The sequence below is a fragment of the Pseudoduganella sp. GCM10020061 genome, assembly GCF_042683405.1.
Taxonomy (GTDB): Bacteria; Pseudomonadota; Gammaproteobacteria; order Burkholderiales; family Burkholderiaceae_D; genus Telluria.
Genome location: NZ_JBHUJS010000011.1, coordinates 114423 through 229765 on the forward strand (window position 1 = coordinate 114423; position 115343 = coordinate 229765).

The following is a 115343-nucleotide window of genomic DNA, read 5'->3' on the forward strand; positions in this document are numbered from 1 at the left end:
CGGTGGATGGCATCGGCGATCAGCTCCTTGCCGGTGCCGCTTTCGCCCAGGATCAGCACCGGGGCGCGCGTGTGCGCGACCTGGCCGACGGTGGCGAGCACCTGCAGCAGCGAGGGGTGGTTGCCGACAATGCCGGAGAAGTCGTACTGGCCGTCGAGCGTTTGCCGCGACGGTACCCGCGCCGAGGGTTGCGCACCCAGGCCGAGCGTCGCCTCGATCAGCTGCAGCAGCTGCACGTTGTCCCACGGCTTGGTGAAGAAGTTGGCCGCGCCGCCCTGGACGCCTTTGACGGCGAGGGCGATCGAACCCCACGCCGTCATCAGCAGCACCGGCACGTCCGGATGCCGGGTGCGGATGTCGGCCAGCAGCGCCAGGCCCTCGGTGCCGCTGGTGGCGAGGGAGAAGTTCATGTCCTGCAGAATGAGGTCGACCGGCTCGCGTGCCAGCAGGTCGAGCGCCTGCTGCGGGCCGTCGCAGCAGCGCGTGTCGAAGCCCGATTGCTTGAGCAGCAGGGCGAGCGAGACCTGTACCGCGCTGTCATCGTCGATGACCAGGACGCGCTGTTTGCGGGATGCTTCCATGGGGGCGTGATGTCCTTGTTCTTATTCGTAATGCAGCGCCTCGGTGGGGCTGAGCCGGCTCGCGCGCCAGCCGGGGTAGAGGGCGCACAGCAAGGATATCAGATAGATCACCAGCATCGATACTGCCGCTGCGGCGATGAACACATTCCAGTCCAGTACCACGCTCAGGGCGCCGGTCAGCGGCAGCTGCACCAGCAGCACCAGCCCGACCAGCATCGCGATGGTACTGAGCAGCATCTGCTCCGCAACGACCTGGCGGTAGATGCCGGTGGCGGTGGCGCCAATCGCGCGGCGCAGGCCGATCTCCGGGATGCGCCGGGTGGTGTTCTGCCACAGGACGCCGAACAGCCCGAACGCCACCATGACCAGCATGAAGGCCGCGACCACGGCCAGCACCGCCAGCGGCGACAGCACGCCCTTGAGCATGGTGGAACGCAGGTCGGCCAGCGGCGAGATCTTGTAGCCCCAATCATTCCTCACCTGCATGAGCTTGCGTTGCAGCCTGGTCTCGAACGCGCGCGCCGTGCCCGGCTTCAGCCGGATCATCAGGGTGTTCAGCCCGAACTGGTCTTTCCCCGGCGTCGACCGCATGATCACGTAGCTGGCCGGCAGCGAGAGCTCGCCCCTGCCGCGATATTGTTCCACCACGCCGGCCACCTTGAACTTCGAATCGCCGCGCTCGAACTCCTTTCCGACGGCGGGGCCGTCCCTGAACAGTTCCCGCGCCAGCGTGCGGTTGATGATGACGGGGACCACGGCGGCGCCGTTGTCGATGTCGGAGAACCAGCGGCCCCCGGCGAGCGTCATGCCGGCGACCTCGAAGAAGTCGTCGGACACGGTGATCAGGTCGGTGAGCACCTGGGCGCCGCTGGCGGGCGACTTGACCTGGCTGGTCCAGCTGGACATCGTGAACGGCGTACTGGTCGAAAAGGCCGCCTTCTCGACTTCCGGCAGTTCCTCGGCGGCGCGCTTGAAGCGGTCGTACAGCTCGGGATGGTGGTTCAGGTCCCGGGAGCCGCTGTTGATGTCGACCGCCCACACATCCTGGTGGGCGAAGCCGATCGGCACCTGGTACAGCCGCAAAGCGACAAGCGAGGCGGCGGCGACCGCGAACACGACGGCGAACGCCAACAGGATTTCCAGGCTCAGCATGAGGTTCCTGGACTTGCGCTTCCAGGTCAGTGTCAACAGGTGGCGAAACATCAGGCGGTTCCCTTCAGGGCAAGGACTGGATCGAGGCGCGACATCTTCCAGGCCGGGATCAGGCCGGAGAGGATGCCGAAGACAAAGGTAATGAGCGTGCAGTAGCCGACCACCGCGAGGTTGAGGTTCACCTTCAGGTAGGGGATCAGCCCCGACCCTTCCAGCCATGCGAGGATGGCGGCCGTGAAGGCCAGGCCGATCACGCCGCCGATCAGGCAAAGGACGGTGTTCTCGATCAGGAACTGCCCGGCCAGCTGCGCACTGGTCGCGCCGAACGACCTGCGCACGCCGATCTCGGAGCTGCGCTCCAGTATGCGGCCGGTGTTCAGGTTGATCAGGTTCAGGGCCGGCAGCAGCATGAACAGGAACATGGCGGTGGCGATGATCATGACCAGCGTCCCGGCGCCGGAGTCCGGCTTGTTGTTATTGACCAGGATGCCGCGCGCGATGTCGTCCAGCCTGGAGTCGGCCCACAGGTGCGTGACCGTCAGGTCGCCGTTCGGCGGGATGCGTCCCGCGATCTGCATGACTTCGTTCTTGATGCGGCTGACGTCCGCCGTGCTGTCGGCCAGCAGAAGGGCGCTGAACGGGCCCTCCATGGCATCCCTGTAACTGGAGGTGGGGAAAGTGGTAACCGGCGCCCAGATCTCGGAATAGGCATGCAGCTGGGCCGGGATGTCGGCGACCACGCCGATTACGCGGAACGCCTGCCCGGCCACGTCGAGCGGCTGGGCGACCGCGGGGCCGGCGCCGAACAGGCGCCTGGCCACGCTTGCATTGATGACCGCGACCATGTGGCCCTGCTGCTCGTCCTCGAGGGTCGGCAGCCTGCCGGCCAGCAGCTTGAAGTCGAAGATCTTCCAGTAGTTGGTGTCCACCCGGCGCAGGTCGAGTTCCGTCACCCGGTCGCCCTGGTACACCGATACCAGGCTGGCGGAGGTGGCCGCCGCAACAAGGTGCGCCGACTGCATCGGCTTGAGGTACTTGTCGATCAGTTTGTAGCCGAGCCGGGAAGTGGCGCGCGAGCTTCCGTCCGCGCTGGATTGCGTCAGCTTGGACACTTCCAGGAAGCGTCCGCTCTTGCCCTCGATACCGCTGGGCTGCAGCAGGCTCTCGAGCAGGGCGGTGCTCACCATCAGCACCACCAGCGTGAGCACGATGCACAGCAGGTTAATCGCCGTGAACAGCTTGCGGCGCATGAACACATTCCACGCGGTCAGCAGATAATTTCTGAACATGCGTGCCTCCTCAGGCGACCAGCTGGCCGTCGAACACGCGCACAATGCGGCCCACGCGGCGCGCTTCGGCTTCGTCGTGGGTGACCATGACGACGGTAGTGCCCTCGTCGTTCAGCTTGAGCAGGATGTCCATCACCTCGGCGCCCATCTTGCTGTCCAGGTTACCGGTCGGTTCGTCGGCGAGCAGCACCTGTGGCTGTCCCACGATGGCGCGGGCGATCGCCACGCGCTGCTGCTGGCCGCCCGAGAGCTGGTTGGGGTAGTGGTCCATGCGCGCTCCCAGGCCGACCTTCTCGAGCGCCTCGCGCGCCAGCTTGCGGCGCTCCGAGCCGCTCACGTTGCGGTACAGGAGCGGCAGCTCGACATTGTCGATCACGCGCAGGTCGTTAATCAGGTGGAAGCTCTGGAAGATGAAGCCGAAGGTGCTGTTGCGCAGTCCGGCCACGTGCTTGTCGCGGTAGCGGGTGATCGGGATGCCGTCGACTTCGACGATGCCTTCGCCCGGGCGGTCGAGCAGGCCGATCAGGTTCAGCAGCGTGCTCTTGCCGCAGCCGCTGGGGCCCATCAGCGCGACGAATTCGCCTTTTTTTACGTGCAGGTCGATGCCATTCAGGGCCAGCGTTTCGACCTTGTCGGTGCGGTAGGTCTTGCTGACTTTGTTCAGTTTGATCATGTCGGTTCCTTCGGGTTTAGTCGGAAATGCGAATGCTGTCGAGTTCTTTGAAGCTGGCGGTGTCGGAGACGATGAAGCGGGCGCCCGGTCTGGCGCCGGCGACCACCTCCACCACCTTGCCGTCGCCGCTGCCCAGTTCCAGCCAGGTCTTGACGGCCGCGCCGTCCTGCACCAGCCAGGCCGGCTGGCGCCCGCGGCCGTTGAAGGCCGGGCCGCTGTCGATCACCAGGGTATTGGCGCGGCGCTCGGTGATGATGTTCACGTCCACGCGCATCTTGTTGCGCAGGAGCTTGTTGTTCGGTTCGGCCAGGTCGACCAGCAGCTTGATGGCGCCATTCTGGATCTCCGGCAGCACGGTGTGGACGGTCCCGGCCAGCACTTCGCCGTTCTGCTCCACGCACACCTGCTGGCCGGGCGCCAGCATCCGCGCGTGGAAGTCCGACAGCGTGGCCTCGATACGGTAGTTGTTCAGCTCCGACACGCGCGCGACCAGCTGGCCCGCCGCGACGCTGGCGCCTTCTTCGGACACCAGCGAGGTGACGATGCCGGAGAAGGGCGCGCTGACGCGGGCGCGCGCCAGCAGCTGCTCCTGCTGCGCGAGCTGCTTCTTCAGGATCGATTTCTGCAAATTGGCTGCCTCGATGCCGCTGCTGGTCACGCGGCGGGTATCCTCGCTCAGCTCGCGCTGCTGGCGCAGCTGGATCTGGGTGCGGGTGACGTTCAGCTCAGCCGACAGCATGTCCTCGCCCGAGACCGCGCCGCTCTCGCGCAGCTTGAGGTAGCGCTCGTGCTTGGCCCTGGCCGAGCGCAGGTCGACCTCCAGCAGCTCGATCGCGCTGGCGATCTGCTTGCGGTTCTTTTCCATCTCCTGGGTCAGCACCACGATGCGGTTGTCCTGCTGCGCGAGCTGTTCGGCCAGCGCGTCGATGGCCAGGCGGATGTCGCGGTCGTCCAGTTCCAGCAGCAGCTGGCCCTGTTCGACCTGCTGGCCGAGCTTCGCGTGGACCCGGGACACGCGGCTTGTCACGGGGCTGGCGACGACTTCCTCGTGCACGGGGATGACGAGGCCGGAGGCGTTGACGGTGTTGGCGACGTCGCCGCGGCGCACTTCGGCCACGATGATGTCGTCGGCGTCCACGCTCGGGCGCACCGCGCGGTTGATGCCCCAGGCGGCGGCGCACACGCTGGCCAGCGCCACGATCGCGATGGCGATGCGGGCGCGGTGGCGCTGCTGGAGGATGGTGCTGCTGATAGGCTTGTCCATGATGCTCACTAAGGCGTTGATCTGCTGCATGCCTTATTGCAAACATCGTGCCAGCCCGCGCTCAGAGGGAGAAGTGCGCGTTTCCGGTGGTGTGGTTGCCCGTCCACGGGCAGCACTGTCCGTTTTCGGGCAGTGAGGGAAGGGGACTGTCGCCCAACGGGACCGGCCGCGGTTCTTTGATCCGCGGATGAAAAAAGGCCATCCCGAAGGATGGCCTTTTGCACGGTGAAGATCGGGGACCGTCCCCTACATCATCACTGGTAGTCTTCGATCGGGGCGCAGCCGCAGAACAGGTTGCGGTCACCGTACACGTTGTCGGCGCGGCCGACCGGCGGCCAGTACTTCTGGCGGCGCAGCGAGGCCACCGGGAAGGCAGCGGTTTCGCGGGTGTAGGTGTGCTTCCAGTCGTCGGCGGTGACCACTTCCGCGGTGTGCGGAGCGCCCTTGAGCGGGTTGTCCATGCGGTCGTATTCGCCGCGCTCGACCTTGATGATCTCGGCGTGGATCGTGATCATCGCTTCGATGAAGCGGTCCAGTTCGACCTTCGACTCCGATTCGGTCGGCTCGATCATCAGCGTGCCCGGCACCGGGAAGCTCATGGTCGGGGCGTGGAAGCCGAAGTCCATCAGGCGCTTGGCCACGTCTTCGTTCGAGATGCCGGTCTTGTCCTGCAGCGGGCGCAGGTCCAGGATGCACTCGTGCGCCACCAGGCCATCGTGGCCGCTGTACAGCACCGGGTAGTGCGGCGCCAGGCGGCGGGCGATGTAGTTGGCGTTGAGGATCGCGGTTTCGGTCGCCTCGGTCAGGCCCTGGCCGCCCATCATCGCGATGTACATCCACGAGATCGGCAGGATCGATGCCGAGCCGTAGGCCGCCGCGCTGACCGCGCCGATGCCGTTGTCGTTGCGGACGTAACCGGTCGACAGCTGGTTCGGCAGGAACTGCGCGAGGTGCGCGCCCACGCCGATCGGGCCGACGCCAGGACCGCCGCCGCCGTGCGGGATGCAGAAGGTCTTGTGCAGGTTCAGGTGCGAGACGTCGCCGCCGAACGAACCTGGCGCTGCCACGCCGACCAGCGCGTTCATGTTGGCGCCGTCGATGTACACCTGGCCGCCGTGCGAGTGGATGATCTCGCACAGTTCCTGGATGCCTTCTTCAAACACGCCGTGGGTGGACGGGTAGGTGACCATCACGCAGGCCAGGTCCTTGGAATACTGCTCGGCCTTGGCCTTCAGGTCGGCCAGGTCCACGTTGCCGTTTTCGTCGCAGGCGGTGACCACGACCTTCATGCCAACCATGTTGGCCGATGCCGGGTTGGTGCCGTGCGCGGACGACGGGATCAGGCAGATGTTGCGGTGGCCTTCGCCACGCGACTCGTGGTACTTCTGGATCACCAGCAGGCCGGCGTATTCGCCCTGCGAGCCGGCGTTAGGCTGCAGCGAGATCGCGGCGTAGCCGGTCACGGCGCACAGCATCGCTTCGAGCTGGCCGATCATTTCGCGGTAGCCGACGGTCTGGTCCTGCGGCGCCAGCGGGTGGATGTTGCTGAATTCCGGCCAGGTCACCGGGATCATTTCGGCGGTGGCGTTCAGCTTCATGGTGCACGAGCCGAGCGGGATCATGGTGCGGTCCAGCGCCAGGTCCTTGTCGGCCAGCGAGCGCAGGTAGCGCAGCATCTCGTGCTCGGAGTGGTAGCGGTGGAAGGTCGGGTGCGTCATGAAGGCGCTGGTGCGGGACAGCGCCGACGGGAACGCGTCTTCGACGGCCGCTTCGATCGAATCGAAGTTCGGCGCATCCTTGTTCATGCCGTGCGCGAAGATCGAGTACAGCACTTCCAGGTCGGCGCGGCTGGTGGTTTCGTCCAGCGACAGGCCGACGTGGTTGTCGTCTATCGCGCGCAGGTTCACGCCTTTTTCAACCGCGGTCGACAGGATCTGGCGCGCGCGGTCGGTGCGGACGGTCAGCGTGTCGAAGTAGGTCTCGTTGACCAGTTCGTAGCCGAGCGACTGCAGTTCGGTGGCGAGCACGCTGGTGTAGCGGTGCACGCGGCCGGCGATCTTCTTCAGGCCGTCCGGGCCGTGGTAGACGGCGTACATCGACGCCATCACCGCCAGCAGCACCTGCGCGGTGCAGATGTTGGAGGTGGCTTTTTCGCGGCGGATGTGTTGTTCGCGGGTCTGCAGCGCCAGGCGGTAGGCCTTGTTGCCCTGCGCATCGACGGTGACGCCGACCAGGCGGCCGGACATGCTGCGCTTGTATTCGTCGCGGGTGGCCAGGTAGCCGGCGTGCGGGCCGCCGAAGCCGAGCGGCACGCCGAAGCGCTGCGAGTTGCCGACCACGACGTCGGCGCCCCATTCGCCCGGAGGCGTGAGCAGGGTCAGTGCCAGCAGGTCGGCGGCCACGATCACCAGCGCGCCGGCGGCGTGCAGCTTCTCGACGGCGGCGCGGTAGTCGCGCACGTTGCCGTCCACCCCAGGGTACTGCAGCAGCACGCCGAAGCAGGACTCGGACAGGTTTTCGACTTCCGACGCCTTCACCGTGCGCACTTCCACGCCGATCGGCGCGGCGCGCGTTTCGATCACTTCGCGGGTCTGCGGCAGGACGTCGTCGGCCACGTAGAACACGTTCGAGGAGGACTTGCCGACGCGCTGGATCAGCGTCATCGCTTCCGCGGCGGCGGTGCCTTCGTCCAGCATCGACGAGTTGGCGATGTTCATGCCGGTCAGGTCGGTCACGACCTGCTGGAAGTTCAGGATCGCTTCCAGGCGGCCCTGCGAGATCTCCGGCTGGTACGGCGTGTAGGCCGTGTACCAGGACGGGTTCTCGAAGATGTTACGCAGGATGACGTTCGGGGTGAAGGTGCCGTAGTAGCCCTGGCCGATGACCGACTTGAGCACCTTGTTCTTGGACGCGATCGACTTGAGCTTGGACAGCGCTACGTGTTCCGGCATCGGATCGTAGAACTCGCCCAGTTCCAGTTTGGACTTCTTGCGGATGCCGGCCGGGACGATGGCGTCGATCAGGGCTTCGCGGCTCGGGTAGCCGAGCGTGGCGAGCATGGCGGCCTGTTCGGATTGCGATGGGCCGATGTGGCGCGCAAGGAACTCGTCGCGCGATTCGAGTTGGGAGATGCTGGTGCGGGTCATGGTGGGGATGCGTTGGCTGCTGCGAAAGAAGGGAACAGCGCCGGCGCGGCCCATGCCGCACCGGCACGGTAAACGTGGATTACTCGGCGGTCTTGGCGCCGTAGGCTGCGGCGTCGAGCAGGCCGTCGAAGGCTGCGGCGTCGGACGGCTTCAGCTTGAACAGCCAGGCGCCGTAGGCGTCGGCGTTGATCGACTCCGGCGATGCTGCGGTGTCTTCGTTCACTGCGACCACCGAGCCGGACACCGGTGCGTAGATGTCCGATGCGGCCTTGACCGATTCGACCACCGCGGCGTCGTCGCCGGCGGTGAAGTTCGCGCCGACCTTCGGCAGTTCGACGAACACGATGTCGCCCAGCGCGTCCTGCGCGTACTCGGTGATGCCGACGGTCAGGGTACCGTCTTGCTCACGGCGCACCCACTCGTGGGACTCGGTGTATTTCAGGTCGGCAGGAATATTCATATTGGCTCCAGTGGGTATGGGTGAGACGATTATTATAAATTGAAGGAATCACTTGGCAGGCAAAATGGGGACAGACCCCATTTTTCCTGCGAGACAAATGGGGTCTGTCCCCATTTTGGCTTACGAAACCAGGATCTTGCCGTTGCGGACGAATGGCATCTTGACGACGGTGGCGGCCAGCTTCTTGTCGCGGATTTCGACGTGCACGGTGTCGCCGATCGACACATCCATCGGCACGCGCGCCAGCGCGATCGCCTGCTGCATGGTCGGGCTGAAGGTGCCGCTGGTGATTTCGCCGGTCGCGCCCGAGGCCGAGATGACCTTCTGGTGCGCGCGCAGGACGCCGCCTTTTTCGCGCAGGATCAGGCCCGCGAACTGGGCGTTCTGGCCCATCTGCTGCAGGGCCGCCTTGCCGACGAAGTCGCGCTCGGATACCAGGTCGATGGTCCAGCCCAGGCCCGCGTCGAGCGGGTTCACGGTTTCGTCCATGTCCTGGCCGTACAGGTTCATGCCCGCTTCCAGGCGCAGCGTGTCGCGCGCGCCCAGGCCGCACGGCTTGACGCCGTGGGCGAGCAGGGCGTTCCAGGCGGCTTCGGCCTGCGCGGCTGGGAAGCCCAGTTCGAAGCCGTCTTCGCCGGTGTAGCCGGTGCGGGCGACCATCACGTCGCCGAATTTGGTGTCCGGGACCATCACGACGTTGAACGGCTTCATGTCGGCGGTCAGTTCCTTCGCTTCCGGGATCACTTCCCAGACCTTGGCGCGCGCGTTCGGGCCCTGCACGGCGATCAGCGCGAACGGGTCGTTGCCGTCGCGGCGCGGGGTGATGGTGACGCCGGCGCCGGTCTCTTCATTGTGCTTGTTCATCCAGGCCACGTCCTTTTCCGCGGTGCCGGCGTTGACCACCAGGCGGAAGAAGTCTTCGCGGAAGAAGTAGACGATCAGGTCGTCGATGACGAAGCCCTGCGGATTGAGCATGGCGGAGTAGAGCGCCTTGCCCGGAATGGTGAGCTTGTCGACGTTGTTGGCGATCAGGCCGCGCAGGAAGCTGCGCGCGTTGTGGCCGTGGATGTCGACCACGCACATGTGGGAGACGTCGAACATGCCGACGTCGGTGCGCACGGCATTGTGCTCTTCGATCTGGGAGCCGTAGTTGACGGGCATGTCCCAGCCGCCGAAATCGACCATTTTGGCGCCGGATGCGCGGTGGGCGGAGTTGAGCGGGGTGGTTTTGAGCGTCATGGGGTCCTCGAAGGCACAGTGGTGTAAGTGGGTCGCAATGCGCTCCACGCTGCCCGTCTGTCCTCGGTACCTGAGAGATAGCGGCTGGGCCGCACGCCCCTTCGGTGGGCCGCCGGCGCTGCCGCGGCCACTCTCCAGATTTTGCCGAATATCGTCGGCCCCTGACCGGTCCTTTTGCCTGAGAGTTTTTGGGTGTTGCCCCTTCGGCGCCCGCGTGGCGGGTCTCTCCCGATCAAGACTGTGGAGGATATGCGGAGAATGCCTTGGTGTCAATAAGAGGCAGCGGCAGGGTACCTGTCCCCAGAGGGGCCGCCCGCCCGTTCGAGCGCCCCCATTTTTGTGTTTTTGCTAGGATGGCGTGAACCTATTTCGCGAGGGACACCATGACGGATAAACACGACGAAAAAGAAACCGAGGCCTGGTACACACTATCGGGAGACGTCAACAGCGATATGGTGCACCGCGTGTTCGAAGCCATTGCCGAGATGACGGAGGACGGCATCGAAACCGCGCACATCCTGCTTCAATCGAATGGCGGTTATGTCAGCGACGGCCTGTGCCTGTACAACTACATGGCCAATGCCCCGATCGAGTTCGTGATGTACAACGGCGGCGCGGTGGCCTCGATCGCCTGCACGGTCTACCTGTCGGGCACGCGGCGCTATTGCAGTTCCACGGCGCGCTTCATGGTGCACAAGTCGCACGCCACGGCATCGCCCGGTTCGCGTCCGGACGCTCTCAACATCATCGTCGAGGGCCTGCGCGCCGACGACGCGCGTACCGAGCAGATCCTGCGCTCGAAGATCGAGCTCACCCCGGAACAGTGGGCCATCCACCAGTACTCGGACCTGCACCTCAACTCGTCCGACGCCAAGGTCGCCGGCATGGTCCACGACATCCGCGACTTCGCGCCGCCCAAGGGCAAGCGCGTCCGCAACATCTAGTCTCCTCCCGTCGCGAGCCATCCCCGCGCCGGTGGGGAATGGCGGCAGATCGCAGCAGTTCCCTGCAGATGAGTTAAATTCGCCGTGGTTTGGCGCAGTTCGCTGCGATAGCGCAGCGATGGGCTCAGTTGGCGCAAGATCGCCGGAATTGGCGCGAAATCGGCTCAGTTAGCGCAAGTTCGCGACGGCCGGTGGCTATTGCACGGGTTTGGCCGCCAGCAGGGGATACGGATTGATCGCAGTTCCCTTCCACCACTGCTTTTCGGGCGTCAGTTCGAATACAGTGAAATGCAGGTGCGGCGTCGCCGGGTCCGCATTGCCGCTCGATCCCACATAGCCCACCAGGTCGCCCCGCTTGAGCTCCATGCCTTCCTTCAGCCCTTCGGCATAGCGGTCCAGGTGCGCGTAGTAGTACGCGTAAGTCTGCGACGGATCGAACTGGTATACCGTCAGGCCGCCTTCCTTGCTGTCGAAGAGCTTGACCACCTTGCCGTCGGCGACCGCCACCACTTTCGTGCCCTTGGGCGCAGCGATGTCGATCGCCTCGTGCGGCGCATTGCCGCGCGGCTGGCCGAAGGTATCGGCCAGCTTGGCTGGATCCACGCCTTCGACCGGCATCATCAGGTTGGCCAGGCCCGGCGGCTGAGTGGCGGCGGCAGGGGCGGGGGCGGGAGCAGGCGTTGCCGGGGCAGGCGCCGGCGCGGGCGCCGCTGCCGGTGGCTGCGCAATGACTGGCGGCACCGGCACCGCCGGGGCCTCTCCGCCCCGGTTCTCGGGATACTGGTACAGGAAGATGAACATGGCCGCAGCCCCCAGCAGCGCTGCGATCACAAACGTCCAGACGATTTTCATGGTTGTGCCCTTTCGATTTGCCAGCTTATTCCTGCAGGATCACGTCAATTCCCGCCGGTACCGATTTGACCAGTTTTGCCACGTCCCAGTTCGTGAGCCGGATGCAGCCGTGCGACTGCGTCCTGCCGACCCCGGACGGCTCCGGCGTGCCATGGATGCCGTAATGCTCCTTGGTCAGGTCCACCCACGCCACGCCCACGGGGTTGTTCGGCCCAGGCGCGATGCGGGTTTTCTTATCGGCCGGATCGGCATCCCAGAACAGCTTGGGGTTGTAGTAGAAGATGGGGTTTTCAGTCAGGTGCTCCACTTTCCAGGTGCCGATCGGCAGTGGGTCCTGCTTGCTGCCGGTGGACACCGGGAACTGCGCGATCAGCTGGTCCGCGGCGTCGAACAGCGACAGCGTGTGGTCCGACTTGTCCACCACGATCTTGCCCGTGCGCGCCAGCGGCTCGACGTCCAGCACATTGGCCACGACGATTTCCTCGCCGGCCTTGATCATCTCCTTGCCCGGGTTCAGGCGCTTGAGCAGCGCAGGGCTCATGTGGAACTTTTCCGCCAGTCCCTCGATCGCGCTGGCGTATCCCAGCGTCGTCAGTTTCGCCTTCTCCGCCATTTGCTTCGGCACCGGCTCGAACGGCCCGGCCACGTCGGCGTCCTGCAGCACGTAGGTGGTCAGTACCGGCACTGCGTCCGCAGTGAGCTTATCCCAGGTGTCCTTGTCGATGGTGCCGGTCGGCTTGAGGCCGGCCTTCGTCTGGTAGCCGCTGATCGCGCGCCGCATGTTGCTGCCGAACGAACCGTCGATCTCGCCTACCGAGAAGTGCGCGCGGTCGAGCAGCACCTGTGCGCGCAGCACGGCCGCACCTTTGCTCGACGGCCCGACCTTGCCGGGGTTGGTGGCCGCGTTGACCGCATCCGGCGTCAGCGCCTGCGCGCGCACGGGCGCATGGAAGGCGCACGCAGCGCATCCCAGCAACAATAATGAAATGGCATGTTTCACAGGGCGTCCTTCCTCTAAACCAATGCTTTCAGGTTAGTTTCACGACAAGTGGAGGTCTGTGCGGCACCGAACTCATCCGCGTTTCGTGACCGCTTTCTGATATCGGACAAGGAACGCGATTGCGCGCCTGCGGTGCGCTCACATCCCTGGATTAAGTTAGATGCAAGGCGAGGCCAGCGGGGCCGCCGCCTTCCGATCACGCATTCGATGGGAGCCATCATGATCCGCCATACTGCAGCCTACGTATCCCACTACATGTATCCGGACGAGCCCAACACCACATACGACCAGTCCACCAATACCACCATGGCCCGCGCGCTGTTCACCACCACAGCCAAGCACATTGTCGGCACCTTCGACCACACCGGAGGGAACTACTTCATGTTCAACGCCGGCACGCTCGGCCAGCTGCACCTGAATTACGTTCATCCGGCCGCGGCCAACGGTGCGCCCGTTTACCTGCAACTGTACGATGCCAACTACAACCTCGTGATGAGCAAGACCGTGTACGGGTCGGAAATGATGAGCTATGAACTGCCCACCACCGGCCTGTACTACCTCGACGTGCGCGCCTCCAGCGGCGCGATGAGCACATCGCCATACGCGATACTGCCCTCGATCACCAACGCCACGCTGGACCACCTGCTGAACGGCAGTGCCGGCAACGATGTGTTCACGCCGGGCGCGGGCAATGAAACCATCGTCGGCAACGGCGGCTTCGACATCGTGCGCTATCCCGGCCTGCGCGCCGACTCGCTGGTCACATTCTCCGACGCGGGGCTCGGCATCCACACGGTCGGCCAGGGCAAGGACACGCTGATCGGCATCGAGCGCCTGGAGTTCAGCGACCTGACGCTCGATATCGGTGTCGACTCCAATGCCGCCAAGGTGTACCGCGTGTACGACGCGGTGTTCAACCGCACGCCCGATGCCGTGGGCATCGGCTTCTGGATCCACGGGATGGACAAGGGGGTGAGCCTGCTGACCGTGGCCAGCCACTTTATGCTTTCCGATGAATTCACCGCGCTGTACGGCGCCAATCCGACCGTGCGCGAGCTGGTGACCGGCTACTACCGCAATATCCTGGACCGGGAGCCGGAGCAGGAGGGGATCGATTTCTGGATGGGAGTGCTGGAAAGCGGGCGCGCCACCTCGGCCGAGGTGCTGGTCGCGATCAGCGAAAGCGCCGAACACCAGGCGCTGCTGGTGGGGCAGGTGTCGCACGGGGTCGCCTACGTGCCGTACGACGCGGGGTAAACGAAAACCTGCCGCGATAAACGCGGCAGGCTGATCACTGGAGCGACTGAAGGGGCTTACTTCTTGTCGTTCTTGTGGCTTTGGCGGCCAGCTTCCGCATGCTGCTCGCGGGTGCCGCCGCGCATGCCGGAGCCGGAGGCGGAGCCCGAAGCCGAGCCCGAAGCCGAGCCTGCCGAGTTGCCGCTGCTGCTGCCGGAGCGGGAACCGCCTGCGCCGGACTGGCGGCTGGCGTCGTTCTTGTGGCTCTGGCGGCCTGCCTCTGCGTGCTGCTCAGGCGTACCGCCGCGGGTGCCGCCCGAGCTCGATTGTTTATTACCGGACGAACTGGAAGAGCGAGCACTGGATTTCTGTTTCGAAGCCATGATTCATTCCTTTCTTAAAACGATGAGGTCATGTCCCGACAATGAGTTGTGAAACGTTTCGATGCACTGAAATGTTTCACAGCTGCGTTATCGGAGACCCCATGATGGGAGCCGCGCGTCAGAGCGTGAATCGGAGTTGGCGCTGAACCCCTGTAGGAATGAGCGCAATGGTTTTGAAATTTTCGCGCCGCGCCGATCAGAATTCTTCCCAGTCTGCCGGTGCCTGCGCGGCGGTGCGCGCACGCGGCTTTGCCGCCGCGCGGGCGCGCTTCGGCGGCCCTTTCGTTGCCGGGTTTGCGCGCAGCGGGACCACGCGCTGAGGCGAGGGCGCGGCCTGGGCAGGCACAGTCTCCGCCATCGCATCCGGTGGCGCTGCAATCGCCTCGCGCCCGAATCCCGCCAGCGCGCCATTGAGCGTTTGCGCCTGCGTGCGCATCGCGCCGGCCGCTACCGAGGTGCGGTCCACCAGCGCGGCATTGCCGTGGGTGGCCTGGTCCATCTCGGCGATCACGCGGTTGACCTGCTCGATCCCGGACGTCTGCTCGCTGCTGGCCGAGGCGATCTCGCCAATGATCGAGGCCACCCGCTTGATGCTGGCGACCACGTCGAGCATCGTGTGGCCGGCGCGGTCGGCCAGTTCCGAGCCGGCGTTGACCTTCTGGACCGAGTCGTCGATCAGGAGCTTGATTTCCTTGGCCGCCGCGGCCGAGCGCTGCGCCAGGCTGCGCACCTCGCTCGCCACGACCGCGAAGCCGCGTCCCTGTTCGCCGGCACGCGCCGCTTCCACCGCGGCGTTCAGCGCCAGGATATTGGTCTGGAAGGCGATGCCGTCGATGACGCCGATGATCTCGCCGATGCGGCCGGACGACTCGTTGATCGATGCCATGGTGCCGACCACCTGCGCCACCACATCGCCACCCTTGACCGCCACGCCCGATGCGGTGGCGGCCAGCTTGCTGGCTTCCTGCGCATGTTCCGCGTTCTGGCGCACCGTCGCGGTCAGCTCCTCCATCGATGAGGCGGTCGATTCGAGCGAAGCCGCCTGCTGGCTGGTGCGCGCCGCCAGCTCGGAGCTGCAGTGCGCGATGTCTTCCACGCCCGTGGCAAGCGCGGCGCCGCTACTGCGCGCCGCATCGACCATGGCCGAGAGCCTGCTGCCGGCTTCGGCGATCGTGCGCAGCAGCGGATCGCCGGTTGCTCCGGCGTCTCCGGCCTTGGCCGGGGAGCCTGCGGCGATGCGATGGGCGGCGGCGATCGCCGCGTCCGTGCGCTGTCGCATGTCGCGACGCAGCCACCACAGGGCCCACGCCGCGACAGCGGCATTGACGGCGACCGCAGGCCACGCCCAGCCGGCCGCCGCTCCGGCTGCCGGGATGGCCCAGACGAGGAATAGGGCAAGGGCGGGTCGGCCCGGAATGGCAAGACGGCGCAGGATGGTCATCGGATCCCCTCAGGTTGGCAAGGTCGTTCCATGGTAGGGAAACTTGCTCAGCTGCATTTGTTCCATCGCAAGGCAGCGCGTCCACGCTGCATCGCCCCCTTCGCCAGTCCAACAGAACCGTTAGCCCTCTTGCATCGTTGCTACAATTCACCATCGCCACTCGAAAGTCTCAATGGAGTTCTGGAAGTTAGCCACCGCCCTTGGCGGCCTGTCATTCGCCGGCCCACTCGCCGTGCTGGTCGCTGTCCTGATGGCAGCCCGCGGCCGCATTTCCCTTGCGCTGTACTGGTGCCTGCTGTTCGGCTCAGGCATGCTGATCGTGGTCGCCACCAAGGTGGCCTTCCTCGGCTGGGGCATCGGGATCCGGGAGTGGGGCATGGCCGGTATCTCGGGACACGCGGCGCGTGCCGCGGCGATTTTCCCGGTCGTTTGCTTCCTGCTGTTCCAGGACTCGGGGAAAAAGCGCGTCCTCAACGCCGCGGTCGTCGCCGGCATGGCGATCGGCCTGCTCGCTTCCTGGTCGCGCTATGAGGTCCGCGCCCATACCGTGTCCGAATCCCTGTTCGGCTTTGCGCTCGGCACCGCGGTCGCGCTGCTGTTCATCCAGCGCGCCCTGCACGAGCCGCGCATCCAGTTGCGCGTCGTCTTGCTGGCACTGTGCGCAGCGCTGGTCCTGCTGAAGCCGGAGCGCGAACCGGTGGATACCGAGAAGTGGATCACGGTGCTGGCGATGAAACTCGCCGGCCACGACCGGCCCTACCAGCGCTGGAGCTGGCAGCCCAAGCGCCAGCCCTACACGGTGCGCTGCAAGCCGCCGGAAGTGCTCCGCGGCTATGGCTGTTATTGGCCGAAGGGCAACCATTAAATGGTATGATGGCCCACATTTGTCTGTCCCTCTAACCGATTTGGCCTGACTGGCTGTTAACTGTCGAGAACGTGCGTCTATCTTCCATTAAATTGTCGGGATTTAAGTCGTTTGTCGATCCCACCAATTTCCAGGTCCCGGGGCAGTTGGTGGGCGTGGTCGGACCGAACGGCTGCGGGAAGTCCAACATCATCGATGCGGTGCGCTGGGTGCTGGGCGAATCGAAAGCCTCCGAGCTGCGCGGCGAGTCGATGCAGGACGTGATCTTCAACGGCTCCACCTACCGCAAGCCGGCTGGCCGCGCATCGGTCGAACTGGTGTTCGACAACAGCATGGGCAAGGCTGCCGGCCAATGGAGCCAGTACGCCGAGATCGCGGTCAAGCGCACCCTCACGCGCGACGGCACCTCCACCTATTACATCAACGGCCAGCCGGTGCGCCGGCGCGACATCCAGGACATCTTCCTCGGCACCGGCCTCGGTCCGCGCGCGTACGCGATCATCGGCCAGGGCATGATCTCGCGCATCATCGAGTCGCGTCCCGAAGAGCTGCGCGTGTTCCTCGAGGAAGCCGCGGGCGTCTCCAAGTACAAGGAGCGCCGCCGCGAGACCGAGAACCGCCTGCACGACACCCGCGAGAACCTGCTGCGCGTCGAGGACATCCTGCGCGAACTGAACGCCAACCTGGAAAAGCTGGAGGCGCAGGCTGTCGTCGCCACCCGCTTCCATGCGCTGCAGGCCGACCAGGAAGAAAAGCAGAAGCTGCTCTGGCTGCTGCGCAAGACCGAAGCGCAGGCCGAGCAGAAGCGCTACTTCCTCGAGATGGAGCAGGCCCAGACCGCGCTGGAAGGCCAGACCGCCAAGCTGCGCCACGTGGAACTGGAGCTGGAGCAGATGCGCCAGGCCCACTTTGCCGTCGGCGACCGCCTGCACACCGCGCAGGGCCACCTGTACCAGACCAATTCCGAAATCGGCAGCCTGGAAGCGCAGATCAAGTACGTGATCGAGTCGCGCACCCGCCTGCAGAACCAGATCGGCACCCTGCAGGCCCAGCGCGCGCAATGGCAATCGCAGCGCGAGGCCTACCAGGCGCAGCTCGAGGAAGCCGAGTTCACGCTGGAGGAGCTGTCCGCCCGCGTCGAGCAGTCCCAGGTCGAGGCGGAGCAGCAGCATGAGCGCATTCCCGGCCTGGAAGCGGCCTGGCGCGAAGCGCAGCAGAAGTCGACCGCATCGCGCGAGCGCATCCTGCAGCTGCAGCAGCGCATCGAACTGGAATCGGCGCACCAGCGCAACGCCTCCAACATCCTGTCGCAGCTGGCCAGCCGGCGCGATCGCCTGCAGCAGGAAAAGAACGGCCTGAACCTGCCGGACAGCGCGCACCTGTCCAACCTGCGCATGCAGCTGGAGGAAAAGCAGCAGGCGCTGGAAGAGCAGCAGATGATCCTCGAGGAAGCCGTGCAGCAGCAGGCGCAGCTCGACGAGGAACGCAGCGCCGCCGCCGCACTGGTGCAGAAGGAAACCGCCGCCAACGCGCAGCTGGAAGCGCGCCTCGCCGCGCTCAGGCAGCTGCAGGAACGCATGCAGACCGAAGGCAAGGTGCAGCCGTGGCTGGACAAGCACGAGCTGGGCAAGCTGCCGCGCCTGTACCAGAAGCTGCACATCGAGCAGGGCTGGGAGACCGCGATCGAAGCGGTGCTGCGCGAGCGCACCGGCGCGCTCGAAATGTCCAACATCGAGTGGGCCAAGTCATTCTTCAGCGATGCGCCGCCATCGCGCCTGGCTATGTACGCGCCGTCGGTGACGCCGGCGACGCCGCATGAAGTCCCGGGCCTGAAACCGCTGGCGTCCCTGCTCAAGCTGAACGAGCCGGGCCTGCGCGGCCTGATGAACGACTGGCTGCACGACGTGTTCGTGGCGGACGATGCGCAGAGCGCCCTGTACGACCGGGCCAGGCTGCCGGCCGGCGCCTGCTTCGTGACGCCGCAAGGCCACATCGTCACCCAGTCGTCGGTGCGCTTCTACGCGGCCGACGCCGAGAGCGACGGCACGCTGTCGCGCCTGCAGGAAATCGAGAACATCGGCAAGCAGCTGCGCGCGCAGCACATGCTGGCCGAGGAAGCGCGTTCGCGCTCGGTGCGTGCCGAAGCGGCCGTGTCGGAACTGGCGCGCAGGCTGCAGGAAGCGCGCGCGAAAGCGTCGGCGCTGACCCAGTCGGTGCACGCGCTGCAGATCGACGTGGTCAAGCAATCCGAGATCGAGGCCCGCTTCAACCAGCGCAGCAGCCAGATCGAAGCCGACCTGGCCGAAATCGCGGCGCAGGAAGCCGAGCAGCAGCAGGTGCGCGCCGAGTCCGAACAGCAGTTCGAACAGCTCGACATGGAGCTGGCCGAGCTGCAGGGCGCGCACGAGGACGGCCAGACCGCGTTCATGGAAAAGGAACAGGCGCTCGCCGACGCGCGCCAGCGCCAGCGCGACCTCGAGCGCGCCGCGCAGGAAGCGCAGTTCGCCGAGAAGTCACAGCGCAGCAAGATCGAGGAGCTGCGCCGCAATATCGCCACTGCCGCGCAGCAGGCCGACCAGGTCGCCGAAAGCCTGGAGCTGGGCCACCAGGAGCTGGAGTCGCTCGATTCGGCCACCGCCAACGAGGGACTGCAGGAACTGCTGGACCGCCGCTCGGCGCAGGAGCGCGCGCTGGCCGATGCGCGCCATGAGCTTGACCAGGTAGCGCAGCAGCTGCGCCACGCCGAGGAAGCGCGCATGTCGTCCGAGCGCAGCCTCCAGCCGCTGCGCGACAAGATCACCGAGATGCAGCTCAAGGAGCAGGCCGCGCGCCTGAACCAGGAGCAGTTCGCCGAGGCGCTGGCGGCCACCGGCGCCGACGAAGCGGTGCTGGCCGAAAAACTCACCCCGGACATGAAGGCGCAGTACCTGCAGGCCGAAGTGACGCGCCTGACCAATGCGATCGCCGCGCTGGGCGCGGTCAACCTGGCCGCGCTCGACGAGCTGGCGCAGGCGTCCGAACGCAAGAACTTCCTGGACGCGCAGAACGCCGACCTGACCGAGGCAATCACCACGCTGGAAGATGCGATCTCCAAGATCGACAAGGAGACGCGCGACCTGCTGCAGGACACGTTCGACCGCGTGAACAGCCACTTCAGCGAGTTGTTCCCGATCCTCTTCGGCGGCGGCAATGCCAAGCTGGTCATGACCGGCGACGAGATCCTCGACGCCGGCGTGCAGGTGATGGCCCAGCCGCCCGGCAAGAAGAACGCGACCATCCACCTGCTGTCCGGCGGCGAAAAAGCGCTGACCGCGACCGCGCTGGTGTTCTCGATGTTCCGCCTGAACCCGGCGCCATTCTGCCTGCTCGACGAGGTGGACGCGCCGCTGGACGACGCCAATACCGAGCGCTTCTGCCGCATGGTCAAGCGCATGTCCGACCATACCCAATTCCTTTTCATCTCCCACAACAAGATTGCGATGGAGATGGCCAATCAACTGATCGGTGTGACGATGCAGGAGCAGGGCGTATCGCGCATCGTGGCGGTGGACATGGAGTCCGCCGCCCATTTCGCTACAGAGGCACAAGCAGCATGACAGACGACCTTCAAATGAGTTTGCTCGCCGCGGCGGGCGTTTTCGTCGCCGTCGTAATCGGCTACAACAAGTACCACGAGTACAAGGCGCGCAAGAGCGTCGAGCGCGCGTTCTCGTCGGACCACGACGACGTGCTGATGAAGGGGCCCGGCGACCGCGCCGAGCCTTCGCTCGACATCGGCGCCGGCGCGCAGGACAAAGCCGAGCCGGTACTGGACGAGCCGGTGGTGCAGGGCGCCGACGAGGGCGTGCCGGCATCGGAGCTGGCCACCAGCATGGTCGACCCGCTGATCGACGTGCTGATCCCGTTGGAGCTCGAAGTCGCGGTGCGCGGCGACAAGGTGCTGCCGGTGCTGCAGACGCTGCGCCATGTCGGCAACAAGCCGATCCACTATATCGGCATGGCCGTCTCCGGCGACTGGGAGCCGATCCGCCACGGCAGCGTATATACGAAGCTGCAGGCCGGCGTGCAGATGGCCAGCCGCACCACCGCGCTGAACGAACTGGAATACTCGGAACTGGTCACGCGCCTGCGCTCGATGGCCGACGAGATCGGTGCCGAGCCGCAGATTCCTGACATGATCGAAGTGATGGCCGAGGCGCGCAACCTGCACCGCTTCGTGGCCGGCCACGACGCCCAGCTGGGCGTGAACCTGCTGTCGAACGGCGCGCCGTGGGCGATCCCGACCCTGATCGGCGCGCTGGAAAAGCAGGGCTTCGACGTGCGTCCGGACGGCCGCTTCGTCATGCCGGACGGCGAGGGCGGCCACCTGTTCTCGCTCTCGACCAACGTGACGCTGGCCGAGGAGACCACCTCGCAGCTGACGCTGCTGCTTGACGTGCCCTGCGTGGCGCCATCGCGCGATGGTTTCAACGCGATGATCGCCTGCGCCAGGTCGCTGGTGGCGCGCCTTGACGCCACCATCGTCGACGACAGCAACCAGCCGCTGTCGGACGAGGCGATCGCCGCCATCAATGGCCAGGTGCTCGAATTCTACGAAGAGATGGCCCAGGCCGACATTCCGGCCGGTTCGACCCGCGCGCTGCGCCTGTTCTCCTGATGCACAAGCAGCCCGACCACCTCGCCCGCATGGCGTGGCTGACGCAGGAACTGAACCGGCACATCTTCGCTTACCACGTACTCGACGCCCCGACCATCCCGGACGCCGAGTACGACAAGCTGTTTGCAGAACTGCAGCAGCTGGAGGCCGAGCACCCCGAAGCGGTGTCGCAGGATTCGCCGACCTACCGTGTCGGCGCGGCGCCGATCGCGGCCTTCCAGCAGGTCACCCATACCGTCCCGATGCTGTCGCTGAACAACGCGTTCAGCGACGAGGACATTGAAAACTTCGACCGCCGCGTGCGCGAAGGCCTGGGCGTGCCCCAGGTGGAGTACGCGGCGGAGCTCAAGTTCGACGGCCTGGCGATCAGCCTGCGTTTCGAGGACGGCCTGTTCGTGCAGGCCGCGACGCGCGGCGACGGCAGCACCGGCGAGGACGTCACCGCCAATATCCGCACCGTGAAGGCCATCCCGCTGCGCCTGGCCGGCGGCGATGTCCCGGCCGTGCTGGAAGTGCGCGGCGAAGTGCTGATGTACAAGGCCGATTTCGCGCGCCTGAACCAGCGCCAGCGCGACGCCGGCCAGAAGGAATTCGCCAACCCGCGCAACGCGGCCGCCGGCAGCCTGCGCCAGCTCGATTCGCGCATCACGGCACAGCGCACGCTGCGCTTCTTCGCCTACGGCATCGGAGCGCTGGAAGGCGCGGAGATGCCCGGTTCGCACAGCGCGCTGCTCGACTGGTACGAGCGCATGAACCTGCCTGTGTGCCGCGAGCGCGCGGTCGTGAGCGGCGCCGAAGGCCTGACCGCCTTCTACCGCAACATTGGCGCCAAGCGTTCCGGCCTGCCGTACGACATCGACGGCGTGGTGTACAAGGTCAATGCGCTCGAGGACCAGCGCACGCTCGGCTTCGTGTCGCGGGCGCCGCGCTTTGCGGTGGCGCACAAGTTCCCGGCCGAGGAAGCGCTGACCACCGTGCAGGACATTGAAGTGCAAGTGGGACGCACCGGCGCCATCACGCCGGTGGCGCGCCTCGCGCCTGTGTCGGTCGGCGGCGTCACCGTCACCAACGCGACCCTGCACAACGAGGACGAGGTACGCCGCAAGGATATCCGCATCAACGACACGGTCATCGTGCGCCGTGCCGGCGACGTGATTCCGGAAGTGGTGTCGTTTGTCCCCGAGCGCCGGCCCGCCAACGTGCGCGAGTTCGTCATGCCGGCCAACTGCCCGGTGTGCGGCTCGCCCATCGTCAAGCCGGAAGACGAGGCGGTGGCGCGCTGCTCCGGCGGCTGGACCCACTGCAATGCGCAGCGCAAGGGCGGCCTGATGCACTTCGTCTCGCGCCGCGCGATCGATGTGGAAGGCATGGGCGAGCAGCTGATCGACCAGCTGGTGGACAAGGGCCTGGTCAAGACCGCGGCCGACCTGTACCGGCTGGATATGGACAGCCTGTGCTCGCTGGAGCGCATGGCGCAGAAATCGGCCCAGAATGTGCTGGACGGGCTGCAAAAATCGAAGCACACCACCTTCGCGCGCTTCATCTATGCGCTTGGCATCCGCCATGTGGGCGAATCGACCGCCAAGGCGCTGGCCGCGCACTTCGGCAACCTGGACGCGCTGATGCACGCGGCCACCTGGGAGGGCGGCATCCAGCTGCTGGAGGTCGAGGACGTCGGCCCCGTGGTCGCGAAGTCGATCGCCGAATTCCTGGGCGACGCGGAGAACGCTGCGCTGGTGATGCAGCTGCGTGAAGCCGGCCTTACCTGGAAGGACGGCGTGCATGTCAAGACCGCCGGCGGTTTGACGGGCAAGACCTTCGTCCTGACCGGCACGCTGCCCACCATGAGCCGGGACGAAGCCGCGGCCCTGATCGAGGCGGCAGGCGGCAAGGTATCCGGCTCGGTCTCGAAGAAGACTTCGTATGTTGTGGCGGGCAGCGACGCCGGCTCCAAGCTGGCGAAGGCGCAGGAACTGGGAGTGGCCCTGCTCGACGAGGAGGGCCTGTTGAAACTGCTGGATTCGGTCAGGAGCGAGGACGCATGAAGCCCATCAGGAAAGCCGTGTTCCCGGTCGCAGGATTAGGCAGCCGCTTCCTGCCTGCGACTAAAGCCCAGCCCAAGGAAATGCTGCCGATCGTCGACAAGCCGCTGATCCAGTACGCGGTCGAGGAGGCGGTGGCCGCGGGCATTACCGAGCTGGTGTTCATCACCGGCCGCAACAAGCGCGCCATCGAGGACCATTTCGACAAGGCCTACGAGCTGGAGGCGGAGTTGGAAGCGGCCGGCAAGAAGCAGCTGCTGGAACTGGTGCAGAACGTGATTCCCAAGCACGTCAGCTGCATCTACATCCGCCAGCCGGCCGCGCTGGGACTGGGCCACGCCGTGCTGTGCGCCCGTCCGGTGATCGGCGACGATTGTCCGTTCGCCGTGCTGCTGGCGGACGACTTCATGGACACGACGCCCGGCCAGAAGCCGGTGCTGCAGCAGATGACGGACCTGTTCGAATACGAGCAATGCAGCGTGCTCGCCGTGCAGGACGTGCCGCGCGAGCAGACCAGGCAGTACGGCATCGTCAGCGCGTCCGCCTACCGCGAGGGCGTGGAACTGGTGTCCGGCATCGTCGAGAAGCCGCAGCCGGATGTGGCGCCGTCGACGCTGGCCGTGGTGGGCCGTTACGTGCTGACCGGCGAGATTTTCAGCTACCTGGAGCACATCGGCGCCGGCACCGGCGGCGAGATCCAGCTCACCGACGGCATTGCGGCCATGATGCGCGACCAGCGCGTGCTGGCCTACCGCTACCAGGGCATCCGCTATGACTGCGGCTCCAAGCTCGGCTACCTGGAGGCGACCACCGCAATGGGGCTCAAGCATCCCGAGACCGCCGATGGCTACGCGCGCTTCCTGCAGCGGCTCGGGGGCGTCCAGTGACGGTACGCGAGATCCTGCGCATGGGCGATCCGCGCCTGCTGCGCGTGGCCGAACCGGTGCGCGACTTCGGCACCCCCGAGCTGCACCGGCTGATCGAAGACATGTTCGACACCATGCATGCCGCGAACGGCGCCGGCCTGGCCGCGCCGCAGATCGGCGTGAACCTGCAGCTCGTCATCTATGGCTTCAGGCAGAACCCGCGCTACCCGGACGCGCCCGAGGTGCCCGAGACGGTGCTGATCAATCCCGTGCTCACGCCGCTGTCGGAGGAAATGGAGGAGGGCTTCGAAGGCTGCCTTTCCGTGCCCGGCATGCGCGGCAGCGTCCCGCGCTACAAGCGGCTGCGTTATGCGGGATTCGACCAGGCCGGCGCGCCAATCGAGCGCGACGCGGAAGACTTCCACGCGCGCGTTGTCCAGCACGAGGTAGACCACCTGCTCGGCATCCTGTACCCCATGCGCATCCGCGATTTTTCGCGTTTTGGCTTTACCGAAGTAATGTTCCCCGGCCTCGACGCCGGCGACGACTAGCAAGACCGTTCCACCCATACCAATAACAGTACTGGAGACACTGCATGAACCTGGCATCATCCGCCGATCCGAAGGAAATCACCCTGCGGGGTGCGATCCTCGGCATCCTCATCACGCTTATCTTTACCGCGGCGCAGGTGTACCTGGGCCTGAAGGTCGGCCTGACCTTCGCCACTGCGATTCCCGCCGCCGTGATCTCGATGGCACTGCTGTCGGCGTTCCGTGACGCGACGATCCAGGAAAACACCTTCGTCCAGACCATCGCGTCGGCGGCCGGCACGCTGGCCTCGGTGATCTTTGTCCTGCCGGGCCTTCTGATGATCGGCTGGTGGGCCGAGGTGCCATTCTGGCCCACGTTCGGCGCGTGCGCGATCGGCGGCGTGCTGGGGGTGATGTACACGGTGACGCTGCGGCGTGCGCTGGTGTCGCAATCGAAACTGCCGTATCCAGAAGGCGTGGCGGCGGCGGAAGTGCTGAAGGTCGGCACCGCGACCCGCTCCGGCGCGCAAGAAGGCAAGGCCGGGCTGCGTGCGGTCATCTGGGGCGCGCTCGCCTCGGCCGCATTCGCCTCGCTGGCGGCGATGAAACTGATGGCGGCCGAAGTGGCCACGTATTTCAAGGTCGGCTCGGGCGCAACCGGCATCGGCGCGGCCAGCTCGCTGGCGCTGGTGGGCGCCGGCCACCTGATGGGCATTACCGTCGGCATGGCAATGCTGGTGGGACTGGCGATCGCGTGGGCGGTGCTGGTGCCGATGCTGAGCGCGATGGAGCCGGCAACGGCAGCATCGGCGGCCGACCAGGCGCTGGGCATCTGGAGCACCAAGGTGCGCATGATCGGTGCCGGCGCCATCGGCACCGCGGCAATCGTGACGCTGGCATCGCTGGCCAAGCCGATCATCGGCGGCCTGGCCTCCGCGATGGAGGCGTCGCGCCGCATCAAGGCCGGCGACGAATCGATTCCGCGCGTGGAAAAAGACCTGCCGATCTTCATGGTCGGCGTCGTGACCCTGCTGGCACTGGTGCCGGCAGGCTGGCTGATGGCAAGCTTCCTGGAAGGCGGCGTGCTGGCGTCGCTGTCCGTCCCGCTGATCGCCGTGGGCGTCGGCTACATCCTGGTCGCCGGCATCCTGGCCGCCGCGGTGTGCGGCTACATGGCCGGCCTGATCGGATCGTCCAACTCGCCGGTATCGGGCATCGCGATCCTGACCATCCTCGGCTCGGCGGCGACCGTCGGTTTCGTCGGCCGTGAACTGCTCGATGCGAACGTGGCGCAGGCCCTGATCGCGTACGCGCTGTTCGTCACCACTGTGGTGCTGGCCGTCGCCGTCATCGGTAACGACAACCTGCAGGACCTGAAGACCGGCCAGCTGGTCGGCGCAACCCCGTGGAAGCAGCAGCTGGCGCTGGTGATCGGCGTGTTCGCAGGCTCGATGGTGGTGCCGCCGGTGCTGGAGCTGCTGAACCAGTCGTACGGCTTCGCCGGCGCGCCGAACGTGAACGCGATCTCGGACGAGCCGCTGGCGGCGCCGCAGGCGCTGCTGATCTCCACGCTGGCAAAGGGCGTGATCGGCGGCGGCCTGCCCTGGGACCTGGTCGGCTACGGCGCGCTGCTCGGCCTGGCGCTGGTCGCGGTCGATTTCGCGCTGAAGTCCGGCAGCAAGGGCCGCTACGGCCTGCCGCCGCTCGGCGTGGGCCTGGCGATCTACCTGCCGTCGGCGGTGACGCTGCCGGTCATCATCGGCGCGTTCGCAGGCTATATGTTCGAAAAAGCGATGCGCAAGCGTCCAAACGGCGAAGCGGCGTCGCGCCTGGCGGTGCTGGTGATGTCCGGCTTCATCGTGGGCGAAAGCCTGTTCAACGTCGGGCTGGCCGGCCTGATCGTCATGTCCGGTACCGGCGAACCGCTGGCGCTGACCGACGCCATCGGCGAATCGGTCGGCATGCTGGTCGCGCTGGCGGTCGGCGGCGCGCTGCTGGTGACGATGTACCGGTGGGCCGCCACTTCGGCGAGCCGGATCAAGGCATGATGGGGCGCGGCAGCATGATCTTGCGCATTGCCGTGCTGGCGGTTGCAGTGGCCGCTTCGGCGGCCCATGCCGGCGTGATCGAATCGAAGCCGCTGTCGGAGACCTGGATCAATCCGGGTTTCGCGACTGCGCACTTCGACAGCGACAAGGACCTCTCGGGCAGCAACTGGGGACTGGGGGCGGAGTACCGCTTCTCGACGGTGGCGTCGGTCACCGCGGGGCGGTTCCGCAACAGCGACCGGGCCTATTCGAATTACGTGGGGCTGTACTACCAGCCGTGGGAGTTCAGGGGCGTGCGCCTCGGCGCGGTGGTGGGCGGCTTTGACGGCTATCCGAACATGCGCGACGGCGGGTGGTTTCCGGCGCTGATTCCGACCGCGAGCTACGAGTATGGCCGGGTAGGGCTGAACGTCGGCTTCATCCCCTCGTACAAGAACCGCCTCTACGGCGGCTTCTCGTTCCAGCTCAAGTTCAAGGTCCACTAACAGACGTTCGGGGCTGGCCCGAAGGCGGCCGTCCCCAACTTCAGCTTCAGAACTGCTCGTCGGGACGCAGGTAACGCCACTGGCCGACCGGCAGGTCGCCCAGCTTGACGCGGCCGATGCGCACGCGCTTCAGGCCCACCACCTTCAGCCCCACCATCTCGCACATGCGCCGGATCTGGCGCTTCTTGCCTTCCTTGAGCGTGAAGCTGAGCTGGTCCTCGTTCTGCCAGCGTACCTTGGCCGGCAGCAGCGGCTTCCCGTCCATCCACAGTCCGTGGTTCAGCTTGCGCAGGTCCGCGTCCGGCAGCTTGCCCGGGCCGCGCGTGTACTCGACCCGCACCAGGTACTCCTTTTCGATCGTGGTGTCCTGCCCGATCAGCTGCTTGGCGATGCGGCCATCCTGGGTCAGCACCAGCAGGCCGACCGAGTCGATGTCGAGGCGCCCCGCGGGCACCAGGCTGCGCAGCTGGGTCGGATGGAACTGCTCCGGCGAGGGATCGTCCGGCCAGCGGTTTTCCGCCTTGATCAGCGCCACCGCCGGCGTGTAGCCGTCTTCGGCCTGGCCGCTGACGTAGCCCATCGGCTTGTTGATCAGGACCGTGACGCGCTTGGACTGCTCGGCGGCGGCCTGGCGCTCGACGGTGATTTTCTGCGACGGCAGCACCTTGGAGCCCAGCTCGGATACCACCTTGCCGTCCACGCGCACCCAGCCGCGGGCGATCCATTCGTCTGCCTCGCGGCGCGAGCAAAGGCCAAGTTCGGACATGCGTTTCGATAGGCGGAGCGGTTCGGTCATTCTGTTCTTCTAGATCTTGAGCGCGTCCAGCATGTCGGTTTCGAACTGGAGCTGGACGCGCGGGTTGTTAAGGACTGCGCCGTCGACGAGGAACACGTCTTCCACGCGCTCGCCGAGGGTCATGATTTTTGCGGTATGCAGGTTGACGCGGTAGCGCGTGAGCACGGTCGCGATCGAATACAGCAGGCCGGTGCGGTCGTTGGCCGCCACGGACAGCAGGTAGTACTGGCCGCGCTCGTCCGGCCGCAGGTCGACCGTCGGCGTGAGCGGGAAGGTGCGCGACAGGCGCGACAAGCGGCCCTTGGTCGGCGGCGGCAGCGGCCCTTGCGAGCGCAGCGCCTCCGCCAGTTCGTGTTCGATCAGGCTGATGATGTCGCGGTAGTTGCGCGCGAAATTCTGCTCGGTGACCATGAAGGTGTCGAGCGCGTAGCCGTTTTTCGTCGTGTGGATCTTGGCGTCCAGGATCGAAAAGTTCTTGCGGTCGAAGTAGCAGCAGATGCGCGCGAACAGGTCCGGCTGGTCCTTGGCGTACACGGTCACCTGCAGGCCTTCGCCGGCCGGCGCCAGGCGGCAGCGCACCACCGGGTTGTCGCTGTCCAGCAGCCCCATGAGCGCGCGCGTCTGCCATGCGATGTCGGAGGCGTCGTGGCGCAGGAAGTACGCCACGTCCAGCTGCTGCCACAGCGCCTCGTGCGCGTCGCGCGGCAGGCCGTGCAGGCGCAGCGTGGCCAGCGCTTCCTCCTGGCGGTTTTTCAGTTCGCTGTCGGCCCAATGCGGCTCGCCGCCCAGCACGCGCAGCGTTACGTTGTACAGGTCTTCGAGCAGCTTGGCCTTCCACGCATTCCAGACCTTGGGGCTGGTGCCGCGGATGTCGGCCACCGTCAGCAGGTAGAGGGCGGTGAGGTGGCGTTCGTCCTTCACCAGCTTCGCGAACGCTTCCACCACGTCCGGGTCGGACAGGTCCTGCTTCTGCGCGACCGTGGACATCGACAGGTGCTGTTCGACCAGGAAGGTGACCAGCTCCGTGTCCTCGGCGGACATCCCGTGGTCGCGACAGAACTGCGCCGCATCCAGCGCGCCCAGGTGCGAATGGTCGCCGCCGCGGCCCTTGCCGATGTCGTGGAACAGCGCGGCCACGAACAGCAGCCAGCGGTTGGGGAAGTTCGCGATCAGCTGCGAGCAGAACGGGTACTCGTGCGCATGCTCGGTCATCGTGAAGCGACGCATATTGCGCACCACCATCATGATGTGCTGGTCCACCGTGTAGACGTGGAACAGGTCGTGCTGCATCTGCCCGACGATGCGGCGGAAGGTGGGCAGGTAGCGCCCCAGCACGCCCATGTCGTTCATGCGCCGCAGCGCATGCACCAGGCCGACCGGCGCCTGCAGGATGCGCAGGAAGTTCGCCTTGTTGACCGGGTTGTCGCGGAACGCGCCATCGATCAGCAGGCGCGCGTGCCACAGCGCGCGCTGGGTGCGCGCGGTCATGCCCTTGATTTCCGGGCGCCCGGTCATCAGCACGAAGATCTCGAGGATCGCCGTGGGCGTTTTCTCGAAGGTGTCGTCGTCCGTGATGTCGATGAAGTGGTTGACGTCGTTGAAGCGCTCGTTGATCGGCGTGGACACGGTCGGCTGCGGGAACAGCTGCGCCTCGATGTTCTGCAGCAGGATCTTGTTCAGCTGCGTCACCGTCTTGGCGGCCCAGTAGTAGCGCTGCATCAGCAGCTCGCTGGCGCGCCGCATGTTCGGCCCGGTGCCGGTCGCCTGCAGGCCGAAGGTCTCGGCGATCGGGGTCTGGACGTCGAACGCCAGCCGGTCCTCGCGGCGGTTGGTGTACAGGTGCAGGCGGATGCGGATGTCCTTGAACGCGCGCTCCTTCTCCATCAGCTGGCGCGCCTCGGTTTTGGTGATCAGCCCGCGCTGGGCCAGCTCGCTCCACGACCACGCGAGGCCGGCCGCCTTGGCCACCCACAGGATCACCTGCAGGTCGCGCAGGCCGCCCGGGCTTTCCTTGCAGTTGGGCTCCAGCGAGAACGCGGTGTCCTCGTACTTGGCGTGGCGCAGGCGCATCTCGGTGGTCTTGGCCACGAAATAGGCCTGCGGGTTCATCGCCGCCTGGTAGCGCGTGCGCAGTTCCTCGAACAGGGCGGCGTCGCCGTCGACCAGGCGCGCTTCCAGCAGGCTGGTTTGCACCGTGATGTCGGCGCGCGACTCGGACAGGCATTCGTCCACCGTGCGGATGCTGTGGCCGATTTCCAGGCCCAGGTCCCACAGCAGCTGCACCAGCGCTTCCAGCCGCGCTTCGGTCAGCGCGTCGGCAGGCTGTCCAAGCAGGACCAGCACATCGACATCGGAGTAGGGGAACAGTTCGCCGCGGCCGTAGCCCCCCACGCCGACCAGCGCCGTGTTGGGTGGCAGTTCGGCCGCGCGGAATGCTTCGGTGAGGACGGAGTCGACTGCCGCGCGCAGGCCGCGCAGCAGTTTTTCGGGCTTGCCGTCGGCGCGGAACGCCGCGATGTGCGCCGCGCGCTCATCCTTCAGGCGCTGCCTGAGCGCGCCGCGCAGCGACGGCAACAGCGCGGCGCCCATGGGTCAGGCCGTGGCGGTCTGCGCAGCCAGGATGAAGGCAGGTGGCGGCGGCGAACCTGCGGACAGGGTCAGCACCTCGTAGCCCGTTTCGGTGACCAGCACGGTGTGTTCCCACTGCGCGGACAGGCTGCGGTCCTTCGTCTTGATGGTCCAGCCGTCGTTCATTTCGCGGATCTCGCGGCGGCCCGCATTGATCATCGGCTCGATCGTGAAGATCATGCCCGGCTCCATGACGTCGCCGGTGCCCGGGCGGCCGTAGTGCAGGATTTGCGGCTCTTCGTGGAAGCCCTTGCCGATCCCGTGGCCGCAGAACTCGCGCACCACGGTGTAGCCGTGCTTTTCGGCGTGCTGCTGGATCGCGAAGCCGATGTCGCCCAGGCGCGCGCCCGGCTTGACCTTGGCGATGCCCAGCCACATGCACTCGTAGGTGACTTCGGACAGGCGCCTGGCCTGGATCGACGGTTCGCCGATCAGGAACATGCGCGAGTTGTCGCCGTGGTAGCCGTCCTTGATGACGGTGATGTCCAGGTTGACCGAGTCGCCGCTCTTGAGCACCTTGTCGCCCGGGATGCCGTGGCAGATCACGTCGTTGACGGAGGTGCAGATCGCCTTCGGATACGGGGTGTAGCCCGGCGGGCAGTAGTTGAGCGGGGCAGGGATCGTGCCCTGCACGTTGACCATGTACTCGTGGCACAGGCGATCGAGTTCGCCCGTCGTCACGCCCGCCTTCACGAACGGGGTGATGTAGTCGAGCACTTCGGAGCCGAGACGGCCCGCGAGGCGCATGCCTTCGATGTCGGCCTGCGATTTGATAGGAATGGAGGACATAAGTCGCTTTGCGAATGAACAGACGGGCGCGCTTGAACGGCAACCGCCGGCGCGCAAACAAGTCCAAATTATAAACGACCCGTCCTGGTCGCGTGTCGAAGCCCATCTGTAACTTATAAGCTACAATGTTTGCAATTCAGCGATATCGGCGACCCGATGGCTCAGTTCCATTCGATGACTGGTTCGGCTCGTTGCGTGACCTTCAGGGGCGCTCACGCATCATGACGAGAGTATATCGTATGAAGGGTGGCAACTTTGGCGATCACAGGCCGATCGGCGATGGTGTATTCGAGCTGCGTATCCACGCTGGACCTGGTTATCGGATCTATTATGGGCAGCATGGCGACGAGTTGGTTCTTCTCTTATGTGGTGGGTCCAAAAAATCCCAGGATTCTGACATTCGAATTGCGAAAGGGTATTGGCGCGAATGGAGAGTGAGACCGAAATGAAGGCGGCGGCGCCGCTTTACGCACCAGACTCCTTCGATGAGTGGGCGCAGGCGCAATTCCGGGCGGATCGTGAACTTGCCGTAGATGTCTTGAAGCTATCGCTCGAATCGCTTGACAATCCAGACGAGCGGGGCGGCGCCATGCTGGCTATCCGGTCATTGGTGGAAGCGTACGGCGGGATGGCAGTTGTGGCCAAAGAGGCAGGGATAAGCAGGGTGGCCTTGTACAGGTCGCTGTCGCCGAAAGGGAATCCCACCTTGAAGACCCTGCTGGCAGTACTCCGCGTCCTCAAGGTGCGCCTGTCGATCGTGCCGCTGGAGGACATCGGCGCCAACGGATCGGGTGTTGCCAATGACGGCGCTTCCAGTGTAGAATCTCGGGTTGCTTGAACTGGTTTTCGAGCAATCAAGTTGGAAAATCATATTTTTTTGTAAATCGCGAATCCGCCTTCAAAGGGTGCCCTCGAGGTGACTGGGCGGATTTGAGAACATAACCCTGGAGAATTGCAATGTCCGTAACCATGCGTGAAATGCTGGAAGCCGGTGTCCACTTCGGTCACCAAACCCGTTTCTGGAACCCAAAGATGGCACCGTTCATCTTCGGTCATCGTAACAAGATCCACATCATCAACCTCGAAAAGACGATGGCGATGTATCAGGAAGCGATGAAGACCGTCAAGCAGATCGCTGCCCAGCGCGGCACCATCCTGCTGGTCGGCACCAAGCGTCAGTCGCGCGACATCATCGCCGCTGAAGCGCAGCGCGCCGGCGTTCCTTACGTCGACCAGCGTTGGCTGGGCGGCATGCTGACCAACTTCAAGACGATCAAGACCTCGATCAAGCGCCTGAAGGACATGGAAGCACAGATCGAAGACGGTTCGGTCCAGAAGCTGTCGAAGAAGGAAGCGCTGATGTTCTCGCGCGAACTGGAAAAGCTGCAAAAGTCGATCGGCGGCATCAAGGAGCTGAACGGCGTTCCTGACGCAATCTTCGTCGTCGACGTCGGCTACCACAAGGGCGCGATCACCGAAGCTGCAAAGCTGGGCATCCCGGTCATCGGCGTGGTCGATACCAACCACTCCCCGGAAGGCGTGACCCACGTCATCCCAGGCAACGACGACTCGTCCAAAGCGATCACCCTGTACGCCCGCGGCGTGGCAGACGCGATCCTGGAAGGCCGTTCGAACGCCACCAAGGACGTCGCTGACATGGTCAAGGCATCCGGCGACGAATTCGTCGAAGTTTCCGAGCAAGCTTAATTGTCAGGCGGGGTTCCCCCGCCCAGGCAGCGAAAAAGGGGTGGCATCTGGCTCCCCTTTTTTTTAAACAGAATTTCAGTATCACACCAATTAGGAGAACTCACATGGCAGCGATTACCGCAGCAATGGTCGGCGAACTGCGCGCGAAGACCGACGCACCAATGATGGAATGCAAGAAGGCCCTGACCGAAGCCGCTGGCGACATGGACAAGGCGGAAGAGATCCTGCGCGTCAAGCTGGGCGGCAAGGCATCGAAGGCATCGGCACGCATCACCGCTGAAGGCGTGGTCTCCGCATACATCGCGGGCAACGTGGGCGCGCTGGTCGAAGTGAACAGCGAAACCGACTTCGTCGCCAAGAACGACGACTTCCTGAACCTGGCGGCAACCGCTGCGCGCCTGGTCGCCGAGCACAACCCGGCCGACCTGGCTGCCCTGGCAGCCCTGCCAGCTGGCGACGGCAAGACCCTGGACGAAGTGCGTGCGGCCCTGATCGGCAAGATCGGCGAGAATATGACTTTCCGCCGCTTCCAGCGTTTCGAAACCACCGGCAAGCTGGCTTCGTACCTGCACGGCACCCGCATCGGCGTGATGGTCGAGTTCGAAGGCGAAGACCAGGTTGGCAAGGACGTGGCAATGCACATCGCGGCAATGAAGCCGGTGGCACTGTCGTCCGAGCAGGTGCCTGCTGAACTGATCGAGAAAGAGCGTTCGGTCGCAGCGGCCAAGGCCAAGGAAGACGCGGAGAAGGCAGCTGCCGAAGGCAAGCCGGCCCAGTCCGAAGAGATCGTCGCCAAGCGCCTCGAAGGTTCGGTCCAGAAGTACCTGAAGGAAGTCTCCCTGCTGAACCAGGCATTCGTGAAGAACGACAAGCAGTCGATCGAGCAGATGCTGAAGGCAAACAACGCGACCGTGAAAGCATTCACGATGTACGTCGTTGGCGAAGGCATCGAGAAGAAGGTGGACGACTTCGCGGCGGAAGTGGCAGCTCAGATGGCTGCTTCGAAGCAAGCGTAATAAAGAAAGCGGGCCGAGAGGCCCGTTTTTTTAGGGTCGGCGAAAAATTACCTGTCGCCATCCCTGACGGCGCGCACGTCGTCATCCCGGGACCTGGGGCCGCACGCGGCGGGGATCATGCCCTGCCTGGGGTGACCGCCTGTAAAGTTTTAAGCCAGGGGTAATAGAAATTTGTCATACTGTCACGATCGTCAATAGGAGCCCATCAATGACCAAACCAGCCTACAAACGCGTACTCCTGAAACTGTCCGGTGAGGCCCTGATGGGGGACGATCCATACGGCATCAACCGCTCGACCATCGAGCGCATGGTGGCCGACGTGGCGGAAGTGGCGAAACTGGGCGTGGAACTGGCAGTCGTGATCGGCGGCGGCAACATCTTCCGTGGCGTGGCCCCGGGCGCGCAGGGCATGGACCGCGCGACGGCGGACTACATGGGCATGCTCGCCACCGTCATGAACGCCCTCGCGCTGGCCGACGCCATGCGCCAGCAGGGCATCACCGCGCGCGTGATGTCGGCGATCGGCATCGAGCAGGTGGTCGAGCCCTACGTGCGCCCGAAGGCGCTGCAGTACCTGGAAGAGGGCAAGGTCGTGGTGTTCGCCGCCGGCACCGGCAACCCGTTCTTCACCACCGATACCGCGGCCGCGCTGCGCGGCTCCGAAATTTCCGCCGAGATCGTCCTCAAGGCAACAAAGGTCGATGGCGTATATACTGCCGATCCAAAGAAAGATCCGAACGCAACCCGTTACGAATCCATCAGCTTCGACGATGCGATCTCCCAGCACCTGCAGGTGATGGACGCCACCGCCTTTGCGCTGTGCCGCGACCAGAAGCTGCCGATCAAGGTGTTTTCGATCGTCAAGCCGGGCGCGCTCAAGCGCGTCGTGATGGGCGAGGACGAGGGCACGCTCGTACACGTTTAAATATCATCCGAATAAAAAGCACTAGGAGAGCAGCATGTCCACAGCCGACGTGAAAAGCAACGCGCAGACGCGCATGAACAAGTCGATCGAAACCCTTCGCGCCGACCTGGCCAAGGTGCGTACCGGCCGCGCGCACACCGGCATCCTCGACCACGTGATGGTCGAGTACTACGGCAACCCGACCCCGATCAACCAGGTCGCCAACCTGACCCTGGTCGATGCCCGCACCATCGGCGTGACGCCGTTCGAAAAGAAGATGGCCTCCACCATCGAGAAGGCGATCCGCGACGCCGACCTGGGCCTGAACCCGGCCGCGCAGGGCGACACCATCCGCGTGCCGACCCCGCCGCTGACCGAAGAGCGCCGCAAGGAGATGGTCAAGCTGGTCAAGAGCGAAGCCGAAGACGCGAAAATCGCGATCCGTAACATCCGCCGCGACGCCAACGAACAGCTGAAGAAGCTGGTCAAGGACAAGGCCATCTCGGAAGACGACGAGCGCCGCGCATCGGACGACATCCAGAAGCTGACCGACAAGTTCGTCGCCGATGTCGACAAGATGGTCGTGGAAAAAGAGAAGGAAGTGCTGACGGTCTGACCGCCGGCCCCGTTATGATTTTCAAAAGCTCGACGGCCGTAGTGCCGGAAGTAGGCGAGGTACCGCGCCACGTTGCGATCATCATGGATGGCAACGGGCGCTGGGCTACCAAGCGCTTCATGCCGCGCGTGGCCGGCCACGTCAAGGGCGTGGAGGCAGTGCGCGGCGTGGTCGAGGCGTGCGTGGTGCGCGGGGTCGAATACCTGACCCTGTTCGCATTCTCGTCCGAGAACTGGCGCCGCCCCCAGGAGGAAGTCTCGCTGCTCATGAAGTTGTTCGTCACCGCGCTCGAGCGCGAGGTGGCGAAGATGCATGCGAACGACATCCGCCTGAAAGTGGTGGGCGACCTGTCCCGCTTCGATCCGAAGCTGCAGGAAATGATTGCGGCAGCCGAGCGCCGCACCGCCGGCAACCGCCGCCTGACCGTCACCGTGTGCGCCAACTACGGCGGGCGCTGGGACATCATGCAGGCTGCGGCCAAAATGGCGCGCGCCCATCCGGGCGCGACCGAGTTCACCGAGGACCAGCTGGCCGAACACCTGGCAATGGCGTACGCGCCGGAGCCGGACCTGTTCATCCGCACCGGCGGCGAACAGCGCATCTCCAACTTCCTGCTGTGGCAGCTCGCCTATTCCGAGCTGTACTTCACCGATACCTACTGGCCCGACTTCTCCGCCGAGTCCCTCGACCTGGCGATCGCGTCGTACCGGAACCGTGAGCGCCGCTTCGGCCGCACGGGCGAACAACTCGCAGAAAAAGAAAAGGCGCTCTGAATGCTGAAAACCCGGGTCCTCACCGCCGTCGTCCTGCTGGCCATCCTGCTGCCGGTGCTGTTCTACCGGAATATGCTGGCGTTCGGCGCGGTGGTGCTGGCCTTCATGGGCGCCGCGCTGTGGGAAGCCTACCGCCTGGTGCAGCCGAACGCGCGCTACCCCGTGCTGGTGCCGCTCCTGTGGACGCTGGCGTTCGCAATGCCGGTGATGGCCGGCGGCCTGTCGACCCAGTCGCCGCTGTGGTGGGGCCTGGCGGCTGCCGCCTGGCTGCTGGTGTTCGCGCCCAAGCTCAAGACCGGGCTGCCGGACATCGCATCGGGCTCGGCGCGCATCCACGGCATCCTGTACATGCTTTCGATCGTGGCCGCCTTCATGGCGATCACCGCGCTGTACCGCCATTCGCCGGTCTACCTGCTGTCCGTGATGGCGCTGGTGTGGATCGCCGATATCGGCGCCTATTTCTCCGGCAAGGCCTTCGGCAAGCGCAAGCTGGCCGTGTCGATCTCGCCGGGCAAATCCTGGGAAGGCGCCATCGGCGGCGGCATCGCCGTGCTGCTGATCGCGGCCGCCACCGTCTTCTTCGCCGGCGACGCTGCGCTGCTGGCCGATACCTTTGCCGTGCAGGTGCAGGCAAAGGCCGGCTGGCTGGTGCTCGCCGCCGTCCTGCTGCTGCTCGTGGCCGCCAGCGTGATCGGCGACCTGGCCGAGTCGCAGCTCAAGCGCCGCGCGGCCATCAAGGACAGCAGCAACCTGCTGCCCGGCCATGGCGGTGTGCTGGACCGCATCGACGCATTGGTGCCGGTCCTGCCGATTGCCGCCCTGATCGACGCCTGGCTCTGAATCAAAGGCTTTCCATGCAACGCATCACCATCCTCGGCGCCACGGGTTCCATCGGCGTCTCCACGCTGGACGTGCTGGCGCGTCATCCCGATAAGTACAGCGTCTACGCGCTCTCCGCGCACAGCCGCATCGACGAACTGGCCGCGCAGTGCGAGGTCTTCCGTCCGCAGCGCGCGGTGGTGGCCGACGCCGAAGGCGCCGCCAGGCTGGCCGCGCTGCTGCGCGCGCGCGGCGTGCATACCGAAGTCGAATACGGCGAGGTCGCGCTGCGCGCCATCGCTTCCTCACCCGACACCGACACCGTGATGGCCGCGATCGTCGGCGCCGCCGGCCTCGGCCCGGCAATGGCCGCCGCTGCCGCCGGCAAGAAGGTCCTGCTGGCGAACAAGGAGGCGCTGGTCATGTCCGGCCAGCTGTTCATGGACGCGGTGGCGAATAACAAGGCCACGCTGCTGCCGATCGACTCCGAGCACAACGCGATCTTCCAGTGCCTGCCGGCCCACTACGGACGCTCGCCGGAAGCGGCGGGAGTCGAGAAGATCCTGCTGACCGCGTCCGGCGGCCCGTTCCTGAACCGCGCCGTCGAGACCCTGGGCGACGTGACGCCGGAACAGGCCTGCAAGCACCCCAACTGGAGCATGGGCCGCAAGATTTCGGTCGACTCGGCCACCATGATGAACAAGGGCCTGGAGGTGATCGAGGCGCACTGGCTGTTCGGCGCCCCCGCCGAGCGCATCGAGGTGGTGATCCATCCGCAGTCGGTGATCCATTCGATGGTCTCCTACAACGACGGTTCGGTGCTGGCAGAACTGGGCAACCCCGACATGCGCACCCCGATCGCGCATGCGCTGGCGTACCCTGAGCGGATCGCCTCCGGCGTCGCTCAGCTCGACCTGACCCGGATCGGCACCCTGCAGTTCTACCAGCCCGACTTCGAGCGCTTCCCCTGCCTCGCGCTGGCCTTCGACGCGCTGCGCGCCGGCGGCACTGCCCCCGCCGTGCTGAACGCCGCCAACGAAATTGCGGTGCAGGCCTTCCTCGACCGCCAGATCGGCTTCCGCGACATCGACCGCGTGGTCGCGCGCGCGATGGACGACGTGTCCAATACCGGCGCCGTCAGCATCGATGACGTGCTGGCCCAGGACAGCCTGGCGCGCGAGAGCGCCGCACGCACGGTCGCACGCCTGGCGCGATGACCTTCCTTACCACCGTCCTGGCGTTCCTGCTGGCCCTTGGGCCGCTGATCGTTTTCCACGAGCTGGGACACTACGCCGTGGCGCGCCTGTGCGGCGTGAAGGTGCTGCGCTTTTCGATCGGCATGGGCAAGGTGGTGTGGTCGCGCCGTTTCGGCCGCGACCAGACCGAATGGGCCGTGTCGGCGCTGCCGCTGGGCGGCTACGTCAAAATGCTGGACGCGCGCGAGCTGCCGCCGGGATCGGTGAGCGAGGCCGAGCGCGGACGCGAATTCACCGGCAAGACGGTGTGGCAGCGCATTGCGATCGTGGCCGCCGGCCCGCTCGCCAATTTCCTGCTCGCGATCGTGGTGATCAGCGGGTTGTATATGTATGGCGTCGAGGAGCCTTCCACCCGTATCCGGACTGTCCCGGCGCAGAGCGCGGCCGCGGCTGCCGGCCTGCAGGGCGGGGATGTGGTCACCGCGGTGAACGGCGAACCGGTCCAGGCCTGGTCGGAATTGCGCATGGCGCTGCTCGATGCGGTGCTGGAGAAGGAGGCGGTGCGGCTTGAGCTGCGTCGCGGCGGCGCTGCTGCCACGGCCGAATTGCCCGCCGCGGCGGTCGCGCGCATCGACGTCGAGTCCGACATCGCGGCCGGGCTCGGACTGGCGGTCTGGCGTCCGAAGGCCGCCATCGGCGAGGTCCCGCAGGGCAGCGTGGCCGCCGGCGCGGGCCTGCGCAGCGGCGACGTGGTGCTGGCGGTAGATGGCAGGCCGGTGGTGGACGGCATCGAATTCATCGACATCGTGCGCGCCAGCGCCGGGCGTCCGCTCACGCTCGACATCGAACGGGCAGGGCAGCGCCTGTCCCTCGCGCTCACCCCGCAGGCCGATCCCAAGACCGGCAAGGGCCGGATCGGCGCCGAGCTGTCGCTGGCGCCGGAAATGGTGAGCGCGCCTTCGGGGCCGTTCGCAGCGCTCGCCAAGGCCTGCGCCAGCACCTGGGATACGATCACGCGCACCCTGTCGATGATCGGCAAGATGGTCACGGGCGAGGTCTCGTGGCGCAACGTGACCGGCCCGATTACCATCGCCGACTACGCCGGACAGACCGCACGCATGGGGCCGGAAGTCTTCCTGAACTTTATCGCCTTTATTAGTATCAGCTTAGGCGTGATGAATTTGTTACCGATCCCCGTTCTTGATGGGGGGCTTTTACTGTATTATTCGCTGGAAGTTTTGACTGGCCGCCCCTTATCCGAGCGAGTCGGTGCATTTGCCCAGCGCCTTGGGGTGGGGCTGCTGTTCACGCTGATGGCCCTGGCCTTCTTCAACGACATCATGCGCTACTTGTGAACCGCCACGTCATCCCCGGCCGCGCAGCAATCCGTATAGAACCATTGATTAGCCAATGAAATTACATTCCGAACGTTTTGCCTTGCCCTTCTTTCGCCGCAGTCTGATTGGTGCAGCTGCCGTGGCACTGTGTGCCGGTCCCGCTTTCGCAGTCGAGCCATTCGTCGTCAAGGACATCCGCGTCGAGGGGATCCAGCGTACCGAAGCAGGCACCGTGTTCTCCTACCTGCCGGTGCGCGTTGGCGAAACGTTCAATGACGAGAAGGGCATCGCCGCGCTGAAGGCGCTGTATGCGACCGGCATCTTCAAGGACATCCGCCTGGAGGAAGACAATGGCGTGCTGGTGGTACTGGTCGAAGAGCGCCCGGCGATCGCCAGCGTGGACTTCACCGGCACCAAGGAATTCGAGAAGGACCAGCTGATCAAGGCGCTCAAGGAAATCGGCGTGGGCGAAGCCAAGACCTTCGACAAGGCTGCGGTCGAACGCGCCGAGCAGGAACTCAAGCGCCAGTACCTGTCGCGCGGCATGTACGGCGTCAAGGTGACCACCACCATCACGCCGCTCGAACGCAACCGCGTGGACGTCATGCTCAACGTGGACGAAGGCGACATTGCGCGCATCCGCCAGATCAACTTCGTCGGCAACAAGACCTTCTCGGACAAGGAACTGCGCGAAGTGCTGGAGCTGTCCACCAGCGGCTGGTTCACCTGGTACTCCAAGGCCGACCAGTACTCCAAGCAGAAGCTGACCGGCGACATCGAGTCGATCAAGTCCTTCTACCTGGACCGCGGCTACCTGGAAGCGAACGTGGAGTCGACCCAGGTCGCGATCACGCCGGACAAGAAGGACATCTACCTGACCATCAACATCACCGAAGGCGAAAAGTACACCGTCTCGGACGTGAAGATCGAAGGCGAGATGTTCGGCCGCGAGGAAGAACTGAAGTCGCTGATCCTGCTCAAGCCCGGCAAGACCTACGCCGGCATCTTGCTGACCGAATCGAACAAGCGCATCTCGGACCGCATGGCCACCTTCGGCTACGCCTTCGCCAACGTGAACGCCAACCCGGAAGTGAACCGCGAGAAGCGCGAAGTCGCCTTCACCTTCTACGTGGACCCGGGCCGCCGCGCCTACGTGCGCCACATGAACATCGCGGGCAATACCACCACGCGCGACGAAGTCATCCGCCGCGAGTTCCGCCAGTTCGAAGGCGCCTGGTACGACGCCAACAAGGTCAAGCTCTCGCGCGACCGCGTGGATCGCCTCGGCTACTTCAAGGACGTGACGGTCGATACGCCGGAAGCGCCGGGCACCTCCGACCAGGTGGACGTGAACCTGACCGTGGTCGAGAAGCCGACCGGTAACTTCATGATCGGCGGCGCGTTCTCGCAGGCCGAGAAGTTCACCTTCTCCGCCGCGATCCAGCAGGCCAACTTCGCCGGTTCCGGCAATACGGTCGGCATCGAACTGAATACCAGCCGCTACGGCCGCACGATCGCGTTCTCGCACATGAACCCGTACTACACCGAGGAAGGCGTCTCGCGTGCGTTCGAGATCTATACCCGCACCTCGCGCCCGCCTGCGCTGAACATCGGCTCGTATACCGTGCGCCAGCAGGGCGGCCGCATCAGCTACGGCGTGCCGTTCTCCGAATCTGATACCGTGTTCTTCGGCCTGGGCTTCGAGCGCACCGAGATCGAAACCGACGACACCTCGCCGGAGCGTTTCAAGGACTACATCCGCCAGTTCGGCAATTCGCCGGTCGAAGGCGTGGGTTCTGCGACCACCAACGCCTTCCCGCTGACCGCCGCCTGGGCGCGCGATTCGCGCGACTCGGCCACCACGCCGTCGATCGGCGAGTACCAGCGCGCCAACATGGAGCTGGACCTGTTCGGCGATTCGAAGTACGTGCGCGCGGTCTATGCGCACGAAATGTACAAGCCGATCACGCGCTGGATGACGCTGGCGGTGAAGGGCGAGATCAACTACGGCAAGGGCCTGCGCGGCACCCGCTACCCGGTCTTCAAGAACGTGTACGCCGGCGGTATCGGTTCGGTGCGCGGCTACCTCGGCTCCTCGCTGGGTATCGTCGACCCGCAGTTCGGCGATGCGCTGGGCGGCGCCACGCGCCTGATCGGCAACGCGGAACTGCAGTTCCCGTTCCCTGGCAGCGGCAAGGATCGCAGCCTGCGCTGGTTCGCATTCAGCGACGTGGGCCAGGTCTACCAGGAAGGCGAAAAGCTGTACCTGTCCAAGCTGCGCGCTTCGGCCGGCCTGGGCGTGAGCTGGATTTCGCCGGTGGGACCGCTCAAGTTGAGCTATGCTAAGCCTTTGAACGCAAAACCGGGCGACCGCCTGGAACGTTTCCAGTTCCAGATGGGTACCGGCTTCTGATTGGATTGCGACATATATGAAAACCGCATTTGCATCGCTGAATTTGGCAATGGTCCTGGTGCTCGGCGTGGCCACGGCCGCGCAGGCCCAGGTGCCGTCGCCGGCCTACAGCGCACGCATCGGCTGGGTCAGCACCGAACGCCTGTTTACCGAGTCCAAGCTGGCCAAGAATGCGGATGCCCGCATCGAGGAAGAATTCTCGAAGCGCCAGAAGGCCATGCAGGACCAGATTGCGCAGTTCAAGGCAATGTCCGAGAAGTTCGACTCGGATAATCCCAGGCTGAACGAAGCGGAGCGCACGCGCCGCACGCGCGAACTGGTCGACATGGAAAAGGACCTGCAGCGCAAGCAGCGCGAGTTCCGCGAGGACCTGGCCCAGCGCAAGAACGAAGAACGCGCCAACATCTCCCAGAAGGCGTACCAGCTGATCCAGCAGATCGCGCGCGAGGAAAACCTCGACGTGGTGCTGCAGGATTCGGTGTGGTTCAATCCACGGATCGACATTACGGACAAGATCCTCAAGCAACTGGACAAGTAAGGTTTTACCATGGGCACTCGACTGGCTGAACTGGTCGAACGCTTCGGAGGGCAACTGGCGGGTGACCCGGACCTGGAGGTTTCAGGGATCGCGCCGCTGGCTGACGCGGGCGCTTCGCACCTCAGCTTCCTCTCCAACAGCAAACTGCGCGCACAGGCGCTGGCATCCCGGGCCGCAGCCCTGATCCATTCGCCCGCCGACGAGGAGGCGCTTGCCGCCGGCTTCGCGGGCGCGCGCATCGTCACCAAAAACCCGTATGCCTACTTCGCCCGCGTGGCGCAGTATTTCTTCTCGCTGACCGAGGTCAGGCCGGCGCCCGGCATCCACCCGAACGCGGTGGTGGCGGCAGGCGCCCAGGTTGATCCGAGCGCCCATGTGGGCCCGTTCGTGACGATCGAGGAGGGCGCCCGCATCGGCGCGGGCGTCGTGATCGGCGCCGGCTGCTTCATCGGGCGCGACGCCGTCATCGGCGAGGACACCCGGCTGTTCCCGAACGTGACCTTCCATGCGCAGTGCGTGATCGGCAAGCGCGGCGTGCTGCATTCGGGCGCCGTGATCGGCACCGACGGCTTCGGCTTTGCCAACGAAGGCGGCGTGTACATCAAGATTCCGCAGACCGGGCGCGTGGTGATGGGCGACGATGTCGATATCGGCGCCAACACCACGGTGGACCGCGGCGCGCTGGCCGATACCGTGATCGGCAACGGCGTCAAGCTCGACAACCTGATCCAGATCGCCCACAACGTCGAGATCGGCGACCACACCGCCATGGCCGGCTGCGTCGGCGTGGCCGGCAGCACCAAGATCGGCAAGCATTGCATGTTCGGCGGCGCCGCCATGATCAACGGCCATATCGAGATCGTTGATAATGTCTACGTTACCGCGGCAACGATGGTGCCGAACTCGATCCGGGAAGCGGGCCAGTACACCGGCTTTTTCCCGGTCGCGCCAAACAAGGAATGGGAACGCGCGGCCGTACTCGTGCGCAACCTCGAGAAGATGCGCGATAAGATGCGCGAACTCGAAAAACAAGTCAAAGCACTCACTGAAACCAAATGACCACTACTGAAAACAAGACCCTCGACATCACCCAGATCAAGGAGATGCTGCCACACCGTTACCCGATGCTGCTGGTGGACCGCGTGCTGCACTGGGAAGCGAACAAATCGATCACCGCCATCAAGAACGTGACCGTGAACGAAGAGTTCTTCAACGGCCACTTCCCGCACAAGCCGGTCATGCCGGGCGTGCTGATGATCGAGGCGATGGCGCAGACCGCCGCGCTGCTGTCCTTCCTGACCGCGGGCGTCAAGCCGGACGAGAACTCGGTGGTGTATTTCGTCGGCATCGACAATGCGCGCTTCAAGCGCCCGGTCGGTCCTGGCGACCAGCTCAAGATGGATGTCGAGATCCTGCGCAATTCGCGCGGCATCTGGAAATACAAGGCAGTGGGCACCGTCGACGGCCAGGTGGCCCTGGAAGCTGAACTGATGTGCACCATCCGTTCCACCACCGACGCGAGCCAGGCTGTGGGGCTTTGATGGCAACGATTCACCCGACCGCCATCGTTGACCCCAAAGCGGAGCTCGATGCCAGCGTCGAGATCGGCGCGTACACGATCATCGGTCCGCATGTGCGGATCGGCGCCGGCACCGTGGTCGGCCCTCATGTGGTCATCGAAGGCCACACCACGATCGGCCGCGACAACCGCTTCTTCCAGTTCTCGTCCATCGGCGCACAGCCGCAGGACAAGAAGTGGGCGGGCGAACCGACCCGCCTGGAGATCGGCGACCGCAATACCATCCGCGAATTCTGCACCTTCAATACCGGCACGGTGCAGGACAAGGGCGTCACGCGCCTGGGCAACGACAACTGGATCTCCGCCTACGTGCACCTGGCGCACGACTGCGTGGTGGGCAACCACACGATCTTCTCGAACAACGCGCAGCTCGCGGGCCACGTGGAGATCGGAGACTGGGTCATCATGTCCGGCTACGCCAACGTGCACCAGTTCTGCAAGATCGGCGCGCATGCCTTCGTCGGCATGAGCACCAGCCTGACCCAGGACGTGCCCCCGTTCGTGCTGTTGTCCGGGAACCCGGCGGCGGCGCACGGCGTAAATATCGAAGGCATGAAGCGGCGCGGCTTTACCCGCGCCCAGATCGACGGCGTGCGCGCGGCGTACAAGGCGATCTACCGCTCCGGCCTGACGCTGGAGGAGGCCAAGCAGGCGCTCGTGCAGCAGGAAACCGACATGCCCGAGGCAGCCGCGGAAATCCGCGCCATGCGCGAGTTCCTCGGCGTCGCGACCCGTGGCATCGTCCGCTGACATATCGGTAGCGCTGGTCGCCGGCGAGGTCTCCGGCGACATGCTGGCGGGCCGGCTGCTGGCCGGACTGCGCCCGATGCTGCCGCAGGCGCGTTTCCACGGCATCGGCGGGCCGAAGATGATGGAGCAGGGCTTCGTATCGGACCTGCCGATGGAAAAGCTGACCGTCCGTGGCCTGTTCGAAGTGATTCCACGTTACCGCGAGATCCGCGCCATCCAGAACACGCTGCGCGACCGCCTGCTGGCGGAGCGCCCGGACGTGTTCATTGGCGCGGACTACCCCGGTTTCAACCTGGGGCTGGAGCAGCAGCTGCGCGCAGCCGGCATCCCGACCGTGCACTTCATCAGCCCGCAGATCTGGGCCTGGCGCGGCGGGAGGATCAGGAAGATCCAGAAGGCCGTCTCGCACATGCTGGTGGTATTCCCGTTCGAGGAAGAGATCTACCGCAAGGCAGGCGTGCCGGTGACCTACATCGGCCATCCTCTTGCCGAAATGATTCCAATGGAGCCCGACCAGTCGGCTGCGCGCCACACCCTGGGCCTGCCCGACAGCGGAAAAGTGGTCGCGATCCTTCCCGGCAGCCGCATGGGCGAACTAAAATACCTGGTGGAGCCGTTCCTGAAGGCCGCGCGCCTGCTCTACCAGCGCGACCGGTCGCTGCGCTTCGTGGTGCCGATGGCCGGCGAGCGCCAGCGGGCGTTCTTCAACGAGCTGGTGGCGCGCCACCGGATGGAGGACGTGCCGGTGGAGCTGGTGGACGGCCAGTCGCACGCGGTGATCGCGGCCAGCGACGCGGTGCTGGCGGCATCGGGCACGGCGACGCTGGAGGTGGCGCTGTTCAAGAAGCCGATGGTGATCGCATACAAGGTGCTGGGCGCCTCGTACCAGATCATGAAGCACATGGGTTACCTGCCGTGGATCGGCCTGCCCAACATCCTGGCGCGCGACTGGGTGGTGCCGGAACTGATCCAGCACGAGGCCACGCCCGAGAAGCTGGCCGAGGCGATGTGGACGCAGCTCACGGACGAGGAAAACCGTGCCCGGCTGCGCCAGCGCTTTACGGACATGCATCACAGCCTGCTGCGCGACAGCAGCAAGGAAAGCGCGCAAGCGGTAATGAACATCATCGAATCGACAAGGCAGCAGGCATGAGCAAGGAACAGGCGGGGTTATTCGATTTCGACCCCGATAACGTGGGCGACGAGATCGTCTGCGGCGTGGACGAGGCGGGCCGTGGCCCGCTCGCGGGGCCGGTGTTCGCGGCCGCCGTGATCCTCGATCCGTCGCGCCCGATCGACGGGCTGCGCGACTCCAAGAAGCTCACGGCCGAGCGCCGCAACGAGCTGGGCATCCTGATCCGCGAGAACGCGCTGGCGTGGGCGGTTGCCAAGTGCTCGGAGGCGGAGATCGACCGCCTGAACATCCTGCATGCGTCGATGCTCGCCATGAAGCGCGCGGTCCACGCGCTGCAGACCATTCCCACCCTGGCGCTCATCGATGGCAACCGCTGCCCGCGCATGAAGGTGCGCTCGATCGCCATCATCGAAGGCGACGACAAGGTGCATGCCATCTCTGCCGCCTCGATCCTGGCCAAGACCGCGCGCGACGCGGCGCTGGTCAAGCTGCACCGTAAATACCCGCAGTACGGCTTCGACCAGCACAAGGGCTACGCGACCGAACTGCACCTGGAGATGCTGCGCCTGCACGGCCCGTCGCCGGTGCACCGCCGCAGCTACGCCCCGGTGCGCGAGCTGCTCGAAGCGCTGAATCCCGCCGAGCCGCTGCCGGAACTGCAGCCGCTCATCGCGATCCAGGCCGCGTTCCCCGAATGAAGACCATCACCTCGCGCGAGAATCCGGTCTACAAGGAGCTCAAGCAGCTCGCCACCAGCTCGCAGGCGCGCCGCAAGACGGGCCGGACCCTGCTCGACGGCGTGCACCTGTGCCAGGCTTACCTCGACCTGCGCGGGTCGCCCGTGCATTGCATCGTCGCCGAGCCGTCGCTGGCGAATGCGGAGGTCGCCGCCATCGTGGAGCGCTGCGAGCGCGCGCGCGTGCATGTCACCTCCCTGCCGGAGGCGCTGTACAACGCACTGTCCCAGGTCGAACACGGCGTCGGCGTGCTGTTCCTGATCGATACCCCGCTGGCGCAGGCGCCATCCGCGCTGAGCGTCAACAGCGTTTTGCTGGACAACCTGCAGGACCCGGGCAACGTCGGCTCGATCCTGCGCAGCGCTGCCGCGGCTGGCGTGAAGCAGGTGTTCTGCGCGCCCGGCACGGCGTTCTGCTGGTCGCCCAAGGTGCTGCGTGCGGCGATGGGCGCCCACTTTGTGCTCGACATCTTCGAAAACGCCGACCTGCCGGCGCTGGTGCGCGGCGCCCGCATCCCGGTGCTGGCCACGAGCGGCTATGCCGACCGCCGCCTCTACGACGTGGACTTGCGCGGCCCGGTGGCCTGGGTGCTGGGCCACGAAGGGCAGGGCGTGTCGCCCGCCCTGCTGGAGCTGGCGACGCAGCGCGTGGTGATCCCCCACCTGGGCAAGGTGGAGTCGCTCAACGTCGCCGCGTGCGCGGCAGTGTGCTTTTTCGAGCAATTGAGGCAAAATCAAGCTTGATCGCTTGAAACATTTCACCGGAGTCATGATGGACATCGCGCACTTGCACTTTTTGGTCGCCGAAGGGGATCAGTCCCAGCGCCGCGCGCTCGCGGAGATGCTGGGCAGCCTCGGCGCCAGCCGCATCACCGAAGTGCCGGACGGCCTGGCGGCGCTGCGCTGCTTCCAGGACTCCTTCACGCCGCACCTGGACGTCGCCATCATCGACCTGGACCTGACCGGCATGGACGGCCTGGAACTGCTGCGCACCCTCGGCAACGAGAAGGTGCGCGTGCCCGTGATCGTCACCGGCAGCCAGGGCCGCGACGTGATGTTCTCGATCGAGACGCTGGCCGCGGCCTTCGGCGTCGAGCTGCTCGGCACCATCGCGCGCCCGGTCACCGAGCAGAAGCTCGAAGCGCTGCTGGCCAACTACTCCGCGCCGCAAGCGCATCCGCGCAGGGCCGTCCCTTCGTTCACGTTCGCCGAAGTGGGCGTCGGACTGCAGCAGCGCCAGTTCGAACCGTTCTACCAGCCCAAGATCGAGCTTGAGACCGGGCAGGTCAAGGGACTGGAGACGTTCGCGCGCTGGCGCCACCCGGAGCACGGCATCCTCGGCCCGGCCTCGTTCATCGACGCGCTCGAGCAAAACAACCGGGTCGATTTCCTCGACTGGACCATGATCGAGCTGTCGGTGCAGGGCTGCCGCGTCCTGCAGGACAAGGGCATCCCGATGTCGATCTCGATCAACCTGGCGCCCGAGACGCTGGCGCACCCGTCGTTCATGCAGCAGATCAAAGCGTGCGTGGAGCGGCACCGCGTGCTGCCCGATTACATTACGTTCGAGATGCCGGAATCGTCGGTGCTGACCCAGGACCCGGGCTTCCTTGAGCGCCTGGTGCGCCTGCGCATGCTGGGCTACGGCCTGGCGATCGACGACTATGGCACCGGGCGCTCGAACCTGCAGCTGCTGGCGCGCATTCCGTTCTCGGAGCTGAAGATCGACCGCAGCTTCGTCGATGGCGCGTCCAGGAAGCGGCCGCTGTCCACGGTGCTGTCCACCTGCCTGGGCCTGGCGCGCAGCCTGGACCGGCAGTCGGTGGCGGTTGGCGTCGAGACCAAGGCGGACTGGGACTTCCTGCAGGGGATGGGATGTACCTATGCGCAGGGATACCACATTGCGGCGCCGATGGACATCAATGCGTTCCCGGGCTGGCTGGCCGACTGGCGGCAGTTCTTCTGAAGCGCAAGGGGACTGACCCTGCGGGCCTGTCCCCTGACTTTCCACCGCCAGCTTCAAAGTCCGGGGCCATACCCGTAGGGTCAGACCCCAACCCACACGCTCAATACTCGCGGCGGTCCGGCTTGATCTCCTGCAGGATCGTGGTCGCGATCTCCTCGATCGACTTGGTGGTGGACGACAGCCACCGGATCCCTTCGCGCCGCATCATGGCTTCGGCCTCGTTGATCTCGTAGCGGCAGTTCTCGATCGACGCGTACTTGCTGCCGGCACGGCGCTCGTTGCGGATCTCCGACAGCCGCTCCGGCGTGATGGTCAGCCCGAATATCTTTTGCTTGAACGGCGGCAGCGACGACGGCAGCTTGCCGCGCTCGAAGTCGTCCGGGATCAGCGGGTAGTTGGCCGCCTTGATCCCGTACTGCATCGCCAGATACAGGCTGGTCGGCGTCTTGCCCGACCGCGACACCCCCACCAGGATCACATCGGCGGCCGCCAGGTTCTTGTGCGACTGCCCGTCGTCATGCGCGAGCGAGAAGTTGATCGCCTCGATGCGGTTCTTGTATTCCTCGCTGTCGACGATATTGTGCGAACGCCCGATCGTGTGCGTCGACTTCACGCCCAGCTCCTGCTCCAGCGGCGCCACGAATGTCTGGATCAGGTCCATGTGCATGCCGTTGGCCTGGCGGATCACGTCCGCAAGGCGCGGCTGCACCAGCGTCGAGAACACGATCGGCCGCTGGCCGCACGAGTTGTACACGTCGTTGATGCGGCGGACCGCCTCGCGCGCCTTGTCCACGTCGTCGATGAACGGGAGGCGCACCTGCCTGAAGCGCATCTCGAACTGCGTCAATACAGCATGGCCGAAGGTTTCAGCGGTAATACCAGTGCCGTCCGAGACAAAGAAAACGGTGCGGGCAGAGGTCGGAAGGCTTTCCCGTGGATCTGTGGTCATAAATTCCTATGAGGCTGTAAAATACTTGCAAACGTTTCATTGTGCTGCACGACCCTAAGAATAACAAGAACCCGGTTGCCAGGCCCGCGTACCAGTTTCCATCATAGTAAGGGTGTTTAACCATGACCAGCAGTTTCAACGCAGTTCTCAAGGAGGAGGACAACGCGGTGTTTGTCGCGTCGTTCGAAGATTTGCGCATGACGGATGTCGAAACCGTCGGCGGCAAGAATGCATCGCTCGGTGAAATGATCAGCCAGCTGGCGCATGCCGGCGTGCGGGTGCCGGGTGGCTTCGCCACCACGGCGGCGGCGTTCCGCGATTTCCTGACCCACACGAAAAGCGGCGGCCTGCCGCTGGGCGAACGCATCGCGCAGCGCCTGGAAGGCCTGGACACCGACGACGTGCGCGCGCTTGCCGCGGCCGGCGCCGAGATCCGCCAGTGGATCCTCGAAACGCCGTTCCAGCCACGCCTGGAGCAGGAAATCCGCGAATTCTACGACCGCCTGGTGGCCGATTCGTCGACCGAAATGTCGTTCGCGGTGCGCTCGTCGGCAACCGCCGAGGACCTGCCGGACGCCTCGTTCGCAGGCCAGCAGGAGACTTTCCTGAACGTGGTCGGCATCGACAACGTGCTGGAAGCGATGAAGCACGTGTTCGCATCGCTGTACAACGACCGCGCGATCTCGTACCGCGTGCACAAGGGCTTCACCCACGCCGAAGTGGCGCTATCGGCCGGCGTGCAGCGCATGGTGCGCTCGGACCTGGGCGCATCGGGCGTCATGTTCACGATCGACACCGAGTCCGGCTTCAAGGACGTGGTGTTCATCACGTCCAGCTACGGCCTGGGCGAGACGGTGGTGCAGGGCGCGGTCAATCCGGACGAGTTCTACGTCCATAAGCCGATGCTCGAACTGGGCAAGCTGCCGGTCATCCGCCGCAACATCGGCTCCAAGCTGATCAAGATGGAATTCACCGACGAAGCCAAGGCTGGCCGTTCGGTGCGTACCATCGACGTGCCGGTCGAGATGCGCAACCGCTATTCGCTGAACGACGCCGAAGTCGTGGAACTGGCCAAGTACGCCGTCATCATCGAGAACCACTACGGCCGTCCGATGGACATCGAGTGGGGCAAGGATGGCCGCGACGGCAAGCTGTACATCCTGCAGGCGCGCCCGGAGACGGTCAAGTCGCAGGTCAAGGGCACCGATGCGCAGCAGCGCTTCAAGCTCAAGGGCACCGGCACCGTGCTGGCATCGGGCCGCGCGATCGGCCAGCGCATCGGCGCCGGTCCCGTGCGCGTAATCCACGATCCGTCCGAGATGGAACGCGTGCAGCCGGGCGACGTGCTGGTGGCCGACATGACCGACCCGAACTGGGAGCCGGTGATGAAGCGCGCTTCCGCCATCGTCACCAACCGCGGCGGACGCACCTGCCACGCGGCGATCATCGCGCGCGAACTGGGCGTGCCGGCAGTCGTGGGCTGCGGCGACGCGACCGAGACGCTCAAGGACGGCACGCTGGTGACCGTGTCCTGCGCCGAGGGCGACGAAGGCCACATCTACGACGGCCTGCTGGAAACGGAAGTGTCGGAAGTGGCGCGCGGCGAACTGCCGCCGATCCCGACCAAGATCATGCTGAACGTCGGGAACCCGCAGCTGGCCTTCGACTTCCAGTCGGTGCCGAACGCCGGCGTGGGCCTGGCCCGCCTCGAGTTCATCATCAATAACAACATCGGCGTGCACCCGAAGGCGATCCTCGAATACCCGAACATCGACGCGGACCTGAAGAAGGCGGTCGAATCGGTCGCGCGCGGCCATGCCTCGCCGAAGGCCTTCTACATCGACAAGCTGGCCGAAGGCGTGGCGACCATCGCCGCCGCGTTCTGGCCGAAGCCGGTCATCGTGCGCCTGTCCGACTTCAAGTCGAACGAGTACAAGAAGCTGATCGGCGGTTCGCGCTACGAGCCGGACGAAGAAAACCCGATGCTGGGCTTCCGCGGCGCGGCGCGCTACCTGGCCGAGGACTTCGCCGAATCGTTCGAGATGGAGTGCACCGCGATGAAGCGCGTGCGCGAGGACATGGGCCTGACCAACGTCGAGATCATGGTGCCGTTCGTGCGCACGCTGGGGCAGGCCGAGAAGGTGGTCGAGCTGCTGGGCCGCAATGGCCTCAAGCGCGGCGAGAACGGCCTGCGCCTGATCATGATGTGCGAGGTGCCGTCCAATGCGATCCTGGCCGACCAGTTCCTCGACCACTTCGACGGCTTCTCGATCGGCTCGAACGACCTGACCCAGCTGACGCTGGGCCTGGACCGCGACTCCGGCATGGCGTTGCTGGCAGCGGACTTCGACGAGCGCGACCCGGCCGTCAAGGCGCTGCTGTCGATGGCGATCAAGGCCTGCCGCGCGCGCGGCAAGTATATCGGCATCTGCGGCCAGGGCCCATCGGACCATCCGGACTTTGCCGCCTGGCTGATGTCCGAAGGGATCGAGTCGATGTCGCTCAATCCGGACTCCGTGATCGACACCTGGCAGAAGCTCGCCGCCCGTTAAAGCCACCTCACCCGTCGTCCCGGCGAAAGCCGGGATGACGGGTCGGTTGAGCTTGTCGACCAAACGGTAGACAACAGTCAACAAAATGGTTGACTAGAAGTGAAAACTCGCTAGACTGGTATCGTTCGATAAAGCAAAAAAGACATCGCCAAAAGCACGCACATATCGACGCCGTGCCCTCGTCGCTCTCCATGGGCCACGGGGGTTTTTTATTTGGGATTACGGAAAAGGAGTCACATGGCCGACTGGGGAAACTGGCTGGTAGCCGCGGGGGTGCTGATCGCACTGGAACTGTTCACTGGTACTTTCTACCTGCTGATGATCGCCATCGGCATGGTGGCCGCCGCGCTTGCCGCGCTGGCGGGACTGGACCAGCCCACGCAAATCACCGTCGCCGCAGTAGTCGGCGTGGCGGCAACCGTGCTGCTGCGCCGCAGCCGCTGGGGACGCCGCACGCGCAGCGATGCGACGCGCGACCCCAACGTCAACATCGACATCGGCCAGGACATCGTCGTGGACGCCTGGGAGCATGGCCGCTCGCGCGTGATGTACCGCGGCGCGATGTGGGACGTCGAACTCTGCCCGAACGCGCAGGCCGCAGCAGGGCGCTTCAAAATCGTCGAGGTTCAGGGCAGCCGCCTGATCGTCGCGAACTCATAACAATAAAGAAATAATCTTTCAAACAAAGGGATAACATGGAATTTAATTTCGGCAGCGTCGCGCTGGTACTGTTCATCATCGCGCTCGTATTCGTGTTCAAGACGATCAACGTGGTGCCGCAGCAGCACGCGTGGGTGGTGGAACGCCTCGGCAAGTACCATGCGACGCTGGCACCGGGCCTGAACATCGTGATTCCGTTCGTGGACCGCGTCGCCTACAAGCACTCGCTGAAAGAGATCCCGCTCGACGTGCCGCCGCAGGTCTGCATCACCAAGGACAACACGCAGCTGCAGGTGGACGGCATCCTGTACTTCCAGATCACCGATGCGATGCGCGCTTCGTACGGCTCGTCCAATTACATCCAGGCGATCACGCAGCTGGCGCAGACCACGCTGCGTTCGGTCATCGGCCGCATGGAGCTGGACAAAACCTTCGAGGAGCGCGACCACATCAACACCACGGTCGTGAACGCGATCGACGAATCGGCCGCCAACTGGGGCGTGAAGGTGCTGCGCTACGAGATCAAGGACCTGACCCCGCCGCAAGAGATCCTGCATGCGATGCAGGCGCAGATCACCGCGGAACGCCAGAAGCGCGCGCTGATCGCCGCGTCCGAAGGCCGCAAGCAGGAGCAGATCAACATCGCCACCGGCCAGCGCGAAGCGGAGATCGCCAAGTCCGAAGGCGAGAAGCAGGCGTCGATCAACCGCGCGGAAGGCGAGGCGAAGGCGATCCTGGCGCTGGCCGAAGCGAACGCGGAAGCGCTGCGCCAGATTGGCGCCGCGATTCGCGAACCGGGCGGCAGCGATGCGGTCAACCTGAAGGTGGCGGAAAAGTACGTCGAAGCCTTCGACGGCATCGCGCGCACCAACAACACGCTGATCATCCCGGCGACCATGAGCGACCTGGGCGGCCTGATCGCCAGCGCCATGACCATCGCCAAGACGCAGAAGCCGCAGGGCAGCGTCGTTTGATCACGCGCACCCTGCAACATGCGCCGCGGGTGCGGGCGGCATTGCTGCTGGCCGCACTGGCGCTCGCCGGATGTTCGGACGGCGACCCGAGCCCGTCGGTTGTGATGGGCGAGACGGCCGACACAAGCGGCCCGCGCACACTGGCAATCGAGCATACGGTCACGATCGACGTGCCGGAGCCGGAGGTGCGCAAGGTCCACGACCAGACGCTCGCCACCTGCAATGCGCAGCCGAAGGGCGTGTGCGCCGTCATCAGCGCCAATGTCAGCACGGGCGATGAGGTATCGGCCGAACTGCGCCTGCGTGCCTCTCCGCCGGTTGTGCGGGTGTTGATGGCGAACCTGGACCGGCAGGGTGAACTGGTCAGCGTGGGGACGGAAGCCACCGATCTCGCGCAGCCGATCGCCGACGCGGATCGCAATGCGGCCATGCTGGCGGCATATCGCGCGAAGCTGGAGGAGCTGGCGGGCCGCGCCGGTAACGATGCCGATGCGCTGATCAAGGTGCACCGCGAGCTGGCGGAAGTCCAGTCGAAGATCGAAGCGGCCGCCGGGCAGCGCGAGCATCTGCGCAAGCAGGTAGAGCTGGAAATCCTGAATGTCTCGATCACGGCCGAGCGGCACACGCCATTCGTAAAACCGATCGCGGCGGCATTGCGCGATTTTGGCACCCACCTGGCGCAGGGCATAGCGGGCGCAGTGACAGGGTTTGCCGTGCTCGCGCCATCGGTGCTGGTGATCATGCTGCTTGCCTGGGGCGTGCGGCGCTGGCGCAGGCGGCGCAAGGCACGGCCTGGCTGATCGCGAGCCAACGATCCGGTGACGGTCCCTTGCAGGGACGGTCACCTGCCCAGGATTAAGGCTGGTTAAAGAATAGTGGATTATAAAGTTAGCATTCTTCGATCAGTCTGGAGCTGGCATGAAAAACTGGGTGCGTTCTAACAAAGGCTTCATCGTCTTCCTCGCGCTGCTGGGCATTTTCCGCACCGCGGTGGCGGACTGGAATCCGATCCCTTCGGCCTCGATGCACCCAAACCTGCTGGAAGGCGACGTCGTCTTCGTCAACCGGCTTGCCTTCGACCTGAAAGTTCCGCTTACCGATGTGATCCTGACGCGCCTGGGCGAGCCGCGCCGCGGCGATGTGGTCACGTTCTCGTCGCCGGCCGATGGCACGCGCCTGATCAAGCGCATCATCGCGCTCCCGGGCGACAAGGTGGAGATGCGCAACGGCCTGATCGTCATCAACGGCAAGGCGGCCAGCTATGCGTCGCTCGGCCAGCAGTACGAAACGCTCCCGCAAGGTTCCGCGACGCCAGCGCTGTTGCTCTCGGAACGCTATGGCGATGCGCAGCACGAGATCCAGCTGCTGCCTTACGTCGACGCCGTCCGCAACTTCAAACCGCGCGTGGTTCCCGCCAACCAGTACATGGTGTTGGGCGATAACCGCGACAACAGCCAGGACTCGCGCTACATCGGCATGGTCTCGCGCGAGCTGCTGATCGGCCGCGCGGAGCGCGTGCTCGTGTCGGCCGACATCCGCGGCAACTGGATGCCGCGCACCGAACGCTTCGGCAAATCCCTGCGCTAACCTTTTCTCCGACAGACGGTACCCCTTAATCCCGGCCTCGGCCGGGATTTTTTTCGTCCCTTGCACTGGAAAGGCGCAGGAAGGCGTTGGCGGAATCGGTCAAAACATGGCCGATTCCGCCATGCGGGGCTGATAGCGGAGGCTCGCTGCCGAAGCCATGCCCGGCCTGAAAATTGAACAACCGCTAAAATGCCGGGTTGGCGCCCAACGTTGAGCAGCGCCGCATGTCAGAAAGTTTTAGATGCACAGGTTGTTGACGGTCACACTCGCATGTCTCGGTATGGTTGGCGCACTCGCCATCGATACCTATCTCCCCGCCATCCCCGCCATCGGCAAGGAATTCCAGGTCGGTCCGCTGGCCGTCCAGCAGACGCTGTCGCTGTTTCTGTTCGCGTTCGCCTTCATGATGCTGTTCTACGGGACCCTGTCCGATTCGTTCGGCCGCCGGCGCGTGCTGCTGGCCGCGCTGTCGGTCTATACGGTGGCCTCGATCGGCGCGGCGTTCGCGCCGACCTTCGGCTTCCTGCTCGGCTGCCGCGTGCTGCAGGGCCTGTCCGCCGGCGCAGGCTCCGTGCTGAGCGCCGCCATCGTGCAGGACCGCTTCTCTGGCGCGCAGGCGCAGCGCATGATGTCCCACATCATGATGGTGTTCGGCCTCGCGCCCGCCATCGCTCCGGTGCTGGGCGGCTACCTGCACATGGCGTTCGGCTGGCGCTCCACGTTCGTGTTCCTGTTCCTGTTTGGCCTGGCGATGATCGTGCTGTGCTACCGCACGCTGCCCGAGAGCCTGCCGCCGGAAAAGCGCCACGCCTTCCATCCCGGTACCATCGCGCGCAACTACCTGATGGTCCTCAAGCGCGGCAAGTTCGTGCTGCTGTCGCTCACGCTGGGCATGGCGTTCGGCGGCCTGTCGCTGTACATCGGCTCGGCGGCCAATTTCGTGATGGGCATCCTGGGCAAGTCGGAGACGGGTTTTGCGTGGCTGTTCATTCCGCTCATCGGCGGCATGATGGTCGGCTCGGCGCTGTCGGGCAAGTTCGCCGCGCGCTACGCGCCGGTGCGGCTGGTGCAGGCCGGCTTTGTGCTGATGGGTATATCGGGCCTGGCGAGCGTGGCCTACAACAGCGCGTTCGTGGCCGAGACGCCATGGGCGGTGCTGCCGCTGGCCGTGTACACCTTCGGCCTGTCGATCGCGATGCCGGCGATCCAGGTCAAGGCGCTGTCGCTGTTCCCGGATAACCGCGGGCTGGCCGCGTCGATGCAGGCCTTCATTCAGATGATGTCGTTCGCGCTGGTGTCGGGCTTCCTCGCGCCGCTGTTGTTCGATAGTGCGCTCAAACTGGCGTACGGCCTGGCGGCAACGTTGGTGCTCAGTTTTCTCTGCTGGACCCTTGCGGTAGGGCGAAAATAGCGCGGTCGTGCTTGCTTGAAACTTGGTATCTCGCCTGCTAATGTGGATTAATACATTAACAACGAGAGGGCGTCATGAACACCGTCCGAACCGGCACCACCCTGGCGCTCCTGCTGGCCGCGCTTTCAGCTGCCAATGCCAGCGAAATCACAATTTCAACCGGCTATTCAACCGCGGGCCAACAGGCCACGCCCCAGGCATACCAATCGGTGGTCGAGGCGGCGGTCGCCACTGCCACTCCGGGGTATGGCAGTACGAGCGTCGAAGTATTCGACGGCATTTCCAACCATAAGACCCTGTCGGGTGCGTCCAGGGACCTGGCGTACAAGTTCGAAGTGGATTTCTTTGTCACCGAGGACAAGGCCGGTACCTGGTCGTTCCGTGGCGGCGTCGATTTCGGTGATGGCGGCGTCATGATGCTCGATGGCGTGCCGCTGCACTTCAGCAGCGATGACCTGTGGTGGGCGGGGTCCTACGGCAACTCGAGGGAATACCTGGCGGGAAGCGCGCAACTGGCGAGCGGTGCGCACACGCTGGTCTTTTACGGCCTGGAGAACTGTTGCGATGGGGCGAACATCGGGCAGCAGGCGCAATTCCGGATCGGGGACGGCGCATTCACTACCTTCAGCACAGTCGACGGGCTGACGACTCCCATTCCGGAACCGGCAACGGTGGGGATGCTTCTGGGTGGTTTGGGGATGCTTGCAGCTGTGGGTAGATGGAGAACGCGTCGATTGGAACAAAGCGCCTGACTGTTCCGTGGCGCTCGCGCGCTCTCCGTACGGAATCTAAAATTCAAGGGGGCAGTCCCGCATGACTGTCCCCAGCCTGTGCTAGCGGCGATTCTGCTTCATGGCCGAGTCGACCTCGCGCTTGGCGTCGCGGTCCTTTTCGGTGGCGCGCTTGTCGTGCTGCTTCTTGCCCTTGGCAAGGCCGACTTCGCACTTCACCCGTCCGCCCTTGTAGTGCAGGTTGAGCGGCACCAGCGTGTAGCCGGACCGTTCCACCTTGCCGATGAGCTTGTCCACCTCCGCACGATGCAGCAGCAGCTTGCGCGTGCGCGTCGCCTCCGGATGCACGAAGCCCGATGCGGTGGGCAGCGCACTGACGTGCGCGCCGAACAGGAACAGTTCGTCCCCCTTGCGGATGACGTACGCTTCCTTGATCTGCACCCGGCCTTCGCGGATGGCCTTGACCTCCCAACCCTCCAGCACGAGGCCCGCTTCATAGCGGTCCTCGATGAAGTAGTCGTGGAAGGCTTTCTTATTGTCAACAATACTCATGAATTAGCAAAAACGTGCAGCTCGGTTAAACTACGGCCTTGAAAAGTGAACATCATAACAAATGGCTCATCCATGGCAGTAGTGCACAAACAAGTTTTGCTGGCATATAGCGCGGAACAGATGTTTGACCTGGTTGCAAAGGTCGAAGATTATCCGAAATTCCTCCCATGGTGCAGCGGCGTCGAAGTCCTCGAGCGCTCGCATGACAGGCTGGTAGCCTGCCTGGCGATGAACTTCCGCGGCATCAACCAGAGCTTCACCACTGCCAACACCAACCACCGCCCGACCCACATGAACATGAAGCTGGTGAACGGGCCGTTCAAGTCGCTGGACGGGAACTGGCACTTCAAGGCGCTGCGCGAGGACGCGTGCAAGATCGAATTCGACCTGCACTACGAATTCTCCAGCCGCCTGCTGGAGAACCTGATCGGCCCGATGTTCAGCGTCATCGCCAATAACATGGTCGATTCCTTCGTCAAGCGCGCCGAGACGGTGTATGGCTGAACGGTTCGTGGTCAAGGTGTGCTATGCCACCGCCGCCAGCGAGGTGTGGCGCGAGGTGGAAGTGGAGCAGGGCGCCACGATCGAGCAGGCGATCCGCAGCTCAGGCATGCTGGAAGCGGTGCCCGGCATCGACCTGGCGGTGCAGCCGGTGGGCATCTACGCCAAGAAGAAGCCGCTGGACACGGTGCTGCGCGAGCACGACCGCATCGAAATCTACCGTCCCCTGGTGGCCGATCCCAAGGAAACCCGCCGCGCCCGCGCCAGGAAGCGCAGCGCATAAAGGGGCGCGTCCCGGGCGCTTAGCGGCAGGCGGCGATGATCTTGCCGGCGCGCGCCGATTCAGCGGCCCGCTCCGCGTCGCTCATCACTTCATTGGCGTCCGCAGACGTGTGCGAACGCAGCCGCACGCCCGAATCCAGTTCGGCCTTGGCGCGCCGCGCGGCATCGCAGGTGCGCTTGCGCTCGGCAGCCTGTGCCGCCTCCTGCTGTGCCTTCTGCGCCGTCTCCGCGCTTTCCTTGCGGCGCTTCTGGAAGTCCTGTTCGCGCTCCGCGAGCGTGGTCCCCGCCGCAGGCGCGGCGCTTGCCGCGGCAGGCCGCGCGGTCGACGCGATCACCTGCTCCATGCCTTTTGGCGCCTGGAGCACGCGCACACCCGGCGGTGGCGGCTGGTCCGAGTAGTTGCGCCGGCCGTTGTGGTCGATCCAGACATACTGCGCGGCCGCGCTGCCGGCGGCCAGCAGCAGCGCCGCGCCGAGAATGGACTTGATGGGTCGAGTGATTCGCATAAGGTTTCCTGCTGAGATTCGTTGCTCCATTTCGCCAGCTTTGCGGCCCCGTGTCAACGCCGGGCAGCTGGTCCTTGCCAGAATTTTTAAGCCTTGCCAAGACGCTTTCGCACGCTTTCTGTATAATTCGCTTTTGCGCCTATAGGAAAACAACTATGCGTTTACTTCAGAAAGCACTCACGTTCGATGACGTGCTGCTCGTCCCGGCCTACAGCAACATCCTCCCGGCCGCTACCTCCCTGCGTACCAAGCTGACCCGCAACATCACGCTGAACATCCCGCTGCTGTCGGCGGCAATGGATACCGTGACCGAAGCGCGCCTGGCGATCGCAATGGCACAGGAAGGCGGCATCGGCATCATCCACAAGAACCTGTCGCCGAAGGACCAGGCCCGCGAAGTAGCGCGCGTGAAGCGTTTTGAAGCAGGCGTGCTGCGCGACCCGATCACCATCCCGCCGACCATGACGGTGCGCGAAGTGATCGCCCTGCGCGAACAGCACGGCATCAGCGGTTTCCCTGTGGTCGAAGGCAAAGTCGTCGTCGGCATCATCACCAACCGCGACCTGCGCTTCGAGACCGAACTGGACGCGCAGGTGCGCGAAAAGATGACCCCGCGCGAAAAGCTCGTCTACGTCAACGAAGGCGCTGAACTCGACGACGCCAAGCGCCTGATGAACAAGCACCGCCTGGAGCGCGTGCTGGTGGTGAACGACGCATTCGAACTGCGCGGCCTGATCACCGTGAAGGACATCCAGAAAGCCGTCGAGCACCCGTTCGCATCCAAGGACGCGCAGGGCAAGCTGCTGGTCGGCGCCGCGGTCGGCGTCAGCCAGCGCGACGAGGAACGCATCGAGCTGCTGGTCTCTGCCGGCGTGGACGTGCTGGTGGTGGACACCGCCCACGGCCACTCGCAAGGCATCCTGGACCGCGTCAAGTGGATCAAGACGCGCTACCCGCACGTGGACGTCATCGGCGGCAACATCGCCACGGCGGCCGCGGCGAAGGCGCTGGTCGAATACGGCGCGGACGCGGTCAAGGTCGGCATCGGCCCGGGCTCGATCTGCACCACCCGTATCGTCGCAGGCGTCGGCGTACCGCAGATCACCGCGATCTCCAACGTGGCCGAAGCGCTCCAGGGCACCGGCGTGCCATGCATCGCCGACGGCGGCATCCGCTACTCGGGCGACATCTCCAAGGCACTGGCGGCGGGCGCATCGACCGCAATGATGGGCTCCATGTTCGCCGGCACCGAAGAAGCGCCGGGCGAAGTGATCCTGTACCAGGGCCGTTCGTACAAGTCCTACCGCGGCATGGGCAGCCTGGGCGCGATGGCCGAAGGCTCGGCCGACCGCTACTTCCAGGAAGTCGGTGCGCGCGCGGACAAGTTCGTACCGGAAGGGATCGAAGGCCGCGTCGCCTACAAGGGCAGCGTGCTGGCCATCCTGTTCCAGCTGGTGGGCGGCATCCGCCAGTCGATGGGCTACTGCGGCTGCGCCACCATCGAGGAACTGCACGAGAAGGCGGAGTTCGTCGAGATCACCTCGGCGGGCATGCGTGAGTCGCACGTCCACGACGTGCAGATCACCAAAGAAGCTCCGAACTACCGTTCCGAATAAACGTGACCTGACGCGGCGACTAGTTCGCCGCGTTTCGCATCCGCCATACAGAATCCAAAACACACTTCCTCATCCATGCATTCCAAGATCCTCATCCTCGACTTTGGCTCCCAGGTTACCCAGCTGATCGCGCGCCGCGTGCGCGACGCCGGCGTGTTCTCCGAAGTGTATCCGTACGACGTGTCCGACGAATTCGTGCGCAACTACGGCGCCGCCGGCGTGATCCTGTCCGGCAGCCACAGCTCCACGCTGGAAGGCGATGCGCCGCGCGCGCCGCAAGCCGTGTTCGAACTCGGCGTGCCCGTGCTGGGCATCTGCTACGGCATGCAAACGATGGCCGCGCAGCTGGGCGGCAAAGTGGAAAACGGCCTGGTACGCGAATTCGGCTACGCCGAAGTGCGCGCGCGCGGGCATTCCAAACTCCTGAACGGCATCAACGACTTCGTCACCGACGAGGGCCACGGCATGCTGCGCGTGTGGATGAGCCACGGCGACAAAGTCCTTGAAATGCCGCCGGGCTTCAAGCTGATGGGGAACACCGAAAGCTGCCCGATCGCCGCGATGTTCGACGACGAGCGCCAGTTCTACGCGCTGCAGTTCCACCCGGAAGTCACGCACACCGCGCAGGGCAAGGCCATCCTCGGCCGCTTCGTGCACGAAATCTGCGGCTGCAAATCGGACTGGAACATGCCCGACTATATTTCGGAAGCCGTGGAGTCGATCCGCGCCCAGGTGGGCAGCGATGAAGTCATCCTCGGCCTTTCCGGCGGCGTCGATTCGAGCGTGGCCGCCGCGCTGATCCACCGCGCCATCGGCGACCAGCTGACCTGCGTGTTCGTCGATCACGGCCTGCTGCGCCTGAACGAAGGCAAGATGGTCATGGACATGTTCGCCAAGAACCTGGGCGTGAAAGTGATCCAGGTCGACGCAACCGACCAGTTCATGGGCCACCTGGCCGGCGTTACCGACCCCGAGGCCAAGCGCAAGATCATCGGCCGCGAGTTCGTCGAGGTCTTCCAGGCCGAAGCGAAGAAGCTGCCGAACGCGCGCTGGCTGGCGCAGGGCACCATCTACCCGGACGTGATCGAAAGCGCTGGCAAGGGCAAGAAGGGCCAGACCATCAAGAGCCACCACAACGTGGGCGGCCTGCCGGAGACGCTGAACCTCAAGCTGCTGGAGCCGCTGCGCGAACTGTTCAAGGACGAAGTGCGCGAACTGGGCGTGGCCTTGGGCCTGCCGCATGACATGGTCTACCGCCACCCGTTCCCGGGGCCGGGCCTGGGCGTGCGCATCCTGGGCGAAGTGAAGAAGGAATACGCCGACCTGCTGCGCCGCGCCGACGCCATCTTCATCGAAGAACTGCGCAACACGCCGTTCGAGCCGCTGCCGTCGGACGGCGTGGTGGGCGACAGCGTGCCGCGCAACTGGTACGAAGCGACCAGCCAGGCGTTCGCCGTATTCCTGCCCGTGAAATCGGTGGGCGTGATGGGCGACGGCCGCACCTACGATTACGTGGTGGCGCTGCGCGCGGTGCAGACGCAGGACTTCATGACCGCGCACTGGGCGCACCTGCCGCACACGCTGCTGGGTCGCGTCTCTAACCGCATCATCAACGAAGTGCGTGGCCTGAACCGCGTCGTGTACGACATCTCCGGCAAACCGCCAGCGACGATCGAATGGGAATGACATTCCTGTCGCAGGGATGACTTATAGAGCCCTGTTCGTACAGGGCTTTATATTTTGTTGAATTGTCGAGCAAGTTCGGCCTACAACTATTGAAGCACTCTTTTGGAACACAGTTATGGAAATCAAGGTCAACTTCCTCGACAAGCTTCGCCTCGAAGCCAAATTCGACGACTTCACCGTCATCGCCGACCAGCCGATCCGCTACAAGGGCGACGGCTCGGCGCCCGGTCCGTTCGACTACTTCCTGGCCTCGTCGGCCCTGTGCGCGGCGTACTTCGTCAAGTTGTACTGCAATACGCGCAATATCCCGACCGAGAACATCCGTCTGTCGCAGAACAATATTGTCGACCCGGAGAACCGCTACAAGCAGATCTTCAAGATCCAGGTCGAGCTGCCCGCCGATATTTCGGAAAAGGACCGCGAAGGCATTCTGCGCTCGATCGAACGTTGCACCGTCAAGAAGGTAGTGCAGACCGGGCCGGAGTTCGTGATCGAACAGGTCGAGAACCTCGATGCCGATGCGCAGTCCCTGCTGGCCCTGCGTCCCGATTCCGAATCGCGCACCTACATCCCCGGCAAGGACCTGCCGCTGGAGCAGACCATCGCCAACATGTCGGGCATGCTCGCGGACTGGGGCATCAAGATCGAGATCGCGTCGTGGCGCAATATCGTTCCCAACGTGTGGTCGCTGCACATCCGCGACGCGCACTCGCCGATGTGCTTCACCAACGGTAAAGGATCGACCAAGGAAAGCGCACTGGCCTCGGCCCTGGGCGAATACATCGAGCGCCTGAACAGCAATCACTTCTACGCAGGTTCGTATTGGGGCGAGGACATCGCCAGCGCGCAGTTCGTCCACTACCCGGACGAACGCTGGTTCCAGCCGGGTCCGAAGGATTCGCTGCCGCCGGAGATCCTCGACGAGTACACCCTGGAGATCTACGATGCCGACGGCGAACTGCGCGGCTCGCACCTGTACGACACCAACTCCGGCAACACCGCGCGCGGCATCTGTTCGCTGCCGTTCGTGCGGCAGTCCGATGGCGCGACCGTCTATTTCCCGTCCAACCTGGTCGAGAACCTGTATGTCAGCAACGGCATGAGCGCGGGGAACACGCTCGCCGAAGCGCAGGTCCAGTGCCTGTCCGAGATCTTCGAGCGCGCCGTGAAGCGCGAGATCATCGAAACCGAGATCGCGCTGCCCGATGTGCCGCAGGAGGTGCTGGCGAAGTACCCCGGCATCGTTGCCGGCATTAAGGGACTGGAGGAACAGGGCTTCCCGGTCCTGGTCAAAGACGCTTCGCTGGGTGGCAAGTACCCGGTCATGTGCGTCACGCTGATGAACCCGCGCACCGGCGGTGTCTTCGCGTCGTTCGGCGCGCACCCGAGCTTCGAGGTGGCGCTGGAACGCAGCCTGACCGAGCTGCTGCAGGGACGCAGCTTCGAGGGCCTGAACGACCTGCCGCAGCCGACGTTCGAACGTAACGCCGTGACGGAGCCGAACAACTTCGTCGAACACTTCATCGATTCCAGCGGTATCGTGTCGTGGCGCTTCTTCAGCGCCAGCGCCGATGTCGATTTTGTCGAGTGGGACTTCACCGCGAACGGCACGGCCTCCAATGCCGAGGAAGCCGCGACGCTGTTCGGCATCCTGGAAGAGTTGGGCAAGGAAGTCTACGTGGCGGTGCACGACCACCTGGGCGCCACCGCCTGCCGCATCCTGGTCCCGGGCTATTCCGAAATCTACCCGGTTGAGGACCTCATCTGGGACAACACCAACAAGGCGCTGCTGTTCCGCGAAGACATCCTGAACCTGCATCGCCTCGACGACGAGGCCCTGGAGTCGCTGCTCGACCGTCTCGAGAACAATGAGCTGGACGAGTACTCGGACATCGCCACGCTGATCGGCGTCGAGTTCGACGAAAACACGGACTGGGGCCAGCTGACCGTCCTCGAACTCAAGCTGCTGATCCACCTGGCATTGAAGGAGTTCGAAGAGGCGCACGAACTGGTGGGCGCCTTCCTGCAGTACAACGACAACACGGTCGAGCGCCGGCTGTTCTACCAGGCGCTCAATGTCGTGCTCGAAGTGGTGTTGGACGACGACATGGAACTGGACGACTACGTCGTCAATTTCCGCCGCATGTTCGGCGACGCGCGCATGGATGCGGCGCTCGGTTCGGTGGACGGCAGCGTGCGTTTCCACGGCCTGACCCCGACAAACATGCAGCTGGAAGGCCTGGACCGCCACCACCGCCTGATCGACAGCTACCGCAAACTGCACAAGGCGCGGGCTGCCCGCTTGGCTGAGGTATCCAACTAAGGTGCGCACGTCCCGGCCGTTGCCGGGACTTGGCCAGCTTCGGGGCTGGACTGTTCGCTAGTAATTGACGATCAGCGGCCGCATCATGTCGTGCTCCTCGTGCTCGAGGATATGGCAGTGCCAGACAAACTCGTTGCCACCTGTGCGCGGGCTCGGCGGGACCGTGAAGCCGGGGGCAGGCAGGTCGAAACGCATCAGCACGCGCGTCACTTCGCCCGGATTCATGCGCACGGTTTCCTTCCACCCCAGCTCATTCGGGTCCGGCGCCCGCGGCTGGCCGATATACCTGATCGCCGCGAAACCCGAGAAGGGAATGCCGTGCCCGCGCGGATAAACCTTGTCCGAGAAGCGCTGGCGACTGAGCACCTGCACGTTCACCAGGTGGAAGTGCATCGGATGGGTGTCAGCAGTCAGGTTGGCGATTTCCCACACTTCCGTGCCGCCGGCGTGGACCACCTCGGTCGGGGCGGCGTGGTATGGAACCCCGAACGCAGCGGACTTCCGGCCCACCGACACCGCACGGTCGGTGCCCAGCAGCTGGATCAGGCGCCCGTATTCATCGAAAGCTTCGTTCAGGGTCAGGCGCCGGACCGGCACCCCGCGCGGGTTTGGCGTTGGCACGCCAGCGGTCTGCATGACCAGGTAAGGATCGAGCTGGCTGGCATCGAATGCGGCCGGGAGCCTGATCGGCGGGTCTGCGGCCCCTTGCCTGGCCTTCACGCGGATTTGCAGCAGGGTCCGCGTATTCGGCCCGAACCCGGGCGAGGATTGCCGTGTCCTGGGATTTTGCGGGTGATAGTCGGCCATGGCGTCTCCGTTAGGGAAGGGCGCCGGCGCGTCGTTGTACAGGATCAGGATGGAACCGGCTGGCACGCTGCTGAAATCGACGACCAGGTCGGCGCGCTCCCCCGGGCCAAGCAATAACTGCCTGGCGCGCGCGCTAGCGACCGGGGTTGGCGCGGGCAGGAATCCGCCTTCGTTGCCGATCTGGATGAAGCCCGGACCCGCGGCGTTCTTGTTCGGCTCGGTCGGAGCGCCGGACATCGTGAAGACCAGCCTGGGATTGAGGAAGCGCGCATTGCAGGCATTCAGCATCCGGAAGCGGTAGGCACGCTGCTCCACTTCAAGGTAGGGGAAGACAGTGCCATTGGCCAGGATGGTATCGCCGAACATCTCGGGAACGATCGAGGGATCCGGCAGCGTCCAGCCACCCGGCTGAAGGGCCGCATCATAAATATGGGGATACCACAGGTCGCCAGCGCGGCTGTCCGGACGTAACTCAGCCCAGGTGGGATCGCGATCGAGAAGGGAAGGGGCAACGAACACCTTGTCCTGGAAGGACAGGTGCAGCGTTCTCGGATCGAGCGGGCCAGGCAGGTTGTTGTTGGCCGCCAGCGCAGCCTCGTAGCTGTCGGTGATGATGTACGGAGCAGCCAGACCGGCGTATGCGTTGAGCCGCGTGATCCCGAGCGCATGGTCGTGGAACCACATCATGCGGGCGCCCTGGTCGTTCGGATAGAAGTACTCCGCCTGGCCGGGACGCGAAGCGGCGCCATTCAGCGTGGAACCCAGGTCGACAAAGCTTTCGCCCCGGGCGTCCGGGGAGAACCACGCATGCGGTCCCCCATCACTGGTCCACGGCACCTTGCCGCCGTGGAGGTGCACTGCGGTCCGGTTCGGGCCGCGTTCGGCGCCGGGCAATGTCGTGTCGACCGGTAGCAGGTGCCGTGCGGGCAGGCTGTTGACGAATGTGACCTGTACCTTCTCGCCGCGATGCGCCACGATGCCCGCGCCCAGGTGCTTCTTGACGGAGCCGTTGGTGTACGCCCAGAGGCGCGTGCCGTTCGCTGCCATCGATGGATGCAGGACGTCGACAATCTCTTCCATGTTCATGGTGTAGTGGGTGGCGCCGCCGAATCCCTTTCCGTCGGGGGCCGCGAGCGGGATATCGGTGCCGAACCGGCGCAAGGGCGCAACGAATTTGCCGAGGGGCGTTCCGTCGTATGCCAAAGCAGGGCGTTGCGGCAAGAACGTTCCGGTAGCTGCGCCGAAGGAAAGCAGGCTACCGGACTTCAATAGAGTCCTCCTGTCCATGATGTTCTCCTCTCAGGATTCCGGCATGAAGCTCTAACCAGTCTAGGACAATTCCGGACCAGTACGCCGCGTATGTACGTTGCGCGGTCGAAGGCGTTGTTTTCCGGTCCGGCGGCACGCCGCTTGCCCTGCCCCCCTAACGTCGCCCGGAAATATTTCATTTGTGCGCTCTGGACGACAACCGGAATTCGCTGATACGCTGCAACTCTTACTCAACCGTTGCTCGCACCGGAGACACGCATGATTGCCAGGTTCGCCGCTACTACCCTCTCGATCCTCATGTTCTGCGGTTCCGTATCAGCGGCCGCTCCCACCGGCCCCTGGGCCAAGTTCAACGGCAAGATGAAGGCGGACGCCTTGTTCCGCGATGCCGATGGTGGCTACCTCGAATCGGTCCGAAGCATCGTGCAGGGCGGCGGGGACCTGAACTGGCAGCGCGAAGACGGCCACACGCCCCTGATGAGCGCCGCCGCGGCGGGACACGCCGACATCGTCAAATTCATGCTTGAAAATGGCGCCGACCCGACGCTCCGTGACAACCGCGGCAGGACCGCGCTGGACGCCGCCCGCTCGGCTGGCGCCATGGATGTGGTACGGGTTCTTGAGCGCGCAGCGGCCTCGCCAGCCCGGGTCACGGCGCCGGCCCAACCTGCGGCGGGTAACACGGCGGCGGGCAACACGGCGGCGCCAAGCGGACCTTGGGCCAGGTACAACGGCAAATTCGAGGCGGACGCGTTGTTCCGCGACGCCGGCGGCGGCTATCTGGACGAGGTGAAGAGCATCGTGCAGGGCGGCGGCGACGTCAACTGGGTGCGCGAGGATGGCCGCACGCCGCTCATGAGCGCGGCCGAGGCCGGACATGCCGACATCGTGGCGTACCTGCTCCAGCAAGGGGCCGACCCTTCGGTGCGCGATGCGAACGGGAAGAGCGCCTTCGACCTGGCGCGCGCCGCCGGCGCCGTGGACGTCGCACGCATGCTGCAGGGCGGCGCACGACCGGCGCCTGCTCCCGCGGCCCCGGTCGCGCAGGCGCCAGCAAGCCCGGCCCCACGCGTACCCCCTCCGCAGGCTGCCCCCGCTCCCAGGCCACCCGTAGCGCAGGTCCCGCCAGCCAATGCGCCCGCGCCGCAGGCGGGTGCCACGCGCTGGGCGCCGTTCGGCACTTATACGCCTGGCCAGCGGGTGCAGTTCTATGTTCCGACCGGCTGGCGTACCGGGACCGTGCGCGCCGTCGGTCCGGTCAACAACAGCGCCAGGGCCGGCCTGGTGTACGAGAAGAGGTACGAGATCGCCTCGGACAAATTCCCCAACAATCCTGAATGGACCGACTGGGGTCTGGTCGCCGGGGTGGACCGCGCGGCGTTCTGGACCAATTTCTTCGTGGGTGACTGGGCCACCGGCGAAGTGATGGCGGTGAACACCCGCATCGAAGGCAGCAAGGAAATCAGCGAGTACTCCTACCACGCCGCGACGGAAGGCCTGCGCATCAACGCGGACGGCAGCTACCTGTGGAAGCCGCTCGGTTCGCCGGAAATCAAGGGCAGGTGGCAAGCGGCGCCGGACGGCCCGGGCGTCGTGCTCCTGAAGGGATACCAGGGCGCGAACTGGACCTTGCGTAACGAGACCAATGCGACCGAGGAATACCTGCGCGGGATCGAGACGGCGCGGCTCTACCCTGACAACCGGCAGATGACGATCACCGCCAAGCGGCCGACCGCCGCCGGCCGCAGGCCATAGGGTCCGCCCCGGCCACCCCGGCAAAGCCCGCGCATTCGCACATGCCGTTCAGTTGGCACTGAACGGCATTTTTCATGGCCCGTCTCTTGCGTTATCCCAGCGCCAAGGCGGCCCCCGGTTGTTGCATGCTTTATCTGGCACCGGAATCAGGATCGGGAGGAGGGCTCTGGTTTTCATCGCAAAGTCTCCGAGTCGTGTCAGTTGGAGGGCGTACAAATGTCTGGAACGGTCGGAACGATGTCTGTTTTGATCGCGTGGGCACGCGATTTTTGTCGCAAACGCATGTGCGCGATGTCTGTTTCGTACTCCGGTTTCACGGCCTGGGGCAAAAACAGTTCAGTTAACAGGCGCAGATCGGTGAAAGAGTACGAAAGCGACGAAAAACGATCGAAGAGACAAAAATGCTCGGAGTTGGGAGGACCCACCCCGTGCTATTCCTACAGGCGGGGATGGCGGAAACGGCCCATTTATGGCGAATTCCGCCACGAGTGACCTAGGCCGGAAGCCCCCGCGATTGCCGGCCACGCCACAATGTGGCCGCGCATTGGTACACTGCGTCTTTTTCAGCAGCTTCTTCGTATGTCCACCCCACCCGAGCCGCGCTACGGTTTCCTGCTGACGCGCCACTGGCGCGACACCGACGCCGGCGTGGAGGTCGAGTTCTGGCTGGCGACGGACGCGGGTTCGCGGCGCATCCGGCTCGCGCCGCATCAGGCGGTGGCGTTCATCCCGGAGGCGCAGCGTGAGCTGGCCGAGGCGGTCATGCGCGGCGAACGCGGTTGGGAGTTGCGCGCGCTGGCGCTGACGGACTTCCAGCACCGGCCGGTGCTCGGGCTCTACTGCATTGGCTACCGCAAGCTGCTCAAGCTGGAGAAGCGCCTGCGCGAGCACGGCGTGGATGTCTACGAGGCCGATGTGCGGCCGCCCGAGCGCTACCTGATGGAGCGCTTCATTACGGCGCCTGTGGAATATGCGGGACGCGAAGACGCGCACGATCCTGCCTTGCTGCTCGACGGGCAGCTGAAACCGGCAGCAGCCTACCGGCCGCAACTGCGCACTGTGTCGCTCGACATTGAAACCACCATGAAAGGCGAGCTGTACTCGATCGCGCTGGAAGGCTGCGGCCAGCGCCAGGTGTACATGCTCGGTCCGCCCAACGGCGACAGCAGCGCCTGCGATTTCGCCCTCGAGTACTGCGACAGCCGACCCGACCTCCTGAGCCGTCTCGAAGAATGGATGGCGCGCCACGACCCCGATGCGATCATCGGCTGGAACCTCGTGCAGTTCGACATGCGCATCCTGCAGCAGCATGCCGAGCGCTTCGGGCGCCAGCTCAGGCTGGGACGCGGCGGCAGCCCGATCGAATGGCGCGAGCATGGACGCCGGCAGGAGCACTTCTTCATCTCGGTCCCCGGGCGGCTGGTGATCGATGGGATCGAGGCGCTGCGCTCGGCCACATGGAGTTTTCCTTCGTTCAGCCTGGAATCCGTGGCGCAGACCCTGCTCGGCGAAGGCAAAGACATCGACAATCCCTACGACCGGATGGATAGCATCAACCGCATGTTCGCCGAGGACAAGCCGGCGCTGGCGCGCTACAACCTGAAGGACTGCGAACTGGTCACGCGCATCTTCGACAAGACCGGCCTGCTGGCATTCCTGCTCGAGCGCGCCAGCGTCACCGGCCTGGCCGCCGACCGCAGCGGCGGCTCGGTGGCCGCGTTCGAGCACCTGTACATGCCGGTCATGCACCGCCAGGGACTGGTGGCGCCGAACATCGGCGACGTGATTGGCGGCGACAGTCCGGGCGGATTCGTCATGGACTCACGCTCCGGGCTGTACGATTCGGTCCTGGTCCTCGACTACAAGAGCCTGTACCCGTCGATCATCCGCACCTTCCTGATCGACCCGGTCGGTCTGGTGGAAGGTTTGCGGGAGGAAGAGGGCGCCTCGGTGCCGGGATTCCTGAACGCGCGCTTTTCGCGCTCGCGCCACTGCCTTCCAGGTATCGTCACGCAGGTGTGGGCGGGGCGGGAGGCTGCAAAACGAGAGCGCAACCAGCCGCTGTCGCAGGCGCTCAAGATCATCATGAACGCCTTCTACGGCGTGCTCGGCTCGAGCGGTTGCCGCTTCTTCGATCCCCGTCTGGCCTCCTCGATAACGCTGCGCGGCCACGAAATCATGCACCGCACGCGCGAGCTGATCGAGAACAAGGGATACCAGGTGATCTATGGCGACACCGATTCCACCTTCGTCTGGCTCGGGTGCGCGCACTCGGACCGGGACGCGGAGCGCATCGGACGTGAATTGGTTGATCATGTCAACCAATGGTGGCGCGACCACCTGCGCGAGGCACACGGGCTGGAAAGCGCGCTCGAACTGGAATACGACGTGCATTTCCGCCGCTTCCTGATGCCCACGGTGCGCGGCTCGGACGAAGGCAGCAAGAAGCGCTATGCCGGTTTGGCGACCGGTGCCGACGGCAGCGACGAAATGGTCTACAAAGGGCTCGAGACGGTGCGCACGGACTGGACGCCGCTGGCGCAGCAGTTCCAGCAAGGGCTGTACGAGCGCATCTTCAAAGGGCAGCCGTACCAGGAGTTCGTGCGCGGCTACGTGGCAGCCACCCTGAACGGCGAGTTCGACGAGCTGCTCATCTACCGCAAGCGCTTGCGCCGGCCGCTGGAGGACTACCAGCGCAATGTCCCGCCGCATGTGCGTGCCGCCCGCGCAGCCGACGAACATCATGCCAGCCTGGGACGTCCGCCGCAGTACCGCAACGGCGGCTGGATTCGCTATGTGATGACCACTGCCGGACCGGAACCGCTGGAGCTGCTGCGCTCACCCATCGATTACGAGCACTACCTGGAGCGCCAACTCGAACCGGTCGCGGATGCGATCCTGCCCTTCCTGGGCGACAGCTTTGCGCGGCTGGTCAGCCGCCAGCACTCGCTCTTCTGACGCCATGGACGACCAGGTCGCCAGGGCGGCGCAACTTATCCGCGAGGCCGATGGCATCATCGTCGCCGCCGGGGCAGGCATGGGCGTCGATTCCGGCCTGCCGGATTTTCGCGGCGCAACGGGGTTCTGGAAGGCGTATCCGGCCCTCGCCGCGGCACGGATCGATTTTCCACAGGCCGCCTCGGCGCGCGGCTTCGAGCAGCACCCCAGGAGGTCGTGGGGATTCTATGGGCACCGGCTGGCGCTGTATCGCAGGACCGTTCCCCATGCTGGCTTTGCGCTGCTGCAGCAATGGTCCCGGTCGAAGGAACATGGCTGCAGTGTTTTCACCAGTAACGTGGACGGCCAGTTCCAGCTGGCCGGGTTCGATCCGGAGCAGGTGCATGAGTGTCACGGCTCGATCCATTACATGCAATGCAGCGCGCCGTGCAGCGAAGCGATCTGGCCTGCGGACCAGTTCATGCCGGAGGTGGATGAGCGTCATTGCCTGCTGCTGGGGGAGCTGCCGGCTTGCCCGCATTGCGGCGCAATCGCGCGGCCGAATATCCTGATGTTCGATGACTGGACCTGGCTGGACCAGCGCAGTGAAGCACAAAGCGCGCGCCAGCAGGCCTGGCTCGAGCGGCTGGAGCGGCCCGTGGTGATCGAGATCGGGGCCGGGACCGCGATCCCCTCGGTACGGCACTTCAGCAACCGGATCATCCGCCAGCACAACGGGACGCTTGTGCGCATCAACCCGCGTGCCGCCGAAGTCGCGCGCGGCACGGATGTGGCGCTGGAGCTTGGCGCGCTGGAAGCCTTGCGGGCCATCGATAGGATGTATTGAGAACTGCGTGTAAACTCCGCCTTTCATTTTGAAGAGGTGCGAATAGCATGACAAGTCAGCTCGAGCTGCGTGCAACGGCACTGGATTGCCTGCTCATCACGGAACCGGCCGCCAAGACCCAGGCTGTCGCGGCGCTGGCAGCGGCCTGGCAGGACGGAAGCTGCACCGTTGACACCACAGCCATCCTGAGCGCGTCCGGCACGGTGCCGGGACGGCCGGCACGCCCGGAGCTGGTGCCGCCGCGCCTTGTCGGGCGCCGCTCGATGGCCACTGTGGAAGGCCGGGCCATGCTGGTCCATGCGCTGGCCCATATCGAATTCAATGCGGTGAACCTTGCCCTCGACGCCATCTGGCGCTTTCCGGGGATGCCGCGCGAGTACTATGCCGACTGGCTGCGGGTGGCCAGCGAGGAGGCCAGGCATTACACCATGCTGAGCGAGCACCTCCGGGTGCTGGGTTTCCAATACGGCGATTTCACTGCCCACGACAGCCTGTGGGAGATGGTCGAGAAGACGCGCGGGGACATCGTCGCGCGCATGGCGCTGGTCCCGCGGACGCTGGAAGCGCGCGGCCTGGATGCGATCCCGCCGCTGCGCGCCAAGCTGGCGCAAGCTGGCGACATGGCGGCTGCCGCCATCCTCGATGTGATCCTGCACGAGGAGGTCGGCCACGTCGAAATCGGCAACCGCTGGTACGGCTACCTGTGCGCACAGCGCGGGCTGGAGCCCCAATCCACGTACGACGAACTGGCCGTGCGCTACAAGGCGCCGGTGCCGAAAGGCCCCTTCAACATCGAGGCGCGGCGCCGCGCCGGCTTTACCGAAGCGGAGCTGGCGTATTTGACTTGAAATCAAGCAATTTTTCCGTGGACCAAATGTAAGACTCGTGCGACGATATTGCATTCCGCAACTGTCCAGCGATGTGCACGAGATCACGATGAGCTTGAAAACCGCAGCAAAACAGGCCTTCGCGGCCCCGGGGCGCCGCCTGGCGCGGCTCAGCAACTGGGCCGGACCGTACGCCACCCTGGTCCAGATGCTGATGGTCGGCCTCGTGTTCCTGTCATGTTCACGGCTGGCGCTGGTTGCCTGGCAATGGGAGCGTGTCAGCGCCACCGGGATCGCGGGCGAGATCATGCTGCAGGGCGTTCGCGCCGACCTTATCCTCCTCGGCTACTTCTTTGCGATACCGCTGCTGCTTGCTCCGCTGCTCGCCCACCGGTTCAGTGCACGCTTCTGGAAACCGTTCACGCTAGCGTGGGCCACCTTTGCGCTCATCTTCATCGTGTTCATGGAGGTGTCGTCGCCGCAGTTCATCATGCAGTACGACGTGCGGCCGAACCGCCTGTTCATCGAGTACCTGTCCTATCCCCGCGAAGTATTCGCCACCCTGTGGAACGGATTCCGCCTCGCGCTGGTGCTGGGCGTGGCGTGTACCGTGCTGCTGGGCGTCGCAATCTACAGGTTGCTGAACGCCGCGTCCGCAGGCGCCGCGCCCTGGTCCTCCAGGAAGCTGCTGCTCACCTGGCCTCTGATCTTCGTGCTGGTGTTCTTCCAGATCCGCTCGACCACCGCGCACCGTCCGGCCAATCCGGCGCTGTTCGCGCTGACCGGCGACGCCATGGTCAATTCGCTGATCATCAATTCGCCATGGTCCGTGCTCGACGCAATCAATTCGATGCGCAAGGAAGCCAACTCCTCGGAGATCTATGGCGACTACCCGCGCGAGGCGGTGCTGGCGCAAGTGAAGGCCGCGCCCTGGCTGAGCGGTTACCAATTCACTTCGCCAGACATCCCCACGCTGCACCGGCAGGACGCGGCGATCCGCCGCGACCGGCCGCTCAACCTCGTCATCGTGCTGGAAGAAAGCCTGGGCGCGACTTTCGTCGAATCCCTCGGCGGCCTGCCGGTCACGCCGGAACTGGAAAAGCTCAAGCACGAGGGCTGGTGGTTCGAGCAGCTGTACGCAACCGGCACCCGGTCGGTGCGCGGCATCGAAGCCGTGGTGGCGGGATATGCGCCGACCCCCGCGCGCAGCGTGGTCAAGCTGTCCCTGGCGCAGCAGAATTTCTACACGCTCGCGCTGGGCCTCGGCAAGCAGGGCTACCGCACCGAGTTCGTGTATGGCGGCGAGGCGCATTTCGACAATATGCGCAGCTTCTTCACCGGGAACGGATTCCAGAATGTCGTCGACCGCCGCGACATGCGGCCGAAGTTCGAAGGCAGCTGGGGCGCATCGGACGAAGACCTGTTCGACAAATCGCTGGAACGCCTGAAACACCTGCACGCAAGCGGCAAGCCGTTCTTCAGCCTGATCTTCAGCTCGTCGAACCACGAGCCTTTCGAATTCCCCGACGGGAAAATCGCGCTGCACGACGCCAACAAGCAGACCGTGAACAACGCGGTCAAGTACGCCGACTTCGCGCTCGGCAAATTCATCCGCGAGGCGAAGAAGCAGGACTACTGGAAGGACACCGTCTTCCTGATCGTCGCCGACCATGACAACCGCGTCTATGGAGACAGCCTGGTCCCCATCAAGAAGTTCCACATCCCCGGACTGATCCTGGGCGCGGACATCCAGCCGAAGCGGATCAAGACCATCGCCAGCCAGATCGACCTGGGTCCGACGCTGCTCTCGCTGCTTGGCGTATCGAGCGACCATCCCATGATCGGCCGCGACCTGGCCAGGGACGCCGATTCGCCGGGGCGCGCGCTGATCCAGTTCGACAATTACTTCGCGTGGCTGGACGACAGCTCGGCCACCATCCTGCGGCCGAACCAGCCGGCCCTGCTCGGTAAATACGATGCCGCCAGCGGCGTCCTCCACCTGGACGGTGCCTCGCCCAGCGCAGCGCAGGTGGAGCGGGCGATGGCGCACGTCATGCTGCCGTCGCTGCTGTACCGCGAGCAGCGCTACCGCCTGCCGGACGAGTCGCGTATCCAGACGGCCGCCGCGCCCGCAAGCGTCCAATGATTGTGCCGCCGTTGGAACAGTGATTCCTGAATTAACGGTCTAGTGCAGCAGCCGGGATAACCGAACAGTGGAGGGCATGAACCGGCGCGAACGACGCGCCGGACGCTTCCACTGGAGAGACTATGACCCACGCTTTCAAATTCCTCGCTGCCGCCGCGCTCGTCCTGTCCGCATCGTCGGCCATGGCCAAGCCGGAAACCTACGTGATCGACGGTTCGCACACGTATCCGCGCTTCTCGTACAGCCACCTGGGCTTCTCGACCCAGCTGTCGCGCTTCTCGAACACGACCGGCAAGGTGGTATTCGACCAGGCGGCAAAGCGCGGCGAAGTCGACATCGTGATCGACATGAAGTCGGTCGACACCGGCTTCGAGAAGTTCGACGAGCACCTGCGCAGCGCGGACTTTTTCGAGACCGCCAAATTTCCTGAAGCGACCTTCAAGTCGACCAAGGTGACCTTCGCCGGCGACAAGCCGTTCAAGGTTGAAGGCAACCTGACGATCAAGGGCATCACCAAGCCGGTCACGCTGACCGTGACCTCGTTCCAGGCCATGCCGCATCCGATGCTGAAGAAGGATGCAATCGGCGCCAACGCGCATACGGTCATCAAGCGCTCCGACTTCGGCGCCGGCATGTACGCGCCGCACGTGAGCGATGACGTGCGCATCGACATCGCGATCGAAGCTGTCAAGGAATAATCAGGGCAGACGCGGGGACAACACCCCGCCTTATACCTGTTACTCATTTTTATATAGCCAGTCAGTCGTTCGCCGGCACGGGCGCATTGCCTATACTGATACACTTTTACTCAGCCATGGTCCGCGTGCGTCCGCCGCTGGCCTGAGTAGGTGCCATAAGTAGAGGATCGAATGAAGAAGCACGCAGTTGCAGTACTTGCCATGGCCATCGCCGGCACGGCGTCCGCGCAGGAAGTCGTCCGCATCGCCCACGTCGCCGCGACCAGCGGCCCGGTATCCTATTTTGGCAAGGACACCGAAAATGGCGCCCGCATGGCGATCGAAGCGCTCAATGCGCGCAATCCTGTCATCGCCGGCAAGAAGGTCCGCTTCGAACTCGTTCCCGAAGACGATGCGGGCGACCCCAAGCAGGCGACTGCCGTCGCATACCGCCTGGTCGATTCGAAAGTGAATGCCGTGGTCGGCCACCAGACCTCCGGCACCACCATCCCCGCATCCAAGATCTACTACTCCGCGGGCATTCCGCAGATCTCGCACTCCAGCACGAGCCCGAAGTACACCCAGCAGGGCTTTAACACGACCTTCCGCGTCGTCAGCAACGACGAGCAGCTGGGCCGCGCGCTCGGCCGCTACGCGGTCAAGGAGATGGGCGTGAAGCGCGTGGCCGTGGTGGACGACCGCACCGCTTACGGCCAGGGCCTCGCGACCGAGTTCGTCAAGGGCCTGAAGCAGGCCGGCGGCGCGACCGTCGTGGCGAAGGAATTCACCAACGATAAGGCGACCGATTTCAGCGCCATCCTCACCAAGATCAAGGCGGCCCGTCCTGACGTGGTCTTCTTCGGCGGGATGAATGCGGTGGCAGGGCCGATGCTCAAGCAGATGAAGCAGCTGGGCCTGAATGCCAAGATGATGGGCGGCGACGGCATCTGCTCCGACGAGATCCACAAGCTGTCCGGCGGCGCAATGGCCGATGGCCAGGTGGTTTGCGCCGAGGCGGGCGGCGTGGAAGCGTCGGGCAAGCCGGCGATGGACAAGTTCCGCGCCGACTACCGCAAGCGTTTCGGCATCGACGTGCAGATCAATGCGCCGTATGCCTACGACGCCGTGATGACCCTGGCGGACGCCATGACCAAGGCAGGGTCGACCACCCCGTCGAAGTACCTGCCGCAATTGGCCCGGACCCAGTACAAAGGCATCACCGGCCTGGTCGCATTCGACAAGCGCGGCGATATCAAGGATGGCACGCTGACGCTGTATACCTTCAAGTCGGGCCACCGCACCATGCTGGCCGTCACCAGGTAAGCCTAACCATTCCCAGCCACATGGTCATCCCGGCGAAGGCCGGGATCCATACTGAATTCGCGCCGGGACAAGCCCGGCTTATTTGACGCGGCGTACCTTGGGCGAGTGATTGGTGCCCTGGATCTCCATGAACAACGTTCCGAAGAAGTTGCGCACGACTTTCGCTTTCGGATTGTCCATCGGAGTCAGGTCCGCGCTGCTGCCGTCGATCACGCGCCACACCTGGCCGTTTGCCAGCGTAATCTGCGCACCCGGTCCCCAGCCGCGGAAGGTGCCCACGATGCTGCTCTCGACCGAGTTCTCTTCCGCCTTTTTCTCCTTCTTCGCTTCGAACCCGAAGTCCTGCGCGGCCGTGCGCGCGGGCGCCGCGGCCGGGGCCGGGGCTGGGGCCAGCATCGGTGGGACAGCGGAGCGGGCCGCGCCCTGGGAAGCGGCGGCTTGCCCAGCCGGGATCGCGTCATAGCATGCCAGCCGCGCACTGGCGTCGCTCATGGAGCGGCACTTGAGGAGGGCGGCATCGTCGGCCAGGGCGGAACCGGACACGAGCAGGAGCAGGTACAGGGCTTTCATCATTCTTCTTTCAAAAGGTTGAAACGCCGGGCCAGGCTTGATACGGCTGAGCAGGATTATATCGGCAAGGGATGGCTTTTCGTACCGGTTGCCGGCTTATTCCAGCGTCGGGCGCAGGAGCGGGTAAGGATTGCTGGCCCCGCCCGCGCTGTAGATCCCGTAGTGGAGGTGCGGCGGCGTGCCCCTGGCGTTGCCGGTCGTGCCTACGTAGCCCAGCGTGCGGCCGGCCTCCACGCGCATGCCCGGCCGCACGTCGGCAAAGCGGTCCAGGTGCGCGTAGTAGTGGCGCTGCCCGCCCGGCCCCAGCACCCACACCACCTGGCCGCCCAGCCGGTTGGTCCCGACACGCATCACGATACCCTCCGTCGCGGACAGGACAGGCGTGCCGCGCCTGGCAAAGATGTCGATGCCCTCATGCTGGCGGCCGCCGCTGCGCGCCGCACCCCAGGTGTCGCGCAATGCGGCCGGACGCACGCCGGCAACCGGTACCGCAACGATCGATGGCGCAGGCATGGAGGCCAGGCGCATCGCGTACATCGCGTTCTCCAGGTAGGGGGCGAGCAGTGCCGCTGCTGCGATCAGCAGGGTGGCAAACAGGAGATTGCGCAACAGGATGAGCATGGGGATGGGGATGGGATGTCGCTCCGTTTCCGATTCCCCCATTGTCGGGCCAGTTGGCGGATTTCGCAGTGCTGTTTGCTGCCAGCAATAATTCCTCGCTCTTGGCGAGCTGCCGGCAATGTTGGGTTGCAGCAGTGATTTGCATTGCTCAATTAGCGATTTGTTCGTAATCTTGTGGCGTGCCCCGACCAGGAATGAGTCAGCCCATGAAAATCACGCGCCGCGATGTTGTCGCCTCGGCCGGAACTGCCGCGTTACTTGCTGCATTGCCGGCCCGCGCTTTACCAAAGGAAGAGAAGAAGATGTACGGATTGATCGGACAAATGAAGGCGCTTCCCGGCGCGCGCGACAAGCTGGTGGCGATCCTGCTCGAAGGCGTGAGCGGGATGCCAGGGTGCCTGAGCTACGTGGTCGCCAACGATCCGCTCGACTCCAACAGCATCTGGATCACCGAAGTGTGGGAAAGCCAGGAGCTGCACCGCATGTCCCTGTCGCTGCCATCGGTCCAGAACGCCATCCAGCAGGGCAAGCCGTTGATCGCCGGTTTTGGCGAGCGCTTCGTGACCACGCCGGTCGGCGGGCATGGATTGGTCCGCTGAACTATTCGTTCCCGGCGCGCTGCCAGACCAGGGCGCCGTCGCGCCACACTTCGCGCACGCGGTGGAAGGGAATCATGCGCGTGTTGCCGTACCTGTCTTCCAGGTCGAATGAGAACTGGTTCCCGCGTTCCATCCGAACCCGTTCGAACGATATTCTCACGACCCGCTTCTCCCGGCGGTCGTAATAGCCGATCGTGAACGGCGCTGCGCCGTAGTGCGGGTCCCACTGGATCCGGTGGAGAATGTCCTGGATGGGTGTCATCGGTGTGAAGGGAAGGCCTGTTGCCAGATGATAGGGCGTGCGCAGCAGTCACAGCGCCCGCCAGACCGAACGGAGAGTACTAAATAAAAACGAATAATAAACAGCGCAGGGCAGGGCAGCGATGAGTGGGCAGCGCATCGTCATTCGGGACTACCGGGAAGGCGACAAGGACCACGTCAACCGCATCGCCGTCCGCGCATTCGAACAGTATCAGGCCATTTATGAGGACTGGCCGGGGTTTCGCGCACGTCTGGAGAATATGTCTGGCATCGCCGGGACTGGCGAATTGATCGTTGGGGAGCGCGAAGGCGTGCTCGCCGGCGCAGTCGCCTATGTCGGGCCGGGCAAGCCCAAGGCGGACTTCTTCGAGCCGCAGTGGCCGATCATGCGGATGCTGGTTGTGGCACCAGAGGCACGCGGCAATGGCATCGCGCGTGCCCTGGCGGAGGAATGCCTGGCCCGTGCGCGGCGCGATGGCGCGGAAGTGTTCGCGCTACACACCAGTCCCATCATGGAAGTGGCGCTGCCGATGTACCTGCGCATGGGGTTCCGGCGGCTCCGGACGGCGCCGCTCATTCATGGCGTGGACTACGACGTCTACGTGCTGTCGCTGGATGCAGGGGAACGCCGCGAGAGTCCGGATCCGGCCGTATTCAGGCTACGCGTAGAGGATTAAGAACGTCATCCCAGCGCAGGCGGTCATCCCAGCCCGGGCTGTCATCCCAGCGCAGGCTGGGATCCATACTGAGTTTCCGGCTTCGGTAGCTCAGCATGGACCCCAGCCTGCGCTGGGGTGACGGGGGCGGGCTTAGATGTGGAGGGCGTGGCCCAGCGCGCGCAGGGCCGCTTCCTGGATCGCTTCACCCAGCGTCGGGTGGGCGTGGATGGTGCCGCCGATGTCTTCCAGGCGGGCGCCCATTTCGATCGACTGCGAGAACGCGGCGGACAGCTCCGAGACGCTCTTGCCGACGGCCTGCCAGCCGACGATCAGGTGATTGTCGCGGCGTGCCACCACGCGCACGAAACCATCCTTCGATTCGAGCGTCATGGCGCGGCCGTTGGCGGCGAACGGGAACATGGCCGAGATGCAGTCCATGCCCGCCTGTTGCGCCTGCTGCGGCGTCAGGCCGACCACCACCAGCTCCGGATCGGTGAAGCACACGGCAGGAATCGCCGACGGCATGAAGCGACGCTCCTTGCCGGAGATGATCTCCGCCACCATCTCGCCTTGCGCCATCGCGCGGTGCGCCAGCATCGGCTCGCCGGTGACGTCGCCGATCGCCCACACATTGCGCATCGACGTGCGGCACTGGTCGTCCACCTTGATGAAGTGGCCGTCCATGTTCAGCATCAGGCTTTCCAGGCCAAAGCCCTTGGTACGCGGACGGCGGCCGACCGCGACCAGCACCTTGTCGGCAGCCAGTTCGGTCTCTTCGCCCTGGCTGGTGCGCACGCGGACCGCGGTGCCGCCTTCGTTCATGCCCAGCACCGAGCAGCCCAGGCGCACTTCGATGCCGAGGTGCTTGAGCGAGTTGGCCACGGCGTTGGTCAGTTCGGCGTCGTAGGCGGGCAGGATGCGGTCCTGCGCTTCGACGACGATGACTTCCGCGCCCAGCTTGCGGTAGGCGATGCCCAGTTCCAGGCCGATGTAGCCGGCGCCGACCACCACCATGCGCTTTGGCAGCGTGTCCGGCGACAGCGCTTCGGTCGCGCTGATCACCGGACCGCCGAACGGCATGAACGGCAGTTCCAGCGTGTGCGAGCCGGACGCGATCAGCATGTGTTCGCAGCCGACGCGGTAAGGCTCTTCGCCTTCACGGCGGATTTCGACGGTCTTGCCGTCGACGATGTGGGCCCAGCCCTTGAGGACGTGGACGCCATTTTTCTTGAGCAGCGCGCCCACGCCGCCGGTCAGGCGCGAGACGATGCCGTTCTTCCAGGCGGTGGTGCGGGCCAGGTCGATCGTGGGCGTCTGCACCGTGATGCCGAGCGCGGAGCCGTCGGCGTAGCGCGTGGCCGACTCGAATTCGTCGGCGGCGTGGATCAGCGCCTTGGAAGGAATGCAGCCCACGTTCAGGCAGGTGCCGCCCAGTTCCTCGCCTTCGATCAGCGTGGTGGGGATGCCGAGTTGCGCGGCGCGGATCGCGGCGATGTAGCCGCCTGGTCCGCCGCCGATCACCAGCAGGGTCGTCGTTTGTGCGTTCATTGATTCTTATTCCACGAAGAGCATGGCAGGGCATTCGAGCAGGGCGCGAATGGACTGGATGAATTCGGCCGCGTCCATGCCGTCCACCACGCGGTGGTCGAACGAGGAGGACAGGTTCATCATCTTGCGGATCACGACCTGGCCGTTGCGCACCATCGGGCGCTCGACGATCTTGTTCACGCCGATGATGGCGACTTCAGGGTGGTTGATCACCGGCGTGGTGACGATGCCGCCCAGCGAGCCGAGGCTGGAAATCGTGATGGTGGAGCCGGACAGTTCCTCGCGCGTGGCCTTGCCGGTGCGCGCGGCATTGGCAAGGCGCGTGGTCTCGGCGGCGCACGACCACATGTCGCGGGCTTCCGCGTGGCGCAGCACGGACACCATCAGGCCGGCGTCGGTCTGGGTGGCGATGCCCATGTGGACGGCGTCATGCTGGGTGACGACACCCGCATCGTCGTCGAAGCGCGCGTTCATCTGCGGGAAGTCGCGCAGCGCAAGTACCACGGCGCGCATCAGCAGCGGCAGCACGGTCAGCTTGCCGCGTTCCTTGCCCCACTTTTCGTTCAGGCGCACGCGCAGCATTTCCAGCTCCGTCACGTCCACCTCTTCGACGTAGGCGAAGTGCGGGATGCGGCGCTTGGAGTCCGCCATCTTCTGGGCGATCTTGCGGCGCAGGCCGATCAGCGGGATTTCGCGCTCTTCGTTGCGCTCCACATAGCGGGTGTCGGCGCCGCCGGCCTGCGGTGCGCCGCTGGCCGCATAGGCGTCGAGGTCCTCGTGCATGATGCGGCCCGCAGGGCCGGTGCCGGTGACGAACTGCAGCTCGATGCCCATGTCCCACGCGCGCTGGCGCACGGCAGGCGAGGCGAGCGGCTTGCCGCCGTCGGCGCGCGGTGCGCCACCGCGCACTGCAGCCGATGGCCTGGAGGCGGCAGGGGCTGCGCTGACCGTCTTGACCGGCTCCGCGGGCGCCATGGCGACCGGGGCAGGCGCTGGCGCTGGCGCAGGCGCGGCAGCTTTCGCCGGTGCCGGTGCAGGGGCGGCAGCAGGCGCGGCCGCCGGCTGTGCGGCGCCCGGACGCAGGTTGCCTTCGCCTTCCACTTCGATGTGGATCAGGTCCGAACCGACCGCCATCACCTGGCCGGCAGCGCCGCCCAGCCGGGCGACCTTGCCGTGCACGGGCGATGGAATTTCGATGGTGGCCTTGTCGGTCATGACGTCGGCGAGGATCATGTCCTCGGTCACGGCGTCGCCTTCCTTCACGTGCCACATCACCAGTTCGACTTCTGCAATGCCTTCGCCGATGTCCGGCATCTTAATGACATGAATACCCATTACTACGCCTCCATCGTACGTTTGAATGCCGCCGCGACGCGGCCAGGACCCGGGAAGTAAGCCCATTCCTGTGCGTGCGGATACGGCGTGTCCCATCCGGTGACGCGTTCGACCGGTGCTTCGAGGTGGTAGAAGCAGTGCTCCTGCACCAGCGACACCAGTTCAGCGCCGAAGCCGCAGGTGCGGGTCGCTTCGTGCACGACCACGCAGCGGCCGGTCTTCTTGACCGAAGCAACGATGGTCTCCAGGTCGAGCGGCCACAGGGTGCGCAGATCGATGATCTCGGCATCGATGCCGCTTTCGCGCGCTGCCGCTTCGCATACCCAGACCATGGTGCCGTAGGCCAGCACGGTGAGCTTTTCGCCCGGACGGAAGATCGCGGCCTTGTCCAGCGGGACGGTATAGTAGCCTTCAGGGACTTCGCCCATCGGGTGTTGCGACCATGGAATGACCGGCTTGTCGTGGTGGCCGTCGAACGGGCCGTTGTACAGGCGCTTCGGCTCCAGGAAGATGACCGGGTCGTCGTTCTCGATCGATGCGATCAGCAGGCCCTTGGCGTCGTACGGGTTGGACGGCATCACGGTGCGCAGGCCGCATACGTGCGCGAACACCGCTTCCGGGCTCTGGCTGTGGGTCTGGCCGCCGTAGATGCCACCGCCGCACGGGGTGCGGATGGTGAGCGGGGCGGTGAAGTCGCCCGCCGAGCGGTAGCGCAGGCGCGCCGCCTCCGACACGATCTGGTCGTAGGCCGGGTAGATATAGTCGGCGAACTGGATCTCGATGCATGGACGCAGGCCGTAGGCCGCCATGCCGATCGCGCTGCCGACGATGCCGCTCTCGGAGATCGGCGCGTCGAACACGCGCGACTTGCCGTACTTGGCCTGCAGGCCTTCGGTGCAGCGGAACACGCCGCCGAAGTAGCCCACGTCCTGGCCGTACACCACCACGTTATCGTCTTTTCCGAGCATGACGTCCATGGCCGAGCGCAGGGCCTGGATCATGGTCATCGACTTCTTTTCAATTACTGGGTTTTCCATGATCAGATTCCAAGCTGTTGGCGCTGCACGCGCAGGTGTTCCGGCATCTCTTTGTAGACGTCCTCGAACATTTCGGCCGGGCTGAAGACGACGCCGCCGGCGAGGGTGCCGTACTGCTCGGCTTCCTTCTGGGCGGCCAGCACTTCGGCTTCCAGCGCACGGGTGGTGTCCTCGTGCTGCTGCTCGGACCATGCGCCCTGGTTGATCAGGTACTGCTTCAGGCGGGCGATCGGGTCGCCCAGCGGGAATTTGGACCAGTCGTCGGCCGGACGGTACTTGGACGGATCGTCCGAGGTCGAGTGCGGGCCGGCGCGGTAGGTTACCCATTCGATCAGGGTCGGGCCGTGGTTGCTGCGGGCACGCTCGGCGGCCCACTTGGAGGCGGCGTACACGGCCAGGAAGTCGTTGCCGTCCACGCGCAGCGACGCGATGCCGCATCCGACGCCACGGGCCGCAAAGGTGGTGCCTTCACCGCCGGCGATGGCCTGGAAGGTCGAGATCGCCCACTGGTTGTTGACCACGTTGAGGATCACGGGTGCGCGGTACACGTGCGCGAAGGTCAGCGCGGTGTCGAAGTCCGCTTCCGCGGTGGCGCCGTCGCCGATCCATGCCGATGCGATCTTGGTGTCGCCCTTGATGGCCGAAGCCATGCCCCAGCCGACCGCCTGGATGTACTGGGTGCCGAGGTTGCCGGAGATGGAGAAGAAGCCGGCCTTCTTGACCGAGTACATGACCGGGAGCTGGCGGCCCTTGAGCGGGTCGCGTTCGTTCGACATCAGCTGGCAGATCATGTCGACCAGCGGATAACCGCGCGCGATCAGGATGTTCTGCTGGCGGTAGGTCGGGAAGCACATGTCGTCCACGTTCAGCGCCATTGCCTGCGCGGTGCCGATGGCTTCTTCGCCGAGGCTTTGCATATAGAAGGACATCTTCTTCTGGCGCTGCGCGGTCAGCATGCGCGAGTCGAAGATGCGGGTCTTCATCATCGTGATCAGGCCGGCCTTGACGGTCTCGATATCGATCTCGGGAGCCCACGGGCCCACCGCGTTGCCCTGCTGGTCCAGCACGCTGACCAGGGAATAGGCGATGTCGCGGGTGTCCATCGGTTGTACATCGACAGGGGGCCTGCGTACCTCGCCCGCCCGGGAGACGCGCAGGTACGAGAAATCGGTCGCACAGCCTGGACGTCCCGTGGGTTCGGGAACGTGCAGGCGGAGGGGTTCGTTCGTGCTCATTCGCTTTCCTTCTTGCGCGATCGTGTCGCGCGTGGCCGAGACTTCCCGGCGGGTGGCGCGGGAGCCTCGATGGTCAACAAAAAACGCAATCCTTGCCGCGAGGGCACGGCAGCGTAACATAATTCCACAGTGCTAAGAAACAAAGAGTGCGACACGCCGGGCACGAGGCGAGGGCGGGGCGGGCGCAGCGGGGAGGGTCATCCGCGCGCCGCTGTGCCGGGCGGAAGGGCAAAATTGGGTCATCCACCGAACGGGGTTAGCCATGCCAACAATGGATTACACGCGCACCAAAGGTCAGCAGTACACATATTCGATCGAATACGACGACGGGCAGTATTTCATCCATCGGGATGGGCGCCTGCTCAAATCAGTGCCGGATGCGATCGTGGCCGGCGTGCTGCCGTCGGAAGCAGGCGCCGACTTCATGCTGCGCACCGCGATTTCCGACATCGAACTGCTGGAAGGGATGGACGAGTAGGGGCCTGCGCAGGGGAGGCTGCTGTGGTAAACTTCGGGGTTGAATCAAGCAGATTCTTAACTTTGTCCGAGGTGAATATGCAGCGCCGCTTCCTGAACCAACTGGCTCTTGCCGTCGCACTGGCCGTGCCCTATGCCGCGATGGCGGCCAAACCTGTTGTCGAAGTCTACAAGACCGAGTACTGCGGGTGCTGCAAGCACTGGATCAAGCACCTGGAAGCGAACGGCTTCACCGTCAAGGCGACCGACGTCGAGAGCCCGGGCGACTACCGCGAAAAATTCGGCATGGCCAAGAAATACGGCTCCTGCCACACCGGCAAGGTGGGCGGCTACGCGCTCGAAGGCCACGTCCCTGCCAGCGAGATCACCCGCCTGTTGACCGAAAAGCCGAAGGCCGTCGGCCTGGCCGTTCCGGGTATGCCGATGGGTTCCCCAGGCATGGAAGGCGAGCGCAAGGACGCGTATGACGTCCTGCTGGTGCAGCCGAACGGCGAAGCCACCGTCTACAAGCACTACCAAGGCAAGTAATACTGCTGTCCGGAGGCGTGCAGGGCGCGCCTCCCCTCGCGCGCCGGCAAGGCCGGCGCCGCATACTCCCCTGATTCTTCCCTCGACGGCTGCGGCTGGCACATACTCCCCCCTTGAATTGACCCCATAAAGTTGGACAGCGGGTTAGTGCATTTGCATCTGCGCGTGAGTCCTGTACTGAACAGGACTCATGCCGTTAAGTCTGGTTTTTATGCGTTGATTATTATAGTAGTCGATGTACTCGGCCAGGCCGGCGGACAACTGGTCAACATCGTCAAATTTGTTCATGTAGAAGTACTCGGTCTTGAGCACAGCGAAAAAGCTCTCCATCGCCGCGTTATCGAGACAGTTACCTTTGCGCGACATGCTTTGAGTGATGTTCCGTTCGCATAGCATATTTTGGTACGCGGACATCCGATACTGCCAGCCTTGGTCAGAGTGAAAAATCAGGTTGTGCTCCTCTGGAAGACGCATCAGCGCAGCGCTCAACATTGCTCCCACGAGCTCGTACTTGGGACGCTTGCTGATCTCATAGGCGATGATTTCCCCGTTATACAGATCCATTACGGGCGACAGATAGAGCTTGTTGCCGCCGATTTTAAACTCGGTCACATCAGTGGTCCACTTCTCGTTCTGATGCTCCGCATGGAAATTCCGCTCCAGCACGTTGGGAGCAGCGTGCCCCACGTCACCCCGGTAAGACTGGTACTTCTTGGGCCGCACGAGTGACCGCAGCCCCATCTCCTGCATGAGTCGCTGAACTGTTTTGTGGTTCACTTGCGTACCCTTCTGGCGAAGCATCGCTGTCACGCGCCGATAGCCGTAACGCCCTTTGTGATGATGAAAGGCTGCCGATATCGACTGCTTCAGCACTGCAAGCTTGTCGTCGGCCTGCATGGCATTCACTTGGTAGTAGAAGGTGCTACGTGAAAGGCTGGCCAACTTGAGCAGTCCAGCCAACGGAAACACTTGCCTTAGTTCTTGGACGATTTGCGTTTTCCAAGCTGCGCTTTCGCTTCTTCCGCTTGAACTAAGGCTTTCAGCTTTTTTAAGTAGGCCACCTCCATGCGCAGGTAGTTCACTTCGTCGATCAACTGCTCGCGAGTAACGTCGTCCGCTGCGCTTCGGGGCACGGGGTTTTCAGGGCACTTCTTCGATGTAGGCACGGGATTTTTCTGTGGTCTAAGCGTTTTCTTCGGCGCCAATGCGTCGATTCCACCCGCATGATAACTGCGTTCCCATGCGCTTAACACGCCATGATTTCGCACATCGAACACCCCAGCGGCCTCGGTGTAGGTGAGCTTGTGGTCCCACATATGCTGCAGGGCCTTTAGTTTGAATTCAGCACTATAGACCTGGCGCAGCTTAGCCCGCAGCCCTTCCACGCCGTGATGCCGAAAGGCGGTAACCCATTCGCGGACCATCGTGTGGCACACACCATACTGCTTGCCTGCCGCTTTGTAGCCGGCGGCGCCGGACAGGTATAGATCGATAACAGCTAGTTTGACCTGCTCAGAGTATTTACTCATCTAGACTCCCAAGAGTTGAACATGCGTCCAACTTTTGGGGGTCAGTTCACCTGTTTTACCCCTGACGGCTGCGGCTGGCACATACTCCCCCTGTTTTACGCCCGACGGCCGCGGCTGGCGCATACTCCCCCTGGTATCCACTGTCCTTCTCAGCGTCGCGCGATACCCCAGGGAATCTGTTCAATTAAACGCTTGACCTTCCCATTATGGGAAGCTTTATTGTGTCTACATCACCATGGAGGACGCAATGAATACAGCCACCGGCAATCCGCCCGGATTCAATTTCAAGATCGAAGGAATGACGTGCGCGTCCTGCGCTGCGCGGGTGGAACGGGCGCTCGCCGCCGTACCCGGCGTGATCGCCGCGTCGGTCAACCTGGCCACGGAAAAAGCCTCGGTCACCGCAGCGCCCGGCGTGGATGCGCAGCAGCTGGCCGGCGCCGTGGAGCGGGCCGGCTACGCGGTGCCGTCCGGCTCGGTCACGCTCGACGTGGAAGGGATGACCTGCGCCTCGTGCGTGGCGCGGGTCGAAAAGGCATTGCTGAAAGTACCTGGCGTAACCGGCGCGACCGTCAACCTGGCCACCGAAAAGGCCGGCGTGCGTACCGCCGGCGATGTGGCACCGGAGGCGCTTGCCGCCGCCGTGCGCGCAGCCGGCTACGAGGCGCGCGAAGCGGCCGCGCCTTCGGCGGCGCCCGCTGGCGCACCGGCCCGCCGCAGTGTGCTGCCGTCCTGGTGGCCGGTTGCAGCCGCCGCGCTGCTTTCCCTGCCGCTGGTCGCACCGATGATCCTGGCCCTGTTCGGCGTCGACCTGCAGCTGGACCCATGGCTGCAGCTCGCGCTGGCCACGCCGGTCCAGTTCTGGCTGGGCGCACGTTTCTACCGCTCCGGCTGGAAGGCGCTGCGGGCGCGCACGGGCAATATGGACCTGCTGGTCGCCATCGGCACCAGCGCGGCCTATGGACTGTCCGTGTACCTGATGTTCGCCGGCGGCCACGCGATGCAGCACCTGTATTTCGAATCGTCGGCCGTCGTGATCACGCTGGTCCTGCTGGGCAAATGGCTGGAGGCACGCGCCAAGCGCCAGACGGTGGAGGCGATCCGCGCGCTGGAGTCGCTGCGCCCCGATCAGGCTACCGTGCGCCGCGGCGGCGTGGATATCGTGGTGCCGATCGCCGACGTGCGCACGGGCGACCTGGTCGTGATCCGTCCCGGCGAACGCGTGCCGGTCGATGGCGTGGTCACCGAAGGGCACAGCCACGTCGACCAGTCGCTCCTGACCGGTGAAAGCCTGCCGGTGAGCAGGGCACCCGGCGATACGCTGGCCGGCGGCGCGATCAACGCGGAGGGAGTGCTGGTGATGCAGGCCAGCGCGGTCGGCGCCGACACCATGCTCGCCCACATCATCCGGATGGTCGAGGACGCGCAGGCGGCCAAGGCGCCGATCCAGCGCCAGGTGGACCGCGTGAGCGCCGTGTTCGTGCCGGTCGTACTAGGCATTTCGCTCGTGACCCTGCTGGGATGGGGCCTGGTGACCGGGGACTGGCAGCAGGCCATCCTGAATGCGGTCGCGGTGCAGGTGATTGCCTGTCCGTGCGCGCTGGGGCTGGCCACGCCGACCGCGATCATGGTCGGCACCGGCGTGGCTGCGCGGCACGGGATCCTGATCAAGGATGCGGCGGCGCTGGAGATCGCGCATGCCATCGACGTGGTCGCCTTCGACAAGACCGGCACGCTCACCGAGGGCAAGCCCGCGGTGACCGGACTGGAAGCGGAAGGCATGAGCCGCGACGAGGTGCTGGAACTGGCGTGGGCGGTGCAGCAGTACAGCGACCATCCGCTCGCCACGGCGGTGGCCGGGTCGGCCGCCGGCGCCGGGCTGGCGCTGCGCCCGGCAGTGCAGGCGGGCGCGCTGCCGGGCCGCGGCGTCAAGGCGAGCGTGGACGGCATGCTGGTCCACCTCGGCAACCGCAGGATGGTGGACGAGCTCGGCGCCGACACGTCCGCGCTGGATGCGGCGGCCCGCAGGTTCGAGTCGGAAGGGCGCACCGTGTCCTGGCTTGTAGTCGAGCGGGACGGCGCGCACCGCGCGGCCGGCGTGCTCGCCTTTGGCGACCAGGCCAAGCCGACGGCGAAACGGGCGGTGGAGCGGCTACAGGAGCTGGGCATCGGCGCCGTGCTGCTGACCGGCGACAACGAAGGCAGCGCCGCGGTGCTGGCGGCGAGCGTCGGCATCGACGAGGTGCGCGCCAACATCCTGCCCGCGGACAAGGCGTCGGAAGTAGCGCGCCTGCGCGAAGGCGGGCGGAAGGTCGCGATGGTGGGCGACGGCATCAACGATGCGCCGGCGCTGGCCTCGGCCGACATCGGCATCGCCATGGCGACCGGCACCGACGTTGCGATGCACGCGGCCGGCATCACCCTGATGCGCGGCGATCCCGCGCTGGTGGCGGATGCGATATCGGTATCGCGCCGCACCTATCACAAGATCTGGCAGAACCTGGGCTGGGCGTTCGTGTTCAACGTGGTCGGCATTCCGCTTGCCGCGTTCGGACTGCTCAACCCGATGATTGCTGGCGGCGCAATGGCGTTCAGCTCCGTCAGCGTGGTCACGAATGCGCTGTTGCTGCGCCGCTGGCGCCCAGCCGGCGTACACTCACATTAACTGAAAGGAGTAACACAAAATGGTTGAACTGAATGTCGAAGGAATGAGCTGCGGCCACTGCGCTGGCCGCGTGTCGAAAGCGATTGCCGACGTCGATCCTGCCGCGAAGGTGGAAGTGGACGTGGGGTCGGGCCTGGTGCGCGTCACCTCGTCGGCGCCCGTGCAGGAACTGGCGCAGGCGGTGAGCGAAGCGGGCTATCCGGCTTCCCCGCGCGCATGAGCAAGGTCACCGTTCTGCCGCATCCCGAGCTGGCGCCCAATGGCGCCGAATTCGAGGCGGACGACAGCGCCAACCTGTGCCAGCAGCTGCTCGACCATGACGTCGACCTGGAGCACGCCTGCGGCATGGTCGGCGCATGCACGACGTGCCACGTGATCGTCCAGCATGGATTCGACACCCTGCCCGAAGCCAGCGACAAGGAAGAGGATATGCTCGACCGCGCCTGGGGCGTGACACCGCATTCGCGGCTGTCGTGCCAGATCACGCCAGGCGACGAGGACTTGGTGGTGGCGCTGCCGCGCTACACCGTCAACCTCGCCCGCGAGTAAAGAAAGGGGACCGTCCCTCCGGGGACCGTCCCCCACCCCTGCAACCGCCCAGCGCCTGTGCGATCGACAGCGTTGCCGGTGGGCGCGTGAGCGGCGTGGCGATATGCCGTGCCCTTACTTCTTTGCCTTCGCCGCGGCGTCGTGCGCGGCCATGGCCCTGGCGTGCGCGGCCAGGTGCTTTTCGTGCGCACTCTGCTTGACCCCACTGTGCTCGGCGTGCGCCGCGAGATGCGCTGCAATGTGTTGCGCGTGTTCGGCGGCGCCAGGCTCGTTCGCACGCGCTGCGAGGTGCGTCGCGATGTGCTGCGCATGCGCGGCATGATGCGCTGCCCTGTGCTGCGCGGCCGCCTGCTCATGGGCGGCCTGGTGCTGGCGGGCCGCGCGGTCGCTTTCCGCCTCGGCTTGCTGCGCCACGTGCGCGTGTTCCGGCGCGGACTGGGCCGCAGGATTGCCCGGGTCGGCCGCCTGCGCAAAGGCGTTGGATGCGGCGAGAGCGAGCACGCAAGCGTGCAGGTATGCGAGTTTCATATGTGGTCCTTGGGATGGTGTGGATAGTGTCAGGCCGAGTACAGGCAGCGTTTGTCCGGCCATGGGCCGGCATGGAGCGGTCAGGATGGCCGCGGCGGGCGTGCGAACGGAGACAGCGCGTGGCCCGGATTGAATTGCGGTGACAACAGCAGCGTTTTCATAACAAAACTCATGCCAGGAATGTTATCACAGGGCGGATGGGGGAAGGCGGGACTACTGGCGCAATTTGCCCCGGACTGGTAGCCTTCGGATCGGGGCTGCAGCGAACTTGCCCGCGCCCGCGCAACACCCCTGGGACCCGCCATGAACCTCCATCCGATCCAGCTGTTCGACGCCGAATCGTCGACTTTTACCTATATCCTGTGCGCGCCTGGCGAAAAGCAGGCGGTGATCATCGATCCGGTCGACCACAACTTCCAGCGCGATGTGGATCACCTGGAGCGCCTGGGCCTGACGCTCGCGTACGTGCTGGAGACGCACGCGCATGCGGACCATGTCACCTCGGCCGGCCGCCTGCGCCAGCACACCGGGGCGCTGGCCGCGGTCCCGAGCGGTTGCGGGATCCCGCCGGCGGAGCTGCAACTGGTGGACGGGGACGTGATCCGGTTCGGTGCGGCCGAGGAGATCCGCGTCGTCCATACGCCCGGGCATACCGCCGGCAGCATGTGCTACCTGTGGCGCGGGAATGTGTTTACGGGCGATACGCTGCTGATCAACGGTTGCGGGCGCACCGACTTCCAGAGCGGCAGCTCGGAGGCGCTGTACGACAGCGTGACCAACATCCTGTTCAAGCTGCCCGACGACACGCTGGTCTGGCCGGCGCACGACTACAAGGGCCAGAGCGTCTCGACGATCGGCTGGGAGCGGCAGCACAATGCGCGGCTGGCCAATCGCAGCCGCGCGGACTTCGTCGAGCTGATGGCCAACCTCAAGCTGCCTCCGCCGCGCATGATCGACATCGCCGTGCCGGCCAACCGCAACCTCGGCCTGCCGCACAGCGTTTAATCCGGCTGCGGCAGTGCGCTGGCAAGCAGGCCTGACATGCGCTTCCAGTGCGACCCTTTCCAATAGACGCGGCCGCAGCGGTCGCACGTGCGCAGCTCGCGCTGCGTCTCGCGCACCGATGGCGGCAGGCGCTCGATCACGTCCTCGAGGGCCACGTCACGCAATGGCTGGTTGCAGTGCAGGCACAGGCTGAAGGGCCTGCTGTGCGGCGCCAGGCGCAGGCGGGCGGCGATTTCGCGGAACTGCTCCCCCGGCGCGAGCGCGTGGACATAGCAGCCGTGCGCGATGCCGCGGCGCTTGAGCAGCTCACGGTCGCGCGTCAGGACCGTGCGCTGCTGGTCCGATCCGATGCGCTCGATGGTCGCGTCGTCGTAGCCGTTGTCGTACAGGGTATCGAAGCCGGCCATGCGCAGCGTGCGCGCGAGCCCGCCCAGATGAGCGTCCGCGACAAAGCGCAGCGGCGCAGGGTCAGGTGGCGCAACGCCGAGCCGCGTGAAGGCGGGATACGCGGTGACGCGATCGCCCTCGGCCAGGAGATGGCCGAGCGGCGCGGGCTGGCCGTTCACCAGCAGCAGCGCCACTTCGGTATGAGGCACGCCCAGCGCTTCCACCATATGCTTGGCGGTCGCACCCTGGGCGCAACGCAGGGTGCAGTCCGCCCCGCGCCGGCTGCGCTCGACGAACTCGTTCAGCTCCGCGTAGAAACGGAAGGTGGCGGTGACGGATGGCCTCAATGGATGCTCCAGCCGCCCGGGCGGGCGTCCTGCTAGGCTAGGCCATCCGGTGCCTGCAGGTCGCCCGCTTGGAACGGCTTACTGGGTCAGCTGCGCGGTGCGCTGGAAGCGGCGGATCTTCTCCAGCACGCGCGCCGGCAGGGCGGTGATCTGCTTGGCGTGGTTGGCGAACACGATCTGCTGGCGGCCCCTCGACACCAGCTTGCCGCCCGCGTAGAAGCGGAACTCCAGCCAGAACGAGCAGCGCTTGACGTCGTAGGTGTTCATCTCGCACGTCACTTCCTGGAACGGGAAGGTCTCGTGCACATAGTCCTGCTCGGCGTGCTTGGTGATGAACACGCCTTCTGCCTGCAGCATGTCGGCCGCTACGCATTCGTAGAACCAGCGCTCGCGGCAGATGCCCTGCCACTCGAAGTAGCGGGCGAAATACGTATTGCCATAGGCGTTCGAATCTTTCAGGTAGATGGTCAGTGCATGGCGGAAGGTCTCGCCTGTGCGCGGCACTTCGCGCAGCGTGAGCGGAGCGGGCAGGATCTGGGCGTTGGCAAGGGGCAGGGCGGTTACGGTATTGGTATGGACTTGCATGTCGAGCTCCTTAGTCTTGAAAGTGGCGCGCCTGTTGCGGCGTTCTGCCCCGGTAGCAACCGTGGCCCCCCATCAATAGAACTTCTTGCCGATCCAAATATGATCTGGCGCAAACATTGCCTATATTCCACTGGTGCCAGGATGGACTGGAGCAATACCGGTTGTTACCATCCGGCATAACTTCAACCCGGCTCGCCCCGATGAACACATTGCTGCCCGGACTGGTTTCACTGCTGTTCCTCGGGTTCGGCGCCTATGTGCTGGTCTCTCGCGGCCTGAACCGGGTGAGCGGTGCCTTCTTCGCCTTGTGCGCCACCACGTTCTGCTGGCAGTTCGCGTGGTCGATCCTGTTCCAGCTGGAGGACGCGGCGGCGGCGGACGTGGTGGCGCGGATCGGTTATTTCCTGATCCTGTTCCTGCCGACGTCGCTGTACTACTTTGTGGTCGAACTGACGATGGAGCGGCGCGAGATTCCGGCCGTACTCGCATCGTGTGCCGCTGCGGGCGCGCTGGCCGCGCTGCTGGTAGGAACCGACCTCGTCGTGGCAGGCACGTGGGAGTACAGGTACGGCTTTTACCCGCGCGCCGGCCCGCTGCTGGTGCTGCACATCGTGCAGACCGTGGCCGTGATGCTGCGCGCGCTGGTCCTGCTGTACCGTAACATGCAGCGCGCGATGTCGGTCGAGCGGCTGCGGCTGCGCTATTGCTTCGCCAGCATGCTCATTTATTTCATCGCTGCGATCGACTACCTGTGCAATTACGGCGCGGGTTTCTATCCGCCTGGCGTGCTGTTCATCGCGCTCAGCCTCGGCATCATGGCGCAGGCGATCGCGCGCCACTACCTGCTGGCCAATCCCATGATGCTGGCGGCGACCGTGGTGCACGAGATGCGCACGCCGCTTGCGACGATCCGCAGCCAGGCGCGCTTCCTGTCGCAGCGCCTGCCTGAGCTGATCGACGGCTATGAAGCCGCGCTGGCCGCCGGGGGGCGCGACCGGCAGGCGGACGAAGCCCGGATCGCCTACTTGCGCGGGCTGGGCCACTCGATCGAAGCGGAGGTGCAGCGTACCAACTTTATTGCCGACATCGTCCTGGCCAATGCCCGGGAAGGGCGGATGGACAGCGGCTCGTTTGCGCTGCATGCGGTACGTGAATGCGTGGACGAGGCGCTTGCCTGCTATCCGTTCGAGCCGGGCATGCGCGAGCGGGTCAGGCTGGGGCGGCAGGAGGACTTCGTCTTCCGGGGTTCCGCCGCTTTACTGGTACTGGTGCTGTACAACCTGCTCAAGAATGCGCTGGCGGCCGTGCAGGAGTCTGGTGGCGCGATCGAGATTGCGTACTACCGCGCAGGTGCGCACTGCCGCCTGGTGGTCACCGATACCGGACCGGGCATCCCGGCCCATGTGCTGCCGCACGTCTTCGATCCGTTCTATACGACACGGTCGGGCGGCACGGGGATGGGACTGGCGTTTTGCAGGCGGGTCGTCGCGGCCTTTGGCGGCCGGATCGGCTGCGAATCTCGCGAAGGGGAATTTACCGCCGTCTCCGTCGAGCTGCCGCAAGTGGACCACGCCGTTGCCGCCGTCTAGGCGGCGGGAGAAAAAACAAAGGGCGCTCCTGTTCCAGGATGCGCCCATCATATTAAAGCCCTGGCTTTGCAGGGCTTTCTCGTGGCAGGTCCGCTCAGGCGGACGGGCACGGATCGATCAAGCGGAGAACTTTTCGTTCTCGGAGCGGCGGCGAGCCGCAAAGCCTACCAGGCCGAGACCGGCCAGCAGCATCGCATAGGTTTCTGGCTCAGGGATTGGGGCCAGTTGCATTGCGAAGCCGTAGGTGCCGCCATGCGAGCCGTTTGCGTTACCGGTCACCTTGATGACGTAATCGCCCGCTGGAAGATCCATCGAGAAATTGGTGGTGTTGTTGCCGTCATAGGTGAACAGGCTGGTCGAGCCGGACCACAGGGTGTACTGCAGGTTGTCGATGTTGCTGACGTTCTGGCCGCTCAGCATCACGTTCAGCGGGTTCGCGGCCGATGCCAGGTCGCCTGCCGTGATCGAGAAGTTGATCGTGTCGGTAAAGGTGCCGATCGTGTCGTGATCGAACAGGTGGTAGAACGTGTCCGGAGCAACCGGAATCATGCCAGCATCATGCACGATGTCTGCAGCAAACGCGGAGCCGGAAGCCCCCAGGGCCAAGACCGCAGCAGCGGCAAAGGTCTTCAGTTTCATGTTGATCTCCAAGTGACAGGTTAATTAAGCCGCGTCGGCCTCCGGATAGCCGGGGCCGTCTACTTGTGAGCTTGGGATTCCCGCACGGTTATTCGGGGTGTGCGTCGATCCCGCCAGCCATCCACCGCAGACTACTGACGTGCTCATCAAGATGAACCTAGCTTAGCATTGTGAATTTCAAAATGTTTGCAACTTTGCCAATTGTGCGCACGTCTACAACAGTATTTTTTGTAATAAGTGCGGTAGCGCACGATGATATTTTCCGGCTGGAAAGCTACCGGAAGTATTACCTTCTGATACGCAACGTATGATATGGATGAGTAACGCTGATATATCAGTTGGCCGTGCGTGATATATTACAGCTTTGACTGATCAGGGAGCCGCGATGAAAGCCGAAAACATTTCCGATGCAAGCAGCCGCGCCTATCAGTTTCTGCGCGAGCGCATCGTTGCCGCTGGCCTGAAACCGGGCAGCCGCATCTCCGAGCACGACATCGCAGCCGAGCTGGGCATGAGCCGCACGCCCGTGCACGACGCCGTGCTTAGGCTGGCAACTGAGCAATTAATCGAAGTCCGGCCCCGCGCCGGCACCTTTGTCACCCGCATTGCCCCGGCCGCGCTGGAGGAAGCGCTGCTGGTGCGGGGAGCGCTGGAACTCATGGTGGTCGAGAAGGCGGCCGAGCGTGCCGGTATCGACGCGCTGGCCGGCTTGCGCGCCGTGCTTGCACGCCAGTCTGACGCTGCGCGGGAAGGGGACGTGGCCGCGTTCCGCCAGCTGGGCGACGAATTCCACGCCGCGCTTGCCGCCGCAGCCGGTATGCCCGGGGTGTGGTCGCTGGTGCGCCAGCCCAAGACGCACCTGGACCGCTACCGCATGCTGGTCAGTCCGGCTCCCGGGCGCATGACGGCGGCCTTGCTCGAACACGGCGACATCCTGCGCGCCGTCGAAACGCGCCACCCGGGGCGCGCTGCCCAGGCCATGCGCACCCACCTGCGCCACCTCGTGCCCGGACTGAACGTCGCGCTGGCGCTCAAGCCCGAGTACGTCACCGCGCGCTAGAGCGGCAGGGCGGTCGAATACTTCACCTCGCGCAAGGCGACCGCCGTGTTGATGTTGCCGACGCCTTCGAGCTTGAACAGGACATTGTGCAGGAAGGCCTGGTAGGCCTCCATGTCCGGCACCACCACCTTGATCAGGTAGTCGGAGTTGCCGGTGGTTTCGTAGCACTCCACTACCTCGTCGCGCAGCTGGATCGCCTTTTCGAACTCTTCCACAACCCCGGCCGCATGCCGGTTCAGCGTCACATGCGCGTGGCAGCACACCATCAGGCCGACCTTGCGCCGGTCGACGATGGCCGCATAGCGCTTGATATAACCGTTCTCCTCCAGTTCCTTCTGGCGGCGCCAGCAAGGCGTTTGCGACAGTCCGACGCGTTCGGCTAGCTCGGCGGTCGACAGTTCGCTGTTGCGCTGCAGTTCTTCGAGAATGCGGACCGATGCGGTGTCAAGAGAATGGGTTTTCATATAGTGGCTCGATTCGAGAACAATTCTCCGAATTTTGACATAACAGCAGTAAAACAGGATAAATATTCTGCTCCGGAAGAACTATCATTCCGTTATCCTGACCAGAGCCTGTCCTATGAATTCGTTTACCGACCGCATCGACCCGCCTTCCGCCGAACTCGCCGACCCGGACTACCGTCTTGACGACAACCTGCGGCGCGAGCAGGGCCGCGTGTTCCTGACCGGCACCCAGGCGCTTGTGCGCCTGATGGTCATGCAAAAGCGGCTCGACGCGGCCAATGGCATCAACAGCGCCGGCTTCGTCAGCGGCTACCGGGGCTCCCCGCTGGGCGCGGTCGACCAGGAAATGTGGCGCGCGCGCACGATCCTCGGTGAAAACGCCATCGAATTCCTCCCCGCGATCAACGAAGACCTTGGCGCTACCGCCGTGCTCGGCACGCAGCAGGTGGAAACCGACCCCACCCGCAAGGTCGATGGCGTGTTCGCCATGTGGTATGGCAAGGGTCCGGGCGTGGACCGTTCCGGCGACGCGCTCAAGCACGGCAACGCCTACGGTTCTTCGCCGCATGGCGGCGTGCTGGTGGTGCTGGGCGACGACCATGGCTGCGTTTCCTCGTCGATGCCGCACCAGAGCGAGCAGGCGCTTATCGCCTGGAGCATGCCGGTCATTAACCCGGCCAACATCCAGGAATACCTCGAATTCGGCCTGTACGGCTGGGCCCTGTCTCGTTTCTCGGGCAACTGGGTCGGTTTCAAGGCAATTTCCGAAACGGTCGAAGGCGGCGCCGTGGTCGACCTGCCGGCCATGCCGCACTTTGCCATCCCGGCCGACTACGCCTACCCGCCGGAAGGGCTGCACTACCGCTGGCCCGACCTGCCGAGCCTGAAGATCGAACAGCGCGTGGCCGAGAAGCTCCATGCCGTGCAGGCGTTCGCCCGCGCCAACTCGATCGACCGCCTGGTGGTGCGCGCGCCGCAGGCCAGGGTCGGCATCGTCAGCGCCGGCAAGGCGCACCTGGACATGATGGAAGCACTGGAACGCATGGGCCTGGGCGTTGACCGCCTCGAGCAGCTCGGCGTGCGCATCTACAAGCCGGGCCTGACCTGGCCGCTGGAGCGCACGCGCCTGGACGCGTTCGCCGAAGGCCTGGAAGAGATCCTCGTGGTCGAGGAGAAGGACCCGGTCATCGAGCACCAGCTCAAGAGCCACTTCTACAACCGCAGCGTGCGCCCGCAGGTCGTGGGCAAGAGCGACGCCCAGGGCCAGCCGCTGCTGGCCGCCATCGGCGAACTGCGCCCCTCGCGCATCGCGCCGGCCCTGATCCGCGTGCTCGGCGCGCGCTTCCCCGAGCTGGCGCTGGGCCAATACCTGCCCGCGTTCTGCAAGGCCGACTTCGACGGCACCCCGGCCAGTGCCGTGCGCACCCCGTATTTCTGTTCCGGCTGCCCGCACAACACCTCGACCCGCGTGCCGGAAGGCTCCACCGCGATCGCCGGCATCGGCTGCCACTTCATGGCGACCTGGATGAAGCGCGACACCGTGCAGCTGACCCAGATGGGCGGCGAAGGCGTGACCTGGGTCGCGGCCTCGCGCTTCGTCGGCAAGAAGCACGTGTTCCAGAACCTGGGCGACGGCACCTACTTCCATTCCGGCTTCCTGGCCGTGCGCCAGGCGATCGCCGCACGCGCCAACATCACCTACAAGATCCTGTACAACGACGCGGTCGCCATGACCGGCGGCCAGCCGGTGGACGGCAAGCTGTCCGTGCCGCAGATCGTGCAGCAGGTGCTGACGGAAGGCGCCGTGAAGGTGGTGGTGGTCACCGACTACCCCGAGAACTACGAAGCCGTGCAGCTGCCCGCCGGCGTCACGGTGCACCACCGCAGCGAACTGGACGTGGTCCAGCGCCAGCTGCGCGACACCGAGGGCGTCACCGTGCTGGTGTACGACCAGACCTGCGCCGCCGAAAAGCGCCGCCGCCGCAAGAAGAAGGAATACCCGGACCCGGCGCGCCGCCTGGTGATCAACCCGGCCGTGTGCGAAGGCTGCGGTGACTGCGGCGTGCAGTCTAACTGCCTGTCGATCCTGCCGCTGGAGACCGAACTGGGGCGCAAGCGCCAGATCGAGCAGTCGTCCTGCAACAAGGACTACTCCTGCGTCGAAGGCTTCTGTCCGAGTTTCGTGTCCGTGCTGGGCGGAGAACTGCGCAAGCCGGAAGCGGCGCAGCTGGACCGCGCGCGGATCGAGGCGGCGCTCGAACGCCACCCGCTGCCGCAGCCGTACGGCTTCGACAAGCCGTTTGAAATGCTGGTCGCAGGCGTGGGCGGCACCGGTGTCGTCACCATCGGCGCGCTGGTCACCATGGCCGCACACCTGGAAGGCAAGGGCGCGTCCACGCTCGACTTCATGGGCTTCGCGCAGAAGGGCGGGGCAGTCATGTCGCATGTGCGCATCGCCTCCTCGCCTTCGGCGCTGAACCAGGTGCGCATCGACCTGCAGCAGGCCGACGCCGTGCTCGCGTGCGACATGGTGGTCGCTTCGATGCCCGACGCGCTGGCCGTGATGCGCAAGGCGCACACCGTGGTCGTCGCCAACGAGCGCGAGATCCCGACCGCCACCTTTACCCAGGATCCGGACGCCACCAACAACATGGGCGCACTGTTCGCGCAGCTGCGCGCGGTGGTCGGCGACGACAAGGTGTTCGCGCTGGACGCGCAGGACGTCTCGGCGCGCCTGCTGGGCGACCCGATCGCCGCCAACATCCTGATGCTGGGCTACGCCTGGCAGAAGGGCATGGTGCCGGTGTCGCTGGCCGGCCTGATGCGCGCGATCGAATTGAACAACGTCGCCATCGACATGAACAAGAAGGCATTCACGCTGGGCCGCCTGGCCGCTGCCGACATGCAGGCGCTGGACGCGCTGGCAGCGCCGCGCGCCAAGGTCATCCAGTTCACCGCGCCGTCCTCGCTCGACGAGATCGTCGCATCGCGCAGCGCCCTGCTCGAGCAGTACCAGGACAAGCGCTATGCCGCCCGCTACGTCGAACTGGTGCGCGCGGTGCAGGCAAGGGAACTCGAAGTGGATGGCGCGCAGTCGAAGACGCCGCTGGCCAAGACCGTCGCACGCAACCTGTACAAGGTCATGGCGTACAAGGACGAGTACGAAGTCGCCCGCCTGCATGCCGACCCGGCCTTCCGCGCCCAGCTCGACGCGCAGTTCGGCGGCGACTGGAAGCTCCAGTACCACCTGGCGCCGCCGCTGCTCGCGCGCGCCAAGCCTGGCAGCGACGTGCCGGCCAAGATGACCTTTGGCGCGTGGATGCTGCCGGTATTCCGCATGCTGGCCCCGCTCAAATCGCTGCGCGGCACCGCGCTCGACGTGTTCGGCTACACCGCCGAGCGACGCCGCGAGCGCGCCTGGCGCGACAGCTACATCGAACTTGCCCGCGACATCGCATCCGGCCTGACGGCGCAGGACAAGCCGCAGTACGCCGCCCTGGCCGCGCTGCCGGAGCAGGTGCGCGGCTTCGGCCACGTCAAGCTGCGCAACCTCGACAAGGCGCTGGCGGAGCAGACCCGCCTGCGCGCGCAGCTGGCGCAGCGCCAGGCCGCGTAACAGGAGGAGAGGCGGGCGGCGGCGCTCAGCGTTCGCGCGCCAGCACTTGCGCCAGGCGCCCGGTATCGACCGGCTTCACGAAGTGTGCGTCGAAGCCTGCTGCGAGGGCGTCGGCCCGGTCCTGTTCCTGCCCGTAGCCGGTGACCGCCACCAGCCAGGCGTGCGCCGTCACCGGCTGCGCGCGCAGCCGCCGCGCCAGCTCGTAGCCATCGATGTCGGGCAGGCCGATATCGAGCAGGCATGCCTGTGGCGCGAAGGCCGGCGCCATCTCCAGCGCCGCGGCCGAACTGAGTGCGACTTCGGTTTCATGGCCGAGCGCCCGGACCAGCATTGCGAGCGTATGCGCCGCGTCGGCATTGTCGTCCACGATCAGCACCCTGGCCGGCGTGCAGACGGGCGCGCTGGCGTGCGTTTCGCCGGGCTGCATGCGCTGGCCCTGCGCGTGCGGCAGGCACACCGTGAACCGGCTGCCGTGGCCCGGTCCCCGACTGTGCGCCGTCACATGGCCGCCATGCAGCTCGACCAGGCTCCTGACCAGCGCCAGCCCGATGCCGAGACCGCCCTGCGAGCGGTCCGGACTGCGCTCACCCTGCGCGAACAGCTCGAACGCACCCTCCACCAGGTCCGGCGGCATGCCGATGCCGTTGTCCGACACCGCCACGCAGGCCTCGCCGCCCGAAACCTCGACCCCGACCTCGATCCTGCCGCCGGGGGGAGTGAACTTGATCGCATTATTGAGCAGGTTGGTCAGTACCTGCACCAGCCGCTTGTGGTCGCCCATCACCAGCGCCGGGCCGCCCGGCGCCGGCCGCGCCAGCGCATGCTTGCGCGCCGCGGCCAGCGGCAGCACCTGCTCGATCGCATCGGCCACCACCGCGCGCATGTCGACCGGCTGCATGTCCAGTGTCACCAGGCCGCGCGTCACGCGCGAGACATCGAGCAGGTCATCGATCAGCGCCGACATGTGCTTGACCTGGCGCGCGATGATCGCGCTCGCATTCCTGACTGTTCCGTTCGACTCCTGGGTGATGCGCAGCAGGTCCGCCGCAGCCGCGATGGGGGCCAGGGGATTGCGCAGCTCATGCGCAAGCATCGCCAGGAATTCATCCTTGCGCTGGTCGGCCAGGCGCAGCGCCTCCTCATGCTGCTTGCGCTCCGTGATGTCCTGCACCGTGCCGCGTACCGCGATCGTGCGGCCCTCCTGGTCCAGCACCGCCTCCGATTTCGCGTTCACCCAGATGCGCCGTCCGCTCGCATGGATCCCTTCGAGTTCCAGGTCATACGACCCGCCGGACGAGATGATCTCCTTGGTTGCCGCGTCCACCCGGTCCCACGACTCCTCGGCCAGGATCACCCCGCGCTGCTGAGAGAACGGCGGGACGTCGCGGCCGTAGATCTCCGTGAACGAGCCGGTTGTGGCCACTTCCCCGGTCCTCGGGTCGAGCAGCCAGTTGCCGAATTTGGCCAGCCGGTGCGCCTGGTCCAGCTCCTCGTCGCGCGCCTTGATCATCGCCTCGTGCTGTTCCAGCACGCGCGCGGCCTGCCCGATCGCGTGCGCGACCTCCTCGGCTTCGCGGAAATGCACGTCCGGGGCCGGGGCCGGCGTCCCGCGGCCGAGCGCCGCGGCCGGCGCGATCAGCGCCTGCACCGAGCGCGCGATGCGCCCGCCCATATACCAGGCCAGCGCCAGGCCGATGGCGAACAGCAGCGACACCCCGACCGCCAGCCGTGCGACAGGGACAGCGCTGCTCACCCCCATCTGGTCCTTCGGGATCCCGATCGCCACCACCCAGCGGGTCTGCGGCGAGCGCTTGAACACCGTCAGCACCTTCACGCCCTCCAGCGTCGTCGTTTCGAGCACCCCGTCATCGTGCGTCCGGAGCGTGGCCACCAGGCTGGGCGATGCCGCCTTGCCGACGAAGCGCGCCGGCGACTGGCTGCGGCCTGCCACCACGCCGGCGCTGTCGAGGATCGCCACGATCCAGCCGGGCGGCAGGGGCTGGTCCAGCAGCATCTGGGTGAAGTACTCCGGCATGATGCTCACCGCCAGCGCGTAGCGCGGGTGGCCGTCGATGAACACCGGCACATTGACCGCGGCGGTCGGGCGCTTGAGCATCGCCGCCGTAAACACATTCGAAATGAGCGGCGTGCCCGATTCGATCACCGGCCGCACGTGTTGCGGATTGTCGGCCCGGGGCAGAGTGGCGCCGGGCGCCGCCAGCGCGTTAAACACATGGTTGCCGTCGCGGTCGCGCACCACCACGTTGGTATTCCCACCGAGCGTCTCCACAGCCGCGCGGGCCTCCAGGCGAAAGCGCGCGAAATCGAGCTCCGCGAGGGCGACCGAGCGGGCCAGCGTCTGCGCCACCGCCTGCGCCCTGAACAAATGATTGTCCACCACCTGCACCAGCGCGTGCGCGGTCTGCACCGTGATGCGCTCCTGCTGCAGCCGGCTCTCGCGGTACTGGTACGCAAAAAACAACGTTGCCGCCACGACCCCTGGGACGAGGCAGGCCAGCACGAGCCGCGTCAGCAGCAAGCGCACCGGCGGAGACGACGCGGAAGGATCACTCGTTTTTCTCATTCTTGACCGAGGCTAGCATAAAAACCACAGGGGTCAGGTCACAGAAACCACAGGGGGGCAGCTCACTGCCCCCACCCCCGGGGTCAGGCACCCAGAGGAATACGAGGCCTGACCCCGGGTTTGAGCCAGCGCAAGAAAAAGGCGCGAATGCGGTCTGATCCGGTATCGGAATCCATGCCTTAACGTGTTGAATTGGGTGGAAGTAGCGTTTAACGCGCCCGGGGTCAGGCGCCACGGGAACTCGCCGGGGTCAGGCACTCCCCTGCGGGCAGGCCTGACCCCCGATTTGATGCAGATCAGCAGGTGGGTGCGCACGGGAGAGGCATCATGCGCGCACCGAGTGTTGTGTGGAAGACGCACCCGGGGTCGGGCGCCTCCCTGCAAAGGAGGCCCGGCCCCGGGGTGAGGTGGCGAAAATTAGTTCGCGAAGGCCGCTGCGGCCGGGGTGATGACGACCGACTCAGGCTTGATGCCCAGCTTCATGGAGCCGATGACCTGGTCTTCGGCCAGGACGTCGGCGCTCTTGGCGCCGTCGTACTTGACCGGGCTGAAGGCGTCGGTGACCAGCGCTTGCTTGAGGCCGGCGGCGTCCTTGGTGATCATGACGACCGAGAGGTTCTTCGCCGACAGGTGCTTCCTGATGGCGGCGTTGACGTCGGCAACCGTCATCTTCGACAGGGCGTCGCGCATCATCCGGGTGAATTCCGGCGTGCCGTACCACTGCGAGTCGAGCGCGTAGCCAAGCTGCTGGTCCTGGGTCGCGGTCATGACAAACACGTTCTTCATCAGGTAGTCGCGGGTGGTCTCGAAGTCCTGGGCGGTGAGGCCCTTGTCGACCAGTTTGCCCAGTTCGAACAGGGCGATGCGCAGCGCCATGTGCGCGTTCTCCGGCGCGACCGGACGGATCCAGACTTCGAACAGCTGCGCCTTGCGGCCCAGGTTCGGGCTCGGGAAGAACTGGAACATCCCGCGCGGGAACGCTTCGATGTAGGCGTAGTCGCCGTAGTTCATGCCGCGCAGTTCGCGGATGCGCTGGTACAGGTAGGAGTTGGAGGCGCGGTGCTCGCCCAGCCAGGTCTTGGCCAGCCACAGGGCAGGGAAGTCCGGGTGCGAACGCGTCACGGTCAGCGGCAGGCCGAACGAGATCGCGGTGGCGCGGGTGTTCTTTTCGATGATTTCGACTTCCAGGCCATTCGGCATGCGGCCCTGCGGCACCGGGGTCGCCGGCAGTCCAGGTCCGGCCGCGAGGCGCGCCAGTTCGCGCTTGAGCGAGGCGGTCATCTCGTCGCTGACGTCGCCCGAGATGCCGACGCGGACCGCGCCCTGGGTGTAGGCCTGCTTGTAGAAGGCCTTGACGTCGTCCAGCGTGATCGCGTCCAGCCCGGCGATGGTGCCCAGGACAGGGTGCGCGTAGCCGGTGCCGGCGAACACGTTGACCTGCAGGCGCTCCTTGCCGAATTCCTCTTCGTTGTTGTCCTTGAGGTCGAGCACGAGCGCATTCTTGTGCAGGTCCTTGAGGCGGCGGAAGTCTTCTTCGCGGAAGCCCGGGTCGACCAGCATCGGCATGGCGATGTCCAGGTACTGGTTCCAGTTGTCCTTGTGGGTGGAACCGGTAAAGGTGGTCATTTCCTTGTCGGTCTGGTCGTTGAAGCTGGCCGCCATCGGGAACATGGCCTTGGTGATGTCGGCGAACTTCATGTCGCGCGAGCCGGCGGAGGCGACCATCGCGGCGGTCAGTGCGGCCAGGCCTTCCTTGCCCTTCGGATCATGCGCGGAACCGGCCGCGAAGACCAGCTTGAAGCGGATCTGCGGTAGGGTCGACTTCTGCACCAGCACGTCGAACTTGCCTTCGCCCGCTACGCTGGCCATGGAGGACAGCTTTGGGAGTTGCGACATCGCTGCCGGCATCGGCTCGCTCGACAGCGTGGTGACAACCATGTTGGCGTCGGTCAGGTACTTGTTCGCTGCAGCCTGCAGGTCCTGCGGGGTGAGCGAGTCGACCACGCGGTAGTAGTTGTTCAGGGTGCCGTACGAGCGGTTGTAGTGGACGTACGAGGCCAGCGTGCTGGCGATCTGCTCGGTGTTGTCGAGCGAGCGGATCAGGGCGTACTTCTGGGCGGACTTGGCGTCGGCCAGTTCCTTGGCGGAGACCGGGCGGGTGCGGGCGTCGGCGACGGTCTTCATGATCGCGTCGCGCACGTACAGGGCGTCATCGAGCTTCTTCACGCGCGCGCCGATGGTGGCCAGGGTCGGGTCCACGCGCGGCGGGGTGAAGTCGAACAGCTGGTCGACCTTCTGCTCGTCCTGCACCAGGCGCTTGTACAGCGGGGAGGTGCGGCCGAACTGCAGCGACAGCAGCATCGACAGCGCGGCCTGGTCCTTCTGCTTGTCGGAGAATGCCGGCGAGCGGAACGCCACGGTGACGACCGGCAGGGTCTTGGTCTGCCAGTTCACGTGGGTGTAGATCGGGCCTTTGGCCGGCGGCTCTGCCGGCACGCTGGCCTTGTAGCTGCCCGGTTTCCAGTTGCCCCAGTATTTTTCGACCATCGCGATCGCTTTCTTCGGCTCGACGTCGCCGGCGATGATCACGGTGGTGCGCTCGGGACGGTACCAGCGGTCGAAGAAGACCTTGGAGTACGCGTACTGGTTGGGCATGTCCTCGATGTCCTTCAGGAAGCCCATCGTGGTGTGCTTGTAGGTGTGCGTGCTGTACGCGGCGTTGCGCTGCGCTTCGAGCAGCTTGGACATCGGGTTGGCACTGTTCTTGTTGTACTCGCCCAGCACGGCGCGCGATTCGGTCTTGAAGACGGCTTCAGGGTAGTCCAGGTTCTGGAAGCGGTCTGCCTCGACTTTCAGCACCGTTTCCAGGTCTTCCTTGGCAAAGGTGGTGTGGTAGTTGGTCAGGTCGTCGCTGGTGTAGGCGTTCTGGCGCGCGCCGGCCTTGGTGATGATGTCCTGGTATTTCTCGGGCGGGTAGGCTTTGGTCCCGCGGAACATCATGTGTTCGAAGAAGTGCGCGAAGCCGGATTTGCCCGGTTCGATTTCATTGCGCGAGCCCGTCTGCACCGGAATCTGCACCGAGACGATGTTCGGGAAGCCGGTCGGCACGACGATGATCTTCAGGCCGTTCGGCAGGGTCTTTTCCGTCGCCGTGAAAGGCAGCACGTCGCTCCTGGCCGGCGCGGGCGTGGCGGCCCAGGCGCTCGAGAACAGTACCGGCAGGGCCGCCAGTACGAGGGATGTGATTCTTGGCACGATGCCTCCTTATATTTGTGTGGCGCAAAGGATAAGGGAATCGCCACACAAATGACAGCGTGCATTGTTGTTTTTACGGTGTATGCATGGGTATGTACAGAGAGCCGATCCGCACGGATAGTTCCCCCGCAGATCAGGCCATTTCGGCCTGGGGCAGGCTGATGCGGTTGCGGCCCAGGTGCTTGGCCCGGTACAGCGCGGCGTCGGCAATGCCCACCAGTTCATGCGCGTCCATGCCGCTGGCGTCGAGCGCGGTGGCTGCGCCGATCGACACCGTCACCAGGCGCTGCGGCGAGAGCGGGTTGGGCAGCTGCATCCGCTCCACCCGGCGCCGGATCCGCTCCGCCACCACGGCGGCGCCCTTGAGCGATTCGTTGGGCAGGATCACGGCAAACTCCTCGCCGCCGTATCGCGCGACCAGGTCGTTGGTGCGCATCTCGCTCGAGACGGCGCTGGCGATGCGGCGCAGGCAGTCGTCGCCGCCCAGGTGGCCGTTGGCGTCGTTGTACTGCTTGAAGTTGTCCACGTCCACCATCAGCAGCGACAGCGGCTGCTTGTGCCGCTGCGCGCGCGCCCATTCGGCCTGCAGGGTGTCGTCGAAGCAGCGGCGGTTGGCCAGCCCGGTCAGCGCGTCGCGCCGCGCCAGCAATTCCAGGGCTGCGCGGGCGTCGCGCTCGTCGGTCATGTCGCGCAGGGTTTGCACGACGGCGACCAGTTCGCCGTCGTCGTCGAGGATGGGGCTGGCATCGGCGGCAAGGTAGCGGCGCTGGCCGGCGCGGGGCATGTCGCACCAGTTCTCGGCCCGCAGGTGCGAGCCGCGCGTCAAGCCTGCCGCGTCGCAGGGCATGCTGTGTCGCGGATACAGGATGCCGATCTCGTCGGTGCGGTTCTGGACCACCAGGTCCGCCAGGGTTGGGCGCGGTGCCTGGTAGAAGCTGCGCCAGTGTTCGCGCGTGCCGACCATTTCGCCGGCCGGCACGTGGGTCAGGTCTTCGCAGGCCCGGTTCCAGATCACCACTTTGCAGTCCGGGTCGATGACGAAGGCGGGGACCGCCAGCCGCTCCATGAGCCTGCCTGCGAAGTCGTCGATGGTGCTATTTATTAAGGTCATATTCTGTCCGTTGGGCGAAGATTGGCACCGGGTAGGTTTCGATTCTGCCGTGCAAGTCTCGCGTAGTATTGATCTTGGGCAATGTTAGTGAGCGCGGGGGATCGACACGGTGACGCAGGTGCCGCCGCCTCCCTTGCTGTCGATGGCAAGGCTGCCGCCGGCCCCGCGGATACGCTCGCGCATCCCGTGCAGCCCGCAGGCCCCGGGCGACAACACGGGCCCGATGCCGATCCCGTCGTCCTGGACCCGCAGGGTCAGTCCGTTATCGGCATCCGCGTCCAGGTCGACCTGCACCTGGCTGGCCTTGGCGTGGCGCGCCACGTTGGCCAGCAGTTCCTGCAGCGTCCTGAACACCACGATGCCCGCGCTCGGGGTGACGTCGTCCAGTTGCGGCGTGATCTGCAGCCGGTGTCCCACCCCGGTTACGCGCGAAAAGTCGTCCAGCTGTCGCTGCACCGCGTCGCTCAGACCCGTTTCCAGCGCCGGCGTGCGCAAGTCGTGGATGATGGCGCGCAGGGAAAGCATGGTGGCGTCGACATGGCGGATCAGCTGATCGACCTGGCCGCCAAGCGGGCCGGCGATGCTGTCGCACAGCCGGCTCAGTTCCAGCTTGAGCACGAGCAGGCTCTGGCCAAGGTCGTCATGGATGTCACGGGCGATGCGCTGCCTTTCATGGTCACGGGCTTCACGGGCGGATGGCTTCATGGGCTCTCCTTTGTAGGACCTGTCTTACAACGTTACCGTTGCCGTGCGGAAGCTACTTTGTGATATCGCAAGCCAGCGGCAATTACGCCGCCACCCGGATCGCGTTATAATGGCCGGTTGATCGATTGCGGCAGGCGGCGTACAAGTGACTTACAGCATCAAAGAAATGTTCTACACCTTGCAGGGGGAAGGCGCGCATGCCGGCCGCCCGGCGGTGTTTTGCCGTTTTTCCGGCTGTAACCTGTGGACCGGCCGCGAGGACGACCGAGCCAGCGCCATTTGCCAGTTCTGCGACACCGACTTCGTGGGCACGGACGGCGAAGGCGGCGGCAAGTTTCGCGATGCCGCATCGCTGGCCGCGCGTATCGACAGCCTGTGGCCGCAGTCGCATCCAATCAACAAGTACGTGGTCCTTACCGGCGGCGAACCGCTGCTCCAGCTGGACGCCCCGCTGATCGAAGCAATGCACGCGCGCGGTTTCACGATTGCGATCGAAACCAACGGCACGCTGCCGGTCCCGCCGGGCGTGGACTGGGTGTGCGTGAGCCCGAAGATGGGTTCGACCCTCGTGGTGGGCAAAGGCAACGAGATCAAGGTCGTGATCCCGCAGGCGAACCAGGATCTTGCTGCCTACGAGCACCTGGAGTTCGACAATTTCTTCGTGCAGCCGATGGACGGCCCGCTGGCCGCTTTCAACACTACGCTGGCGATCGAGACCTGCAAGCGCAACCCCAAGTGGAAGCTGAGCATCCAGACCCACAAACTCCTACAGATTCCTTAAGCAATGCTGACCATTACCCGCAAGCTCGAATTCGATGCCGGCCACCGGATTCCAGACCACAAGAGCCAGTGCCGCAACCTGCACGGGCACCGCTACACCCTCGAGATCACCCTGGTCGGCAATGTGATCGAGCAGGAAGGCAGCTCGGACAACGGCATGATCATGGACTTCTCCGATATCAAGGCGCTGGCCAAGCAGCACCTGGTGGACGTGTGGGACCATGCGTTCCTGGTGTACGAGAAGGATGTTCCAGTGCGCGAATTCCTCGCCTCCATGCCCGATCACAAGACGGTCGTGATCGACCGCATCCCGACCGTGGAGAACCTGGCGCGCACCGCATGGGATATCCTGCGCGCGGCCTACAAGGACCGCTACGGGACCGGCCTGCACCTGCACAAGCTGGTGCTGCACGAGACGCCAAACTGCTGGGCAGAGATCGTTGAAGACGCCTGAAGACTTCATGCGCCTGGCGCTGGCCGAGGCCGACAAGGCCTGGGCGCTGGGTGAAGTGCCGGTAGGGGCGGTGGTGGTGCGCGATGGCGAAGTGATCGCCACCGGCTTCAACCAGCCGATCGGCACGCATGATCCGACAGCCCACGCGGAGATCGTGGCGCTGCGGGCCGCGGCCGCAAAGCTGGGCAACTACCGCCTGCCGGGCTGCGAACTGTACGTCACGCTGGAACCGTGCGCCATGTGCTCCGGCGCCATGATGCATGCGCGCCTGGCCCGCATCGTGTACGGCGCGCCCGACCCCAAGACGGGCGCCTGCGGCTCCGTGGTGGACATGTTCGCCAATGAGACGCTGAACCACCACGCCCAGGTCGAAGGCGGCATCCTGGCCGAGGAAACCGGCAATATGCTCAGGCGTTTCTTTGCGGAACGCAGGGCGCTCGCCGCCGCGGCAAGGCGCGCACCGGAAGCCGCACCGGACTAAGCAAAAAAGCAAAAACTGGTATCCTCGATCGCATCGATCGGGGAGGCCGTCTTGCTGCCGCGTTTCCATATTCCTGCCGTTTTCACCAGCGTCGCCGCGCCGGCAAGCCCGCCCGCGCGCGCCTTCTCGTCCCATGACCCCAGGTGGCGCCGATGGACTACCTGAGCGGCCTGAACGCCAGCTTCCTGCACCTCGAAACGCCTTCCGTGCCGATGCACGCAGGCAGCCTGTTGATGCTGGACGTGCCCGACGAACGGCGCACCGGTTTCCTCGACGAGCTGCAACGCTACGTCACCACGCGCATGCCGGCCGTTCCCCTGTTGACCCGCAAGCTCCAGCCGATCCCGTTCGGCCTGTCCAATCCGGTCTGGATCACGGACGAGAACGTAGACCTGGACCATCACGTGCGCAGCCACACGCTGGCGGGCGAGGGCAGCATGCACGACCTGGAACGCCTGGTGGCGACGCTGCACGCGGTGCCGCTCGACCGCAGCCGCCCGCTGTGGGAACTGCACCTGGTGGATGGCCTCAAGGAAGGCAGGCTGGCGCTGTACGCCAAGTTCCACCATGCGGCGCTCGAAGGGATCGGCGCGACCGCGATCATGCAGGCGCTCGCCGAAACCGTGCCGGGCGCCGGCAGCGCCGCTCCCGCGGACAAGGCGGCACCAGCGCCAGGCCATGCACCAGGTCCGATGTCGCTGCTGGCGTCGTCGCTGGCGCATGCCGTCGGCCAGGCCTTCGACATGGCGCGCCATATGCCGGAAGGGCTGCGCACGATGGCATCGATGCGCGGGCGGATGCCTTCGGCCGCGCCGCGCACACCCTTCAATGTGTCGGTCGGCGCCGAGCGCGTCTTCGCCACGCTGCAACTGCCGCTGGACGAGCTTTCGCTCGCCGCGCGCGCGTATGCCGGCACGGTCAACGACGCGCTGCTGGCGGTTGTCGATGGCGCGCTGCGCCGATACCTGCAGGCGCATGGCGCAACGCCGGACCGCGCACTGGTCGCGGCGGTACCGGTCAGCCTGCGCGAGCGCGACGGCGGGCATTTGTCCAGCCAGGTCAGCCTGTGGCGCACCGAGCTGGCGACCGCGATGCCCGATGCCGGCTCGCGCATGCGCGCCATCGTCCATCACACCCACGCCATGCGCTCGGAGGTCTCGACGCTGCGGCCGCTGGTCCTGTCGGACTTCCCAGGCCTGGGCGTGCCCTGGATGATGGGCGGCGCAGCCATGGTGGCCGAGCATGCGCGCCTGGCCGAAAACATGCCGCCGCTGGCCAATCTCATCGTCTCCCACGTCGCAGGACCGGCGCATCCGCCCCATATCGCAGGCGCGGGCGTGCTCGCCACCTATCCGGTGTCGATCGTCACGCATGGGCTGGCGCTCAACATCACCGCGCAAAGCTGCTGCGACATGCTCGATATCGGCATCGTCGCCGCGGCCGTTGCCGTGCCGGACGTGCAGCGGCTGGTGGACGACCTGCGCGCGGCGCACGCGGAACTGCTGGCCGCGGCGCGGGCGCTGGAACCCGAGCCGCTGCCGGATACTGACAGTGCCCATGAGGGCAAAACCACAGCCGGCAAGGCCGGCGAGTCCGCTGCGGCAGGGCCACCTCCGGCGTCCGCAGGCGCGGCGCGCCGCAACGGCGGCGCTGCTCCCGCGGCAAGCCGCGGCGCACGCAGCAAGCGAGGTTGACGTGCCCATCGCCAAAGCAAACGGCATCGAAATCGCCTACGAAACCACGGGCGATCCGCGCGGAACGCCCTTGCTGCTGGTGATGGGACTCGGGATGCAGCTGACGGCCTGGCCCGACGACTTCGTCGACGGCCTGGCGGAGCTGGGCTTTTATGTGATCCGCTACGATCATCGGGATTGCGGGCTCTCCACCAAGTTCGACAAGGCCGGGACGCCCAGCCTGTTCTTCACATGGCTCAAGTCGCGTATCGGCTGGCGCATGGGCGCGCCCTACCTGCTGGACGACATGGCGGACGATGCGCTCGGACTGCTGGACTGGCTGCGCGTCCCGCAAGCGCACGTGGTCGGCGTGTCCATGGGAGGAATGATCGCGCAGGTGCTGGCAGCACGCCATCCAGAGCGGGTGTTAAGCCTGACGTCGATGATGTCCACCACCGGGCGCCGTTCGCTGCCGGGCCCGGCCCGCGCGGTGCGCGAGGTCCTCATGCGCGCGCCTAGGCATGCCATGAACCGGCGCGGCGTGATCGAGCACATGGTGGAGGTGCTGCATGCGATCGGCAGCCCGTCGTATCCGACGCCCGATGCGGTGCTGCGCCAGCGTGTGACGCGGGCGATCGAGCGCAATATCTGCCCCGGCGGGGTGCTACGGCAGCTGGCCGCCATCACGGCCTCGGGCGAGCGCTGCGCCCTGCTGCAGAAGCTGCGCGTGCGCACGCTGGTGATCCATGGCGCGGCCGACCCGCTGGTGCCGCTCGAATGCGGCATCGACACCGCCAGCCAGGTCGAGGGAGCGCAGCTGGAAGTCATCGAAGGCATGGGTCACGACATTCCGTCGCCGCTGGTGGAAAGGCTGGTTGCCTTGATCGACGCACATGCGCACGGTAAGATGGCGTTTGACCCAATCGTCCGCCTCTTCGAAAAACAGTGATCCTCCAAGATATCGGCATCGCCATCGTGGCGCCCGGCGGCTGCGCGCTCGATGGCGGCCAGGTCGCGAGCGGCCTGCGCGAACTCGAGGCGCACGGCGCCATCGTCCACAACTACTACGACCATGACCGTCGCTTCCAGCGCTTCGGCGGCACCGACGACGCGCGCCTGGCGGCATTGCACGAGGCGGCGCGCAATCCGGAAGTGCAGGTCATCATGGCCCTGCGCGGCGCCTACGGCGTCAGCCGCATCCTCGACCGGGTCGACTTCGGCCTGCTGGCATCGAGCGGCAAGATCCTGACGGGCTACAGCGACATCACCTCGCTGCATATGGGGCTGCTGGCCATGGAAGGGGCGATGAGCTACGCAGGTCCCATGCTGTACGGCGACTTCGGCAAGCCCGAGCCGGTTGCGTACACGCTGGAGAGCTTCGCGCGCTGCCTGCGCGGCCCCACCCATACCGTGGAAGGCGAGGGCGCCGGCAATCCGGTGCTCGACGTGTCCGGTCCGGTCTGGGGCGGCAACCTGGCCATCCTCTCGCACCTGTGCGGCACGCCCTACCTGCCGCACGTGGAAGGCGGCATCCTGTTCATCGAAGACATCAACGAGCACCCGTACCGCATCGAGCGCATCCTGATCCAGCTGCTCAATTGCGGCGTCCTCGCGCGCCAGAAGGCGCTGGTGTTCGGCGCCTTTACCGACTACCGCCTCGGCCCATCGGACAACGGCTACGACTTCGAGGCCATGCTGGCCTGGCTGCGCGAGCGCGTGCCGGTGCCGATCCTCACCGGCCTGCCGTTCGGGCACGTGCCGGTGCGCGCGACGATTCCCGTGGGCGCGCACGCGCGGCTTGCCAGCGATGGCGAGCGTTTTACCCTGACCATGAGCGGCTACCCGACCCTGCCACATGCCTGAATTGCTGTCCCCCGAAAGCTATTACCGCGCCACCGCAGGCGCCACCGACTACCCGCGCCTGTCCGGTATCCAGGAGGCCGAGGTGTGCATCATCGGCGGCGGCTTCGCCGGCCTGGCCACCGCCTGCGCGCTGATGGAGCGCGGCCGGAACGATGTGGTGCTGCTGGAGTCGCAGCATGTCGGCTTCGGCGCGTCCGGCCGCAACGGCGGCTTCGTGTTCGGCGGCTTCTCGCTGGGCGAGCGCGGACTGGTCGATACGGTCGGTGTGGAGGAGGGGCGCAAGCTGTACCGCCTGACGCTCGACGCGGTCGAGCAGATCCGCCGACGCATCGAGCGCTACGGCATCGACTGCGACGCCAGCCACGCCGGCATCTACCTCGCCAACTGGTTCGACGACGATTCCATCCTCGACGCGCAGCAACGCTTCATGGCCGACTCGCTGGGCGTGGACTGGAAGCGCGTATCGCGCGACGAGCTGGTGGATAAGCTGGACAGCCGCCGCTACTTCGGCGGCCTGTTCGAGGAAAACGCCTTCCATTTCCATCCGCTGAAGTACGCGCAGGGCCTGGCGCGCGCGCTGGATGCGGGCGGCGTGCGGGTGCACGAGAACAGCCGCGTGGCCGGCATCGCCAGGGAGGGCGCGCACTGGCGCGTGAAGACCGCGCAGGGCGAAGTGCGCGCCAAAGAGGTGGTCATCTGCTGCGGCGGCTATATCGAAAAGCTGTACCCGCGCCTGGCCGGCGCGATCCTGCCGATCGCCACCTACGTGATGGTGACGGAGCCGCTGGGCGAGCGCCTGCCGACGGCCATGCGCACCGGCGCGGCGGTCTACGAC

At 65.2% G+C, this 115343-nt stretch carries 102 protein-coding genes and 2 riboswitches (2 of these 104 cut by a window edge); of the genes, 66 read left to right on the forward strand and 36 right to left on the reverse strand.

The annotated features are described in order from the left end of the window. From ACFSQR_RS14865 to gcvT, 8 genes are all read right to left on the reverse strand, one after another. Nucleotides 1-581, reverse strand: the start of a protein-coding gene (locus ACFSQR_RS14865; protein ID WP_377730714.1) for a sigma-54-dependent transcriptional regulator. Its footprint begins 814 nt before the window's first position; only the first 581 of its 1395 coding nucleotides appear in the window; it begins with the start codon at nt 579-581; its stop codon lies beyond the left edge, outside the window. A 21-nt stretch (nt 582-602) separates the two neighbouring features. Beyond that, the gene (locus ACFSQR_RS14870; RefSeq protein ID WP_377730715.1) at nt 603-1784 is read right to left on the reverse strand and encodes an ABC transporter permease; all 1182 of its coding nucleotides are present in this window, start codon (nt 1782-1784) and stop codon (nt 603-605) included. After that, a complete protein-coding gene (locus ACFSQR_RS14875; RefSeq protein WP_377730717.1) occupies nt 1784-3022 on the reverse strand; it encodes an ABC transporter permease in 1239 nt (412 codons plus the stop codon). Before ACFSQR_RS14875 ends, ACFSQR_RS14870 begins: the two co-directional genes overlap by 1 nt. Nucleotides 3023-3032: 10 nt before the next feature. Continuing rightward, nucleotides 3033-3695 (reverse strand): ABC transporter ATP-binding protein, encoded by a 663-nt coding sequence (locus tag ACFSQR_RS14880; protein ID WP_377730719.1) that lies wholly within the window; start codon nt 3693-3695, stop codon nt 3033-3035. A gap of 16 nt (nt 3696-3711) precedes the next feature. Then, nucleotides 3712-4959 (reverse strand): efflux RND transporter periplasmic adaptor subunit, encoded by a 1248-nt coding sequence (locus tag ACFSQR_RS14885; RefSeq protein ID WP_377730720.1) that lies wholly within the window; start codon nt 4957-4959, stop codon nt 3712-3714. 254 nt (nt 4960-5213) lie between these two features. Beyond that, on the reverse strand, nt 5214-8105 hold the full coding sequence (gene gcvP / locus ACFSQR_RS14890) for an aminomethyl-transferring glycine dehydrogenase (protein ID WP_377730721.1): 2892 nt from the start codon (nt 8103-8105) through the stop codon (nt 5214-5216). Between the two features lie 79 nt (nt 8106-8184). After that, nucleotides 8185-8565: a glycine cleavage system protein GcvH gene (gene gcvH, locus ACFSQR_RS14895; RefSeq protein WP_377730722.1), complete on the reverse strand. Its 381-nt coding sequence runs from the start codon at nt 8563-8565 to the stop codon at nt 8185-8187. A gap of 120 nt (nt 8566-8685) precedes the next feature. Next, nucleotides 8686-9804 (reverse strand): glycine cleavage system aminomethyltransferase GcvT, encoded by a 1119-nt coding sequence (gene gcvT / locus ACFSQR_RS14900; RefSeq protein WP_377730724.1) that lies wholly within the window; start codon nt 9802-9804, stop codon nt 8686-8688. Between the two features lie 47 nt (nt 9805-9851). Beyond that, nucleotides 9852-9952: riboswitch (glycine riboswitch) on the reverse strand. A gap of 8 nt (nt 9953-9960) precedes the next feature. Then, nucleotides 9961-10045, reverse strand: a riboswitch (glycine riboswitch). A gap of 142 nt (nt 10046-10187) precedes the next feature. Here gcvT and ACFSQR_RS14905 point away from each other — a divergent pair. Then, entirely contained in the window at nt 10188-10748 is a 561-nt protein-coding gene (locus ACFSQR_RS14905) for an ATP-dependent Clp protease proteolytic subunit (RefSeq protein ID WP_377730726.1), read from the forward strand. A gap of 195 nt (nt 10749-10943) precedes the next feature. Here the strand turns inward: ACFSQR_RS14905 and ACFSQR_RS14910 are convergent, their stop codons facing one another. Continuing rightward, nucleotides 10944-11600 (reverse strand): M23 family metallopeptidase, encoded by a 657-nt coding sequence (locus ACFSQR_RS14910; RefSeq protein WP_377730728.1) that lies wholly within the window; start codon nt 11598-11600, stop codon nt 10944-10946. 25 nt (nt 11601-11625) lie between these two features. Next, entirely contained in the window at nt 11626-12600 is a 975-nt protein-coding gene (locus tag ACFSQR_RS14915; RefSeq protein ID WP_377730729.1) for a L,D-transpeptidase family protein, read from the reverse strand. 219 nt (nt 12601-12819) lie between these two features. On the opposite strand from ACFSQR_RS14915, the gene ACFSQR_RS14920 reads away from it, so the two are divergent. Further along, a complete protein-coding gene (locus ACFSQR_RS14920; RefSeq protein WP_377730730.1) occupies nt 12820-13857 on the forward strand; it encodes a DUF4214 domain-containing protein in 1038 nt (345 codons plus the stop codon). A gap of 56 nt (nt 13858-13913) precedes the next feature. Here ACFSQR_RS14920 and ACFSQR_RS14925 read toward each other — a convergent pair whose 3' ends face one another. Both ACFSQR_RS14925 and ACFSQR_RS14930 read right to left on the reverse strand, forming a co-directional pair. Then, nucleotides 13914-14219: a hypothetical protein gene (locus ACFSQR_RS14925; RefSeq protein ID WP_377730731.1), complete on the reverse strand. Its 306-nt coding sequence runs from the start codon at nt 14217-14219 to the stop codon at nt 13914-13916. Between the two features lie 196 nt (nt 14220-14415). After that, nucleotides 14416-15660 carry a methyl-accepting chemotaxis protein gene (locus ACFSQR_RS14930; protein ID WP_377730732.1) on the reverse strand — a complete coding sequence of 415 codons (1245 nt, stop codon included), beginning with the start codon at nt 15658-15660 and terminating at the stop codon, nt 14416-14418. 172 nt (nt 15661-15832) lie between these two features. On the opposite strand from ACFSQR_RS14930, the gene ACFSQR_RS14935 reads away from it, so the two are divergent. The 8 genes from ACFSQR_RS14935 (at nt 15833) to ACFSQR_RS14970 (ending at nt 27153) form a co-directional block, all read left to right on the forward strand. Then, on the forward strand, nt 15833-16525 hold the full coding sequence (locus tag ACFSQR_RS14935; protein WP_377730733.1) for a phosphatase PAP2 family protein: 693 nt from the start codon (nt 15833-15835) through the stop codon (nt 16523-16525). 71 nt (nt 16526-16596) lie between these two features. Continuing rightward, on the forward strand, nt 16597-20121 hold the full coding sequence (gene smc / locus ACFSQR_RS14940) for a chromosome segregation protein SMC (protein ID WP_377730734.1): 3525 nt from the start codon (nt 16597-16599) through the stop codon (nt 20119-20121). 14 nt (nt 20122-20135) lie between these two features. Further along, nucleotides 20136-21182 (forward strand): cell division protein ZipA C-terminal FtsZ-binding domain-containing protein, encoded by a 1047-nt coding sequence (locus ACFSQR_RS14945; protein ID WP_377730735.1) that lies wholly within the window; start codon nt 20136-20138, stop codon nt 21180-21182. Then, nucleotides 21182-23227 (forward strand): NAD-dependent DNA ligase LigA, encoded by a 2046-nt coding sequence (ligA, locus tag ACFSQR_RS14950; protein ID WP_377730736.1) that lies wholly within the window; start codon nt 21182-21184, stop codon nt 23225-23227. The genes ACFSQR_RS14945 and ligA overlap by 1 nt, the downstream gene beginning before the upstream one ends. Next, nucleotides 23224-24111, forward strand: coding sequence for a UTP--glucose-1-phosphate uridylyltransferase GalU (galU, locus tag ACFSQR_RS14955; RefSeq protein WP_377730737.1), 888 nt, complete (start codon nt 23224-23226; stop codon nt 24109-24111). The genes ligA and galU overlap by 4 nt, the downstream gene beginning before the upstream one ends. Beyond that, nucleotides 24108-24641: a peptide deformylase gene (def, locus tag ACFSQR_RS14960; protein WP_377730738.1), complete on the forward strand. Its 534-nt coding sequence runs from the start codon at nt 24108-24110 to the stop codon at nt 24639-24641. Before galU ends, def begins: the two co-directional genes overlap by 4 nt. Nucleotides 24642-24685: 44 nt before the next feature. After that, entirely contained in the window at nt 24686-26668 is a 1983-nt protein-coding gene (locus ACFSQR_RS14965) for an OPT family oligopeptide transporter (RefSeq protein ID WP_377730739.1), read from the forward strand. Then, nucleotides 26665-27153 (forward strand): hypothetical protein, encoded by a 489-nt coding sequence (locus tag ACFSQR_RS14970; protein ID WP_377730740.1) that lies wholly within the window; start codon nt 26665-26667, stop codon nt 27151-27153. Before ACFSQR_RS14965 ends, ACFSQR_RS14970 begins: the two co-directional genes overlap by 4 nt. A gap of 46 nt (nt 27154-27199) precedes the next feature. Here the strand turns inward: ACFSQR_RS14970 and ACFSQR_RS14975 are convergent, their stop codons facing one another. The 3 genes from ACFSQR_RS14975 to map are packed head-to-tail and all read right to left on the reverse strand — an operon-like array spanning nt 27200 to nt 31366. Beyond that, nucleotides 27200-27949 carry a pseudouridine synthase gene (locus tag ACFSQR_RS14975; protein WP_377730741.1) on the reverse strand — a complete coding sequence of 250 codons (750 nt, stop codon included), beginning with the start codon at nt 27947-27949 and terminating at the stop codon, nt 27200-27202. Between the two features lie 9 nt (nt 27950-27958). Next, complete coding sequence (locus ACFSQR_RS14980) at nt 27959-30538, reverse strand: [protein-PII] uridylyltransferase (protein ID WP_377730743.1); 2580 nt, start codon at nt 30536-30538, stop codon at nt 27959-27961. Nucleotides 30539-30541: 3 nt separating this feature from the next. Then, nucleotides 30542-31366 (reverse strand): type I methionyl aminopeptidase, encoded by an 825-nt coding sequence (map, locus tag ACFSQR_RS14985; RefSeq protein ID WP_377730744.1) that lies wholly within the window; start codon nt 31364-31366, stop codon nt 30542-30544. A gap of 221 nt (nt 31367-31587) precedes the next feature. Between map and ACFSQR_RS14990 the strand changes: the two genes are divergently transcribed. From ACFSQR_RS14990 to ACFSQR_RS15080, 19 genes are all read left to right on the forward strand, one after another. After that, complete coding sequence (locus ACFSQR_RS14990; protein ID WP_377730906.1) at nt 31588-31815, forward strand: type II toxin-antitoxin system RelE/ParE family toxin; 228 nt, start codon at nt 31588-31590, stop codon at nt 31813-31815. Continuing rightward, on the forward strand, nt 31812-32204 hold the full coding sequence (locus ACFSQR_RS14995; protein ID WP_377730907.1) for a DNA-binding protein: 393 nt from the start codon (nt 31812-31814) through the stop codon (nt 32202-32204). The genes ACFSQR_RS14990 and ACFSQR_RS14995 overlap by 4 nt, the downstream gene beginning before the upstream one ends. A gap of 119 nt (nt 32205-32323) precedes the next feature. Beyond that, a complete protein-coding gene (gene rpsB, locus ACFSQR_RS15000; protein ID WP_377730745.1) occupies nt 32324-33073 on the forward strand; it encodes a 30S ribosomal protein S2 in 750 nt (249 codons plus the stop codon). A 104-nt stretch (nt 33074-33177) separates the two neighbouring features. Beyond that, a complete protein-coding gene (gene tsf, locus ACFSQR_RS15005) occupies nt 33178-34089 on the forward strand; it encodes a translation elongation factor Ts (protein WP_377730746.1) in 912 nt (303 codons plus the stop codon). A gap of 208 nt (nt 34090-34297) precedes the next feature. Continuing rightward, a complete protein-coding gene (gene pyrH / locus ACFSQR_RS15010; protein ID WP_377730747.1) occupies nt 34298-35014 on the forward strand; it encodes a UMP kinase in 717 nt (238 codons plus the stop codon). Between the two features lie 34 nt (nt 35015-35048). Beyond that, entirely contained in the window at nt 35049-35609 is a 561-nt protein-coding gene (gene frr, locus ACFSQR_RS15015) for a ribosome recycling factor (RefSeq protein WP_377730748.1), read from the forward strand. A gap of 14 nt (nt 35610-35623) precedes the next feature. Then, on the forward strand, nt 35624-36382 hold the full coding sequence (gene uppS / locus ACFSQR_RS15020) for a polyprenyl diphosphate synthase (RefSeq protein ID WP_377730749.1): 759 nt from the start codon (nt 35624-35626) through the stop codon (nt 36380-36382). Then, complete coding sequence (locus tag ACFSQR_RS15025; protein WP_377730750.1) at nt 36383-37222, forward strand: phosphatidate cytidylyltransferase; 840 nt, start codon at nt 36383-36385, stop codon at nt 37220-37222. A gap of 14 nt (nt 37223-37236) precedes the next feature. Then, nucleotides 37237-38418 (forward strand): 1-deoxy-D-xylulose-5-phosphate reductoisomerase, encoded by a 1182-nt coding sequence (gene ispC / locus ACFSQR_RS15030; protein WP_377730751.1) that lies wholly within the window; start codon nt 37237-37239, stop codon nt 38416-38418. Next, nucleotides 38415-39752, forward strand: a complete 1338-nt coding sequence (gene rseP / locus ACFSQR_RS15035) for an RIP metalloprotease RseP (RefSeq protein WP_377730752.1) — start codon at nt 38415-38417, stop codon at nt 39750-39752. The genes ispC and rseP overlap by 4 nt, the downstream gene beginning before the upstream one ends. Nucleotides 39753-39807: 55 nt before the next feature. Beyond that, nucleotides 39808-42147, forward strand: a complete 2340-nt coding sequence (gene bamA, locus ACFSQR_RS15040; protein ID WP_377730753.1) for an outer membrane protein assembly factor BamA — start codon at nt 39808-39810, stop codon at nt 42145-42147. A 16-nt stretch (nt 42148-42163) separates the two neighbouring features. Further along, entirely contained in the window at nt 42164-42685 is a 522-nt protein-coding gene (locus ACFSQR_RS15045; protein ID WP_377730754.1) for an OmpH family outer membrane protein, read from the forward strand. Between the two features lie 9 nt (nt 42686-42694). Continuing rightward, nucleotides 42695-43744 (forward strand): UDP-3-O-(3-hydroxymyristoyl)glucosamine N-acyltransferase, encoded by a 1050-nt coding sequence (lpxD, locus tag ACFSQR_RS15050; protein WP_377730755.1) that lies wholly within the window; start codon nt 42695-42697, stop codon nt 43742-43744. Next, nucleotides 43741-44226: a 3-hydroxyacyl-ACP dehydratase FabZ gene (fabZ, locus tag ACFSQR_RS15055; protein ID WP_377730756.1), complete on the forward strand. Its 486-nt coding sequence runs from the start codon at nt 43741-43743 to the stop codon at nt 44224-44226. The genes lpxD and fabZ overlap by 4 nt, the downstream gene beginning before the upstream one ends. Next, nucleotides 44226-45014: an acyl-ACP--UDP-N-acetylglucosamine O-acyltransferase gene (gene lpxA, locus ACFSQR_RS15060; protein WP_377730757.1), complete on the forward strand. Its 789-nt coding sequence runs from the start codon at nt 44226-44228 to the stop codon at nt 45012-45014. The genes fabZ and lpxA overlap by 1 nt, the downstream gene beginning before the upstream one ends. Further along, entirely contained in the window at nt 44998-46167 is a 1170-nt protein-coding gene (gene lpxB / locus ACFSQR_RS15065) for a lipid-A-disaccharide synthase (protein WP_377730759.1), read from the forward strand. The genes lpxA and lpxB overlap by 17 nt, the downstream gene beginning before the upstream one ends. Continuing rightward, nucleotides 46164-46847, forward strand: coding sequence for a ribonuclease HII (rnhB, locus tag ACFSQR_RS15070; protein ID WP_377730760.1), 684 nt, complete (start codon nt 46164-46166; stop codon nt 46845-46847). Before lpxB ends, rnhB begins: the two co-directional genes overlap by 4 nt. Then, a complete protein-coding gene (locus ACFSQR_RS15075) occupies nt 46844-47629 on the forward strand; it encodes a TrmH family RNA methyltransferase (RefSeq protein ID WP_377730761.1) in 786 nt (261 codons plus the stop codon). Before rnhB ends, ACFSQR_RS15075 begins: the two co-directional genes overlap by 4 nt. Before the next feature lie 4 nt (nt 47630-47633). Further along, on the forward strand, nt 47634-48851 hold the full coding sequence (locus ACFSQR_RS15080; RefSeq protein WP_377730762.1) for an EAL domain-containing protein: 1218 nt from the start codon (nt 47634-47636) through the stop codon (nt 48849-48851). Between the two features lie 100 nt (nt 48852-48951). Here ACFSQR_RS15080 and ACFSQR_RS15085 read toward each other — a convergent pair whose 3' ends face one another. Then, the gene (locus ACFSQR_RS15085; protein ID WP_377730764.1) at nt 48952-49800 is read right to left on the reverse strand and encodes a pyruvate, water dikinase regulatory protein; all 849 of its coding nucleotides are present in this window, start codon (nt 49798-49800) and stop codon (nt 48952-48954) included. 122 nt (nt 49801-49922) lie between these two features. On the opposite strand from ACFSQR_RS15085, the gene ppsA reads away from it, so the two are divergent. From ppsA to ACFSQR_RS15120, 7 genes are all read left to right on the forward strand, one after another. Continuing rightward, nucleotides 49923-52352 (forward strand): phosphoenolpyruvate synthase, encoded by a 2430-nt coding sequence (gene ppsA / locus ACFSQR_RS15090; protein ID WP_377730765.1) that lies wholly within the window; start codon nt 49923-49925, stop codon nt 52350-52352. A 237-nt stretch (nt 52353-52589) separates the two neighbouring features. Continuing rightward, the gene (locus tag ACFSQR_RS15095; protein ID WP_377730767.1) at nt 52590-53012 is read left to right on the forward strand and encodes an NfeD family protein; all 423 of its coding nucleotides are present in this window, start codon (nt 52590-52592) and stop codon (nt 53010-53012) included. A gap of 35 nt (nt 53013-53047) precedes the next feature. Further along, on the forward strand, nt 53048-53986 hold the full coding sequence (locus tag ACFSQR_RS15100; protein ID WP_377730768.1) for an SPFH domain-containing protein: 939 nt from the start codon (nt 53048-53050) through the stop codon (nt 53984-53986). After that, complete coding sequence (locus tag ACFSQR_RS15105; RefSeq protein WP_377730769.1) at nt 53983-54786, forward strand: DUF4349 domain-containing protein; 804 nt, start codon at nt 53983-53985, stop codon at nt 54784-54786. Before ACFSQR_RS15100 ends, ACFSQR_RS15105 begins: the two co-directional genes overlap by 4 nt. 118 nt (nt 54787-54904) lie before the next feature. Continuing rightward, nucleotides 54905-55573, forward strand: coding sequence for a signal peptidase I (lepB, locus tag ACFSQR_RS15110; protein ID WP_377730770.1), 669 nt, complete (start codon nt 54905-54907; stop codon nt 55571-55573). A 280-nt stretch (nt 55574-55853) separates the two neighbouring features. Further along, a complete protein-coding gene (locus tag ACFSQR_RS15115; RefSeq protein ID WP_377730771.1) occupies nt 55854-56984 on the forward strand; it encodes a multidrug effflux MFS transporter in 1131 nt (376 codons plus the stop codon). Between the two features lie 74 nt (nt 56985-57058). After that, nucleotides 57059-57736: a CCXG family PEP-CTERM protein gene (locus ACFSQR_RS15120; protein WP_377730772.1), complete on the forward strand. Its 678-nt coding sequence runs from the start codon at nt 57059-57061 to the stop codon at nt 57734-57736. Between the two features lie 81 nt (nt 57737-57817). On the opposite strand, the gene smpB is transcribed toward ACFSQR_RS15120, so the two are convergent. Continuing rightward, complete coding sequence (smpB, locus tag ACFSQR_RS15125) at nt 57818-58267, reverse strand: SsrA-binding protein SmpB (RefSeq protein ID WP_377730773.1); 450 nt, start codon at nt 58265-58267, stop codon at nt 57818-57820. Nucleotides 58268-58339: 72 nt separating this feature from the next. On the opposite strand from smpB, the gene ACFSQR_RS15130 reads away from it, so the two are divergent. Then, nucleotides 58340-58771, forward strand: coding sequence for a type II toxin-antitoxin system RatA family toxin (locus ACFSQR_RS15130; protein ID WP_377730774.1), 432 nt, complete (start codon nt 58340-58342; stop codon nt 58769-58771). Next, nucleotides 58764-59051, forward strand: coding sequence for an RnfH family protein (locus ACFSQR_RS15135; protein ID WP_377730776.1), 288 nt, complete (start codon nt 58764-58766; stop codon nt 59049-59051). The genes ACFSQR_RS15130 and ACFSQR_RS15135 overlap by 8 nt, the downstream gene beginning before the upstream one ends. Before the next feature lie 19 nt (nt 59052-59070). Here the strand turns inward: ACFSQR_RS15135 and ACFSQR_RS15140 are convergent, their stop codons facing one another. Next, complete coding sequence (locus ACFSQR_RS15140) at nt 59071-59556, reverse strand: DUF4124 domain-containing protein (RefSeq protein WP_377730778.1); 486 nt, start codon at nt 59554-59556, stop codon at nt 59071-59073. Nucleotides 59557-59711: 155 nt separating this feature from the next. Here ACFSQR_RS15140 and guaB point away from each other — a divergent pair, with 155 nt between their 5' ends. The 3 genes from guaB to ACFSQR_RS15155 all read left to right on the forward strand — a co-directional run bounded on the left by guaB (nt 59712) and on the right by ACFSQR_RS15155 (nt 65181). Continuing rightward, on the forward strand, nt 59712-61172 hold the full coding sequence (gene guaB, locus ACFSQR_RS15145; protein WP_377730779.1) for an IMP dehydrogenase: 1461 nt from the start codon (nt 59712-59714) through the stop codon (nt 61170-61172). Between the two features lie 75 nt (nt 61173-61247). After that, nucleotides 61248-62858: a glutamine-hydrolyzing GMP synthase gene (gene guaA, locus ACFSQR_RS15150; protein ID WP_377730780.1), complete on the forward strand. Its 1611-nt coding sequence runs from the start codon at nt 61248-61250 to the stop codon at nt 62856-62858. A gap of 115 nt (nt 62859-62973) precedes the next feature. Continuing rightward, entirely contained in the window at nt 62974-65181 is a 2208-nt protein-coding gene (locus tag ACFSQR_RS15155) for an OsmC domain/YcaO domain-containing protein (protein WP_377730781.1), read from the forward strand. A gap of 57 nt (nt 65182-65238) precedes the next feature. Here the strand turns inward: ACFSQR_RS15155 and ACFSQR_RS15160 are convergent, their stop codons facing one another. Further along, the gene (locus ACFSQR_RS15160; protein WP_377730782.1) at nt 65239-67191 is read right to left on the reverse strand and encodes a multicopper oxidase family protein; all 1953 of its coding nucleotides are present in this window, start codon (nt 67189-67191) and stop codon (nt 65239-65241) included. 324 nt (nt 67192-67515) lie between these two features. On the opposite strand from ACFSQR_RS15160, the gene ACFSQR_RS15165 reads away from it, so the two are divergent. The 7 genes from ACFSQR_RS15165 (at nt 67516) to ACFSQR_RS15195 (ending at nt 77769) form a co-directional block, all read left to right on the forward strand. Next, a complete protein-coding gene (locus ACFSQR_RS15165; RefSeq protein ID WP_377730783.1) occupies nt 67516-69012 on the forward strand; it encodes an ankyrin repeat domain-containing protein in 1497 nt (498 codons plus the stop codon). A 579-nt stretch (nt 69013-69591) separates the two neighbouring features. Further along, nucleotides 69592-71970 carry a DNA polymerase II gene (locus tag ACFSQR_RS15170; RefSeq protein WP_377730784.1) on the forward strand — a complete coding sequence of 793 codons (2379 nt, stop codon included), beginning with the start codon at nt 69592-69594 and terminating at the stop codon, nt 71968-71970. Between the two features lie 4 nt (nt 71971-71974). Next, nucleotides 71975-72796: an NAD-dependent deacetylase gene (locus ACFSQR_RS15175; protein WP_377730785.1), complete on the forward strand. Its 822-nt coding sequence runs from the start codon at nt 71975-71977 to the stop codon at nt 72794-72796. A 47-nt stretch (nt 72797-72843) separates the two neighbouring features. Continuing rightward, complete coding sequence (locus ACFSQR_RS15180) at nt 72844-73644, forward strand: ferritin-like domain-containing protein (RefSeq protein ID WP_377730786.1); 801 nt, start codon at nt 72844-72846, stop codon at nt 73642-73644. Nucleotides 73645-73732: 88 nt separating this feature from the next. Continuing rightward, the gene (locus ACFSQR_RS15185; protein WP_377730787.1) at nt 73733-75769 is read left to right on the forward strand and encodes an LTA synthase family protein; all 2037 of its coding nucleotides are present in this window, start codon (nt 73733-73735) and stop codon (nt 75767-75769) included. Nucleotides 75770-75891: 122 nt separating this feature from the next. Further along, entirely contained in the window at nt 75892-76467 is a 576-nt protein-coding gene (locus ACFSQR_RS15190; protein WP_377730788.1) for a YceI family protein, read from the forward strand. A 171-nt stretch (nt 76468-76638) separates the two neighbouring features. Continuing rightward, on the forward strand, nt 76639-77769 hold the full coding sequence (locus tag ACFSQR_RS15195; protein WP_377730789.1) for a branched-chain amino acid ABC transporter substrate-binding protein: 1131 nt from the start codon (nt 76639-76641) through the stop codon (nt 77767-77769). A 78-nt stretch (nt 77770-77847) separates the two neighbouring features. Here the strand turns inward: ACFSQR_RS15195 and ACFSQR_RS15200 are convergent, their stop codons facing one another. Both ACFSQR_RS15200 and ACFSQR_RS15205 read right to left on the reverse strand, forming a co-directional pair. Next, nucleotides 77848-78342: a hypothetical protein gene (locus ACFSQR_RS15200; protein WP_377730790.1), complete on the reverse strand. Its 495-nt coding sequence runs from the start codon at nt 78340-78342 to the stop codon at nt 77848-77850. Between the two features lie 93 nt (nt 78343-78435). Next, nucleotides 78436-78960 carry a M23 family metallopeptidase gene (locus ACFSQR_RS15205; protein ID WP_377730791.1) on the reverse strand — a complete coding sequence of 175 codons (525 nt, stop codon included), beginning with the start codon at nt 78958-78960 and terminating at the stop codon, nt 78436-78438. Between the two features lie 206 nt (nt 78961-79166). Here ACFSQR_RS15205 and ACFSQR_RS15210 point away from each other — a divergent pair, with 206 nt between their 5' ends. Next, nucleotides 79167-79559, forward strand: coding sequence for a putative quinol monooxygenase (locus ACFSQR_RS15210; protein ID WP_377730792.1), 393 nt, complete (start codon nt 79167-79169; stop codon nt 79557-79559). Nucleotide 79560: 1 nt separating this feature from the next. Here the strand turns inward: ACFSQR_RS15210 and ACFSQR_RS15215 are convergent, their stop codons facing one another. Continuing rightward, on the reverse strand, nt 79561-79821 hold the full coding sequence (locus ACFSQR_RS15215) for a DUF504 domain-containing protein (RefSeq protein ID WP_377730793.1): 261 nt from the start codon (nt 79819-79821) through the stop codon (nt 79561-79563). Between the two features lie 121 nt (nt 79822-79942). On the opposite strand from ACFSQR_RS15215, the gene ACFSQR_RS15220 reads away from it, so the two are divergent. Further along, entirely contained in the window at nt 79943-80497 is a 555-nt protein-coding gene (locus ACFSQR_RS15220) for a GNAT family N-acetyltransferase (RefSeq protein ID WP_377730794.1), read from the forward strand. Between the two features lie 132 nt (nt 80498-80629). Here the strand turns inward: ACFSQR_RS15220 and lpdA are convergent, their stop codons facing one another. Genes lpdA through ACFSQR_RS15240 form a run of 4 tightly spaced genes read right to left on the reverse strand, consistent with a single transcriptional unit; the run spans nt 80630 to nt 85634 of the window. Further along, entirely contained in the window at nt 80630-82027 is a 1398-nt protein-coding gene (gene lpdA / locus ACFSQR_RS15225; protein ID WP_377730795.1) for a dihydrolipoyl dehydrogenase, read from the reverse strand. A gap of 6 nt (nt 82028-82033) precedes the next feature. Beyond that, nucleotides 82034-83362, reverse strand: coding sequence for a dihydrolipoamide acetyltransferase family protein (locus ACFSQR_RS15230; RefSeq protein ID WP_377730797.1), 1329 nt, complete (start codon nt 83360-83362; stop codon nt 82034-82036). 2 nt (nt 83363-83364) lie between these two features. Next, nucleotides 83365-84399, reverse strand: coding sequence for an alpha-ketoacid dehydrogenase subunit beta (locus ACFSQR_RS15235; protein WP_377730798.1), 1035 nt, complete (start codon nt 84397-84399; stop codon nt 83365-83367). Between the two features lie 2 nt (nt 84400-84401). Continuing rightward, nucleotides 84402-85634 carry a 3-methyl-2-oxobutanoate dehydrogenase (2-methylpropanoyl-transferring) subunit alpha gene (locus ACFSQR_RS15240; protein WP_377730799.1) on the reverse strand — a complete coding sequence of 411 codons (1233 nt, stop codon included), beginning with the start codon at nt 85632-85634 and terminating at the stop codon, nt 84402-84404. A gap of 262 nt (nt 85635-85896) precedes the next feature. Between ACFSQR_RS15240 and ACFSQR_RS15245 the strand changes: the two genes are divergently transcribed. Continuing rightward, entirely contained in the window at nt 85897-86112 is a 216-nt protein-coding gene (locus ACFSQR_RS15245) for a hypothetical protein (RefSeq protein WP_377730800.1), read from the forward strand. Between the two features lie 77 nt (nt 86113-86189). After that, nucleotides 86190-86639 carry a DUF411 domain-containing protein gene (locus ACFSQR_RS15250; RefSeq protein WP_377730802.1) on the forward strand — a complete coding sequence of 150 codons (450 nt, stop codon included), beginning with the start codon at nt 86190-86192 and terminating at the stop codon, nt 86637-86639. A 144-nt stretch (nt 86640-86783) separates the two neighbouring features. Here ACFSQR_RS15250 and ACFSQR_RS15255 read toward each other — a convergent pair. After that, nucleotides 86784-88168 (reverse strand): IS3 family transposase gene (locus ACFSQR_RS15255; RefSeq protein WP_377730803.1). Its coding sequence is split into 2 segments (ribosomal slippage): nt 86784-87668 and nt 87671-88168, totalling 1383 coding nucleotides; the frame shifts between segments, so codons are not numbered across the junction. A gap of 247 nt (nt 88169-88415) precedes the next feature. On the opposite strand from ACFSQR_RS15255, the gene ACFSQR_RS15260 reads away from it, so the two are divergent. From ACFSQR_RS15260 to fdx, 3 genes are read left to right on the forward strand one after another with little or no spacing between them, the layout of a single operon-like run. After that, complete coding sequence (locus tag ACFSQR_RS15260; RefSeq protein ID WP_377730804.1) at nt 88416-90833, forward strand: heavy metal translocating P-type ATPase; 2418 nt, start codon at nt 88416-88418, stop codon at nt 90831-90833. Between the two features lie 19 nt (nt 90834-90852). Beyond that, nucleotides 90853-91053 carry a heavy-metal-associated domain-containing protein gene (locus ACFSQR_RS15265; protein WP_377730805.1) on the forward strand — a complete coding sequence of 67 codons (201 nt, stop codon included), beginning with the start codon at nt 90853-90855 and terminating at the stop codon, nt 91051-91053. Beyond that, nucleotides 91050-91382 carry an ISC system 2Fe-2S type ferredoxin gene (gene fdx / locus ACFSQR_RS15270; protein ID WP_377730806.1) on the forward strand — a complete coding sequence of 111 codons (333 nt, stop codon included), beginning with the start codon at nt 91050-91052 and terminating at the stop codon, nt 91380-91382. Before ACFSQR_RS15265 ends, fdx begins: the two co-directional genes overlap by 4 nt. Nucleotides 91383-91496: 114 nt before the next feature. Here fdx and ACFSQR_RS15275 read toward each other — a convergent pair whose 3' ends face one another. Beyond that, nucleotides 91497-91910 carry a hypothetical protein gene (locus ACFSQR_RS15275; protein ID WP_377730807.1) on the reverse strand — a complete coding sequence of 138 codons (414 nt, stop codon included), beginning with the start codon at nt 91908-91910 and terminating at the stop codon, nt 91497-91499. 303 nt (nt 91911-92213) lie between these two features. On the opposite strand from ACFSQR_RS15275, the gene ACFSQR_RS15280 reads away from it, so the two are divergent. Further along, nucleotides 92214-92915, forward strand: a complete 702-nt coding sequence (locus ACFSQR_RS15280; RefSeq protein WP_377730808.1) for an MBL fold metallo-hydrolase — start codon at nt 92214-92216, stop codon at nt 92913-92915. Here the strand turns inward: ACFSQR_RS15280 and ACFSQR_RS15285 are convergent. After that, a complete protein-coding gene (locus tag ACFSQR_RS15285; RefSeq protein WP_377730809.1) occupies nt 92912-93649 on the reverse strand; it encodes a Mut7-C RNAse domain-containing protein in 738 nt (245 codons plus the stop codon). The genes ACFSQR_RS15280 and ACFSQR_RS15285 overlap by 4 nt on opposite strands. Nucleotides 93650-93727: 78 nt before the next feature. Beyond that, the gene (locus tag ACFSQR_RS15290; RefSeq protein WP_377730810.1) at nt 93728-94234 is read right to left on the reverse strand and encodes an acyl-CoA thioesterase; all 507 of its coding nucleotides are present in this window, start codon (nt 94232-94234) and stop codon (nt 93728-93730) included. A 200-nt stretch (nt 94235-94434) separates the two neighbouring features. On the opposite strand from ACFSQR_RS15290, the gene ACFSQR_RS15295 reads away from it, so the two are divergent. Further along, a complete protein-coding gene (locus tag ACFSQR_RS15295) occupies nt 94435-95823 on the forward strand; it encodes an ATP-binding protein (protein ID WP_377730811.1) in 1389 nt (462 codons plus the stop codon). Between the two features lie 117 nt (nt 95824-95940). Here the strand turns inward: ACFSQR_RS15295 and ACFSQR_RS15300 are convergent, their stop codons facing one another. Next, the gene (locus tag ACFSQR_RS15300) at nt 95941-96462 is read right to left on the reverse strand and encodes an FxDxF family PEP-CTERM protein (protein WP_377730812.1); all 522 of its coding nucleotides are present in this window, start codon (nt 96460-96462) and stop codon (nt 95941-95943) included. Between the two features lie 385 nt (nt 96463-96847). Between ACFSQR_RS15300 and ACFSQR_RS15305 the strand changes: the two genes are divergently transcribed. Further along, entirely contained in the window at nt 96848-97522 is a 675-nt protein-coding gene (locus ACFSQR_RS15305; protein WP_377730813.1) for a GntR family transcriptional regulator, read from the forward strand. Here the strand turns inward: ACFSQR_RS15305 and ACFSQR_RS15310 are convergent. Further along, nucleotides 97519-97986 carry an Lrp/AsnC family transcriptional regulator gene (locus tag ACFSQR_RS15310; RefSeq protein ID WP_377730815.1) on the reverse strand — a complete coding sequence of 156 codons (468 nt, stop codon included), beginning with the start codon at nt 97984-97986 and terminating at the stop codon, nt 97519-97521. The genes ACFSQR_RS15305 and ACFSQR_RS15310 overlap by 4 nt on opposite strands. Before the next feature lie 115 nt (nt 97987-98101). Between ACFSQR_RS15310 and ACFSQR_RS15315 the strand changes: the two genes are divergently transcribed. After that, nucleotides 98102-101602, forward strand: coding sequence for an indolepyruvate ferredoxin oxidoreductase family protein (locus tag ACFSQR_RS15315; protein ID WP_377730817.1), 3501 nt, complete (start codon nt 98102-98104; stop codon nt 101600-101602). A gap of 25 nt (nt 101603-101627) precedes the next feature. Here ACFSQR_RS15315 and ACFSQR_RS15320 read toward each other — a convergent pair whose 3' ends face one another. The 4 genes from ACFSQR_RS15320 to ACFSQR_RS15335 form a co-directional block, all read right to left on the reverse strand. Next, nucleotides 101628-104186 (reverse strand): ATP-binding protein, encoded by a 2559-nt coding sequence (locus ACFSQR_RS15320; protein ID WP_377730818.1) that lies wholly within the window; start codon nt 104184-104186, stop codon nt 101628-101630. Between the two features lie 417 nt (nt 104187-104603). Continuing rightward, nucleotides 104604-107441: a M16 family metallopeptidase gene (locus ACFSQR_RS15325; RefSeq protein WP_377730819.1), complete on the reverse strand. Its 2838-nt coding sequence runs from the start codon at nt 107439-107441 to the stop codon at nt 104604-104606. A 133-nt stretch (nt 107442-107574) separates the two neighbouring features. Then, complete coding sequence (locus tag ACFSQR_RS15330; protein WP_377730820.1) at nt 107575-108552, reverse strand: diguanylate cyclase; 978 nt, start codon at nt 108550-108552, stop codon at nt 107575-107577. A gap of 84 nt (nt 108553-108636) precedes the next feature. Beyond that, nucleotides 108637-109257, reverse strand: a complete 621-nt coding sequence (locus ACFSQR_RS15335) for a sensor histidine kinase (RefSeq protein WP_377730821.1) — start codon at nt 109255-109257, stop codon at nt 108637-108639. 145 nt (nt 109258-109402) lie between these two features. Here ACFSQR_RS15335 and queE point away from each other — a divergent pair, with 145 nt between their 5' ends. From queE to ACFSQR_RS15370, 7 genes are all read left to right on the forward strand, one after another. Continuing rightward, complete coding sequence (gene queE / locus ACFSQR_RS15340; protein ID WP_377730822.1) at nt 109403-110038, forward strand: 7-carboxy-7-deazaguanine synthase; 636 nt, start codon at nt 109403-109405, stop codon at nt 110036-110038. Between the two features lie 3 nt (nt 110039-110041). Further along, complete coding sequence (gene queD, locus ACFSQR_RS15345) at nt 110042-110491, forward strand: 6-carboxytetrahydropterin synthase QueD (RefSeq protein ID WP_377730823.1); 450 nt, start codon at nt 110042-110044, stop codon at nt 110489-110491. Nucleotides 110492-110498: 7 nt separating this feature from the next. Next, nucleotides 110499-110972 (forward strand): tRNA adenosine(34) deaminase TadA, encoded by a 474-nt coding sequence (gene tadA / locus ACFSQR_RS15350; RefSeq protein ID WP_377730908.1) that lies wholly within the window; start codon nt 110499-110501, stop codon nt 110970-110972. Between the two features lie 152 nt (nt 110973-111124). After that, nucleotides 111125-112666: a wax ester/triacylglycerol synthase family O-acyltransferase gene (locus tag ACFSQR_RS15355; protein WP_377730824.1), complete on the forward strand. Its 1542-nt coding sequence runs from the start codon at nt 111125-111127 to the stop codon at nt 112664-112666. Between the two features lies 1 nt (nt 112667). Continuing rightward, complete coding sequence (locus tag ACFSQR_RS15360; RefSeq protein WP_377730825.1) at nt 112668-113594, forward strand: alpha/beta fold hydrolase; 927 nt, start codon at nt 112668-112670, stop codon at nt 113592-113594. After that, a complete protein-coding gene (locus ACFSQR_RS15365; protein ID WP_377730826.1) occupies nt 113591-114508 on the forward strand; it encodes an LD-carboxypeptidase in 918 nt (305 codons plus the stop codon). Before ACFSQR_RS15360 ends, ACFSQR_RS15365 begins: the two co-directional genes overlap by 4 nt. After that, nucleotides 114501-115343: the 5' portion of an NAD(P)/FAD-dependent oxidoreductase gene (locus ACFSQR_RS15370; protein ID WP_377730827.1), read on the forward strand. 435 nt of this gene lie beyond the right edge of the window; the window shows 843 of its 1278 coding nt (coding positions 1-843); it begins with the start codon at nt 114501-114503; its stop codon lies off the right edge, out of view. The genes ACFSQR_RS15365 and ACFSQR_RS15370 overlap by 8 nt, the downstream gene beginning before the upstream one ends.

Bases quoted from the DNA above. Each gene is read 5' to 3' on its own strand.
- ACFSQR_RS14870 (WP_377730715.1), bottom strand. From the start codon at position 1,784: ATGTTTCGCCACCTGTTGACACTGACCTGGAAGCGCAAGTCCAGGAAC.
- ACFSQR_RS14875 (WP_377730717.1), bottom strand. From the start codon at position 3,022: ATGTTCAGAAATTATCTGCTGACCGCGTGGAATGTGTTCATGCGCCGC.
- ACFSQR_RS14880 (WP_377730719.1), bottom strand. From the start codon at position 3,695: ATGATCAAACTGAACAAAGTCAGCAAGACCTACCGCACCGACAAGGTC.
- ACFSQR_RS14885 (WP_377730720.1), bottom strand. From the start codon at position 4,959: ATGGACAAGCCTATCAGCAGCACCATCCTCCAGCAGCGCCACCGCGCC.
- gcvP (WP_377730721.1), bottom strand. From the start codon at position 8,105: ATGACCCGCACCAGCATCTCCCAACTCGAATCGCGCGACGAGTTCCTT.
- gcvH (WP_377730722.1), bottom strand. From the start codon at position 8,565: ATGAATATTCCTGCCGACCTGAAATACACCGAGTCCCACGAGTGGGTG.
- gcvT (WP_377730724.1), bottom strand. From the start codon at position 9,804: ATGACGCTCAAAACCACCCCGCTCAACTCCGCCCACCGCGCATCCGGC.
- ACFSQR_RS14905 (WP_377730726.1), top strand. From the start codon at position 10,188: ATGACGGATAAACACGACGAAAAAGAAACCGAGGCCTGGTACACACTA.
- ACFSQR_RS14910 (WP_377730728.1), bottom strand. From the start codon at position 11,600: ATGAAAATCGTCTGGACGTTTGTGATCGCAGCGCTGCTGGGGGCTGCG.
- ACFSQR_RS14920 (WP_377730730.1), top strand. From the start codon at position 12,820: ATGATCCGCCATACTGCAGCCTACGTATCCCACTACATGTATCCGGAC.
- ACFSQR_RS14925 (WP_377730731.1), bottom strand. From the start codon at position 14,219: ATGGCTTCGAAACAGAAATCCAGTGCTCGCTCTTCCAGTTCGTCCGGT.
- ACFSQR_RS14930 (WP_377730732.1), bottom strand. From the start codon at position 15,660: ATGACCATCCTGCGCCGTCTTGCCATTCCGGGCCGACCCGCCCTTGCC.
- ACFSQR_RS14935 (WP_377730733.1), top strand. From the start codon at position 15,833: ATGGAGTTCTGGAAGTTAGCCACCGCCCTTGGCGGCCTGTCATTCGCC.
- ACFSQR_RS14945 (WP_377730735.1), top strand. From the start codon at position 20,136: ATGAGTTTGCTCGCCGCGGCGGGCGTTTTCGTCGCCGTCGTAATCGGC.
- ligA (WP_377730736.1), top strand. From the start codon at position 21,182: ATGCACAAGCAGCCCGACCACCTCGCCCGCATGGCGTGGCTGACGCAG.
- galU (WP_377730737.1), top strand. From the start codon at position 23,224: ATGAAGCCCATCAGGAAAGCCGTGTTCCCGGTCGCAGGATTAGGCAGC.
- ACFSQR_RS14965 (WP_377730739.1), top strand. From the start codon at position 24,686: ATGAACCTGGCATCATCCGCCGATCCGAAGGAAATCACCCTGCGGGGT.
- ACFSQR_RS14970 (WP_377730740.1), top strand. From the start codon at position 26,665: ATGATGGGGCGCGGCAGCATGATCTTGCGCATTGCCGTGCTGGCGGTT.
- ACFSQR_RS14975 (WP_377730741.1), bottom strand. From the start codon at position 27,949: ATGACCGAACCGCTCCGCCTATCGAAACGCATGTCCGAACTTGGCCTT.
- ACFSQR_RS14980 (WP_377730743.1), bottom strand. From the start codon at position 30,538: ATGGGCGCCGCGCTGTTGCCGTCGCTGCGCGGCGCGCTCAGGCAGCGC.
- map (WP_377730744.1), bottom strand. From the start codon at position 31,366: ATGTCCTCCATTCCTATCAAATCGCAGGCCGACATCGAAGGCATGCGC.
- ACFSQR_RS14990 (WP_377730906.1), top strand. From the start codon at position 31,588: ATGACGAGAGTATATCGTATGAAGGGTGGCAACTTTGGCGATCACAGG.
- ACFSQR_RS14995 (WP_377730907.1), top strand. From the start codon at position 31,812: ATGAAGGCGGCGGCGCCGCTTTACGCACCAGACTCCTTCGATGAGTGG.
- rpsB (WP_377730745.1), top strand. From the start codon at position 32,324: ATGTCCGTAACCATGCGTGAAATGCTGGAAGCCGGTGTCCACTTCGGT.
- tsf (WP_377730746.1), top strand. From the start codon at position 33,178: ATGGCAGCGATTACCGCAGCAATGGTCGGCGAACTGCGCGCGAAGACC.
- pyrH (WP_377730747.1), top strand. From the start codon at position 34,298: ATGACCAAACCAGCCTACAAACGCGTACTCCTGAAACTGTCCGGTGAG.
- frr (WP_377730748.1), top strand. From the start codon at position 35,049: ATGTCCACAGCCGACGTGAAAAGCAACGCGCAGACGCGCATGAACAAG.
- uppS (WP_377730749.1), top strand. From the start codon at position 35,624: ATGATTTTCAAAAGCTCGACGGCCGTAGTGCCGGAAGTAGGCGAGGTA.
- ACFSQR_RS15025 (WP_377730750.1), top strand. From the start codon at position 36,383: ATGCTGAAAACCCGGGTCCTCACCGCCGTCGTCCTGCTGGCCATCCTG.
- ispC (WP_377730751.1), top strand. From the start codon at position 37,237: ATGCAACGCATCACCATCCTCGGCGCCACGGGTTCCATCGGCGTCTCC.
- rseP (WP_377730752.1), top strand. From the start codon at position 38,415: ATGACCTTCCTTACCACCGTCCTGGCGTTCCTGCTGGCCCTTGGGCCG.
- bamA (WP_377730753.1), top strand. From the start codon at position 39,808: ATGAAATTACATTCCGAACGTTTTGCCTTGCCCTTCTTTCGCCGCAGT.
- ACFSQR_RS15045 (WP_377730754.1), top strand. From the start codon at position 42,164: ATGAAAACCGCATTTGCATCGCTGAATTTGGCAATGGTCCTGGTGCTC.
- lpxD (WP_377730755.1), top strand. From the start codon at position 42,695: ATGGGCACTCGACTGGCTGAACTGGTCGAACGCTTCGGAGGGCAACTG.
- fabZ (WP_377730756.1), top strand. From the start codon at position 43,741: ATGACCACTACTGAAAACAAGACCCTCGACATCACCCAGATCAAGGAG.
- lpxA (WP_377730757.1), top strand. From the start codon at position 44,226: ATGGCAACGATTCACCCGACCGCCATCGTTGACCCCAAAGCGGAGCTC.
- rnhB (WP_377730760.1), top strand. From the start codon at position 46,164: ATGAGCAAGGAACAGGCGGGGTTATTCGATTTCGACCCCGATAACGTG.
- ACFSQR_RS15075 (WP_377730761.1), top strand. From the start codon at position 46,844: ATGAAGACCATCACCTCGCGCGAGAATCCGGTCTACAAGGAGCTCAAG.
- ACFSQR_RS15085 (WP_377730764.1), bottom strand. From the start codon at position 49,800: ATGACCACAGATCCACGGGAAAGCCTTCCGACCTCTGCCCGCACCGTT.
- ppsA (WP_377730765.1), top strand. From the start codon at position 49,923: ATGACCAGCAGTTTCAACGCAGTTCTCAAGGAGGAGGACAACGCGGTG.
- ACFSQR_RS15095 (WP_377730767.1), top strand. From the start codon at position 52,590: ATGGCCGACTGGGGAAACTGGCTGGTAGCCGCGGGGGTGCTGATCGCA.
- ACFSQR_RS15100 (WP_377730768.1), top strand. From the start codon at position 53,048: ATGGAATTTAATTTCGGCAGCGTCGCGCTGGTACTGTTCATCATCGCG.
- lepB (WP_377730770.1), top strand. From the start codon at position 54,905: ATGAAAAACTGGGTGCGTTCTAACAAAGGCTTCATCGTCTTCCTCGCG.
- ACFSQR_RS15115 (WP_377730771.1), top strand. From the start codon at position 55,854: ATGGTTGGCGCACTCGCCATCGATACCTATCTCCCCGCCATCCCCGCC.
- ACFSQR_RS15120 (WP_377730772.1), top strand. From the start codon at position 57,059: ATGAACACCGTCCGAACCGGCACCACCCTGGCGCTCCTGCTGGCCGCG.
- smpB (WP_377730773.1), bottom strand. From the start codon at position 58,267: ATGAGTATTGTTGACAATAAGAAAGCCTTCCACGACTACTTCATCGAG.
- ACFSQR_RS15130 (WP_377730774.1), top strand. From the start codon at position 58,340: ATGGCAGTAGTGCACAAACAAGTTTTGCTGGCATATAGCGCGGAACAG.
- ACFSQR_RS15135 (WP_377730776.1), top strand. From the start codon at position 58,764: ATGGCTGAACGGTTCGTGGTCAAGGTGTGCTATGCCACCGCCGCCAGC.
- ACFSQR_RS15140 (WP_377730778.1), bottom strand. From the start codon at position 59,556: ATGCGAATCACTCGACCCATCAAGTCCATTCTCGGCGCGGCGCTGCTG.
- guaB (WP_377730779.1), top strand. From the start codon at position 59,712: ATGCGTTTACTTCAGAAAGCACTCACGTTCGATGACGTGCTGCTCGTC.
- guaA (WP_377730780.1), top strand. From the start codon at position 61,248: ATGCATTCCAAGATCCTCATCCTCGACTTTGGCTCCCAGGTTACCCAG.
- ACFSQR_RS15155 (WP_377730781.1), top strand. From the start codon at position 62,974: ATGGAAATCAAGGTCAACTTCCTCGACAAGCTTCGCCTCGAAGCCAAA.
- ACFSQR_RS15165 (WP_377730783.1), top strand. From the start codon at position 67,516: ATGATTGCCAGGTTCGCCGCTACTACCCTCTCGATCCTCATGTTCTGC.
- ACFSQR_RS15170 (WP_377730784.1), top strand. From the start codon at position 69,592: ATGTCCACCCCACCCGAGCCGCGCTACGGTTTCCTGCTGACGCGCCAC.
- ACFSQR_RS15175 (WP_377730785.1), top strand. From the start codon at position 71,975: ATGGACGACCAGGTCGCCAGGGCGGCGCAACTTATCCGCGAGGCCGAT.
- ACFSQR_RS15180 (WP_377730786.1), top strand. From the start codon at position 72,844: ATGACAAGTCAGCTCGAGCTGCGTGCAACGGCACTGGATTGCCTGCTC.
- ACFSQR_RS15185 (WP_377730787.1), top strand. From the start codon at position 73,733: ATGAGCTTGAAAACCGCAGCAAAACAGGCCTTCGCGGCCCCGGGGCGC.
- ACFSQR_RS15190 (WP_377730788.1), top strand. From the start codon at position 75,892: ATGACCCACGCTTTCAAATTCCTCGCTGCCGCCGCGCTCGTCCTGTCC.
- ACFSQR_RS15195 (WP_377730789.1), top strand. From the start codon at position 76,639: ATGAAGAAGCACGCAGTTGCAGTACTTGCCATGGCCATCGCCGGCACG.
- ACFSQR_RS15200 (WP_377730790.1), bottom strand. From the start codon at position 78,342: ATGATGAAAGCCCTGTACCTGCTCCTGCTCGTGTCCGGTTCCGCCCTG.
- ACFSQR_RS15205 (WP_377730791.1), bottom strand. From the start codon at position 78,960: ATGCTCATCCTGTTGCGCAATCTCCTGTTTGCCACCCTGCTGATCGCA.
- ACFSQR_RS15210 (WP_377730792.1), top strand. From the start codon at position 79,167: ATGAAAATCACGCGCCGCGATGTTGTCGCCTCGGCCGGAACTGCCGCG.
- ACFSQR_RS15215 (WP_377730793.1), bottom strand. From the start codon at position 79,821: ATGACACCCATCCAGGACATTCTCCACCGGATCCAGTGGGACCCGCAC.
- ACFSQR_RS15220 (WP_377730794.1), top strand. From the start codon at position 79,943: ATGAGTGGGCAGCGCATCGTCATTCGGGACTACCGGGAAGGCGACAAG.
- lpdA (WP_377730795.1), bottom strand. From the start codon at position 82,027: ATGAACGCACAAACGACGACCCTGCTGGTGATCGGCGGCGGACCAGGC.
- ACFSQR_RS15230 (WP_377730797.1), bottom strand. From the start codon at position 83,362: ATGGGTATTCATGTCATTAAGATGCCGGACATCGGCGAAGGCATTGCA.
- ACFSQR_RS15235 (WP_377730798.1), bottom strand. From the start codon at position 84,399: ATGGAAAACCCAGTAATTGAAAAGAAGTCGATGACCATGATCCAGGCC.
- ACFSQR_RS15240 (WP_377730799.1), bottom strand. From the start codon at position 85,634: ATGAGCACGAACGAACCCCTCCGCCTGCACGTTCCCGAACCCACGGGA.
- ACFSQR_RS15245 (WP_377730800.1), top strand. From the start codon at position 85,897: ATGCCAACAATGGATTACACGCGCACCAAAGGTCAGCAGTACACATAT.
- ACFSQR_RS15250 (WP_377730802.1), top strand. From the start codon at position 86,190: ATGCAGCGCCGCTTCCTGAACCAACTGGCTCTTGCCGTCGCACTGGCC.
- ACFSQR_RS15260 (WP_377730804.1), top strand. From the start codon at position 88,416: ATGAATACAGCCACCGGCAATCCGCCCGGATTCAATTTCAAGATCGAA.
- ACFSQR_RS15265 (WP_377730805.1), top strand. From the start codon at position 90,853: ATGGTTGAACTGAATGTCGAAGGAATGAGCTGCGGCCACTGCGCTGGC.
- fdx (WP_377730806.1), top strand. From the start codon at position 91,050: ATGAGCAAGGTCACCGTTCTGCCGCATCCCGAGCTGGCGCCCAATGGC.
- ACFSQR_RS15275 (WP_377730807.1), bottom strand. From the start codon at position 91,910: ATGAAACTCGCATACCTGCACGCTTGCGTGCTCGCTCTCGCCGCATCC.
- ACFSQR_RS15280 (WP_377730808.1), top strand. From the start codon at position 92,214: ATGAACCTCCATCCGATCCAGCTGTTCGACGCCGAATCGTCGACTTTT.
- ACFSQR_RS15290 (WP_377730810.1), bottom strand. From the start codon at position 94,234: ATGCAAGTCCATACCAATACCGTAACCGCCCTGCCCCTTGCCAACGCC.
- ACFSQR_RS15295 (WP_377730811.1), top strand. From the start codon at position 94,435: ATGAACACATTGCTGCCCGGACTGGTTTCACTGCTGTTCCTCGGGTTC.
- ACFSQR_RS15300 (WP_377730812.1), bottom strand. From the start codon at position 96,462: ATGAAACTGAAGACCTTTGCCGCTGCTGCGGTCTTGGCCCTGGGGGCT.
- ACFSQR_RS15305 (WP_377730813.1), top strand. From the start codon at position 96,848: ATGAAAGCCGAAAACATTTCCGATGCAAGCAGCCGCGCCTATCAGTTT.
- ACFSQR_RS15310 (WP_377730815.1), bottom strand. From the start codon at position 97,986: ATGAAAACCCATTCTCTTGACACCGCATCGGTCCGCATTCTCGAAGAA.
- ACFSQR_RS15315 (WP_377730817.1), top strand. From the start codon at position 98,102: ATGAATTCGTTTACCGACCGCATCGACCCGCCTTCCGCCGAACTCGCC.
- ACFSQR_RS15320 (WP_377730818.1), bottom strand. From the start codon at position 104,186: ATGAGAAAAACGAGTGATCCTTCCGCGTCGTCTCCGCCGGTGCGCTTG.
- ACFSQR_RS15330 (WP_377730820.1), bottom strand. From the start codon at position 108,552: ATGACCTTAATAAATAGCACCATCGACGACTTCGCAGGCAGGCTCATG.
- ACFSQR_RS15335 (WP_377730821.1), bottom strand. From the start codon at position 109,257: ATGAAGCCATCCGCCCGTGAAGCCCGTGACCATGAAAGGCAGCGCATC.
- queD (WP_377730823.1), top strand. From the start codon at position 110,042: ATGCTGACCATTACCCGCAAGCTCGAATTCGATGCCGGCCACCGGATT.
- tadA (WP_377730908.1), top strand. From the start codon at position 110,499: ATGCGCCTGGCGCTGGCCGAGGCCGACAAGGCCTGGGCGCTGGGTGAA.
- ACFSQR_RS15355 (WP_377730824.1), top strand. From the start codon at position 111,125: ATGGACTACCTGAGCGGCCTGAACGCCAGCTTCCTGCACCTCGAAACG.